Origin of the sequence: Aliiroseovarius lamellibrachiae (assembly GCF_018599245.1) — a bacterium.
Lineage (GTDB): Bacteria > Pseudomonadota > Alphaproteobacteria > Rhodobacterales > Rhodobacteraceae > Aliiroseovarius > Aliiroseovarius lamellibrachiae.
On sequence record NZ_JAHEVJ010000002.1, the window covers coordinates 221,917 to 335,444 of the forward strand.

At 56.8% G+C, this 113,528-nt stretch carries 109 protein-coding genes, 1 tRNA gene, 1 pseudogene and 1 riboswitch; of the genes and pseudogenes, 60 read left to right on the forward strand and 51 right to left on the reverse strand.

What is annotated here, in order from left to right:
• Positions 1-58 precede the first annotated feature (58 nt).
• The 3 genes from KKW20_RS04495 to fabA are packed head-to-tail and all read right to left on the reverse strand — an operon-like array spanning position 59 to position 2,652.
• Positions 59-847 (reverse strand): enoyl-ACP reductase FabI, encoded by a 789-nt coding sequence (locus KKW20_RS04495; RefSeq protein ID WP_214566457.1) that lies wholly within the window; start codon positions 845-847, stop codon positions 59-61.
• 15 nt (positions 848-862) lie between these two features.
• Positions 863-2,092: a beta-ketoacyl-ACP synthase I gene (gene fabB, locus KKW20_RS04500; RefSeq protein WP_214566459.1), complete on the reverse strand. Its 1,230-nt coding sequence runs from the start codon at positions 2,090-2,092 to the stop codon at positions 863-865.
• Positions 2,093-2,142: 50 nt separating this feature from the next.
• Positions 2,143-2,652: a bifunctional 3-hydroxydecanoyl-ACP dehydratase/trans-2-decenoyl-ACP isomerase gene (gene fabA, locus KKW20_RS04505; RefSeq protein WP_214566461.1), complete on the reverse strand. Its 510-nt coding sequence runs from the start codon at positions 2,650-2,652 to the stop codon at positions 2,143-2,145.
• A 183-nt stretch (positions 2,653-2,835) separates the two neighbouring features.
• Between fabA and irrA the strand changes: the two genes are divergently transcribed.
• Positions 2,836-3,252: an iron response transcriptional regulator IrrA gene (gene irrA, locus KKW20_RS04510; RefSeq protein ID WP_214566463.1), complete on the forward strand. Its 417-nt coding sequence runs from the start codon at positions 2,836-2,838 to the stop codon at positions 3,250-3,252.
• 75 nt (positions 3,253-3,327) lie between these two features.
• Here irrA and KKW20_RS04515 read toward each other — a convergent pair whose 3' ends face one another.
• Entirely contained in the window at positions 3,328-3,756 is a 429-nt protein-coding gene (locus KKW20_RS04515; protein ID WP_214566465.1) for an FKBP-type peptidyl-prolyl cis-trans isomerase, read from the reverse strand.
• 106 nt (positions 3,757-3,862) lie between these two features.
• Positions 3,863-4,732 (reverse strand): glycosyltransferase family 2 protein, encoded by an 870-nt coding sequence (locus KKW20_RS04520; protein WP_214566467.1) that lies wholly within the window; start codon positions 4,730-4,732, stop codon positions 3,863-3,865.
• Positions 4,733-4,962: 230 nt separating this feature from the next.
• Here KKW20_RS04520 and miaB point away from each other — a divergent pair, with 230 nt between their 5' ends.
• The 12 genes from miaB to cmk all read left to right on the forward strand — a co-directional run bounded on the left by miaB (position 4,963) and on the right by cmk (position 16,269).
• A complete protein-coding gene (miaB, locus tag KKW20_RS04525; RefSeq protein ID WP_214566469.1) occupies positions 4,963-6,315 on the forward strand; it encodes a tRNA (N6-isopentenyl adenosine(37)-C2)-methylthiotransferase MiaB in 1,353 nt (450 codons plus the stop codon).
• Between the two features lie 188 nt (positions 6,316-6,503).
• Entirely contained in the window at positions 6,504-7,073 is a 570-nt protein-coding gene (locus KKW20_RS04530) for an OmpA family protein (RefSeq protein ID WP_425514255.1), read from the forward strand.
• 12 nt (positions 7,074-7,085) lie between these two features.
• Positions 7,086-7,385, forward strand: coding sequence for a hypothetical protein (locus KKW20_RS04535; protein WP_214566471.1), 300 nt, complete (start codon positions 7,086-7,088; stop codon positions 7,383-7,385).
• Between the two features lie 149 nt (positions 7,386-7,534).
• Complete coding sequence (locus tag KKW20_RS04540) at positions 7,535-8,599, forward strand: PhoH family protein (protein ID WP_214566473.1); 1,065 nt, start codon at positions 7,535-7,537, stop codon at positions 8,597-8,599.
• A gap of 12 nt (positions 8,600-8,611) precedes the next feature.
• The gene (gene ybeY, locus KKW20_RS04545; protein ID WP_214566475.1) at positions 8,612-9,112 is read left to right on the forward strand and encodes an rRNA maturation RNase YbeY; all 501 of its coding nucleotides are present in this window, start codon (positions 8,612-8,614) and stop codon (positions 9,110-9,112) included.
• A gap of 32 nt (positions 9,113-9,144) precedes the next feature.
• Positions 9,145-10,059, forward strand: coding sequence for a transporter associated domain-containing protein (locus KKW20_RS04550; protein ID WP_214566477.1), 915 nt, complete (start codon positions 9,145-9,147; stop codon positions 10,057-10,059).
• A gap of 10 nt (positions 10,060-10,069) precedes the next feature.
• Positions 10,070-11,575, forward strand: a complete 1,506-nt coding sequence (lnt, locus tag KKW20_RS04555; RefSeq protein WP_214566479.1) for an apolipoprotein N-acyltransferase — start codon at positions 10,070-10,072, stop codon at positions 11,573-11,575.
• A 34-nt stretch (positions 11,576-11,609) separates the two neighbouring features.
• Positions 11,610-11,658: riboswitch (SAM-SAH riboswitch) on the forward strand.
• A gap of 6 nt (positions 11,659-11,664) precedes the next feature.
• Entirely contained in the window at positions 11,665-12,831 is a 1,167-nt protein-coding gene (gene metK, locus KKW20_RS04560) for a methionine adenosyltransferase (RefSeq protein WP_214566481.1), read from the forward strand.
• Between the two features lie 107 nt (positions 12,832-12,938).
• On the forward strand, positions 12,939-13,652 hold the full coding sequence (trmB, locus tag KKW20_RS04565; RefSeq protein WP_246534446.1) for a tRNA (guanosine(46)-N7)-methyltransferase TrmB: 714 nt from the start codon (positions 12,939-12,941) through the stop codon (positions 13,650-13,652).
• 147 nt (positions 13,653-13,799) lie between these two features.
• On the forward strand, positions 13,800-15,152 hold the full coding sequence (aroA, locus tag KKW20_RS04570; protein WP_214566483.1) for a 3-phosphoshikimate 1-carboxyvinyltransferase: 1,353 nt from the start codon (positions 13,800-13,802) through the stop codon (positions 15,150-15,152).
• The gene (locus KKW20_RS04575; RefSeq protein ID WP_214566484.1) at positions 15,149-15,670 is read left to right on the forward strand and encodes a hypothetical protein; all 522 of its coding nucleotides are present in this window, start codon (positions 15,149-15,151) and stop codon (positions 15,668-15,670) included. Before aroA ends, KKW20_RS04575 begins: the two co-directional genes overlap by 4 nt.
• Positions 15,667-16,269, forward strand: coding sequence for a (d)CMP kinase (cmk, locus tag KKW20_RS04580; RefSeq protein WP_214566485.1), 603 nt, complete (start codon positions 15,667-15,669; stop codon positions 16,267-16,269). Before KKW20_RS04575 ends, cmk begins: the two co-directional genes overlap by 4 nt.
• Positions 16,270-16,271: 2 nt before the next feature.
• On the opposite strand, the gene KKW20_RS04585 is transcribed toward cmk, so the two are convergent.
• Positions 16,272-16,667, reverse strand: coding sequence for a winged helix-turn-helix transcriptional regulator (locus KKW20_RS04585; RefSeq protein ID WP_214566486.1), 396 nt, complete (start codon positions 16,665-16,667; stop codon positions 16,272-16,274).
• A gap of 174 nt (positions 16,668-16,841) precedes the next feature.
• Here KKW20_RS04585 and KKW20_RS04590 point away from each other — a divergent pair, with 174 nt between their 5' ends.
• The 9 genes from KKW20_RS04590 (at position 16,842) to KKW20_RS04630 (ending at position 24,557) form a co-directional block, all read left to right on the forward strand.
• Positions 16,842-17,486 carry an NAD(P)H-dependent oxidoreductase gene (locus KKW20_RS04590; protein ID WP_214566487.1) on the forward strand — a complete coding sequence of 215 codons (645 nt, stop codon included), beginning with the start codon at positions 16,842-16,844 and terminating at the stop codon, positions 17,484-17,486.
• Positions 17,487-17,827: 341 nt separating this feature from the next.
• On the forward strand, positions 17,828-19,504 hold the full coding sequence (rpsA, locus tag KKW20_RS04595) for a 30S ribosomal protein S1 (RefSeq protein ID WP_214566488.1): 1,677 nt from the start codon (positions 17,828-17,830) through the stop codon (positions 19,502-19,504).
• A gap of 320 nt (positions 19,505-19,824) precedes the next feature.
• Positions 19,825-20,106 (forward strand): integration host factor subunit beta, encoded by a 282-nt coding sequence (ihfB, locus tag KKW20_RS04600; RefSeq protein ID WP_214566490.1) that lies wholly within the window; start codon positions 19,825-19,827, stop codon positions 20,104-20,106.
• A 9-nt stretch (positions 20,107-20,115) separates the two neighbouring features.
• Positions 20,116-20,466, forward strand: coding sequence for a LapA family protein (locus tag KKW20_RS04605; RefSeq protein ID WP_214566492.1), 351 nt, complete (start codon positions 20,116-20,118; stop codon positions 20,464-20,466).
• 11 nt (positions 20,467-20,477) lie between these two features.
• Positions 20,478-21,149, forward strand: a complete 672-nt coding sequence (locus KKW20_RS04610) for a phosphoribosylanthranilate isomerase (protein ID WP_214566927.1) — start codon at positions 20,478-20,480, stop codon at positions 21,147-21,149.
• 163 nt (positions 21,150-21,312) lie between these two features.
• Positions 21,313-22,560: a tryptophan synthase subunit beta gene (gene trpB, locus KKW20_RS04615; protein WP_214566494.1), complete on the forward strand. Its 1,248-nt coding sequence runs from the start codon at positions 21,313-21,315 to the stop codon at positions 22,558-22,560.
• A gap of 286 nt (positions 22,561-22,846) precedes the next feature.
• On the forward strand, positions 22,847-23,404 hold the full coding sequence (locus tag KKW20_RS04620; RefSeq protein ID WP_214566496.1) for a hypothetical protein: 558 nt from the start codon (positions 22,847-22,849) through the stop codon (positions 23,402-23,404).
• 79 nt (positions 23,405-23,483) lie between these two features.
• Positions 23,484-24,008, forward strand: a complete 525-nt coding sequence (locus tag KKW20_RS04625) for a hypothetical protein (protein WP_214566498.1) — start codon at positions 23,484-23,486, stop codon at positions 24,006-24,008.
• A gap of 48 nt (positions 24,009-24,056) precedes the next feature.
• The gene (locus KKW20_RS04630) at positions 24,057-24,557 is read left to right on the forward strand and encodes a helix-turn-helix transcriptional regulator (RefSeq protein WP_214566500.1); all 501 of its coding nucleotides are present in this window, start codon (positions 24,057-24,059) and stop codon (positions 24,555-24,557) included.
• Positions 24,558-24,560: 3 nt separating this feature from the next.
• Here the strand turns inward: KKW20_RS04630 and KKW20_RS04635 are convergent, their stop codons facing one another.
• The 3 genes from KKW20_RS04635 to pth all read right to left on the reverse strand — a co-directional run bounded on the left by KKW20_RS04635 (position 24,561) and on the right by pth (position 27,646).
• Positions 24,561-25,727, reverse strand: a complete 1,167-nt coding sequence (locus tag KKW20_RS04635) for a serine hydrolase domain-containing protein (protein WP_214566502.1) — start codon at positions 25,725-25,727, stop codon at positions 24,561-24,563.
• 213 nt (positions 25,728-25,940) lie between these two features.
• Entirely contained in the window at positions 25,941-26,975 is a 1,035-nt protein-coding gene (locus KKW20_RS04640; RefSeq protein ID WP_214566504.1) for a DUF2332 domain-containing protein, read from the reverse strand.
• The gene (pth, locus tag KKW20_RS04645) at positions 26,972-27,646 is read right to left on the reverse strand and encodes an aminoacyl-tRNA hydrolase (RefSeq protein ID WP_214566506.1); all 675 of its coding nucleotides are present in this window, start codon (positions 27,644-27,646) and stop codon (positions 26,972-26,974) included. Before pth ends, KKW20_RS04640 begins: the two co-directional genes overlap by 4 nt.
• 98 nt (positions 27,647-27,744) lie before the next feature.
• Between pth and KKW20_RS04650 the strand changes: the two genes are divergently transcribed.
• A complete protein-coding gene (locus KKW20_RS04650) occupies positions 27,745-28,428 on the forward strand; it encodes an FkbM family methyltransferase (RefSeq protein ID WP_214566508.1) in 684 nt (227 codons plus the stop codon).
• A 157-nt stretch (positions 28,429-28,585) separates the two neighbouring features.
• Here the strand turns inward: KKW20_RS04650 and KKW20_RS04655 are convergent, their stop codons facing one another.
• Both KKW20_RS04655 and KKW20_RS04660 read right to left on the reverse strand, forming a co-directional pair.
• A complete protein-coding gene (locus KKW20_RS04655; protein WP_214566510.1) occupies positions 28,586-29,218 on the reverse strand; it encodes a 50S ribosomal protein L25/general stress protein Ctc in 633 nt (210 codons plus the stop codon).
• A gap of 169 nt (positions 29,219-29,387) precedes the next feature.
• A complete protein-coding gene (locus KKW20_RS04660) occupies positions 29,388-31,523 on the reverse strand; it encodes a DEAD/DEAH box helicase (protein WP_214566512.1) in 2,136 nt (711 codons plus the stop codon).
• Positions 31,524-31,770: 247 nt separating this feature from the next.
• Between KKW20_RS04660 and KKW20_RS04665 the strand changes: the two genes are divergently transcribed.
• Positions 31,771-31,908 (forward strand): hypothetical protein, encoded by a 138-nt coding sequence (locus KKW20_RS04665; protein WP_214566514.1) that lies wholly within the window; start codon positions 31,771-31,773, stop codon positions 31,906-31,908.
• A 33-nt stretch (positions 31,909-31,941) separates the two neighbouring features.
• Entirely contained in the window at positions 31,942-32,118 is a 177-nt protein-coding gene (locus KKW20_RS04670) for an antibiotic biosynthesis monooxygenase family protein (protein ID WP_214566516.1), read from the forward strand.
• Between the two features lie 52 nt (positions 32,119-32,170).
• Here the strand turns inward: KKW20_RS04670 and KKW20_RS04675 are convergent, their stop codons facing one another.
• Complete coding sequence (locus KKW20_RS04675; RefSeq protein WP_214566517.1) at positions 32,171-33,334, reverse strand: alpha-hydroxy acid oxidase; 1,164 nt, start codon at positions 33,332-33,334, stop codon at positions 32,171-32,173.
• A 116-nt stretch (positions 33,335-33,450) separates the two neighbouring features.
• Here KKW20_RS04675 and KKW20_RS04680 point away from each other — a divergent pair, with 116 nt between their 5' ends.
• The gene (locus KKW20_RS04680) at positions 33,451-33,810 is read left to right on the forward strand and encodes a hypothetical protein (protein WP_214566518.1); all 360 of its coding nucleotides are present in this window, start codon (positions 33,451-33,453) and stop codon (positions 33,808-33,810) included.
• Between the two features lie 9 nt (positions 33,811-33,819).
• Here the strand turns inward: KKW20_RS04680 and trpA are convergent, their stop codons facing one another.
• Complete coding sequence (gene trpA / locus KKW20_RS04685) at positions 33,820-34,611, reverse strand: tryptophan synthase subunit alpha (protein WP_214566928.1); 792 nt, start codon at positions 34,609-34,611, stop codon at positions 33,820-33,822.
• A 323-nt stretch (positions 34,612-34,934) separates the two neighbouring features.
• Here trpA and ychF point away from each other — a divergent pair, with 323 nt between their 5' ends.
• Positions 34,935-36,032, forward strand: coding sequence for a redox-regulated ATPase YchF (gene ychF, locus KKW20_RS04690; RefSeq protein WP_214566521.1), 1,098 nt, complete (start codon positions 34,935-34,937; stop codon positions 36,030-36,032).
• A 75-nt stretch (positions 36,033-36,107) separates the two neighbouring features.
• Here ychF and KKW20_RS04695 read toward each other — a convergent pair whose 3' ends face one another.
• Entirely contained in the window at positions 36,108-36,689 is a 582-nt protein-coding gene (locus KKW20_RS04695) for a cytochrome b (RefSeq protein WP_214566523.1), read from the reverse strand.
• Positions 36,686-37,288, reverse strand: a complete 603-nt coding sequence (locus tag KKW20_RS04700) for a YceI family protein (RefSeq protein ID WP_214566525.1) — start codon at positions 37,286-37,288, stop codon at positions 36,686-36,688. Before KKW20_RS04700 ends, KKW20_RS04695 begins: the two co-directional genes overlap by 4 nt.
• Before the next feature lie 102 nt (positions 37,289-37,390).
• Here KKW20_RS04700 and KKW20_RS04705 point away from each other — a divergent pair, with 102 nt between their 5' ends.
• The 3 genes from KKW20_RS04705 to KKW20_RS04715 all read left to right on the forward strand — a co-directional run bounded on the left by KKW20_RS04705 (position 37,391) and on the right by KKW20_RS04715 (position 39,076).
• Positions 37,391-37,852 carry a MarR family winged helix-turn-helix transcriptional regulator gene (locus tag KKW20_RS04705; protein WP_214566527.1) on the forward strand — a complete coding sequence of 154 codons (462 nt, stop codon included), beginning with the start codon at positions 37,391-37,393 and terminating at the stop codon, positions 37,850-37,852.
• 475 nt (positions 37,853-38,327) lie between these two features.
• Positions 38,328-38,792 (forward strand): DJ-1/PfpI family protein, encoded by a 465-nt coding sequence (locus KKW20_RS04710; protein WP_214566529.1) that lies wholly within the window; start codon positions 38,328-38,330, stop codon positions 38,790-38,792.
• On the forward strand, positions 38,780-39,076 hold the full coding sequence (locus KKW20_RS04715; RefSeq protein WP_214566531.1) for a type 1 glutamine amidotransferase family protein: 297 nt from the start codon (positions 38,780-38,782) through the stop codon (positions 39,074-39,076). The genes KKW20_RS04710 and KKW20_RS04715 overlap by 13 nt, the downstream gene beginning before the upstream one ends.
• Before the next feature lie 100 nt (positions 39,077-39,176).
• Here the strand turns inward: KKW20_RS04715 and KKW20_RS04720 are convergent, their stop codons facing one another.
• From KKW20_RS04720 to KKW20_RS04730, 3 genes are all read right to left on the reverse strand, one after another.
• Complete coding sequence (locus KKW20_RS04720) at positions 39,177-40,520, reverse strand: multicopper oxidase domain-containing protein (protein WP_246534447.1); 1,344 nt, start codon at positions 40,518-40,520, stop codon at positions 39,177-39,179.
• A gap of 126 nt (positions 40,521-40,646) precedes the next feature.
• A complete protein-coding gene (gene cueR, locus KKW20_RS04725) occupies positions 40,647-41,066 on the reverse strand; it encodes a Cu(I)-responsive transcriptional regulator (protein WP_214566535.1) in 420 nt (139 codons plus the stop codon).
• Between the two features lie 13 nt (positions 41,067-41,079).
• Positions 41,080-43,587: a heavy metal translocating P-type ATPase gene (locus KKW20_RS04730; protein ID WP_214566537.1), complete on the reverse strand. Its 2,508-nt coding sequence runs from the start codon at positions 43,585-43,587 to the stop codon at positions 41,080-41,082.
• Between the two features lie 149 nt (positions 43,588-43,736).
• Between KKW20_RS04730 and KKW20_RS04735 the strand changes: the two genes are divergently transcribed.
• Positions 43,737-43,937, forward strand: a complete 201-nt coding sequence (locus KKW20_RS04735; protein ID WP_246534448.1) for a heavy-metal-associated domain-containing protein — start codon at positions 43,737-43,739, stop codon at positions 43,935-43,937.
• Position 43,938: 1 nt separating this feature from the next.
• Here the strand turns inward: KKW20_RS04735 and KKW20_RS04740 are convergent, their stop codons facing one another.
• On the reverse strand, positions 43,939-44,481 hold the full coding sequence (locus KKW20_RS04740) for a hypothetical protein (RefSeq protein ID WP_214566539.1): 543 nt from the start codon (positions 44,479-44,481) through the stop codon (positions 43,939-43,941).
• 72 nt (positions 44,482-44,553) lie between these two features.
• On the opposite strand from KKW20_RS04740, the gene KKW20_RS04745 reads away from it, so the two are divergent.
• Entirely contained in the window at positions 44,554-45,141 is a 588-nt protein-coding gene (locus KKW20_RS04745; protein WP_214566541.1) for a Crp/Fnr family transcriptional regulator, read from the forward strand.
• 99 nt (positions 45,142-45,240) lie between these two features.
• On the opposite strand, the gene KKW20_RS04750 is transcribed toward KKW20_RS04745, so the two are convergent.
• The 3 genes and pseudogenes from KKW20_RS04750 to KKW20_RS04760 all read right to left on the reverse strand — a co-directional run.
• Complete coding sequence (locus tag KKW20_RS04750) at positions 45,241-45,507, reverse strand: multicopper oxidase domain-containing protein (protein ID WP_214566543.1); 267 nt, start codon at positions 45,505-45,507, stop codon at positions 45,241-45,243.
• A 201-nt stretch (positions 45,508-45,708) separates the two neighbouring features.
• Entirely contained in the window at positions 45,709-45,963 is a 255-nt protein-coding gene (locus tag KKW20_RS04755) for a hypothetical protein (protein WP_214566545.1), read from the reverse strand.
• A gap of 3 nt (positions 45,964-45,966) precedes the next feature.
• Positions 45,967-46,278: pseudogene (locus tag KKW20_RS04760) on the reverse strand (c-type cytochrome); the annotation flags it as partial.
• Positions 46,279-46,813: 535 nt separating this feature from the next.
• Between KKW20_RS04760 and KKW20_RS04765 the strand changes: the two are divergent.
• From KKW20_RS04765 to speB, 7 genes are all read left to right on the forward strand, one after another.
• Positions 46,814-46,903: transfer RNA gene (locus KKW20_RS04765), tRNA-Ser, on the forward strand.
• A 942-nt stretch (positions 46,904-47,845) separates the two neighbouring features.
• Positions 47,846-49,279 (forward strand): Y-family DNA polymerase, encoded by a 1,434-nt coding sequence (locus KKW20_RS04770; RefSeq protein WP_246534451.1) that lies wholly within the window; start codon positions 47,846-47,848, stop codon positions 49,277-49,279.
• Positions 49,276-52,590 (forward strand): error-prone DNA polymerase, encoded by a 3,315-nt coding sequence (locus tag KKW20_RS04775; protein WP_214566551.1) that lies wholly within the window; start codon positions 49,276-49,278, stop codon positions 52,588-52,590. Before KKW20_RS04770 ends, KKW20_RS04775 begins: the two co-directional genes overlap by 4 nt.
• A gap of 346 nt (positions 52,591-52,936) precedes the next feature.
• A complete protein-coding gene (speA, locus tag KKW20_RS04780; RefSeq protein ID WP_214566553.1) occupies positions 52,937-54,826 on the forward strand; it encodes a biosynthetic arginine decarboxylase in 1,890 nt (629 codons plus the stop codon).
• Positions 54,827-54,848: 22 nt separating this feature from the next.
• Positions 54,849-56,060: a saccharopine dehydrogenase family protein gene (locus KKW20_RS04785; protein ID WP_214566554.1), complete on the forward strand. Its 1,212-nt coding sequence runs from the start codon at positions 54,849-54,851 to the stop codon at positions 56,058-56,060.
• A gap of 54 nt (positions 56,061-56,114) precedes the next feature.
• Complete coding sequence (gene nspC, locus KKW20_RS04790) at positions 56,115-57,284, forward strand: carboxynorspermidine decarboxylase (RefSeq protein ID WP_214566556.1); 1,170 nt, start codon at positions 56,115-56,117, stop codon at positions 57,282-57,284.
• 10 nt (positions 57,285-57,294) lie between these two features.
• Positions 57,295-58,137 carry an agmatinase gene (speB, locus tag KKW20_RS04795; RefSeq protein WP_214566558.1) on the forward strand — a complete coding sequence of 281 codons (843 nt, stop codon included), beginning with the start codon at positions 57,295-57,297 and terminating at the stop codon, positions 58,135-58,137.
• A gap of 73 nt (positions 58,138-58,210) precedes the next feature.
• Here speB and mnhG read toward each other — a convergent pair whose 3' ends face one another.
• The 7 genes from mnhG to KKW20_RS04830 form a co-directional block, all read right to left on the reverse strand.
• Positions 58,211-58,618 (reverse strand): monovalent cation/H(+) antiporter subunit G, encoded by a 408-nt coding sequence (mnhG, locus tag KKW20_RS04800; RefSeq protein WP_214566560.1) that lies wholly within the window; start codon positions 58,616-58,618, stop codon positions 58,211-58,213.
• Positions 58,615-58,902 carry a K+/H+ antiporter subunit F gene (locus tag KKW20_RS04805; protein WP_214566562.1) on the reverse strand — a complete coding sequence of 96 codons (288 nt, stop codon included), beginning with the start codon at positions 58,900-58,902 and terminating at the stop codon, positions 58,615-58,617. The genes mnhG and KKW20_RS04805 overlap by 4 nt, the downstream gene beginning before the upstream one ends.
• Positions 58,899-59,399: a Na+/H+ antiporter subunit E gene (locus KKW20_RS04810; protein ID WP_214566564.1), complete on the reverse strand. Its 501-nt coding sequence runs from the start codon at positions 59,397-59,399 to the stop codon at positions 58,899-58,901. Before KKW20_RS04810 ends, KKW20_RS04805 begins: the two co-directional genes overlap by 4 nt.
• A 1-nt stretch (position 59,400) precedes the next feature.
• Entirely contained in the window at positions 59,401-60,945 is a 1,545-nt protein-coding gene (locus KKW20_RS04815) for a monovalent cation/H+ antiporter subunit D (RefSeq protein WP_214566566.1), read from the reverse strand.
• On the reverse strand, positions 60,942-61,313 hold the full coding sequence (locus tag KKW20_RS04820; protein ID WP_214566568.1) for a Na+/H+ antiporter subunit C: 372 nt from the start codon (positions 61,311-61,313) through the stop codon (positions 60,942-60,944). The genes KKW20_RS04815 and KKW20_RS04820 overlap by 4 nt, the downstream gene beginning before the upstream one ends.
• Positions 61,314-64,175: a monovalent cation/H+ antiporter subunit A gene (locus KKW20_RS04825; RefSeq protein WP_214566573.1), complete on the reverse strand. Its 2,862-nt coding sequence runs from the start codon at positions 64,173-64,175 to the stop codon at positions 61,314-61,316.
• A 139-nt stretch (positions 64,176-64,314) separates the two neighbouring features.
• Positions 64,315-64,695, reverse strand: coding sequence for a carboxymuconolactone decarboxylase family protein (locus KKW20_RS04830; RefSeq protein ID WP_214566574.1), 381 nt, complete (start codon positions 64,693-64,695; stop codon positions 64,315-64,317).
• 481 nt (positions 64,696-65,176) lie between these two features.
• Between KKW20_RS04830 and KKW20_RS04835 the strand changes: the two genes are divergently transcribed.
• The 3 genes from KKW20_RS04835 to KKW20_RS04845 are packed head-to-tail and all read left to right on the forward strand — an operon-like array spanning position 65,177 to position 68,138.
• Positions 65,177-66,193: a TRAP transporter substrate-binding protein gene (locus KKW20_RS04835; protein WP_214566575.1), complete on the forward strand. Its 1,017-nt coding sequence runs from the start codon at positions 65,177-65,179 to the stop codon at positions 66,191-66,193.
• Complete coding sequence (locus KKW20_RS04840; protein ID WP_214566576.1) at positions 66,193-66,780, forward strand: TRAP transporter small permease subunit; 588 nt, start codon at positions 66,193-66,195, stop codon at positions 66,778-66,780. Before KKW20_RS04835 ends, KKW20_RS04840 begins: the two co-directional genes overlap by 1 nt.
• 44 nt (positions 66,781-66,824) lie before the next feature.
• Entirely contained in the window at positions 66,825-68,138 is a 1,314-nt protein-coding gene (locus KKW20_RS04845; protein ID WP_214566578.1) for a TRAP transporter large permease, read from the forward strand.
• Positions 68,139-68,351: 213 nt separating this feature from the next.
• On the opposite strand, the gene KKW20_RS04850 is transcribed toward KKW20_RS04845, so the two are convergent.
• Together KKW20_RS04850 and KKW20_RS04855 are read right to left on the reverse strand one after the other, a co-directional pair.
• Positions 68,352-69,470, reverse strand: coding sequence for a CaiB/BaiF CoA transferase family protein (locus tag KKW20_RS04850; protein ID WP_214566580.1), 1,119 nt, complete (start codon positions 69,468-69,470; stop codon positions 68,352-68,354).
• A gap of 21 nt (positions 69,471-69,491) precedes the next feature.
• Complete coding sequence (locus tag KKW20_RS04855) at positions 69,492-70,073, reverse strand: cupin domain-containing protein (RefSeq protein ID WP_214566582.1); 582 nt, start codon at positions 70,071-70,073, stop codon at positions 69,492-69,494.
• 147 nt (positions 70,074-70,220) lie between these two features.
• Between KKW20_RS04855 and gabT the strand changes: the two genes are divergently transcribed.
• The 6 genes from gabT to KKW20_RS04885 all read left to right on the forward strand — a co-directional run bounded on the left by gabT (position 70,221) and on the right by KKW20_RS04885 (position 79,596).
• A complete protein-coding gene (gabT, locus tag KKW20_RS04860; protein ID WP_214566584.1) occupies positions 70,221-71,525 on the forward strand; it encodes a 4-aminobutyrate--2-oxoglutarate transaminase in 1,305 nt (434 codons plus the stop codon).
• A 12-nt stretch (positions 71,526-71,537) separates the two neighbouring features.
• The gene (locus KKW20_RS04865; protein WP_214566586.1) at positions 71,538-72,752 is read left to right on the forward strand and encodes an acyl-CoA dehydrogenase; all 1,215 of its coding nucleotides are present in this window, start codon (positions 71,538-71,540) and stop codon (positions 72,750-72,752) included.
• Positions 72,753-72,894: 142 nt separating this feature from the next.
• Entirely contained in the window at positions 72,895-74,325 is a 1,431-nt protein-coding gene (locus tag KKW20_RS04870; protein WP_214566588.1) for an aldehyde dehydrogenase family protein, read from the forward strand.
• Positions 74,326-74,329: 4 nt separating this feature from the next.
• Positions 74,330-75,205 carry a 3-hydroxybutyryl-CoA dehydrogenase gene (locus KKW20_RS04875; protein WP_214566590.1) on the forward strand — a complete coding sequence of 292 codons (876 nt, stop codon included), beginning with the start codon at positions 74,330-74,332 and terminating at the stop codon, positions 75,203-75,205.
• Positions 75,206-75,377: 172 nt separating this feature from the next.
• Positions 75,378-76,394: an efflux RND transporter periplasmic adaptor subunit gene (locus KKW20_RS04880; protein ID WP_246534452.1), complete on the forward strand. Its 1,017-nt coding sequence runs from the start codon at positions 75,378-75,380 to the stop codon at positions 76,392-76,394.
• A complete protein-coding gene (locus KKW20_RS04885) occupies positions 76,387-79,596 on the forward strand; it encodes an efflux RND transporter permease subunit (protein ID WP_214566592.1) in 3,210 nt (1,069 codons plus the stop codon). Before KKW20_RS04880 ends, KKW20_RS04885 begins: the two co-directional genes overlap by 8 nt.
• Positions 79,597-79,640: 44 nt before the next feature.
• On the opposite strand, the gene KKW20_RS04890 is transcribed toward KKW20_RS04885, so the two are convergent.
• Complete coding sequence (locus tag KKW20_RS04890; RefSeq protein ID WP_214566594.1) at positions 79,641-80,144, reverse strand: DUF2478 domain-containing protein; 504 nt, start codon at positions 80,142-80,144, stop codon at positions 79,641-79,643.
• Positions 80,145-80,293: 149 nt separating this feature from the next.
• Between KKW20_RS04890 and KKW20_RS04895 the strand changes: the two genes are divergently transcribed.
• The gene (locus KKW20_RS04895; RefSeq protein ID WP_214566596.1) at positions 80,294-81,157 is read left to right on the forward strand and encodes an urea carboxylase-associated family protein; all 864 of its coding nucleotides are present in this window, start codon (positions 80,294-80,296) and stop codon (positions 81,155-81,157) included.
• 71 nt (positions 81,158-81,228) lie between these two features.
• Here the strand turns inward: KKW20_RS04895 and KKW20_RS04900 are convergent, their stop codons facing one another.
• Together KKW20_RS04900 and deoD are read right to left on the reverse strand one after the other, a co-directional pair.
• Complete coding sequence (locus tag KKW20_RS04900; RefSeq protein ID WP_214566598.1) at positions 81,229-82,215, reverse strand: aldo/keto reductase; 987 nt, start codon at positions 82,213-82,215, stop codon at positions 81,229-81,231.
• Positions 82,216-82,220: 5 nt separating this feature from the next.
• Positions 82,221-82,925: a purine-nucleoside phosphorylase gene (gene deoD / locus KKW20_RS04905; RefSeq protein WP_214566600.1), complete on the reverse strand. Its 705-nt coding sequence runs from the start codon at positions 82,923-82,925 to the stop codon at positions 82,221-82,223.
• 178 nt (positions 82,926-83,103) lie between these two features.
• Between deoD and KKW20_RS04910 the strand changes: the two genes are divergently transcribed.
• The gene (locus KKW20_RS04910; protein WP_214566602.1) at positions 83,104-83,625 is read left to right on the forward strand and encodes a DUF4329 domain-containing protein; all 522 of its coding nucleotides are present in this window, start codon (positions 83,104-83,106) and stop codon (positions 83,623-83,625) included.
• A gap of 114 nt (positions 83,626-83,739) precedes the next feature.
• On the opposite strand, the gene KKW20_RS04915 is transcribed toward KKW20_RS04910, so the two are convergent.
• Positions 83,740-85,743 carry a protein meaA gene (locus KKW20_RS04915; protein ID WP_214566603.1) on the reverse strand — a complete coding sequence of 668 codons (2,004 nt, stop codon included), beginning with the start codon at positions 85,741-85,743 and terminating at the stop codon, positions 83,740-83,742.
• A gap of 173 nt (positions 85,744-85,916) precedes the next feature.
• Between KKW20_RS04915 and KKW20_RS04920 the strand changes: the two genes are divergently transcribed.
• From KKW20_RS04920 to KKW20_RS04950, 7 genes are all read left to right on the forward strand, one after another.
• Positions 85,917-87,344: a 1-acyl-sn-glycerol-3-phosphate acyltransferase gene (locus KKW20_RS04920; protein ID WP_214566604.1), complete on the forward strand. Its 1,428-nt coding sequence runs from the start codon at positions 85,917-85,919 to the stop codon at positions 87,342-87,344.
• A gap of 167 nt (positions 87,345-87,511) precedes the next feature.
• The gene (gene ccrA / locus KKW20_RS04925) at positions 87,512-88,798 is read left to right on the forward strand and encodes a crotonyl-CoA carboxylase/reductase (RefSeq protein ID WP_214566605.1); all 1,287 of its coding nucleotides are present in this window, start codon (positions 87,512-87,514) and stop codon (positions 88,796-88,798) included.
• Positions 88,799-89,077: 279 nt separating this feature from the next.
• The gene (locus tag KKW20_RS04930; RefSeq protein ID WP_214566606.1) at positions 89,078-89,293 is read left to right on the forward strand and encodes a hypothetical protein; all 216 of its coding nucleotides are present in this window, start codon (positions 89,078-89,080) and stop codon (positions 89,291-89,293) included.
• Positions 89,238-89,951, forward strand: coding sequence for a helix-turn-helix transcriptional regulator (locus KKW20_RS04935; protein ID WP_214566607.1), 714 nt, complete (start codon positions 89,238-89,240; stop codon positions 89,949-89,951). The genes KKW20_RS04930 and KKW20_RS04935 overlap by 56 nt, the downstream gene beginning before the upstream one ends.
• Positions 89,952-90,054: 103 nt before the next feature.
• Positions 90,055-90,705: an acyl-homoserine-lactone synthase gene (locus tag KKW20_RS04940; protein WP_214566610.1), complete on the forward strand. Its 651-nt coding sequence runs from the start codon at positions 90,055-90,057 to the stop codon at positions 90,703-90,705.
• A 119-nt stretch (positions 90,706-90,824) separates the two neighbouring features.
• Complete coding sequence (locus KKW20_RS04945) at positions 90,825-92,363, forward strand: ATP-dependent DNA helicase (protein WP_214566612.1); 1,539 nt, start codon at positions 90,825-90,827, stop codon at positions 92,361-92,363.
• Positions 92,356-93,084: an SDR family oxidoreductase gene (locus KKW20_RS04950; protein WP_214566614.1), complete on the forward strand. Its 729-nt coding sequence runs from the start codon at positions 92,356-92,358 to the stop codon at positions 93,082-93,084. The genes KKW20_RS04945 and KKW20_RS04950 overlap by 8 nt, the downstream gene beginning before the upstream one ends.
• Before the next feature lie 185 nt (positions 93,085-93,269).
• On the opposite strand, the gene KKW20_RS04955 is transcribed toward KKW20_RS04950, so the two are convergent.
• From KKW20_RS04955 to KKW20_RS05020, 14 genes are all read right to left on the reverse strand, one after another.
• Complete coding sequence (locus tag KKW20_RS04955; RefSeq protein ID WP_214566616.1) at positions 93,270-94,040, reverse strand: TIGR02186 family protein; 771 nt, start codon at positions 94,038-94,040, stop codon at positions 93,270-93,272.
• Positions 94,040-94,957, reverse strand: a complete 918-nt coding sequence (locus tag KKW20_RS04960; RefSeq protein ID WP_214566618.1) for a sulfite exporter TauE/SafE family protein — start codon at positions 94,955-94,957, stop codon at positions 94,040-94,042. The genes KKW20_RS04955 and KKW20_RS04960 overlap by 1 nt, the downstream gene beginning before the upstream one ends.
• Before the next feature lie 59 nt (positions 94,958-95,016).
• Complete coding sequence (locus tag KKW20_RS04965) at positions 95,017-95,820, reverse strand: purine-nucleoside phosphorylase (protein ID WP_214566620.1); 804 nt, start codon at positions 95,818-95,820, stop codon at positions 95,017-95,019.
• Positions 95,804-96,769 carry an ABC transporter permease gene (locus tag KKW20_RS04970; protein WP_214566622.1) on the reverse strand — a complete coding sequence of 322 codons (966 nt, stop codon included), beginning with the start codon at positions 96,767-96,769 and terminating at the stop codon, positions 95,804-95,806. The genes KKW20_RS04965 and KKW20_RS04970 overlap by 17 nt, the downstream gene beginning before the upstream one ends.
• Positions 96,770-96,771: 2 nt before the next feature.
• On the reverse strand, positions 96,772-97,869 hold the full coding sequence (locus KKW20_RS04975; RefSeq protein WP_214566623.1) for an ABC transporter permease: 1,098 nt from the start codon (positions 97,867-97,869) through the stop codon (positions 96,772-96,774).
• Positions 97,869-99,482, reverse strand: a complete 1,614-nt coding sequence (locus KKW20_RS04980) for an ABC transporter ATP-binding protein (RefSeq protein WP_214566624.1) — start codon at positions 99,480-99,482, stop codon at positions 97,869-97,871. Before KKW20_RS04980 ends, KKW20_RS04975 begins: the two co-directional genes overlap by 1 nt.
• Before the next feature lie 2 nt (positions 99,483-99,484).
• Entirely contained in the window at positions 99,485-100,483 is a 999-nt protein-coding gene (locus KKW20_RS04985; RefSeq protein ID WP_214566625.1) for a BMP family lipoprotein, read from the reverse strand.
• A gap of 189 nt (positions 100,484-100,672) precedes the next feature.
• On the reverse strand, positions 100,673-101,089 hold the full coding sequence (locus KKW20_RS04990; RefSeq protein WP_214566626.1) for a GNAT family N-acetyltransferase: 417 nt from the start codon (positions 101,087-101,089) through the stop codon (positions 100,673-100,675).
• A gap of 2 nt (positions 101,090-101,091) precedes the next feature.
• Positions 101,092-101,751 (reverse strand): tRNA (adenosine(37)-N6)-threonylcarbamoyltransferase complex dimerization subunit type 1 TsaB, encoded by a 660-nt coding sequence (gene tsaB, locus KKW20_RS04995; protein ID WP_214566627.1) that lies wholly within the window; start codon positions 101,749-101,751, stop codon positions 101,092-101,094.
• Entirely contained in the window at positions 101,741-102,304 is a 564-nt protein-coding gene (locus tag KKW20_RS05000) for a NifU family protein (protein ID WP_214566629.1), read from the reverse strand. Before KKW20_RS05000 ends, tsaB begins: the two co-directional genes overlap by 11 nt.
• Positions 102,305-102,455: 151 nt before the next feature.
• The gene (locus KKW20_RS05005; RefSeq protein WP_214566630.1) at positions 102,456-102,911 is read right to left on the reverse strand and encodes a universal stress protein; all 456 of its coding nucleotides are present in this window, start codon (positions 102,909-102,911) and stop codon (positions 102,456-102,458) included.
• A 35-nt stretch (positions 102,912-102,946) separates the two neighbouring features.
• Positions 102,947-103,996, reverse strand: coding sequence for an AbrB family transcriptional regulator (locus KKW20_RS05010; protein WP_214566631.1), 1,050 nt, complete (start codon positions 103,994-103,996; stop codon positions 102,947-102,949).
• A 25-nt stretch (positions 103,997-104,021) separates the two neighbouring features.
• Positions 104,022-104,897 carry a branched-chain amino acid aminotransferase gene (locus KKW20_RS05015; protein ID WP_214566632.1) on the reverse strand — a complete coding sequence of 292 codons (876 nt, stop codon included), beginning with the start codon at positions 104,895-104,897 and terminating at the stop codon, positions 104,022-104,024.
• 351 nt (positions 104,898-105,248) lie between these two features.
• Positions 105,249-105,677 carry a DUF1489 family protein gene (locus tag KKW20_RS05020; RefSeq protein WP_214566633.1) on the reverse strand — a complete coding sequence of 143 codons (429 nt, stop codon included), beginning with the start codon at positions 105,675-105,677 and terminating at the stop codon, positions 105,249-105,251.
• A gap of 205 nt (positions 105,678-105,882) precedes the next feature.
• Here KKW20_RS05020 and KKW20_RS05025 point away from each other — a divergent pair, with 205 nt between their 5' ends.
• From KKW20_RS05025 to KKW20_RS05035, 3 genes are all read left to right on the forward strand, one after another.
• Positions 105,883-108,138 carry an adenosylcobalamin-dependent ribonucleoside-diphosphate reductase gene (locus KKW20_RS05025; RefSeq protein ID WP_214566634.1) on the forward strand — a complete coding sequence of 752 codons (2,256 nt, stop codon included), beginning with the start codon at positions 105,883-105,885 and terminating at the stop codon, positions 108,136-108,138.
• A 346-nt stretch (positions 108,139-108,484) separates the two neighbouring features.
• A complete protein-coding gene (locus KKW20_RS05030; RefSeq protein WP_214566636.1) occupies positions 108,485-109,126 on the forward strand; it encodes an exonuclease domain-containing protein in 642 nt (213 codons plus the stop codon).
• 146 nt (positions 109,127-109,272) lie between these two features.
• Complete coding sequence (locus tag KKW20_RS05035) at positions 109,273-109,953, forward strand: haloacid dehalogenase type II (protein ID WP_214566639.1); 681 nt, start codon at positions 109,273-109,275, stop codon at positions 109,951-109,953.
• On the opposite strand, the gene pdxR is transcribed toward KKW20_RS05035, so the two are convergent.
• Together pdxR and KKW20_RS05045 are read right to left on the reverse strand one after the other, a co-directional pair.
• On the reverse strand, positions 109,950-111,407 hold the full coding sequence (pdxR, locus tag KKW20_RS05040) for a MocR-like pyridoxine biosynthesis transcription factor PdxR (RefSeq protein ID WP_246534453.1): 1,458 nt from the start codon (positions 111,405-111,407) through the stop codon (positions 109,950-109,952). The genes KKW20_RS05035 and pdxR overlap by 4 nt on opposite strands.
• A 43-nt stretch (positions 111,408-111,450) precedes the next feature.
• The gene (locus tag KKW20_RS05045; protein WP_214566640.1) at positions 111,451-113,511 is read right to left on the reverse strand and encodes a molybdopterin-containing oxidoreductase family protein; all 2,061 of its coding nucleotides are present in this window, start codon (positions 113,509-113,511) and stop codon (positions 111,451-111,453) included.
• Positions 113,512-113,528: the final 17 nt, after the last annotated feature.

Genomic DNA, 113,528 nt, shown 5'->3' on the forward strand with positions numbered 1-113,528 from the left:
ATCCGGTTCAACAAAAAAGGCCACCCGAAGGTGGCCTTTGCAATGCTCGGTCTTTGGGTCACAGATTATCCGGCTGCGGCATCCCCAAGACATGAAACCCGCTGTCCACGGTGATGATCTCACCGGTGGTGCAATTGCCGTAATCTGAAGCAAGGTAAACCGCGGTGCCGCCCACGGCCTCAAGCGTTGCGTTTTGCCGCAACGGCGCGTTGGCCTCTGTATGGCGGAAGGTTTTACGCGCGCCACCAATCGCGGCGCCGGCCAGTGTTTTCATCGGGCCGGGCGAGATGGCGTTGACGCGAATGCCGTCGGGGCCGAGGTCATTGGCAAGATACCGCACCGAGGCCTCTAACGCGGCTTTGGCCACGCCCATCACGTTATAATACGGGGTCACGCGGTTTGACCCGCCGTAGGTCAGCGTCAGGATCGTGCCGCCTTTGGTCATCTTAGGGGCCGCACGGCGCGCCACCTCGATCAGGGAATAACAACTGATGTCCATGGAGTTTTTAAAGTTCGCGCGGCTGGTGTCCACGAACCGTCCGGCCAGCTCGTTCTTGTCGGAATAAGCAATCGCATGCACCACAAAATCAAGGCTGTCCCAACGGTCAAAAAGCGCATCAAAACCTTTGTCCAATGCGGCATCATCCGTGACATCCATGTCGACCAGAAAATCTGACCCAACACTTTCCGCCAATGGGGCCACACGTTGCCCAAATGCATCCCCCTGATAGGAAAACGCCAGTTCCGCGCCTTCATTCGCCATGGCCCGGGCAATGCCCCAAGCGATCGAGCGTTGGTTGGCGACCCCCATAATGAGGCCCCGTTTTCCTTGCATTAATCCAGCCATGTTATCGTCCTCAAATTAATCTTTGTATTTGCTCAAAAGCATCGAGCCATTGGTTCCGCCAAAGCCAAAGCTGTTGGTCATCACCGTGTCCAGCCCGGCGTTTTCCACCAATTCGGTGGCGATCTCTTCGGGGTTGATCGCCGGGTCCAGCTCTTCGACGTTGATCGACGGGGTGATGAAATCATTCTCAAGCATCAACAGACAATACACGGCTTCTTGCGCGCCGGTGGCGCCCTGGCTGTGGCCGGTCATGGATTTGGTCGAGCTAATGGGCGGGGTCGATCCCTCACCAAATACACGCCGCACCGCTTCCACTTCGCCCACGTCACCCACGGGGGTCGATGTGCCATGCGCGTTGATATAGCCGACTTTGCGACCCTGTGGCAGCATGTCCATTGCAAGGCGCATCGCGCGTTCGCCGCCCTCACCAGAGGGCGCCACCATGTCGTGCCCGTCGGATGTGGCCCCGTACCCGGTGACTTCGGCATAGATCTTGGCGCCGCGCGCTTTGGCGTGCTCCAATTCTTCCAGAACCAAAATGGCCCCACCGCCGCCGATCACAAACCCGTCGCGGTTTGCGTCAAACGCGCGCGAGGCTTTTTCCGGGGTGTCATTGTATTTCGAGGACATCGCGCCCATCGCGTCGAAAAGGCAGGACAGGGTCCAATCCAATTCCTCGCCGCCACCGGCAAACATCACATCCTGTTTGCCCATCATGATCTGCTCGGACGCGTTGCCGATGCAATGCAGGCTGGTCGAGCAGGCCGAAGTGATCGAATAGTTGATCCCCTTGATTTTGAACGCCGTCGCAAGGTTGGCCGAGATGGTGGATCCCATGCATTTCGGAACCGCAAATGGCCCGATGCGTTTGGTCGCACCCGTTTTCAGCGCGGTTTGGTGGGCTGCGAACATTGCACTGGTCGATGGCCCACCAGAGCCGGCGATCAGGCCGGTTCGCGGGTTCACAACATCATTTTCACCAAGCCCTGCATCGGCAATCGCCTGTTCCATTGCGATATGCGCATAGGCGGCCCCAGGCCCCATAAAGCGCAGGGTGCGTTTGTCCACATGGGCGGCGATGTCGATATTGGGCATACCCGCAACCTGACTGCGAAAGCCATGTTCGACCATGTCAGCATTGGCTGAAATGCCGGATTTTCCAGCTTTTAGCGAGGCAAGAACTTCTTCGGCATTATTCCCGATGGCTGAAACGATGCCCAACCCGGTAACGACAACACGACGCATATGCGCACTCCTTCATTTTGCCCGTCTGGGCGCAATAATCTGTGGCTGGATCAGCTTTCCGACAAGGCCACTTTCATGTCTTTGACTTGATAGATCACATCGCCGTCCGCTTCGACAATCCCGTCTGCAACGCCCATGGTCAGGCGGCGGGTTTGGATCGCTTTGGTGAAATTAATACGGTAGGTCAGCATTTTACGGTCGGGACGGACCATTCCGGTCAGTTTTACCTCGCCCACACCCAACGCATATCCGCGCCCCTGCCAGCCGCGCCAGCCAAGGTTGAAACCAGTCAATTGCCACAAGCCGTCAAGACCCAGGCAGCCGGGCATGATCGGGTTGCCGGGGAAGTGGCAGTCAAAGAACCAAAGGTCTGGGGTGATGTCAAATTCGGCAATCACATGCCCCTTGCCATGTTCCCCACCGTCACCGGAAATTTCGGTGATCCGATCCATCATCAACATCGGCGGCGCCGGAAGCTGCGCATTGCCGGGGCCAAACAGCTCTCCGCGCGCGCATTTCAGAAGATCTTCCTTGTCAAAGCTGGTTGGGTAGTCCGCCATTTGCCGCCCTATATCTTGTGTGTTTCGTCCCCTCATCCTCTATCATCCGGGCAAACATGGACGCAAGGGCGGCGGGCGGGCTGCGCCAATAAAATAGGGCCAGACGGATCACTTGCGCAAAAAATCATGGAAACCTGACGAAAGCGCGCCTATATTCTGACGCACCCATATGGATAGAACCGCATGACCCAAGTTGAAATCGCCTCGGAAACACACTGGCTGGCCAGCGCCGGTTTGCGCCCCACGCGGCAGCGTTTGTCATTGGCCCACTTGCTGGTTGGCGATGGGCAGCATCGCCATGTCACAGCCGAAAGCCTGTATGAAGCATCGCGAGATAGCGGAGAAAAGGTTTCTCTGGCAACGGTTTACAACACTTTGCGGGTGTTTTCAGACGCGGGTCTGCTGCGTGAAATCACGGTGAATGGCGCGCGCAGCTATTTCGACACCAATGTGACAAACCATCCGCATTTCTTTTGGGAAGACAGCGAAGAGCTGATGGATGCGCCGGACGAAGATCTTGAAATTGCCCGCCTGCCAGTGGCCCCCGAAGGGGCTGAGATCAGCAAAGTAGATGTGGTGATCCGGCTGCGCCGCACCTGATTCTGCGACAGATCCGCAATGTCAGACCTGAAAAACCGCCCAAGCGTCTCGGGCGGTTTTTGTTTTTTGCTCTGATCAACCGACCGAGACAATCTCGAAATCAAAGATCAGGGTCTTTCCGGCCAGCGCGTGGTTTGCATCCAATGTGGCGATTTCATCGGTCAGATTGGTGACTGTGACTGGAATTGGCTGGCCCTGTGGTCCGCCCATCTGAAGCTGCATGCCAACTTCAAGCGGGATTTCGGCGGGGATTTCTGCACGCGGCACTTCCAGAATGGCTTCTGGTTGGCTGGCGCCGTAAGCCTCTTCGGGGGCGATGGTGACCTTTTTCTTCTCACCCACGCTCATGCCGGGCAGGGCTTTGTCGAGGCCGGGAATGATCATGCCGGATCCTACGGTGAATTCCAGCGGATCGCGCCCTTCGGAACTGTCAAAGATGCTGCCATCTTCTAGGGTGCCGGTGTAGTGAATGCGCACGGTTGCGCCTTGAGTGACTTCGGTCATGGTGGCCTCGTGTTTTTTGGGGGGATGAGTGGACGAGGCCGCGATCATGCAGGTGCTCGTATGATGTTGGTACCTTAACGAAGTCCTTGAAAAAGGAAAAGAGTGATCAAAACCACTGCCCGGGTTCCATCAGCCCCAAATCCAAAAGCTGTTTTGAGGACCATTCAAATTCGGTCGAATTGTGCCATTTGAACGTGTGGATATCAAAGGTCGATCCGGCGTTTGATTTCAAGGCTTTAGCGGTGCGAAAGCTGGCAATTGCGACGGTGATATTGTTGTGCCATGGGCAGGCATAGGTGTTGTATTCTTCGTCGTTAAAGGTGTGATCGGCCAGCAACCTTAACCCAGGCCGTGCGCGAAACAGCGCAATTCGGTCAATCTTGCGGCGCAAGGCGGGGATGTGTTCTTCAAACCGCCAACGCAACCCGCCAAAGAAATCAAGCTGCCGCTCTTTTGGGTGGCCGTCGTTTTCCGGGTCAGGGCGGCCAAGTGCATAATAGCCCGACTTGTCCATCCATGCATTTTCCAGCGAGACAGCATTGGGATTATGGCCAAGGTCATCCGCGTAAAGGTCCACCACATAGCTTAGAACGCCACTGCGCCGCTCTTCGGTGTGAAATGCCAAAAGCTCGGCAATTGAACGGGTTTCGCAGAAGGGGTGAAACAGATATTCGGCGTTATAGCAGTAGTAAAGCCAAACCTTGGGGGCGGCTTCGATCACCTTGTTTACTGTGGTTTGCAATGCGTTGGGGGCCGACATATCAAAGTCGATGCGGTGGATATCCACCTCTAGCGCGCTGGGCAAGTCAAGGGCATCGGGGGCAAACACCAACACCTCTTTAAAGCCTGCGTTTTGGTGGTGGCGGATGGTGCTGTCGACCTCAACCAGATCTTCGACAAAGATCATTGCGACCGGCCCTTTGGCCAAAGCCTCGGGACTGGAATTCAGAAAATCGCTTAATCCAGAATATCGCATCACTGCTCCTACTATCCGCGCACTCTGCGGAGCCATGGTTAAAAATCTACCAATTTCAAACGCTTTGCAAGGGATCCATGGCACAAGTTCGCCTGCGCCCGGGATATGGGCGCAGGGGTTTGCGGCGTGGTCTCGCGCGCAGCCGTTGCAGCGCCGCACAGATTTGTGTAGGAGCGGGCCTTGATCCCTGCCCAGATCCATTGGGCCAGATCCATTGAGAAAGCCTGAAGATGTCTGACGCGAAAACCGACCCGAAGAAACTTTTCATCCGCACCTATGGCTGCCAGATGAATGTTTATGACAGTGAACGCATGGCCGAAGCGCTGGGCGCGGATGGTTATGTGGAAACGGACACGCCGGAAAACGCGGATATGATCCTGCTCAACACCTGCCATATTCGCGAAAAAGCCGCCGAAAAGGTCTATTCCGAACTGGGGCGTATGAAGGCGCTTAAGGTGGATAATCCCGACTTGAAAATCGGGGTCGCCGGATGTGTGGCACAAGCCGAGGGCGAAGAGATCATGCGCCGTCAACCCGCTGTCGATCTGGTGGTTGGCCCGCAAACCTATCACCGCTTGCCTGAGATGATGGAACAGGTGGATCAGGGCAAAAAGGCGCTCGACACCGATTTTCCTGAAGAAAGCAAGTTTGAGCATTTGCCCACCCGTCACGGCGTGCGCGCAGGGGCCCAAAAAGCACGGCGTAATCCAGCCGCGTTTTTGACCGTTCAGGAAGGCTGCGACAAGTTTTGCGCGTTTTGCGTGGTGCCATATACCCGCGGCGCCGAAGTGAGCCGCCCGGTAGAGCGGATCCTGCGCGAAGCCAACGATCTGGTGGATCGCGGCGTGCGTGAAATCACCCTGTTGGGGCAGAATGTAAACGCCTATCACGGCGCGGGGCCAGATGGGGATTATTCATTGGCGCGGCTGATTTGGGCATTGAATGACGTGGATGGGCTAGAGCGGATCCGCTTTACCACCAGCCACCCCAATGACATGGATGACGCGCTGATCGCTGCGCATGGCGAATGCGAAAAGCTGATGCCTTATCTGCATTTGCCAGTGCAATCGGGGTCCGACAAAATCCTGAAACGAATGAACCGCAGTCATACGGCCGAAAGCTATTTGCGGCTGATCGAGCGCATTCGCGCGGCGCGGCCCGACATCCTGATTTCCGGTGATTTCATTGTCGGCTTCCCGGAGGAGGATGATCAGGACTTTGAGGACACGATGTCACTGATCCGCGAAGTGAAATACGGCCAAGCCTTTAGCTTTAAATACTCGACCCGCCCTGGCACCCCGGCGGCGGAACGCGCTTTGGTTGATGATGCTGTTGCCGATGAACGGCTTCAGCGGCTACAGGCCTTGATCACCGAACAGCAACGCGCGGTGCAGGACAGTATGTTGGGGCGTGATGTGAATGTTCTGTTTGAAAAATCGGGACGGTTCGAGGGGCAGATGGTCGGAAAATCCGAATATCTTCACGCGGTTCATGTGAATGCGGATGTGAAACCGGGGGATTTGCGTCGGGTAAGAATCACCGAGAGTGTGAGAAATTCGCTCAAGGGTGACGTGTTGGATTGACGTAAAGACAGAGTTTCCGTCCCAAAACACAACAATGCGGTTGCATTGCGCCAATTGTGGCGTATTCGCACACAATATATAGGGAATATCTCTTCCTTTACCCACGAAATTTGCTACACTTGGCGAAAATCTTAATCATCTTTGGTGATCTTCTGTCTCACCAACTCAATTATTTAGTGGGGGAAAACGTGGCTGGGAAACTTTCAAATGCTCTTCGCCTTGCTTGCGCATCCGCAGTTGCGGGTGGTCTGTCGCTGGCATTGATTGCCGGGGCCGCTTCGGCGCAGCAATATGTAAACGGATCACGCTATGTGCCGACGATCTGGGTCGATCCGGATGGTTGTGAACATTGGGTGATGGATGATGGTGTCGAAGGGTACATGACCCCACATGTGACCCGCGATGGTCGCCCGGTCTGCCACCGGGGTGACATTTGCGCCGTAATGAATTCAGATCAGCTTTTTGCGACCGACAAGTCCAAAATCACCGCATCGGGCAAAGCCCGTCTGGAAGAGTTCTTCACCCAAGCGGGTGCGGCGTCTTACGTGATTTCGGGTCACACCGATGCGCGTGCCAGTGACAGTTACAATATGCGCCTGTCAGAGCGACGTGCTAATGCGGTTGCCAAAGTGGCACAAAGCGTTGGCGCGCGGGTCGCCTCGATCCGAGCTTACGGCGAACGCCACCCTGTGGCTTCCAACTCGACCGCGGCTGGCATGTCCAAAAACCGCCGCGTCGAAATCATCTGCTTGCGCTAAGGAGACCGGATTATGAAACTGATCAAAGGGATCGCACTTCTCGGCGCAGCATTGTCGCTGTCGGCTTGTTTGGGTGATAAAACCGATAAAACCGTTGACCGTGGGTTTGACAGCAAACACCTCAGCCAACTTGTGGCCGGTATCTGGACGGATCCGAATGGCTGTCAGCACTGGATCATTGACGATGGTGTTGAGGGATATCTGTCGGCGCGTATGGACAAATACGGCAAGCCAATTTGTAACGACATCTATCCCGAAGGCTACGCCGTTGGGAATTACAAAGCGGGCAGCAACTTCGCCGACTCGATCTAAGCCACGTTACACTTTTATTTCAAAAGGCCGCCGGACATCTGGCGGCCTTTTTTTGTATCAACTTCGTGAAGATTGGATCATTTGGCTTGCAACCACCCGCCGCTCTTGGCACCATTTTCACACGGACCCTTAGCGAAACGGAGATTGTCTTGGGATTAGAAAACCTGACCGCCGCGCCTGTTGATGAAAACAGCCTCGAGGTTTTGCTGGAATTTCCTGACAATCGACTGCTGATTGATCTCTGCGGCGAATTTGACAAGAACCTCACACATATCGAAAGTTTTTTGGGCGTGCAGATTGTGCGCCGTGGCAATCATCTGGTGATTTTGGGCGAGGCGCGTGAAAAAGCGGCAGAGGTGCTGAATGCCCTTTATCTGCGGCTTGAGGCGGGGCAGGCGATTGAACCCGGCGACATCGACGGCGAAATCCGCTTGGGCGGCACGGACGAAGGCACCGGCACACGGGACGGCGACCAGATCGAGATGTTCAAGCCGGGCAACACCGAAATTATGACCCGCAAGAAAACGGTTCAGCCCCGCACTGAGGCGCAAAAAGCCTATGTGGAAAGCCTTTTCAGCAACGAGCTGGCGTTTGGGATTGGTCCGGCCGGCACCGGGAAAACCTATTTGGCTGTTGCCGTTGGGGTGAATATGTTCCTTGGCGGGCATGTTGATAAAATCATCCTGTCGCGGCCTGCGGTTGAGGCCGGTGAACGGCTGGGTTTTTTGCCCGGTGACATGAAAGACAAAGTCGACCCATATATGCAGCCACTTTATGATGCGCTGGGCGACTTTTTACCGGGCAAACAAGTGGCCAAGCTGATCGAAGAAAAACGCATTGAGATTGCGCCGCTTGCTTTTATGCGTGGACGCACGCTCGCGAATGCCTTTGTGGTGTTGGATGAGGCGCAAAACGCGACCTCGATGCAGATGAAGATGTTTTTGACCCGTCTGGGCGAAGGCTCGCGCATGGTGATCACTGGCGACCGAACGCAAATTGACCTGCCGCGCGGGGTGCAGTCGGGGCTGCGGGATGCTGAAAGCTTGCTGCGTGGGATCAATCAGATTTCGTTCAACTATTTCACCTCAAAAGATGTTGTGCGACATCCGCTTGTGGCGAAGATCATTGAGGCTTATGACGAGGCTTCTGAAAATGCAGCGGCCCAAAAAGCCGCAGCCCAAAAAAACGCAGCACAGGCCACCGATGGCTCTTGATGAAAGCTTCTGATGTCTGTCGATATCGTTTTTGAAGATGCCCGCTGGGAAGAGGTGGGGTTCGAGGCGTTGGCTGAGGCCGCGTCGCGGGCGGTTCTGTCCCATCTTGGGGTCGATCCGGATGCTGAAATTGCCTTTTTGGCCTGTGATGATACACGTATCGCCGAACTGAATGCCGAATTTCGCGCCAAGGGGCAGGCGACCAATGTGTTGTCATGGCCGTCGGATGAGCGTGCGGCCGAAACCGCGGGGGCGCACCCTGATGCACCAAGGCCAGATTTCCCCGATGCGCCGCTTGAATTGGGTGATATTGCCATCGCTTATGACACCTGTGCGCGGGAAGCTGTGGATCAGAGCAAAGATTTTTCGACCCATGTGACCCATCTTTTGGTGCACGGAACCCTGCATTTGTTGGGTTATGATCACATTGACGAAAAAGATGCGACCCTGATGGAGGGGTTAGAGGTTGAAATTCTTGGCAAGATGGGCATTTCGAACCCATATTTAAGGTAAGGCGCATTTCGCGCAAATACGGAAAAGGATCCATGAGCGACAGTAACGACGGCTCTTCTAGCGCAGCGCAACGCGCGCGCCACCCTGAGGATGAGAGTGCAGGGCAAAGCAAAAGCGGCTTTTTTAGCCGGGTGATTGGGGCGCTCAGCCCGACTGACACCGGTGATCTTGCGCCAAACGATCTTCCGCAGGCTCTGCCTGGCATGCCTCAACAGACCACGCCGGGCATGGTTAATTTGCGCCGGATGCGGGTCGAAGATGTGATGATCCCGAAATCTGAAATTCTATCGGTGTCGGTGGATATCAAGAAAACCGAATTGGTCGAGTTGTTTCGCGAAAGTGGGCTGACCCGGCTGCCGGTGTTCGATGGCACGTTGGACAGCCCGGTTGGATTGGTGCATCTGAAAGACTTTGCGCTAACCCACGGATTTGGCGGTACAAAAGGCGGCACCTCTGAGCGTTACGCGCTGAAGAACCTGTTGCGCCCCTTGCTTTACGCGCCGCCTTCGATGCCGATTGGCGTGCTGTTGCAGAAAATGCAAACCGAACGCATCCATATGGCACTGGTCATTGATGAATATGGTGGGGTGGACGGTCTGGTCACGCTTGAGGATTTGATCGAACAGGTCATTGGCGAGATTGAAGATGAACATGACACTGAAGAAAGTGCGTTGTGGCTTGAGGAAAAACCCGGTTGCTATTTGGTAGAGGCCAAGGCGCCGCTGGATGAGTTCGAAGCGGCCATTGGCGTGCGTCTCATGGGCGAAGATGATGACGACGAAGAGATCGACACGCTGGGCGGGCTGGTCTTTTTGCTGTCTGGTCATGTGCCTGCCCGCGGCGAAGTGATTTTGCATCCTGATGGACCGGAATTCGAAGTGGTCGATGCGGATCCGCGTCGGATCAAGCGACTGCGCGTCCGTATCCCAGCCCAACAGGATGGCTAAGCCCTCGCGCATGGCTGCGTTACGAACCGGGGTGTTCCCATCGGTTGTTCCGCCGCTTTTTCTGGGCGGTCTCGCGGCCTTAGGGCAGGCACCATTCGGTTGGTGGATCTGCACGCTCATCGGCTTGACCATCGGCATGATCATGGTCCTTCAGTCCGCGCGTTGGCAACAGGCGACCTTGCGCGGTTGGGCGCTTGGGGTTGGGTATTTTGGCGTTTCATTGTCGTGGCTGGTGGCGCCCTTTATGGTCGACGCCGCCCGGTATGCCTGGATGGCCCCTTTTGCGCTTTTGTTAATGGCCGCTGGGCTTGCCTTGCTTTGGGGCGGGGCATCGGGGATTGCGCACCGGCTTGCAGCGCTTCGTTGGCGCTGGCTTCTTCTGGCGGTTGCTTTTACCGGGGCAGAGTTAATGCGCGCGCGCTTGTTCACCGGCTTTCCCTGGGCCAGTCCCGGCCATATTTGGATCGACACGGTTCTGGCTCCAGCAGCGGCCTGTATTGGCGCCGCTGGGCTGGGCGCGGTGACCTTTTTGCTAACCACACTGTTGGCGCAAGTGGTTCTGGTCCGGCGCATGGAGAAATTGCCACTGGCGATCTTGGTGCTGTTTTTTGCGGGCATCGGCGTGACAGCGACCCAGCGCGCGGCCACGTCGCCAAGTGATCAGCCAATGACTGTCCGCCTGATCCAACCCAATGCGCCACAGCATCAGAAATGGGACCCGAAGTTCGCCTATGACTTTGTGCAGCGCCAGCTTGACCTGACTGCGATGCCCCCCACCGGCGCGGCGCCTGATCTGATCCTCTGGCCTGAAACCGCCGTTCCCACCTTGATGCAATGGGCGGATGGTGTTTTGCGTGACATGGCGGCTGCGGCCCAAGGCAAGCCGGTGCTGTTTGGTGTGCAACGCGGAGAAGGGGTGCGGTTTTTCAATTCACTCGCGCTGCTTGACGCTAACGGCCAAATCAGCACCACATACGACAAACACCATTTAGTGCCCTTCGGCGAGTATATTCCCTTTGGCGATCAGCTTTCATACATCGGTATTAACGCCTTTGCCGCGCAGTCGGGGCAAGGGTATTCCGCCGGCCCTGGCGCGCGCGTTCTTGACCTTGGAGCGTTGGGAAAGATGCTGCCGCTGATCTGCTACGAGGCTGTTTTTCCCCGCGATATACGTGCTGCACCTGAGCGTCCCGATTGGATATTGCACGCGACAAATGATGCCTGGTTCGGCAATTTTTCTGGTCCGCAACAGCATCTTGTTCAGGCGCGGTTCCGTGCGATCGAATTTGGGTTGCCGGTGATCCGGGTCGCAAATACGGGTGTGTCCGCGGTGATCGAAGCAAATGGTAATTTGCGCGCAGAAATTCCGCTGAACACGTCTGGTTTCATTGATGAAAAAATTCCCGGATCTCTGCCTGCAACACCTTATTCGCGCTATGGTGATCTTCCATTAACTTTCCTCGTGTTAGCCGTGACCGGTGTTTTTGTCGCTCGGCGGCGCACGAAAAGCATTTGACCATGCCCATCAGGGCATGTAACGCGTAGGGGCATCCCCACCACAACGGCTTCCTGACGTGGTGGGCTATATGTATTGGAGCACTTCTCATGACCCGTAAGAACCACGTATTTACCTCGGAATCCGTATCTGAAGGACACCCGGATAAGGTGTGTGACCGTATTTCGGATGCTGTCCTTGACGCATTCCTTGCCGAAGATCCACACGCCCGCGTTGGCTGTGAAACCTTTGCCACCACCGACCGTGTCGTGATTGGTGGCGAGGTGCGCGGCCCGCAAAGGGTGCTCGACAATGTTGTCGATATCGCGCGCGAATGTGTGAAAGACATCGGCTATACCCAACAAGGCTTCCACTGGGAAACCATGGATGTGTCGAACTTTCTGCACGCCCAGTCCGTTGATATCGCGCAAGGGGTGGATGCCGCAGACAACAAAGACGAAGGTGCCGGGGATCAAGGTATCATGTTTGGCTATGCCACGGTTGAAACCGACGCGCTGATGCCGGCCCCCGTTCAATACAGCCACGCAATTCTGCGGCGTTTGGCCGAGGTGCGCAAAGATGGGACCGAGGCCTGGATGGGCCCGGATGCCAAGTCACAGCTGTCGGTGCGCTATGAAAATGACCTGCCGGTTGAGGTGTCATCGCTGGTTCTGTCGACCCAGCATCTGGATGAAACCATGACCCCGGATGACGTGCGCGCCGCGATTGAACCTTACATTCGTGATGTGCTGCCCGATGGCTGGCTGACCGAAAACACCGCATGGCACGTAAACCCGACTGGCAAATTTGTGATCGGTGGCCCAGACGGGGATGCCGGTCTGACCGGTCGGAAGATCATTGTTGATACCTACGGCGGTGCGGCCCCACATGGCGGCGGTGCCTTTTCGGGAAAAGATCCGACGAAAGTGGATCGCTCTGCCGCCTATGCCGCGCGGTATCTGGCGAAAAATATCGTGGCCGCAGGCTTGGCAAAACGCTGCACGTTGCAGCTGTCATACGCCATCGGTGTTGCACACCCCCTGTCAATTTTGGTCGACACGCACCGCACAGGCGAGGTGGACGAGGCCGAGATTGAACGCGCTGTGGGCCAAATCATGGACCTGACCCCGCGCGGTATTCGCGAACATCTGGGCCTGAATAAACCGATTTATCAGCGCACTGCGGCCTATGGACACTTTGGTCGCACCCCCACTGATGACGGCGGATTCAGCTGGGAACGCACCGATCTGATTGACGCGCTGAAACGCGCAGTTTGATCCACGAGATACCGATCAAAGGCCCGCCCAAACCGGCGGGCCTTTTTCGTTGCCACCTTGACGGATCATCCGCCACATGCGACAGGCCGCCCATGACGGGACATGATATGACAGACAGAAAACACTCCTCCGGTGCGCCGTGGCGCAATTTCTATGGCCGCCTCAAAGGCCACAATCTGCGCGACAGCCAGCAAGAGTATCTGGACGCGGATCTTGTGGCCCTTTCTCCCGGTGCCGTGGGGTGGGAAGAAAACCCGGACCGCACACCTTTGGATCTGAAAGCACTGTTCGGGGATAAACCGGTCTGGCTCGAAACCGGATTTGGCGGTGGCGAGCATATGGTGCATCAGGCCGCCAGCAACCCGGATGTGGGCATCATCGGTTGCGAACCTTACATCAACGGCGTCGCGATGCTGTTGGGCAAAATTCGCAAAGCAGGGTGCGAAAATGTTGCCGTGCATCCCGGCGATGTGCGCGACATGTTTGATGTGCTGCCCGAGCATTCGATCGACAAAGCATTTTTGCTTTACCCCGATCCCTGGCCCAAAAAACGCCACCACCGGCGCCGCTTTGTAACTCAGGAATATCTGCAACCGTTTCATAAGGTCCTTAAACCCGGCGCAGAATTCCGCGTGGCGACCGACATTCCCGACTACGTGCGCCAAACGCTTGAAGAAGTGCCAAAGGCTGGGTTTGAATGGCTGGGCGAAACCCCAGATGATTGGCGCAATCCTTGGGGCGATTGGATTTCCACGCGGTATGAGCAAAAAGCCCTGCGCGAAGGCCGCACACCGCATTATCTCACTTTCCGCCGCATCTAACGACCCTTTGACCCGCGCCCTTTTTCTTGCCAAAAATACCTCGGGGTGAATGCCGCAGGCAGGGGGGCAGCGCCCCCAACGCGTTTTCCGCTCTGGAAACTCCGCCATGTGTGCGCTATCAGAAATCAACATCTGAGGAGAACGCATATGTCCGGCCACGGCCCCGCCATTCCCATGACTTCGCGCAAATCCGGCCCCCTTTCGGGTGTGGCCAATGTGCCCGGTGACAAATCCATTTCGCACCGTTCCCTAATCCTTGGTGCCATGGCCGTGGGCGAAACCCACATCACCGGCCTTTTGGAAGGCGAGGACGTGATCGGCACTGCGAATGCAATGAAAGCCTTTGGTGCGGATGTCGAGCGTTTGGGCGACGGCGAATGGCGCGTGAACGGTGTTGGCGTTGGCGGCTTTCAGGAACCCGAAGACGTGATTGATTGCGGCAATGCGGGCACCGGTGTGCGGTTGATCATGGGGGCCATGGCGTCCTCGCCGATCACCGCGACATTTACGGGGGATGCAAGTTTACGCTCGCGTCCTATGGGTCGTGTGACAGACCCAATTGCGCTTTTTGGCGCGGCATCTTACGGGCGCGAAGGCGGCAAACTGCCGATGACCGTCATTGGCGCCGCGGACCCTGTGCCGGTGATTTACACAACCCCGATGGCGTCAGCGCAGGTCAAATCCGCCGTGCTGCTTGCTGGGCTGAATGCGCCGGGCAAAACCGTGGTGATTGAGGGTGAAGCCACCCGCGACCACACCGAACGTATGCTCGTCGGTTTTGGGGCTGAGGTCACCGTGGAAGACACCGATGAAGGGCGCAAAATCACCCTCACGGGTCAGCCCGAACTTATGCCCCAAACCATCATCGTCCCGCGCGATCCAAGCTCGGCCGCTTTTCCGGTCTGTGCGGCCCTTATCGTGCCGGGGTCAGACGTGCTTGTGCCAAATATTGGCCTTAACCCCACCCGCGCCGGGTTGTTTTACACGCTGCAAGACATGGGTGCGGACCTTGTGTTTGAAAACGAACGACTTGAGGGGGGCGAACCTGTGGCGGATCTGCGGGCAAAATACTCGCCCAATATGAAGGGGATCACTGTCCCCCCAGACCGCGCCGCCAGCATGATTGACGAATACCCGGTCCTGTCTGTGGTTGCCGCCTTTGCCACCGGCAAAACCGAGATGCCCGGCGTGCACGAGCTGCGCGTGAAGGAAAGTGACCGGATTGACGCGATGGCCAAAGGGTTGCGCGCCAATGGCATCACCGTGGAGGAAGGCGAAGATTGGTGGTCAGTAGAGGGGCTAGGTCCGGAAAACGTTCCGGGCGGCGGCACCGTGGCCACCGTGCTAGATCACCGCATCGCGATGTCTTTCGCCTGCCTTGGGATGGCGACGCAAAAGCCCGTGCATCTGGACGACGGCGGGCCGATTGCCACCAGTTTTCCGGTGTTTGAACCGCTGATGGCCGGGCTTGGTGCGCAGATCACCCGAGACAATACATGACCCTTCATCGGGCCTTTTGGGGCGTCTTCGTGGCCGCGATGGCGATTTATCTGACAATGCTTTTTTGGACATTGCCGGGTATTTCCGCCCAAGCGGGTGGGCTGTTCCCATTTGATATGCGGCCGGGTGGGTACACGTTTGAGGACGCCCAATCATTTCTTGCGGCGTTAACCGAACAGGGCCGCGCGCTTTATTTGGGGCCGCAGCATGTTTTGGATCTGCTCTATCCAGGGCTGTTGATGCTCACCCTGATCTTGGGGTATTTTCTTCTGTTTTCTAAGCGTTGGGCCATCGGTTTATCTGTGGCGGCTGGTTTGGCGGCCCTCTTTGATTGGTCCGAAAACGCAAAAGTTGCAGAGCTTTTGAAAACCGACCTCGCGATAATCACACCGGAACAGGTTGCAAGCGCCTCTCTGTTGACTGTGTTGAAATCCGGAACTGTTACCCTGTGCATGAGCGCTTTACTGGTTGGTGCAGGGCTTGCTCTATTCAAGCGCATAAAGAGAAAACGAACATGACATTCACAATTGCGATCGATGGGCCGGCGGCGGCGGGCAAAGGGACAATTTCAAAGGCGGTGGCGGCGCATTTCGGGTTTGCGCATCTCGACACGGGGCTCTTGTATCGTGCGGTTGGGGCAAAAACGCTGCGTGGAACGGACCCGATTGAGGCCGCAAAATCCCTGACAGCAGAAGATATGGTGGGGGATTTGCGCACGCCTGAAGTGGCCCAAGCGGCCAGCAAAGTTGCCGTGATCGCCGAGGTGCGCGCGGCCCTGGTTGCGTTTCAACGCAGCTTTGCGGCGCGTGACGGGGGCGCGGTTTTGGACGGGCGTGACATTGGCACGGTGATTTGCCCGGACGCTCCGGTGAAACTGTTTGTGACCGCCAGCGCCGAAGTGCGGGCCGAACGTCGTTTTCTGGAACTGTCACAAAAGGGTCTGCCGGACACACGGGAACAGGTTTTGGCTGACGTGATCACGCGCGACGAACGCGACCGCGAACGCAGCGAGGCCCCGTTAAAGCCCGCGACCGACGCGGTGATCATCGACACGTCGGATTTGTCGATTGAGGCCGCGGTTGCCAAGGCCATAGCCCAGATCGACGCGCGCCGCTGACCTCAGGCGCGCTTGCCCGCCTCTGCGTGCTTCACGTCAAACTCCGCGCGGGCCTCGTCGATGTTGGGCAGGTTGTCCAACGCCCACATTCCCAATGCTTTCACCGGTTCGCGAAACGAATGGCCCAGCGGGGTCAGGGCGTATTCGACCTTTGGCGGGATGGTTGGGTAATAGGTGCGACTGACCAGCCCATCACGCTCTAATTCGCGCAGGGTCAGGCTGAGCATGCGTTGCGAAATGCCTAGGTTGCGTTTGAGTTCATTGAACCGCAGCACGCCGTATTGCGCGAGCGAGATGACAATCAACACAGACCAACGATCGCCCACGCGCGCCAGCACTTCGTTGATGCGCTTGCAATCTGGACAGCCGGTTGCAGTGGCGGCTTTGCTGTTGGTCATAGGGTGTCCTTTCGGCGCAAAGGCGCGTGTGGGGCAGGGCGGTTTCACGGGTGATACCGGGTTTCAAAAAAGTGCCTTCTTGCGGCATCATCCAGTGCTTCTTATATCGTCGGTATCAAATTTATACCACCCCCTGCCGGCGACACAAACCCGGCTTCGAAAAGGAACACCGACATGGCATTGGATAATCTGTCAGAGCTGATGAACTGGCGTTATGCCACAAAGAAAATGGACCCGGCAAAAGCAGTGTCCGAAGCGGATGTTTCGCGCATTCTGGACGCGATCCGCATGGCCCCCACCTCTTCAGGCACGCAACCTTTTGAGGTGTTTGTGATCACCAACCCTGAAATCCGTGGCGAGATCCGCAAAGTCGCATGGGATCAGGCGCAAATCACCGATGGCTCACACCTGTTGGTGTTTGCCGCATGGGACAATTACACCGCCCCGCGCATTGATGCGGTGGTCAGCCAAATGGAAGACGAACGCGGTGGGGCGAACCCCCTTTTGTCGCAATATTACGACAACCTGAAAGCCAACTATCTGCCGCGCGAGGCGGATGTGAACTTTGAACACGCCGCGCGTCAGGCCTATATCGCGCTTGGGTTTGCTTTGATGGCCGCCGCGGAAGCACAGGTCGACAGCACCCCGATGGAAGGCTTCGATCCGGCTGAAGTTGATAAGATCCTTGGGCTGAAAGACAAAGGCTTGCGGTCGGTCATCCTGTTGCCTCTGGGCTATCGCGACACGTCAGGGGACTGGTTGTTGCCACTGAAAAAAGTGCGCAAAAGCGATGACAAGCTGTTCCATCGGATCGACTGATCTTCGGCCTTTTTTCTTTGTCTGAAATATCCCCGCCGGAGGCATTCTTTTCGTGGAAAAGCCTCCGGCACCTGCGGCGCTTGCCCCTTGCTTTATTGGCAAATCCGGCGTATGACCCGCCCTGTCGACAAGGTGAAAACGCTGCGACTCAGGTGACATATTGAAAGGGGTCGGTCCGTCCGGCCCTGTTTTCTTTGCGAAAGTGCCCGCATTTTGTGTGTCGCGGGTTCATAACCACTTGATGCGGCGTTTGGAAAACCTTCGTGGACCAAAACGTAACCGAAGACCCGTGGAGACAACCACGAGGCCCGAAAACGACTTGAAAAGGAATCTGAGACCACATGGCTCAAAATGTATCAATGGAAGACTTCGAAGCTCTCTTGCAAGAAAGCTTTGAAATGGACACACCCGAAGAGGGTTCAGTTGTCAAAGGTAAAGTCATCGCAGTCGAGAATGGCCAAGCCATCATCGACGTAGGCTACAAAATGGAAGGCCGCGTTGACGTAAAAGAATTCGCGAACCCTGGCGAAGCCCCAGAAATTGCTGTTGGCGACGAAGTAGAGGTTTTCCTCCGCGCCGCTGAAAACGCCCGTGGCGAAGCTGTTATCTCACGCGAGATGGCGCGCCGCGAAGAAGCATGGGATCGTCTTGAAAAAGCATATGCTGACGACGCGCGCGTCGAAGGTGCGATCTTTGGTCGTGTTAAAGGTGGCTTTACGGTTGATCTGGGCGGCGCTGTTGCGTTCTTGCCAGGGTCACAAGTTGACGTGCGCCCTGTGCGTGACGCTGGCCCATTGATGGGTCTGAAGCAGCCATTCCAAATCCTGAAAATGGACCGTCGTCGTGGCAACATCGTTGTATCACGTCGTGCCATCCTTGAAGAGAGCCGTGCCGAACAGCGCGCCGAAGTTATCGGCAAACTGGCGGAAGGCGACTCGATTGATGGTGTGGTTAAAAACATCACCGAATACGGTGCATTTGTTGACCTCGGCGGCGTTGACGGCCTTCTGCACGTCACCGACATGGCATGGCGCCGTGTGAACCACCCATCTGAGATCCTGACAATCGGTGAAACCATCAAGGTTCAGGTCATCAAGATCAACAAAGAAACCCACCGCATCTCGCTGGGCATGAAACAGCTGCAAGACGATCCTTGGGATCTGGTTGCTGGCAAGTACCCACTGGAAACAGTGCACACTGGCCGCGTGACCAACATCACCGATTACGGTGCATTTGTTGAGCTGGAGCCGGGCGTAGAAGGTCTGGTTCACGTCTCTGAGATGTCCTGGACCAAGAAAAACGTACACCCAGGCAAAATCGTTTCCACCAGCCAAGAAGTCGAAGTTATGGTTCTGGAAATCGATGGCGCCAAGCGTCGCGTTTCCCTTGGCCTCAAGCAGACCATGCGCAACCCATGGGAAGTGTTTGCAGAAACACACCCTGCCGGCACCGAAGTCGAAGGCGAAGTCAAGAACATCACCGAATTCGGTCTGTTCATTGGTCTCGACGGCGAAATCGACGGCATGGTTCACCTGTCCGACATCTCGTGGGACGAACGTGGCGAAGAAGCGATCCAGAACTTCAAAAAAGGCGACATGGTGCAAGCCGTTGTTTCCGAAGTGGACACCGACAAAGAGCGTATCTCGCTGTCGATCAAAGCCCTGGCTGGCGACCCGTTTGCAGAAGCCATTGGCGGCGTGAAGCGCGGATCCATCATCACTGTTGAAGTGACGGCCATCGAAGAAGGCGGCATCGAAGTTGACTATGAAGGCATGAAATCCTTCATCCGTCGCTCAGATCTGGCCCGTGACCGTGCTGACCAACGCCCAGAGCGTTTCGGCATCGGTGACAAGTTTGACGTTCGCGTAACCAACGTGGATGCCAAATCGCGTCGTCTGGGTCTGTCGATCAAAGCTCGCGAAATCGCAGAAGAAAAAGAAGCCGTAGAACAGTATGGTTCGTCGGATTCGGGTGCTTCGCTTGGCGATATCTTGGGTGCAGCCCTGAACAAAGACTAATCCATCTGGATTAAATCACAGTGAAACGGCCCCGCTTCGGTGGGGCCGTTTTCTTATGCGAGGCCTGATTTTGGTTCCGAATCATAGTTTTGCGGGTTTCGGCACCGGGGGCATATCCGATATTCTGTGCAGAACCCCGGCTGAAAACCTTGCGAATTCACCGCCGTTTGGTCGGAAAACACAGTCCAGTCCAGTTTTTTTGCCGGAAAATCGCCGACTTGGCGCCTCAGGGCTTGTTTATCGAAAGGCCGTTTGCTCCTATGGGACAACAACAAAAGGGTGGCAAATTGATGCCACACCGAAAGCTTGGGGGGATATGTATGATCCGGTCGGAATTGATCCAGAAAATCGCGGACGAAAATCCGCATCTTTATCAACGTGATGTCGAGCGCATCGTGAATACGATCTTTGATGAAATTGTCGAAGCGATGTCGCGCGGTGATCGGGTGGAGTTGCGCGGATTTGGCGCATTTTCAGTCAAGCAACGGGATGCTCGTGTCGGGCGTAACCCACGCACGGGTGAATCGGTTCAAGTCGAAGAGAAACATGTGCCCTTCTTCAAAACGGGCAAACTCTTGCGGGACCGTTTGAACGGAAAATAAGAGGTATTAATGCGGTATATTCGTTACGCATTCCTAGCGGCCCTTGCGGTCGTGTTGGTGACCATTGCCATGGCCAACCGAGCCGTGGTGACGCTGAATCTGTTGCCGGAGGAGCTCTCGGGCTTTTTGGGCTATAGCTGGTCCATCAGCCTGCCACTCTTCATTGTGATCTTCCTTGGGCTGATCGGTGGTGTGTTGGTCGGCTTCATCTGGGAATGGCTTCGGGAACATAAGCTGCGCGCCGCGGGCAAACGCACAATGAAAGAGCGTGATGCCCTGATCCGCGAAGTCAAAAAGCTCAAAGAACCAAAAGCCAAAGCGGGCGACGATATTCTGGCGATGCTGGAAAACGCGAAGTGACCGGATTTGTGATGCCCGGTGGGGCCTCTGGCAAACCAAACGCTGCGGTCAAAATCTGTGGATTGAAAGACCCCGCACATGTGCAGGCGGCGGCGGATGCCGGTGCCCGCTATGTGGGGTTTGTCTTTTTTCCCAAATCTCCGCGTCACGTTGCACCCGATGACGTCGCCGCTTTGGCCGAATATGCCCCGTTTGGCGTGGCAAAAGTTGCGCTGACAGTGAATGCGGATGATGCGCTTTTGGACGAGATCACCACCAAAGCGCCCATTGATATGCTTCAATTGCATGGGGCTGAAACCCCAGAACGCGTGGCCTATGTAAAGGCGCGTTATGGCTTGCCCGTGATGAAAGCCATCGGCATCGCAGCCGAAGAAGATGTGGCGCAAATCGACCTCTATGCTCCCGTCGCGGATCAACTGCTTATCGACGCCAAAGCCCCCCGCGGGGCCGACCTTCCGGGTGGCAACGGCATCAGTTTTGACTGGCGCTTGGTGCAACGCAAATACTGGCCCTGCCCATGGATGCTGGCGGGCGGGCTGACGCCGGAAAACGTGGCCGAAGCGATGCGCCTGACCGGGGCGAAACAGGTGGATGTCTCTTCCGGTGTGGAAAGTGCCCCCGGCGAAAAAAACGCCCGATTGATTGCGGATTTTGTAGCCGCAGCAACAGGGCGCCCGGCCTAACCCGGCCTTTTTCTTGTCAAAAATATCCCGGGATGAGGCGGAAAGCCGAGGGGCAGCGCCCCTTTTCTCTGCCTTTCCGCAGGCCGGTCCAAAAATCCGCTGGAATTGGCCTGCCGTCCAGCCTATGCACATAGAACCTACCTACAAATAAGGGGCGCGCGCCATGTCCAACGATCTCTTTAACAGCTTTATGAACGGTCCTGACGAAAAGGGCCGCTTTGGTGATTTTGGCGGCCGATTTGTCTCGGAAACGCTGATGCCGCTGATCCTGGGGCTTGAGGCAGAATATGAAAAGGCCAAGACTGACGATAGTTTCTGGGCGCAGATGGACGATTTGTGGACCCATTATGTGGGCCGCCCGTCGCCGCTTTATTTCGCTGAAGGGCTGACCAAGCATTTGGGTGGTGCCAAGGTCTATATGAAACGGGATGAGTTGAACCACACGGGTGCGCATAAGATCAACAATGTGCTTGGCCAGATTCTGTTGGCGCGCCGTATGGGCAAAACACGCATCATCGCCGAAACCGGGGCAGGGCAGCACGGTGTGGCCACCGCGACGGTTTGTGCCAAATTTGGTTTGAAATGTGTGGTCTACATGGGCGCGCATGATGTTCAGCGTCAGGCCCCAAATGTATTTCGCATGCGCCTGTTAGGGGCCGAGGTTGTGGCTGTGGAAAGTGGCCGTGGCACGCTTAAAGACGCGATGAATGATGCCTTGCGCGACTGGGTGACCAATGTGCGCGACACCTTTTATTGCATCGGCACCGCCGCTGGACCGCACCCCTATCCGGCGATGGTGCGTGACTTTCAGTCAATCATCGGCAAAGAAGCCAAAGAACAGATGCAAAAGGCCGAAGGCCGCCTGCCCGACACGGTGATTGCCGCGATCGGTGGTGGCTCCAACGCAATTGGCTTGTTCTACCCATTCCTTGATGATGAAAGCGTGCTCATTATCGGCGTCGAGGCCGGCGGTAAAGGTGTGAACGCAAAGATGGAGCATTGCGCGTCTTTGACGGGCGGCCGGCCTGGTGTGCTGCATGGCAACCGGACTTATTTGATGCAGGATGATGATGGGCAAATCCTTGATGGGTATTCGATTTCGGCCGGTCTGGATTATCCGGGCATCGGGCCCGAGCACAGCTGGCTGCATGAAATCGGCCGCGCGGAATATGTGTCGATTACTGACAAAGAAGCGCTAGAGGCGTTCCAACTGTCATGTTCGACCGAAGGGATTATTCCCGCTCTGGAACCAAGTCACGCGCTGGCCCATGTGATGAAAATCGCACCGACCCTACCCGCGGATCATATCATCTGCATGAATATGTGCGGACGCGGTGACAAAGATATTTTCACGGTGGCGAAATATTTGGGTTTTGACATGTCCGACACCGAAGGGCGTGATGCGGACTGACCCGGCGGGGTGATCGTTTGATCGCGGGCTGTGCACAAGGCGGGGGGAACCTCGCCTTTTTGCATTCCAGTGAGATGAAGGATTAACAAATTGTTTCGACTGCAAATATTCTCGGGGATCTACATAAACTGAGGTTTATGCGCATAGGTCCATTGTTTAGGGCGGCGCTCATAAACCAAATGCACCTGTTCCATATGTGATTTCGCTCGCACCCTGTCCGTACCAACCTTTCAGGCACGCAGGATGAAGGGTGAACGAGAGTGACGGCACATAAAGGAAACGAGTTATGTTGAAAAAAGTGATATATATTTCGGTCTTGTCTGGTCTATTGACGAGCACCTCGCTGGCGCAAACCAGTGACCCAGTTGTCCAAGAGATTTTCGAAAAGCTGGTGGACGAAGGGTACACCCATGTCGAAATCAAGAAGCGTTATAACGGCTACAAAGTTGAAGCCACGGGGGCGGGGGGGAAAACTGAACGTCGTTATGGACGTGACGGTGGGCTGACCAAGCGAGAAGATGGACCTGGTGACGACGATGATCACGGGGACGACGATCACGGGAATGGGAGTTCGACCAATGGTGGGTCTTCTGAAGGCGACGATCATTCCGACGATGATCGCGACGACGACCGTGATGATGATCGCGACGACGATCGTGATGACGACCGTGACGATGATCGCGATGATGATCGCGACGACGACCGTGATGATGATCGCGACGACGATCGTGATGACGATCGTGATGACGACCGTGACGATGATCGCGATGATGATCGTGACGATGATCGCGATGACGACCGTGACGATGATCGCGACGACGACCGCGACGATGATGACAGCTAAGCCTGAAACAGGAGGCTGAAATTGCAACAACCTGCCCCTGCCGCTTGGCGGCGAGGGGCAGACATGCTTTAGTTGACCTATGATTAAGATTGCTCACATACGTGCGACATTCCTAGCGGCGCTGCTGTGCCTCTGCGTGTTGCCTGCGCCCGCCATGGCACAAAGCCGTGCTGTGGATTTGGTAATCTCGCAGCTGGCGACGCAAGGCTATACCCGTGTTGCCAAATCGCGCACATGGCTTGGGCGCATTCGCATTGTGGCGACGGGAAATCGCCTGAAGCGCGAAATTATCATCAATCCAAACACAGGCGAGATTTTGCAAGATCATGTGTCTGATCTGAGTGGGCAATCTGTTTCCGGGTCCAATATCGCCAATATACCAGACCGCGAACGAGAGCGTGACCGCGACCGGGAGGATGGCTCGGGCGCTGGGTCAAATGATGACGACGACAACGGCGGCCACGACCGCGATGATGACGACGACGATGACAAAGACGATGACGATGATAAAGACGAAAAGGATGATGATGACGGCGGGGAGAAAGACGAGAGAGATGATCGGGATGAGAAAGACGACCGGGACGATGACGACGATGATGATTGATCGGCGCGTTCCACAGCCCGTCAGCGACCCAACTCGGGCCAACCCCAGATGAAGATACGCGACAGGCATGTGATCGCGATTGCGCTTTTCATTCAGGCGGTTTGCGCACTTTTCTTCCTGTTTGATCTACTCTCGAGCATCTTTTCATTTCGCAGTGAACCAATTCCTTGGCAGCTGCGTGAGGTTATTGAAATCGGGGCGGTGTTTGGTCTGGTGCTTGGGTTTGCGCTGGGTGCGTTTGCGCTGCGGCGTGTGACCCAAAAACGGCGCCATGTCGAGGGGCAGTTGCGCCTGGCGTCCGGTGCATTTTCAACACTTTTGGAAGAGCGGTTCGATGATTGGGGACTGACCCCGGCAGAACGGGATGTCGCGCTGTTTTCGATCAAAGGATTATCAACACGAGAGATCGCCGGTCTGCGAGATACATCAGAAGGCACGGTGAAGGCGCAGACCAACGCGATTTACCGCAAGGCGGGTGTGACGGGGCGCCCGCAGCTTCTCAGCCATTTCATCGACGAACTGATGGGTGGCATCGTCCCGTCGAAATAGGGGCTATTGCGCGGCGCGTGCTAAGGCCCGGAACATTTCGATGTTGGCGCGATGCGCCCCGTCTTCGCGAAAGCCTCGATCAGCGGAGTTGACGGCAATAACCACCCCATGGGGCTGGTCGACAAAGATGTATTGCCCATAGATCCCGCGTGCAAAATATTCCCCCTCTGGGGCGTCCGGGGCCATCCACCATTGAAACCCATATTGCCGGTTGCCTGGCTTGGTTGGCGCAGAGGGCACAGTTGAAGCATTGACCCAGTCGGCCGGCACCACCTGTTGCCCCTGCCACATCCCGCCTTGCAAAAACATCTGCCCAAAGCGGGCATAGTCGCGAGTACGCAGGTTCAGCCCGCCCAATACAAAGGCCACATCTTCGCCATCACTTAGATAATAGGGGGCCGCTTCAAACCCCATTTTACCGACAATATGCTCGTTCATCAGGTCGGGAATGGACCGGCCAGTGGCGCCGCGGATGACCATGCCAATCACATGGGTATCGATCGACACATATTGCCATTCCTTGCCGGGGGGGGCGAAGGTTTCGGTCAAATCCGCGGCAAACCCATCCATGGATTTCCCAAGGGCCAATACGCGCCCCATGCGGTTGATATCGGAATTGAAGTCGAGGTAATCCTCGTTGAAACGCACACCTGACGCCATGTTGAGCACATTTCGGATGCTCGCCCCATCATAGGCACCGCCGATCAACGAGGGGGCATATTTGGTCACGGGATCGTCGATCGACGCGATCATTTTTTGGTCCAGCATGACGCCCATCAAGGCTGACAAAAAGCTTTTGGCAACGGACCAGCTGATGCGTTTGTCTTCACCCGTGGTGCCCAGATGATAGCTTTCATGGCGGATCTCACCATCTTTGAGCACCACAAGTGCGGTGACGGCGCGCGCGTCGATCCAGTCTTGAAGCCCCTGGGGCAGCACCATATCTTTTCCCCGCGGCAACGGGCTGACGGTGCCGGTGTTTTCGGCCAAGGGAACGGTCAAAAATGCCGCGTCCATATTGGAGAAATTGGTGACGATCTTCTCTTGGGAAAAGAGCGAGTTGACAGCCAATAGTCGGGTGATTTGCTCGCGTTTCCATACGGCCGTTACAGCCAAAAGGATCAATAATACCAATGCGCCTTGGACAAGGCGTTTCATCCAAGTTTTCATATTCTTTCCCCCACGGCGCCGCCCAGTAAGGCAGGCACCGATTTGGACTTGACCGAGAGGGGTGAACAAATACTAGTTTTCTAGTTTTCTAGTTTTCTAGTTTTCTAGTTTTCTAGTTTTCTAGTTTTCTAGTTTTCTAGTTTTCTAGTTTTCTAGTTTTCTAGTTTTCTAGTTTTCTAGTTTTCTAGCTTGTGCGCCCCGTGCGAGTTTTGCCTAGGGTGCCGTCCAATCCACCCAGCGTCCATGAAAATCTACACGACCTAACGTCAGCTTTTCACCCTCGGGCCAAAGGGTCAGGATGATGGCCGCCCCTTGCCCCTGCACTGCGTCTGCCTCCATCGACAGATGGGCAATCGGCCCGCGTTGTCCCGCAGAACGGATAGCTGAAAGGCAGCGGGTTTGCGTCGCGACCGGGAAATATTGCCATGCAATTGTGTGATAGATCAGGGTGAGGTGGTCCGTGCGGTTGCCCGCAAGATGTGTTTCCAACCACTCGGCGGCGTCCCCTTGGTCTACCACCGCATCAAATACCGATAGGGCCGCCCGGGTGCGTGTCAAACGCTCCGGCTGATCAGCCCAGAGATAGGATTGCAAGCGCAGGGCGTCCTCAGGGTCATGCGCATCCAAAGGGATCAGATCGACGCCGCGTCGCGCCGTGATATGGGGCGGCACGCCGGTGGGGGTATCCCCGCGCCAATCGGGCATCAGCACAACAGGGGCGTCGTCTGGGCCAAGTCGCGCACCGGGGATCATCAGTGCAAAATGATCCCACATCAGATTTAACCCGCCAGAGGCACCCAGCTCCAACATTTCGATTGGCAGATTATAGCGCGCGGCCAGATAATGCCCCGCAGCAATCATCACAGCGGCCCGGCGGACTTCGTTGGTTTGGGGGGGATTGTTCAGCCAATGATCCAGCACGTCCGGATGCGCAGTCATAGCACAATCGATGGCAGCCCAGAGCGTGGTATCATCGGGGGCTGCGTTGGGCGGATAGACCGCAACCAGTTCGGGGCATTGTTTGGTCAGGACCAGCGCGTGCAACCCCGCCAAAAGGCGCAGCGGGACCGACTGGCCAAAGGCACCCGTGTTGCCGCCCCAGTCATACATCCGGTCGGTCAGGGGCGTGCCAGGGGCAAGATGTGTGGCCAACAAACGCAATATGCGCGCGGTAAAGGGGCTGTCTAACCGGTCATTATTGCCGGCCTGTACCTCAAACGCCTCACGCAGATCCGTTTGCTGGGTCATGTGAATTTATCCATCAGCTTTTGCATCGGCGAGCGGGTGTCTTCGGGTTCCACCATCTTCTCGGGCTTTTTCTCAGCTTTCTTAACGGAACCGGAAGAGCGGGGCGGGTTCACGCGCAGCCCAATGGCGTTCATAAACTTGCTACTGTCGCCCCGCGCAAGGTCTGGTGCGCCATCTGCGGCACCGCGCAGAACATCGTCCAACCAGCCCTGCTCGGCTTTGGCAAAATCGCTCAGCACATAGCGCGCAACCGCATCTTTGTGGCCGGGGTGGCCAATGCCCATGCGCACCCGATGATAGGTTTCGCCGATATGCTGGTGCAATGACCGCAACCCGTTATGACCGGCATGACCCCCGCCGGTTTTCACTCGGACCTTGCCTGGCGCCAGGTCCAGTTCATCGTGAAAGACGGTCACATCAGCGGGGGTGAGTTTGTAAAACCGCATCGCCTCGCCCACGGATTGGCCCGACAGGTTCATAAAGGTTTCGGGCTTAAGCAGGATGGTTTTTTCACCCCCCAGATTGCCCTCGCAAAGCGCGCCCTGAAATTTGCCCCGCCACGGGGCGAAGTGATGGGCTGATGCAATCTCATCCAACGCCATAAAGCCGATATTGTGCCGGTTTCCCGCGTATTTCGCACCGGGATTTCCGAGGCCAACAAAGAGTTTCATGTGTGTCTCCGCTCTGGACAACAGGTCAGGTTTCATGCCTGATTTACCCCATTCCAACCCCGCACTCAATGCAGGGATAAAATGATAAAAGGAACGTTATGGCACACTTCGAGATTAAGGGTATTCATTTGGACATTCCCGATGGCCACCTGACCGATGGGCTGCGCCGCGAATTTGAACGAGGCATATATGAATGGGGCGAGGTGCGTGCGTTGACAAACGTATTGCGCGCCGAGGATCGGTTGCTTGATCTTGGGTCGGCGATTGGATTTGTCGCCTGCAATGCCGCGAAAATACTGGAGCCGCACAATATCATCTGCGTTGAGGCCAACCCCGATCTGATTCCCGTGCTTGAGGCCAATTTGGCCGCAAATGGTGTGCGTCGCGCCCGCAGTGTACAGGGTGCGGTGGTGCCAGATACGTTTGACGATGAAGAGGTGAGTTTTGAGTTACGGCAAGCTTTTTATTCCTCGCGCGTTGCCGGTGAGAATGTGAAAGAGGCCAGTCGAATTGTCACGGTCCCCGCATTGAAACTATCAGATTTGCTTGAGGCATTTGCACCGGATGTCGTGACAATGGATCTGGAAGGGGCAGAGGCGGCGCTCGCGGTGCAACATTGGCCCGGAAAGGTGCGGGCCGTCATCATGGAGATCCACACCGGTGTCTATTCCCTTTCGACGGTGGGAATGATTTTTGCGGGGATGTCTAAAAACGGGTTTGCGTTTCAGCCCAATGGGTCGCGTGGTGATGTGGTGGTGTTTCAGCGGGTGGGGACAGAATAGTCGGCTTTGGGCCGCATGTCAGATGGTCCCATCGGCGTGCCTTGAGCGATGACTTCTGTCAAATCGCCCGCGCCCACAGAAAAACGGGGCCCCGAAGGACCCCGTTTCAGTCAGCTTTCGCTAAAGAAGCTCTGCTCAAAGGCAGACGCGCACCTGATTATTCCTCAGCTGCAACCTCTTCTTCAGCTTCGCCATCATCTTCACTGTCCGACGAACGGAGCGACGATGGTGCGGAGATGTTTGCAATCACAAAGTCACGGTCGATGGTGGTTTTTGCGCCCGATGGCAGGGTGATGTCAGAAATGTGGATCACATCGCCAACATCACGGCCAGTCAAATCAACAACGATCTGATCAGGAATGTCACCAGCAACAACGTTCAGCTCAACCTCGGGGCGTACAACAGTCAGAACGCCGCCTTTTTTCAGGCCGGTGGCCTCTTCGTGGTTGATAAACTCAACATGGATGAACAGGCTGATCCGGGATTTCCGGCTCAGGCGCATCAGGTCGATGTGTGTTGGCAGGTCTTTAACAACGTCACGCTGAACATTGCGGCAGATCACGCGCACGTCTTCTTCGCCTTCAACCTTCAGGTTCCAAAGGGTCGACAAGAAACGGCCAGCGCGCAGCTTGGTCAGCAGTTTGTTGAATGGGATGTTGATGGCCAGTGGTTCGGCGTCGCCACCATAAACAACACCAGGGACCAGACCGTCACGACGTGCTTGGCGAGCGGCGCCCTTGCCTGTCCCCGCGCGGACGGTGGCTTCGAGATCAGGGATCTGTTTTGCCATGAGAATTCTCCAATATGTAAAGGGCGGGGCTCCTCCAAGGCTGTAGTCCCCGCGATGAAGTCGTGCGCATACACTGATTCAGGCGTGTTGGGAAGGGGGTAATCCCCCAACCCCTTTGTTTTACGCCTTAACCCGGTTGCCCGTGGGAATGTGCCACTGGCGCGAGGCGTTATTTGGTCCGACGAGGGGCGGCATTTGCCCCGCGCGGTTGATCCTTGCGTGGCTTACCTTTGCCAGCGGGCTTTCCCGCGGGTTTCCCCCCCGGCTTCCCTGCAAATTTGCCGCCCGGTTTCCCACCCGGCTTGTCATCACGCCCACCGGCTTTTGACTTTTTGTTGGGCTTGTCGTTTTTCCAACGTTGCTTTTTGCCTTCAGCGTCGCGTTTCTTGTCAGCTTTGGGCTTGGGGAAGGGCGTGCCGGCGTCTTTGGCGGCAACTTTGGCTTTGCCAGCAGAACCCGCCTCTTCGGACTTCTTCGCAGGGATTTTGTAATCCGCTTGCGTGTCCTTGGTCAGTTCGGGCGACCACCGCCCGCCTTTGTTGGCAGAGGGGGCCGTGGCGCGGTCATCCCGTTGATTTTGCGGACGCAGCGGTTTGGACGGCTTGCGATCGGACGGTTTGTGATCAGAGGGCGCACGATCTGCACCCGGCCCTTTACGGTGTGGCTTTGCGGGGCGTTCATCCCGTTTGAACCCACCTTTGGCCCCGTGTTTGCCCCGCGGTGGGGTGCTCAGGTTCGGAGCTTTATCAAGTTTTGTGACCTTAATCCCGTCTTCCAACTCGCCTTTGTTCAACGCAGAGAGAAACCGGTCAGAGCTTTCCTGCGTCAGTTCTACAAAGGTTTCCTCTTGCTGCACGCGGATCGCGCCAATGGCGGATTTGTCGATGTTTCCAGTGCGGCACAGCATCGGCAGCAACCAACGGGCTTCGGCGTTTTTGGTGCGCCCAATGGTGAGCGAGAACCAGGTCGATGGCCCAAAATCACGCTTTTCGCGGCGTTCTGGTTTCGCATCCGGGGCCGACAATTCTTCGGGGGCCGAGAATTGCGCGCGGTGCATTTTCAAGCAGGCACTTGCGATTTGCTCGGGTGAAAACTTGCCCATCAGATCAGCGGCCAATCCGGCCTCTTCTTCTGAAATTGCCTCATTCCACATCGGGTGTTCCATCAGACGTTCCGTGTCGCGCGCGCGGATCATGTCAGCCGAAGGGGGCGTGGTCCATTCCGCGTCGATCTTGGCCCATTTCAACAGTCGTTCGGCTTTACGCGCGATGTTCATCGGCACAATCAGCGCCGAGATCCCTTTGCGGCCAGCCCGTCCGGTCCGGCCGGAGCGGTGCAAAAGACCTTCGGTGTTGGTGGGCAGTTCGGCGTGGATCACCAGTTCAAGGTTGGGCAAGTCAATGCCGCGTGCGGCAACATCCGTGGCCACACAAACCCGCGCACGACCGTCACGCATCGCTTGCAGCGAATGGGTGCGTTCGTTCTGGCTCAGCTCGCCCGACAGGCTGACCACGGACAAGCCGCGGTTCGACAGGCGGGTGGCCAAACGGTTCACTGTGGCGCGCGTATTTGCAAAGACAATCGCGGTCTGCGCGTCTTGATACCGCAGCAAGTTGATAATGGCGTTTTCGGTATCTTTCGGGGCCACTTGCAGCGCCTGATACGAAATATCGGCGTGCTGGGCTTTGTTGCTGACCGTGCTGACGCGTTTGGCGTCACGCTGATAGTTCTGCGCGAGTTTGGTGATCAGCGGCGACACGGTGGCCGAAAACATCAGGGTGCGGCGCTCTTTTGGGGCTTCCCCAAGCATAAATTCCAGATCTTCACGGAACCCGAGGTCAAGCATCTCATCCGCCTCATCCAGAACCACAGCCTTCAGTTCGGACATATCCATCGCACCACGGGTGATGTGGTCGCGCAGACGGCCGGGGGTGCCAACAACAATGTGCGAACCACGTTCCAGCGCGCGGCGTTCGGTGCGCTGATCCATTCCCCCCACACAAGACACGATGCGCGCGCCGGCTTTGGCATAAAGCCAATCCAGCTCGCGTTTCACCTGAAGCGCCAATTCGCGCGTTGGTGCAATGACCAGCGCCAAGGGGGCGGAGGCGTGGGGCAAAACCTCCGCCTCGCCCATCAGGGTTTTTGCAATCGCAATCCCAAATGCCACGGTTTTACCGGACCCGGTTTGCGCCGAGACCAAAAGGTCGGCGTCTTGCAATTCGGGGTCAGTGACCGCCTGTTGCACATCGGTCAGGGTTTCATAGCCCTTGGCGGCAAGGGCATCAGCGAGGGTTTGGATCATCATTTCGGCGGCTTTCAGGCGGATTTTTCAATCGGATTTCTGGGGGGTGACGGAGAGGACCATACCCCATTTTGCCACGCAAGCCCCGCGCATATACGGGTTTGGATGAAATTGACAGGGATTCTTTGCATGGCCGCTATGCAATGGGGCAACAGGCGGGCCGTAGGGCGTGGGTGAATTGGGTTGCCCGCCCGGTGCCGCTTGGATCATTATGAGAGGGAGCCGCGCAACTATAAGGATCCAGCCAATGTCCGACCGTTTCACCAAAACGCCCGAGCCCCCCTATTACGCGGTGATTTTCACCAATCAACTTAGCCCGAATGACGCAGGCTATGCAGAGATGGGGGACCGAATGTTTGAACTGGCCTTGGAACAGCCCGGATGATTTGGCGCCGAAAGTACGAGGGACGCCGATGGGTTGGGCATCACCGTATCTTATTGGAAAGATGAGGCGAGCATTGCCGCCTGGAAAGCCCAAGCCAAGCATCTTGTCGCACAGAAAATGGGCATTGAGCAGTGGTACGCGCATTACGAACTGCGTGTGGCCAAAGTCGAGCGGGCCTATTCTGGCCCCGAGGGGCGAGAGCCAAAATAAAAGCCCCCCTCAGTCACCTGAGAGGGGCATTGGGATGTCACCGTGAGTGGATTTATTCCCAATTTCCAGAAAACCCTTTGGGCACATAAAGGATGTCGCGGTTCACAGTGTTGATGTCTGTATGGCCGCAAAACGCCATGGAAATCTCAAGCTCCTTATGCATCATCTCAAGCGTTTTGGTCACGCCCGCCTCGCCCATCGCACCAAGACCATAGACGAAAGCGCGGCCGATATAGGTGCCTTTGGCCCCCATGGCGATTGCTTTTAGAACGTCCTGACCCGAGCGGATGCCGCTGTCCAAATGCACTTCGATTTTGTCGCCCACTGCATCCATAATCGCAGGAAGCGCACGAATGGATGACAGCGCGCCGTCCAATTGCCGCCCGCCGTGGTTCGACACAATAATCGCGTCGGCCCCCACGTTGCACGCCTCGAGCGCATCCACGGGTTCCATGACCCCTTTGATGATCAGCTTACCATCCCACATCTTGCGGAACTGGCGAATACGGTCCCAATCAAGCGAGGGGTCAAAGGCTTCGGCGGTCCAGGTGTGCAGCGAGGAGGGGTCTTTCACGCCCTTTGCGTGCCCCACAATATTGCCAAAAAACCGCCGTTTGGTGCCCAGCATGCCAAGCCCCCAATGCGCCTTGGTCATCATATTCGCGATGGATTTCACCGTCAGTTTGGGCGGGGCGGACAGGCCATTTTTCAAATCTTTGTGCCGCTGACCAAGCATCTGAAGGTCCACCGTGATCACCACAGTGTCGCAATTTGCCGCTTTGGCGCGATCAAACAAACGCTGCATGAAATCATCATCTTTCAGCGTGTAGACCTGAAACCAAAACGGCGCGCTGGTGTGTTCGGCCACATCCTCAATCGAGCAAATCGACATGGTGGAGAGCGTGAAGGGCACGCCAAATTTCTCTGCCGCTTTCGCCGCTTTGATCTCTCCATCCGCGCATTGCATACCGGTCAGCCCAACAGGTGCCAGTGCCACGGGCATCGCGACATCGCGTCCAATCATCTGGGTTTTGGTTGATCGCCCATCCATGTCGACGGCCACGCGCTGTTTGAAATACAGCTGCTCGAAATCCGAGGTGTTTTCCCGAAATGTCTGCTCCGTCCATGACCCGCTTTCGGCGTAGTCATAAAACATCTTCGGCACGCGCCGTTTATAGATTTTTTTCAGATCATTAACTTCGGTGATGACAGGCATTTTGGCATCCTTGCGAGAATTGGTTAGAAAATATTACCAGTTGAAAGCGGGCGAGGCAAGCCTTTTGACCACCAATTCGGCAGCTGGAGGTTTGCGCATTTCGCGGACTTATCCGGATGTTTTCAAGGGGCGCGATCTGTGCAGAGGGGCGTGGATGTTTTGGCGATGCTGGCGGCACTACCGATGCGGTGCATGCTGTCTGTGCAAGCGTTGCCACAATGTGGCAAAGCCCAGAGTTGCAACGCACGTCCGACCAGCGGCAAATTGAAAGTGATCTGCTGCCGCGTCCACGCTTGGGCTTTCTTCTGTCGGGCGTGATCAAGGATGGTCTTGATCTGCCAAAGGCCGAGGCAGATATGCTTGAACCGGAAGAGATTTGGGTGGACGTCTACGACAGCCATGCACCAAGTTTGGTGCATCTGCTGCGGCGGTGGCCGCCGATCTGTGTGTGTCAGATCCGCGGCGCTTTGGGTTAAGGTGCGAGATCAGGCGCGATGCGCCCCATCCGCCAGTGTTTTCACAAAAGCCAACACCTCAGCGACCGGATGTCCGGCAGCTATCTGGCTGACAATCGCGCTTCCAACCACGGTGCCATCGGCGGCCCCGGCAATGGCTTCGGCCTTTTCGGGGGTGTTCACACCAAAGCCAACGATCACTGGGATATCGGTTTTCGCTTTGATACGGGCCACTTCGGGTGCCACGTCACTTGTCTGGGCTTCGGCGGATCCGGTTACGCCGGTCACGGACACATAGTAAACAAAGCCCGAAGTGTTCTGCAGCACCTTGGGCAGGCGCGCGTCATCGGTTGTGGGGGTTGCGAGGCGAATAAAGTTCAACCCGGCTTTTTGTGCGGGGATGCAAAGTTCGTCGTCTTCTTCTGGCGGCAGGTCGACCACAATCAACCCATCAATTCCTGCTGCTTTGGCATCCACCAAAAACGCGTCAACACCGTGATTGTAAATGGGATTATAATACCCCATCAAGACGATCGGCGTGGTGTCGTCCGTTTTGCGAAACTCTGCGGCCATGGCCAGCGTTTTCTTCAGCGTCATTCCAGCATTGAGCGCGCGTTGCCCGGCCAATTGGATCGTCGGCCCATCGGCCATTGGGTCGGTGAAGGGCAGACCCAATTCGATGATGTCAACGCCGGCATCTGGCAGGCCTTTCATCACCTCAAGCGATGTGGCGATGTCGGGATCGCCCGCCATGATATAAGACACAAAGGCTTTCTTCCCCTGCGTTTTCAGCTCGGTAAATTTTGCATCAATTCGTGTCATATTCGGTGTCATTGCGCGCCCCTTCGATTTCTTAAACGATCTGCCCAAGGGCAGGGGGGAAAGTCAATCCCGCTTATGTGACTTCGTTGCTGGTATTGGTTCTGCGATCGTACCGAAATGGCTGTGCGGTTGGGCAATCTTGGGGATGGACGTGAATGTCATTGGGCATTTCGTGACCTGAGGGACCGACAAAGGCAGAGTTTGAGCGTTTTCGCGGGGTTTTGTGACGAAAACCGTTTCCCCCCTACTGGATTGCGCTATAGAACGCGCGAGAACCTGATCGCGCATTGCTGCGCACCAGACACCATAAAAAGGAGGCCGTGATGGGTTTCAAGATGGGTATCGTGGGTCTGCCGAATGTCGGTAAATCGACCCTGTTTAACGCACTGACCAAAACGGCTGCTGCGCAGGCGGCAAATTTTCCGTTTTGTACGATTGAGCCTAATGTGGGTGAGGTTGCCGTGCCGGATGGCCGTTTGGACAAGCTGGCCGCCGTTGCCGGATCCAAGGAAACCATCCCAACGCGCATGACCTTTGTGGACATCGCGGGATTGGTAAAAGGCGCGTCACAAGGTGAGGGGCTGGGCAACCAGTTCTTGGCCAACATTCGCGAAGTGGACGCCATCGCCCATGTGTTGCGCTGTTTCGATGACGGGGATGTGGTCCATGTCGAAGGCCATGTGAACCCGGTCGAAGATGCCGATGTGATCGAAACAGAACTGATGCTGTCGGATATGGAATCGATCGAAAAACGCCTGCAAAACATCGTGCGCAAAGTGCGTGGCGGTGACAAAGAGGCCGTTCAGCAAGAACGCCTGATGCGGGCCGCTTTGGCCGCCTTGGAAGATGGCCGCCCCGCGCGCACCGTTGAGGTGGACGAAGAGGATTTGAAAGCGTGGAATATGCTTCAGCTGCTGACCACCAAAAAGATCCTTTATGTCTGCAATGTCGGCGAAGGCGATGCGGCAACCGGCAATGAATACTCGCAAGCCGTTGAAAAAATGGCCGTGGAACAGGGGGCTGCTTCGGTTGTGATCTCCGCCAAGATCGAAGAAGAGATCAGCCAGCTTGACGCCGATGACATGGAAATGTTTTTGGAAGAACTGGGCCTGACCGAAGCTGGCCTCGATCGTCTGATCCGCGCCGGTTACGAGCTTTTGCATCTTGAGACCTATTTCACCGTTGGCCCAAAAGAAGCCCGCGCCTGGACCATCCGCGAAGGCACCCATGCCCCGCAAGCGGCCGGTGTGATCCATGGGGATTTTGAACGTGGGTTTATCCGCGCCGAGACAATCGCCTATGAGGATTACGTCACATTGGGCGGGGAAGGCCCGGCAAAGGAAGCCGGTAAAATGCGCGCAGAGGGCAAAGCCTATCTGGTGAAAGACGGTGATGTTTTGCACTTCTTGTTCAACGCCTGATGACGCGCCAGTCGTCAAACAGATGCACAGTTTAATGAAAACGGCCGGGCAATCACTCGGCCGTTTTCATTTGTTTTATGCTTTGGGCAAGCGCCCGTAGGACATGCGTTTCAAGACATCATCTTTGCGTATAAAGTGATGCCATAGCGCGGCCCCTGCGTGCCCAATTATAATCGCCGTCAGGGCCCAGGCCGACAGGAAATGAACCTCTGCGAAGATATCAGACAAGGCTTCATTGCCGGGCACAAATGGGTCGTACATCTCAAACAGATCAAAGACCTTGTTCTTCACCCCAAACCGATCTTGTAGCGGCGAAGCCGAGGCCATCAACCAACCAGACACGGGCATGATGATCATCATCGCGTAAAGGCCAAGATGTCCCAAATGGGCCATCGCCCGTTCGATCCAGGTCATGCTGTCAGGCAAAGCTGGCGTGGTGCGATGGGTCTGGCGCCAAAGGATGCGAATGAGCGCAAGCGTGAAGGCGACAAACCCCCAGCTTTTGTGGATTTGCACCAGCCGAAACTGTTCCAGCACATCCTCGACCAACAGGCCCATGTAAGCGCCGAGGAACAAAAGAAACAGGATCACCCCCGCCGTGGCCCAATGCAGGAGGCGCGACAGCGCCCCCCACGATGTTGCGGTGTTGCCGATCATTCCCAGCCGCCCGCGCGCATTTCAGCTGAAATGCTCAGCGTGACTTCGTCAGAGGTGACCGGGGCAAACATGCCAACACCAAAATCTGACCGCAGCATCTCGCCGGTGCCTTGCACGCCAATCCAATCGCCTTTGTAATAGTCGAAGAAATCACCCAGCGGGTGCGCGCCTTGGTGGTTCAGTTTGAACGACATGGTGATCGGTTTGGTAATCTCTTTGATGGTTAGATCCCCCACCAATGTCACGCTGTCATCACTGGTTTGCTCAACCCCTGTCGAGGTGAAGGTGATGGTTGGAAAGTTCTCAACATCGAAAAAGTCACCGCTTTTGAGGTGCTCATCCAACGGGCCAACCCCGGTGTCGATCGACGCCGCATCAACGGTCACGCTGACTTTGGTGGCCGCAATGTCGTTTGCGTCAAAATCAACTTCGCCATCGATGATTTTCCACTGGCCGTTCTGGTCGGACAGGCCCGCGTGGTTGTAGGTAAAGCGGATTTCGGTGTGGCCGGGATCGAACTTATAGATCTCGGCGGTGGCGGCGGTGCTTAGGGCCAGAAGGGGGGATGCGATGGCCGTTGCCAGAAGAAGGGTTTTCATGGGGTCACTCCAAAGTGAGTTGAATAAACTAGATGCATATGCATGTATCTAGTTGCGCCGCCCCTTGCAAGCGCCTTTCGGGTGGCATAACAGGAATGTGACATGACACCACCAAACCCAAATGAAGACACCACCGCGATCTGGGTTCTTTTGAACCTGGTGAACCGCCATGTGGTTGGGCGATTTGAAACGGAGCTGAAACGCGCCGGTCTGCCCAATACGCGTTGGTATGATGTGCTGTGGGCACTTGAACGACAAAATTGCGAGGGGCTGCGGCAATTTCAGCTCGAGGAATTGAGCCTGTTTGATCAACCCAATTTGTCCCGCATCCTAAAGCGCATGGTGGAACAGGGGCTGGTCACCCAATGTGCCGCCGAAAACGACGGCCGAGGCCGGGTGCTTCGCATCACAGATTCGGGCCGTGAACTGCGCACACAAATGTGGGCCGTTTATGGTGGACTTATGCTAAGTGAGATCGAGGAAAAGGTTGCGCCCGAACATTTGGAGGGGCTCAAAAACGGCCTGCGCGACTTGTTGCCAGAAGAATGGGCAACGTCAATCTGAGTGCTGCCAAATGTTTCGTCGAATAGTGCCCGCATGTGATCAGCGAAACCGCGTTTAGGTTAAAGTGGCGTGGGTGGAGCACAGGGCGGGGAGCCGTCATTCGCGGCACTTGCGCGGGCTTATCCCTAACGCAGCAAAAGCGCCCTTTCACACAGCCAAACAACGTGTCACCACTGCGTAATAGCCTGCGTCCTCATCGCTCAACTGACTGTTGAAGATGACGGCGTAATTGGGAGACCTCGTGAAGCGAACAGTGGCTTTTGGGCAAGACACGTAATGAGAGCTTTTCCGAGGTAGATCTGTGCGGACGTGCTTCAATTTCCACTCGTCTGAGGGGCGACCCGTTTCCACAGGTGACGGCCTCGTTTGAATCGTCGAAAAGGAAAGGTCCCTATAAGCTACCGTTGATTGTTGCTCGCCATGCGGCCAAGGCGCGAGATGTGGCGGTCGTGTCCTCAAGAAGCAACCGTTCCACATGCTGGGCCATGTAAATACCAATCGCGCTGGAGGTAACCGCAACCGGGTCAAGCCCGAGGGAATCGACCTCATTGGCTTCTTTGACAAGGCATTCGATCCATTCGCGCCCGGCGTTACGGCGCTTGATGCCCTTGGCCCCTATGAAGTGTTGAAAATGATCCCCGGCGTGGACTTGCGCCTAGTTGCGCACGGAGCTGGGCCTGTCACCACCGACCGCGATACTCTGGTTGTCGGGGCCACGCATTCATTCGATGAAACGCCGACGCCTGATCTGGTGCTGGTGCCCGGGTCTGAGGTAAGCACCTTTGACGCAGCAAGTGATGTCAAACTGACCGTGTGGTTGAACGCGATCCACCAGCACACGACCTTCACCGTGTCCGTCTGTTCGGGGGCCGTGGCCCTTGGCGCTTCGGGTCTGCTGAACGGTCGCCCGGCAACAATTGGGCGGCAATGGAAGCGTTGAGACAGTTCGGGGCCGAGCCGAAACCAGCTGAACGCATTGTTCGTTCGGGAAAAATCTGGACCGCCGCCGGCGTGTCGGCCGGGATTGACCTTGCCTTTGCGCTTGTTGAGGAGCTGACCGATCGCGCGACCGCCGAGCGTATTCAGCTGTTGGTCGAATACGACCCCCATCCGCCGCAGGATTCGGGCCATATGAGCAAAGCCTCCAAAGAGGTTGCCGATGCCGCATGGGCCGAGATGGCACAGCATTCCCAAAAGTTGGCGAATGCGACGACACCCGCCTGATTTGGCACGGGACAACAGGGGGCGCGCACGAAAATCCGGGCGCGCCCTAATGATACCTGTCGCAAATGATCCCCAGTAGCGACGGAACTACTCCGACATCCTAAATCACCGCGAATTGCCCCATCATCCCTCCGTCTTCATGTTCCAGGATATGGCAATGGAACATGTAAGGCAGGCTTTCGCTGGCTGGCCGATCAAATTTCATTAGGATATCGGCTTGGCCATTTATCAGGATCGTGTCTTTCCACCCGGTATTCTGAGCCTTGGGTGGGCGACCGTTCTCGCTCAGCACCTGGAACGCCACGCCATGCACATGAAAGGGATGCATCATCATGTCAGCTGAGATCGTCCAGCGTTCCATCTCACCGCGCGCCACGCTCATATCGATACGGCTCATGTCGAATGCCTGACCGCTGATCGAGAACCGGTTGCCCTTTCCGCGCATCATCATTCCGGGCCCCATGGCCATGTCCAGCGTCACGTTCCGCTTGTGGGCACCCACTGGATCCATGTCAGGTCGGGAGCCGCCGAGATCATCTGGCAAGGTCGTAATCCGCGCGACTACGGTAGGATCCACCTCGAAGGGCAATACTTCGAAGGGTGGCCCGGATGGTTGGCGCCCGCCCATCATGCCACCACCCATCATGCCCATGTTGGTGTTCTGTCCGCTCAGAAGGGACACGCTGCCACCATCTCCGAAATCCACCAGTAGCTCATAACGTTCGCCGGGGGCGAGGGTCAGGTCCTGCAAGGTGATCGGTCGGTCAAGCAACCCGGTATCCGTGCCAACAAGCTGCAGGGGGCGATCGTCTGACATCATCAGCGTGTAAATTCGAGCGTTCGAGCCGTTCAGAAGCCGCAGGCGAACGATGCCTTTGGGTACCACGGCCGTTGCGCCTACTTGTCCGTTGACCAACATTGTGTCGCCCATAAACCCCATCATGCGGTCCGGCATGGATAGGTTGTAATCCATTCGTCCACGCTGATCGAAGCGCCGATCTTGAAGCACAAGTGTCAAATCGTCCACGCCATAGGTCGACGGCAATCCACGGTCATCATCCAACCCATCACTCAACTGCAAGACGCCAGCCAACCCATTGTAGACTTGCCGCGCTGTCTCTCCATGGGTGTGGGTGTGATACCAGACGGTCGCCGCGGGTTGGTCGATTGGCAGCACCGGCGACCAGTTCTCGCCCGGCGCTATGGTTTGGTGCGGCCCGCCGTCTACATCGCCAGGGATGACCAGCCCATGCCAATGCACCGAGATTTGCTCATCCAGACGGTTGGTCACATCCGCCCTTGCCTCTGCCGAGGTCGCGACGCGAAGCGTGGGGCCAAGAAAGGGTTGATTAAAACCCCAGGTCTGGCTTTCTGATTGCCCAAGGAAGTTCACGCGCCCGTGTTGCGCATTTAGCGCGAATGCCCCGCTTTTCGTTGCGTCCATCAAAGGCGGCAGTGCCAATTTTCGCGGTGCTGTGTCCGCCCTGGAAACCCCTGGGAAGGGCGACGAGAGCAGGCTGGCACCGAGGCCGGTCAAAACATTGCGTCGTGAAATCATGGTGGGACGTCCTTACTTTGTGTCGGTCTCGTTCGACGGATTACGGTCTTCCCCACTCAGCCCTTGGAGGATCGGGCAATCTGGGCGGTGGTCTCCGGCGCATTCCTTGGCAAGATGAGAGAGCGTGGCATGCATCGCCTGAAGGTCGACAATCTTCGCCTCGATCTCTTTGAGGTGCTTGTTGGTGATCTCTTTGACGTCCGAACTGGCCCGGGTTTCATCCGCATAGAGGGTCAGAAGCGCGCGGCAATCATCAATCGTGAACCCAAGGGCGCGCGCGCGGGCCAGGAAGGTCAGCTTGTGCAGATCGCTATCTCGAAACACCCGATAATCATTGGTGTCCCGCAAGGGGGTGACCAGTCCGATATCCTCGTAATACCGGATCGTCTTGGCGCGCAGATTGGACCGTTTGGCCACATCTCCAATATTCATTTCGTCCTCCTGTTCACTTGGCCAATGCCGGGCGAAGGGGTGCGGCGGCGGGGGCGTCCGTCGCGTGTGCATCGCTCAGAACCGGCTTCACCCAACGAAGGCGCAGCGCGTTGGTCAACACGAAGACCGATGACATCGCCATCGCCCCAGCGGCCAACACGGGCGACAACACCAGACCAAAAGCAGGGTAAAGCGCACCCGCGGCCACTGGAATGAGAAGCGTGTTGTAACCGAAAGCCCAGAACAGGTTCTGACGGATGTTGCGCATCGTGCGACCGGAAATGTCAAAAGCATTGACCACACCGGTCAGATCCCCGGACATCAGCACCACATCAGCCGCTTCGATTGCGACGTCCGTGCCGGTGCCGATGGCAATGCCCACATCCGCGGCCGCAAGCGCCGGAGCGTCATTGATCCCGTCCCCGACAAAGGCCAGTTTTCCCCCCTCGCGAAGCCGGTCCAAATGCGCGACCTTCCCGTCCGGCAACACTTCGGCGATAACCATATCAATGCCCAGCTCAGCCGCGATGGCATCAGCTGTGCCCTGATTGTCGCCGGTGATCATGGCAACCTTAAGCCCCAAATCATGCAGCGCGGAAATTGCGCCCGGCGTGGTCGGCTTGATCGGATCCGCCACGGCAATCACGGCGGCCACTCGCCCGTCGATGGCGGCATAAAGTGGGGTGCGGCCTTTACGGCCCAAGACATCTCCGGTGTCGCACAAGGTGTCCAGCGACAGACCCTCGCGGATCATCAAACGATCTGCGCCGACCACCACCTTGCGGCCATCAACCATGGCCTGCACACCATAGCCGGTAATTGATTGAAAATCGCAGAGTTCTGCGGCCCCGACATTTTGCGCCTCGGCAGCACGAACGATGGCTTCGGCAATCGGGTGCTCGGACCGGGCTTCGACAGCGGCCACAAGTCGTAAAACATCTGCCTCATCAAACCCTTCAGCCACCACAAGATCGGTCAGTTCCGGTCGCCCGGCGGTCAGCGTTCCGGTTTTGTCGACCGCAACCACGCGGGCCTCCTGCAGCATCTGCAGCGCATCCCCCTTGCGAAACAGCACGCCCATTTCGGCGGCGCGTCCGGTGCCCACCATGATCGAGGTCGGCGTGGCCAGCCCCATCGCACAGGGACACGCGATGATCAGCACCGCAACCCCGGCCACCAAAGCATAGCTGATCGCTGGCGCGGGACCAAACAGGAACCACGCCAAGACCGTCACAGCGGCGGCCCCAATGACGGCAGGCACAAACCACGTCGTGATTTTGTCCACAGCGCCCTGGATCGGAAGTTTGGCGCCTTGTGCCTGTTCAACCATCTGGATGATCTGCGCCAGCATTGTGTTCGCCCCCACGGCTGTCGCGCGAAACGTCAGTGCTCCGGTGCCATTCACCGTGGCACCCACGACGTTGGCCCCTTGCGTCTTTTCCACCGGAATGGGTTCGCCGGTGATCATGCTTTCGTCGACATAGGACGCGCCAGACAGGACTTCGCCGTCGACGGCAATCTTCTCTCCGGGTCGCACATGGATCACATCCCCCAATATGATGTCCTCGATTGGCACCTCTATCACCGCACCGCCCCGTTCAACGTGGGCGATCTTGGCCTGAAGCCCAACCAGCTTGCGGATTGCCTCGCCCGTGCGCCCCTTTGCGCGGGCTTCAAGGAACCGGCCCAGAAGGATCAGCACAACGATCACCGCGGCGGCTTCGTAATACACATTTGCCGTGCCAGCCGGCAGCAGACCGGGCGCGAAGGTCGACACCAGCGAAAAACCATAGGCGGCAGATGTGCCCAGAGCGACCAGAGAATTCATGTCTGGCGCGCCTTTAAACAGCAGTGGGAAACCTTTGGTATAGAACAGCCGACCGGGTCCGAACAACACCGCCGTGGTCAGCGCAAATTGAACCAAACGACTGTTTTGCATGCCAATTGTGCGATCAATCAGCGCGTGCATTCCGGGAAAGACGTGACTGCCCATTTCGACAATGAACACCGGCAGCGCCAAAAGCGCAGCAATCAGGGTCAGCCATCCCAACCGGGTGATGTCAGCGGCCTTACGATCCGCCTTGCGTTTATCTTCGCCTGCCTTGAGCTTCGCCGGGTAACCAAGGTTCGTTGCAACGCGCGCCAGATCGGCGGGCGTAACCGCCCCTTCGACATACCGAACAGTGGCCGTTTCGGTGGCGAGATTGACCTTTGCATCCACCACGCCCTGCGCTCTTTTCAACATCCGTTCCACCCGCCCCACACAGGACGCGCAGGTCATATTCTCGACATCCAGAACCACCTGCGCCGTCACGGCCGGATACCCGGCCGCCTCCAAGGCTGCGGTTATGCTTGCCAGATCGGCGGGCGCCTGAAAGTGCAACTGCGCGGTCTCGCTTGCCAGGTTTACCGTGGGATCAAAAACGCCAGGCACAGCGGCCAGCGCCTTTTCCACACGCCCCACACAGGATGCGCAGCTCATTCCTTCGACGGACAGTTTGATGGTCTTCTTTAGTGACATGTCATGCTCCACGACTCACGTCTTTGATACATACATGCGAGGTTCCAGTAAGGGGAAGGTCAAGGGCGTTTGATCACAAATTCTTGAGTATTGACCTTACCCCGTGGGAACCCCTACGTCGGAAACACCCCAAGAAAGGAGAGCCCATCATGATCATGTTCAACGTTCCCGACATGAGCTGCGGCCATTGCACCGCCGCCATCGAAAAGGCTGTGAAAACCGCCGACGCCGACGCGGTTCTGAGGTTCGATCTGGAAGCCCGCACCGTGCATGTGACCAGCCAACTCCAAGAAGAAGCCCTCGCGAAAATCTTGGAAGACGAAGGCTATCCCAGTTCACGCGTCGCATGAGTCAGTGGACCATTTGACCGGTTGCCATACCCAAGTGATGCTCTTGATGATGCGCGCCGACGGCCATCAGACCAAAGAACCCTAACGCGCGAATGGTCTGCGCTTCGGTGTCTGATGTCACAGTCCAGACGAGGTGATCCCCCTTGTCGGCGACCTCGCTGATCCAACCCGTTTCGGCCGTCAGAAATGGGGCATGGGCCGGCACCATGCGACGGGCGGCAGCACCACCTGGCCCAGTCGTCGAAATCTGAAAGACAGCGCCGCCAGAAACATTTTCCGCGCTCACCTCTGCGTGGGTGATCAGCAGGTCCATATCAACCAGATGGTCGCGCAGGGCGCTGATATCGACCCGCGACCAATCCGTATTAGGATCAGCCATCAGCATCGCGACGATTTCAGAGACAGCGGCAAAAGCACCCTGACCAGGTTCGGTCGGAACCGCAGATACATGCGCCATTGCGCTGTGATCATGTGAGGATTGCGCATCCGCAGGTGCGATGAAAACGCCCATCGCGAGAAGGAAATTGAGGACGTGTCGAAGCATGAATGACCTTTCTGTTCGCTATGTCCAACAAACTGGCAAACCCGCCGAATAAGCTTTATGATTTCGATCATAATGAAGCAAATCAATGAACTCCCACCCCCGTTCGGATCGCTCCCCAGGCACGGGATATCACAGCGAGATCTGCGCAGCGGCGATGCCTTGTTTCGGCAAGACGACCCGAGCAGGGCGATGTTTTTTCTTCAAAGCGGGGCGGTCAACCTGATCCGGCACACCGAAGCTGGACAGAAAGTGACGATGTTCCGCGCCACCGCCGGAGATACGATTGCCGAGCCGTCAGTGTTCTCAGACCACTACCATTGTGATGCGATTTCGCAGCAGCCCAGCGTCGTCTTGGCATTCGACAGGCAGAGCGTGTTGGCGGCCATGGCCAAGGACAGCGCATTTGCGACGGCCTTTGTAAAACGACTGGCCGGGCAGGTTCAAACCTATCGTCGACATTTGGAACTTTTGGCGATCCGATCTGCAAAGGACAGGGTTCTGGCCGGCTTGGCCGATGGGCGGCTGACCGGCACCGTGCTGGATTTTGCTGCAGAACTCGGCCTTTCGCACGAAAGCGTTTACCGGGCGCTGGCCGAGTTGACCCGCGACGGGCGGGTTGAACATCCCACCCGCGGGCAATACCGGCTGAAACCGTGCTGAGCGTTGGTGGAGGCGCGTCGGCGGCCGCAGTAGCAAGCAAAACAACTCGTCCTGCCAAGAGTAATATCTGTTTGCGGCTCATCATGTTGTGACCCACAATCAAGTTTTCATGCCGGCTACCTGATGGGACAGCATGTGGCAGTGCAAAAGCCAGTCGCCCGGATTTTTGGCCCGGAAAACGATGGTTCGTTCTTGCCCGCGACCCATCAAGATCGTGTCGCGCAGCGGGCGGAGGCTGTCGTCTGGCCTTTCCTCTTGAAAATGATGCCCATGCAGGTGCATCGCGCGAATAACATCAGCATCATATGCGATCTGCCCTCGCATCATGGGCGTCAGCACCTTGAGGGCCTTTTTCATCACGCCCATGCCGCCATAGAAAGCAACGACGCGGCCACGGCGCCAATCGCAAGCTTCTCGATTTTCATATTATTTCTCCTGTCCGAAAATATCGACGCGTGGAAAACCCGCGCAGGTTCGCATTTTTTAGATCAGGTAGCGGGGAGGTGGCGGATCGAAAGAGGATGAAACGGGCGAGGCCTGAGTTGCTTCGGGAATGCTATGTCGCGCCTATTGTTCGTCGAATTGTGGCACCACCTCAGATGAGAAAACGATCACGGAGCCAGAACAAAACGCGCCACCGTGGCAATGTCGTTTGTGATCAGTCGCGATGTGCTGGGCCTCATCGACACTGACAACGGCTTCCATGCTCTGGCCGTGTTTTCCGTGCGCCAAAGCGGGTTCACCCAAAGCAATAAGACCGACAAAGACCACGCCGATCAAGATGAGCAATTGCCCAAATTTATTGCCGATGAAGATACTCAACGATCAGTTTATCCCATTCTCACGTTGTAATTCTCTCACGTAAGAAACGATGGTAGCACTGTCAGCGTTGGTCACGCCTTCGACTGGCGGCATGTCGCCAAAGGGCCAGTGGTGTGCCCCGACCCCAGGCTGCGCAGCAAGGACAAACGCCATATCAGCATGGAGTCTGGGCTCATAGATTTTGTGGGTCAGCGGCGGAGCGGTCCCTTGTTGACCGGCGGCATTCTCACCGTGGCAACTGGCGCAGGCCGCATCAACGGCACGCTTGCCCATGATGGATTGATCACTCAGCTCAGCTGGCAGGCGAACCTCAACTGTCTGAGGTCAGCGCCCATGGGACCAAACAGTTCTATTTGCTAAGAGAGGGTTTGTTGCTCATCGTAACCACTGAGGAGTGGATGATGGCGGGAGGTCAACGACTTGAAGTCTTGGGAACGAAAGGCTTGAAAACGATGCGATGCCACTCCTGTGGAATGCGTGGTTGGGCTGGTTGCCTTGTCGCAACATAATGAGCCCTAACTCTGTTTTGCCTTTGACGCTGACGTCGTCGAAATGTCTTAGACATTGGGTTTGTAAGGCATTTACCTGAGTGCACCGGCCGTTTCGGTGGGAATGATTTGTTCAACTGGAGCTGAGAACATCACGCAGTATAACTGCGGTGAGCATTGGGTATCGCTAAAATACTGCAATAAAATGGGAGCTGAAGAAATTGCCAAATTCTTGCCAAACACTGGTGCATTACAGTTCCGATTTGTGCCGAATTCCGCAAGCTTCTTGTCGTTGAGGTTTTTTCAAAAGGTTGTATTTTTTGGCCTTGTTTATCTGGTTTTGCGCACTTATACGGGTCGACGGAGACGTGGCCGAGTGGTCGAAGGCGCTCCCCTGCTAAGGGAGTAGGCCCGGAAGGGTCTCGAGGGTTCGAATCCCTTCGTCTCCGCCAGAAACCCCATCAAGTTGTTATTTTTAAATAAAACTTACTAGATGGGGGTTTCTTGCCACCATTAAATTCGCAATTCAATGCAAGCGTATGCAACCTCATGCACCAGCTGAATACTGGATGGTTTTAGCGTGGGGGTATGTCCAACGGGCCTGCGCACTGTAAGAAAACCACCTAGCAAAAAAAGTAAGCGACTAGTGAACTTTTTTGGTCGCTCATTGGTGAATACTTCCATTGGGCCGTGGTAATTCCTGCTTTCGAAAGTTGATTGGAAAAATGGGTGTTGTAAAGAAATTAATTATCGCGCGTAAATTATGGGTCGCTTTGACTGGAAAGGAGTGTGCTGCGATCTTACGCAATGGGCACTTGAAATTAGGAACGTTTAGTGAACATAAATATTGATGCCCAGCCAATTCGCAGATGTATTCCCCTTAAAGCCTTCTCGGTACCACGAGGTTACTGGAGCAGGGGCGTATAGCTTTGCGTCGATCTGTTGCGGGAAGACTGAGGGAACCGCGATTTGGTTTGTCGAGGGGTGGGTAACAGAGGTGGTAAACCCCCTTGGCTTACAGATGCATTGTGACCCACATCAGGTGTTGATCGGAAAGTGTAATAGCCCAACTGATGTGCTGGCTGCGACGGAAGAAGCATTGCGATCGGGCGTTGTCTCATTGGTGATAGCCGAGCTTACGGCGCCCTTGTCGTTGACATCTGGGCGAAGGTTGCAACTGGCTGCAGAGGCGGGTGGCTCAACCGGTCTTATGATTGTGTGTGATGGCATGGGCAGCAATGCGACACAGACACGTTGGCATGTCGCCCCCGTTTATTCCTCTGATGACTCGACTCAAATGCGGTGGTCGCTTAATAAGAACAAATCAGGAACAAATGGGAGTTGGAATGTAAGGTGGAATGAAACGGCGCGTCGTATCTCTGTGGTTTCCCAGCATGTCGAGCGAACGGCTCCTTCGGAAACGCTATCGTGAAGGCCCTTTCGCGGTCATTGCACAGATCGGGAATGCAGACCGCTTATTGTGTCTAAATCCGCTTGCTGAACAACGTGGTTTAAGACGCGGGATGGGGTTGGCGGATGCGCGTTCATTCTGTCCCGAACTCCAGACGGACGAACATAATCCACGGGCGGATCAGGCGTTTCTAGATGGCCTTGTCAGATGGGCCAAACGGTATTGTCCGTGGGTCGGTAAAGACGGGCCTGATGGTTTGCTGCTTGATGTGACAGGGTCTGCGCATCTGTCTGGGGGGGAGATTGCGATGTTGCAGGATATGCGTATGCGGTTGGGAGGGTCCAAACTCACGCTGCGCATCGGTTTGGCTGATACGGTCGGTGCGGCATGGGCATTGGCGCGATTTGGTGAAGGTCTCGCACAAGTGGGCCAGACACGACAGGCCATAAATGCGCTGCCTGTTGCCTGTCTTAGGATTACACCCAAAGAGGATATAACCCTGCAACGGCTGGGTATTAAGGCCGTTGGACAACTTGCGGACTTGCCTCGTGCAACTATCGGTCAAAGGTTTGGGGCATCCGTTCTCATGCGCCTGGATCAGGCTTTGGGGCATCAGGCCGAAAGCCTCTCTCCTGAGAAAAACCAACAGAACTATGCGATGCGGCTGACCCTTCCTGAACCAATTGGCTTGGCCAAGGATGTAATGGCGGGTGTTGAGCGTCTGTTACTGCCATTGTGTGAAAAGCTGGCCCGGGACACGTCTGGTGCGCGGGTGTTATGTCTGATCTGTCGCCGTATTGATGGGGCCGACCAAAGTGTTGAGCTGCGGCTTGCACGGGCCTTACGTGATCCGCACAGAATGCTGCCGCTGTTCGCAAAGGGCGTAGATGGGATTGATGCAGGCTTTGGCATCGACCAATTGCGCCTTGTGGCCACACAGGTTGAACCGCTGCCCGTCGAACAGATTTCCCAAAGTCACAGAGGGCATGACAGCGGCGATTTGCACGATTTGATGACACGATTAGGCAATCGCATCGGTTTGGAAAACATCCAAAGGTTCCTGCCCGCTGACAGTCACATCCCTGAACGCAGCTATATTGTTTCACCTGCAGCATGGTCTGAACCAAACGGGTCATGGGGTCTGACGAACCCGCGGCCTATTCGGTTGTTCCCACCTGAATATATCGCGGCACAGGGGCATCGCCCACCAAACAGGTTCAAGTGGCGGGCGATGTCATTCACCGTTGGGCGTCTCACTGGGCCAGAACGGATTGCCCCTGAATGGTGGTTAGAGGATGAGAACTGGCGGCATGGTGTCCGTGATTATTGGCAGGTTGAGACGAGAGAGGGACATCGCCTTTGGATGTTCCATACGCCGCAAAATCCAAGTTGGTTTGTGCAAGGGGTGTTCGCATGACCTACGGCGAACTTTGTGCCACCAGCAACTTTACCTTTCTCAAAGGGGCGTCTCACCCCGAGGAACTGGTCACACGGGCAGCGGAACTGGGCCTGTCTGCGATCGCGATAACCGACCAGAACTCGCTGGCAGGCGTGGTGCGGGCCTATGCTGCGTTGCAAGAAATCAAACGCATGGCCGCAAAGGATATTGCGATAAAATCAACCCAGCAGGTGGACCACAGCAGCCGGACAATCACGCAAGCCAATTCAATCCGCCGCCCTGACATTGGGCATCAGTTCCCCAAGCTAATCGTCGGGGCCAGGTTGGTCCTGCAAGACAGCACGGTGCATTGGATCGCGTTGCCCAAGGATCGAAAGGGGTATGAGGCGCTATCGCGATTACTGACCCTTGGCAAACGACGTGCCCCCAAAGGACAGTGTCATCTGTCATATCGCGACCTGACGGCGGGCGGGTCTGGCATGACATTGATTGCGATCCCCCAAGAGAACGACGGAGATGCCGCAGGCCATATCGCAGAGATGGCGCGGGTCTTTCCTTCGAATGTGTATCTGGGATGTGCGCCACGCTACGATGGCAGTGATCAAGCGAAATTTGACCGTTGCATGTCATTGTCCCACGCCACGTCTGCGCCAATGGTCGCCATTGGCGATGTGCTGATGCACCACGGATCACGTCGACAGTTGGCGGATGTGCTGAGCTGCCTGCGTGAAGGATGCAGCATTGACGATATCGGGAAACGTGCCCTTCCAAATGCGGAACGTCGGCTAAAGGGGCTTCAGGATATGGCCCGCCTTTTTCACAAGCACCCGGCGGCCATTCGGCGAACACAAGAAATAATCGCCAAGTGTAGCTTTTGCCTGTCGGAGCTGTCTTACGACTATCCGACAGAGGTGAACGATGGGGAAACGGCGCAAGACAGGTTGATACGGTTGACGCATCTTGGCCTGAAGCGGCGGTATCCCAATGGGGTGTCAGAGCATGTGCAAGGCTTGGTGCATAAGGAACTGAAACTGGTGAAATCGTTGGGGTTTGCAGCCTATTTCCTGACGGTGCATGACATTATTGTCTTTGCCAGATCACGGGGGATTTTGTGCCAGGGGCGTGGATCGGCGGCGAACTCGATCCTGTGTTATGCGTTGGGAATCACCGATGTTGGCCCAGAAACCATCACGATGGTGTTTGAACGGTTCATGTCGGAACATCGCGGCGAGCCACCAGATATTGATATCGACTTTGAACATGAGCGCCGTGAAGAAGTGGTGCAGCATATCTATGAGAAATATGGCCGACACAGAGCTGGCTTGTGTGCCACCGTCATTCATTTTCGAACACGAGCGGCCATTCGTGAAGTCGGCAAGGTCATGGGGCTTTCACAGGATGTATTGGCCGGTCTGACGGGGCAAATCTGGGGGATGTCAGGCAGAGGTGTTGATGAAACCCGTGTCCGCGAACTTGGCCTTGATCCAAGTGACCGCCGCCTTGCACAGACCCTGCGTTTGATCGGTGAAATCATCGGGTTTCCACGGCACCTGTCCCAACATGTTGGCGGTTTTATCATCACTCAAGGGCGTTTGGACGAACTCTGCCCGATTGAAAATGCAGCGATGGAAGATCGCACCGTGATCGAATGGAACAAAGACGATATCGACACTTTGGGCATCCTAAAGGTCGATATCCTGTCGCTTGGGATGCTGACCTGCATCCGCAAATGTTTTGATTTGATCTCGTCCCATGATGGCCCTGAACTTGCCATTGCGACGGTCCCACAAGAAGACACCAAGACCTACGACATGCTTTGCGGGGCAGATGCGATTGGTGTGTTTCAGGTAGAGAGCCGTGCGCAGATGAACTTCTTGCCACGGATGCGGCCCCGCACCTTCTATGATCTCGTGATTGAGGTCGCGATTGTGCGGCCAGGTCCAATTCAGGGGGGAATGGTACATCCCTATATCAATCGTCGACAGGGGAAAGAGGCGGTCAGCTTTCCCTCGGCTGAGTTGAAGGCTGTGCTTGGCAAGACATGCGGCGTTCCGTTGTTCCAAGAACAGGCAATGCAGATCGCGGTCGTTGCGGCAGGGTTTAGTCCAGAAGAAGCCGATCATCTCAGGCGATCCTTGGCGACATTCCGCAAAATGGGAACGATCGGCACGTTCAGAGATCGCTTTATCAGCGGTATGCTAAGGCGTGGTTATGATGCTGATTTTGCAGATCGTTGCTTCACCCAGATCGAAGGTTTTGGTGAGTATGGTTTCCCCGAAAGCCATGCCGCAGCCTTCGCCATGCTGGCCTATGTGTCCGCGTGGTTGAAATGCCACCACCCAGCCGCCTTCGCCTGTGCGCTCCTGAACTCCCAGCCAATGGGGTTTTATGCACCGGCCCAGATCATACGGGATGCCCGTGAACACAGCATCGAAATCCGCCCCATCTGTGTCAACAACTCCGACTGGGATAATCGTCTGGAAAAGCGGGGTGACGGCAATCTGGCCCTGCGGATGGGGTTTCGACAAATCAAGGGTATGAAACAAGAAGACGCAGACTGGATCGTAAGCGCCCGTGGGAATGGGTATCACGACATCCCCAGTCTTTGGCACCGCGCTGGTGTTTCATCGGGGACATTGGAACGCTTGGCCGAGGCTGATGCGTTCACCGATCTCGGGTTAACGCGGCGTGATGCGTTGTGGCAGGTCAAGGCGATCCGGGCTGACACACGTTTGCCGCTGTTCAATGATCCCATTGATGGTGAAGTGATTGCCGAACCGAAGGTCGCGTTGCCTATCATGAATTTGGGGGAGGCGGTGGTCGAAGATTACGTATCAATGCGACTGTCACTGCGGGCTCACCCCGTCGAACTGATACGACCGTCATTGCCCAACACGACACCACATTCTGAACTGCCACATGTTCCCCTTGGTCGTGTCACGGTCTGCGGTTTGGTCATTACACGTCAACGCCCAGGCACGGCCTCAGGCGTGGTGTTCTTGACGCTTGAGGATGAGACTGGCGTCAGTAACATTGTGGTTTGGTCCAAGGTCTACAAACGGTTTCGAGCCGCAGTGATGGGGGGAAGGTTGTTGCAGGTATCGGGGCACCTGCAACGTGAAGGCATCGTCGTTCACCTTATTGCACAGGATATTCAGGACATGTCGTACAAACTGTCCGAGCTTGGGCACCCCATGGATGATACGATTGGTCAAACATTGCCCCAGGCTGACGATAGCCCTCGGCCCAAACATTCTACTCCCACAGGTCGCGCATTCCACCCCAGGGATCAGGCTAAGAAATTGTTTCCAAGTCGGGATTTCCACTAAGTCAAAGTGGTCACCCTTGTGGTCACCCTCGCCAGGCCGGATGATGTATAGGTGGTCGGCAGAACATCGGTGCATTTACACGGCCTGAAAGTCGTATTGCCACTGCTCAGGACCACGGCAGATGTACGCCTTTTCTGCCCTTGCCCAAGGGGAAATTCCCTATTGGAACCTACCACCATTCACCGTATAACAACGTCCTCTGACTGAGATAAACTTCAGGAGTGCATGCGCATGACGTGGTTTCATTACAGACAAATGGGTCGTTCGCACCCTGCCTGATATGCAGGCGTAAAACATCTGTCCTTCTGGTTTTTTCGTTTACAATCAAAAGAAAAGGTCGCCTCACTTGAAGCAAGACCACACTCGTTCCGAGACCATTTATGGCGTCGATCGTTGGGGCAAAGGACTGATTACAGTTCTCCCCAATGGGGATGTCGCGCTATGCGATCCGGCGCGCGATTCTGCGACCCCGATCAGCCTTCCTGACATTCTGCAAGACTTGGAACAGCGCGGCATTGCCTCGCCGCTGGTGTTGCGGGTCAGTTCGTTTCTGGAACATGAAATTCGCAACATCAATGAAAGCTTCGCCAGTGCCATCAAACGTGTTGGATATCAGGCGCCCTATCGTGGCGTTTTCCCGATCAAGGTGAACCAACAGGCGCAGGTCGTAGATCGGATTGTCGAATTTGGCCGCCCGTTCAATTATGGGCTCGAAGCTGGATCCAAACCTGAGTTGGTCATTGCGCTGGCGCATCGTCTGGCCAAGGACGCGCTGATTGTCTGTAACGGGGTGAAAGATGCCGAGTTCATTCGGCTGGCAATCCTGTCGCGCCGCCTTGGTTTCAACACAGTGATTGTTCTGGAAAGCCCAAAAGAGGCGGAAACGGTGATCGAAGTGACCCGTGAGCTGGGGATTGATCCCTTGCTGGGCGTCCGCGTGAAACTGACCAACCAGATTGGCGGAAAGTGGCAGGAAAGCTCGGGGGATCGGTCTACCTTTGGCATGAACACCGACCAATTGCTGCGCGTTGTGGACCGGCTGAAAGACGAAGGGCTGTTGCATTGCCTTCAGTTGCAGCACTCGCATCTGGGCAGTCAGGTGCCGGACGTCAATGATGTGCGCCGGGCCGCGGCGGAGGCATGCCGCTATTTTGTTGAACTCACCCGCGAAGGCGCGCCGCTGACCCATCTGGATTTGGGTGGCGGCTTGGGCATTGATTACACCGGCGAAAAGCGCGCGGCGGAAAACTCGATCAACTATACCGTCGAAGAATATTGCGCCAATGTGGTGGAAACCGTGGCCTATGCGATGGATGAGGCAGAGCTGGCGCACCCGATTTTGGTGACGGAAAGCGGGCGGGCGGTGGCGGCAACTTCGTCGATGTTGATCTTCGATGTGTTGGAAACCACGCTTTATGATGCCCCTGATGCGCCGGATGTGCAGCCAGATGATCATCATCTGGTGGCCGATCTCGCGGCGATTTCAGGGTATCTGGAGGCCGGGCGCGTGCAGGAATGCTGGAACGATGCGTCCTTCTATCGCGATGAGCTGCGGGCCTTGTTTCGCCGTGGATATGTGGATCTGCGCCAAATGGCGCGGGCGGAACGTATTTACCTGTCATTGACCGCCCGGATCAAAGCCCTTGTAGCGGCCTCGGATGAGGTCAACGAGATGGGCGAGCATCTGGAGAAAGTGGCGGATGTCTATCACTGCAATTTCTCGCTGTTCCAATCCTTGCCGGATGTTTGGGCGATTGATCAGCTGCACCCGATTGTGCCGCTTCAGATGCTCAACCAAGTGCCGGACCGTCGCGCGGTTCTGTCTGACATTACCTGTGACAGCGATGGCAAAGTGGATCAGTTTATTCTCGCCGATGGCATCTCGCCCTCGCTTCCCGTACATTCATTACCTGAGGAAGGCCGCTATTACCTTGGGGTGTTTTTTGTCGGTGCGTATCAGGAAACGCTGGGTGATTTGCACAATCTCTTTGGGGACACCAATGTGGTGACGATCGATCTGCGCGCGGATGGCGGGTTTGATCTGTTGCATGAACAAGAGGGCGACACGATTTCTCAGGTGTTGTCTTATGTTGAATATGATCCCGCCGATTGCGTTGCGGCCTTTCGCAAAATGGTCGATGAGGCAATTTCGAGCGGGGCTGTGAAAGCCAGTGATCGCAAGATCCTGATTGGGGCCTACCGCGACTCGATCAATGGCTACACTTATTATGAATAACCTCAGGAAGGAGAAAGCCACCATGGGTAAGACACTTGTTGTTGGGGCGGGCGGCGTAAGTCACGCAGCCGTGCATAAGATGGCGATGAACGCGGATATCTTTACCGACATCACGCTGGCCAGCCGGACCAAATCGAAATGTGATGCGATTGCCGCGAGCGTAAAAGAGCGCACCGGTGTTGAGATCAAAACCGCTGCTTTGGACGCGATGGATGTGGCGGCAACGGTTGCGTTGATCCGCGAAACCGGGGCCGAGCTTCTCGTTAATCTTGCGCTTCCCTATCAGGATCTCGTGCTGATGGATGCCTGCCTTGAGGCCGGATGCCATTACCTTGATACCGCGAATTACGAGCCCGAAGATGTGGCCAAGTTTGAATACCACTGGCAATGGGCCTATCAGGATAAGTTCAAAGAGGCCGGTTTGACGGCAATCTTGGGCTCAGGTTTTGATCCGGGCGTGACCAGTGTGTTTGCGACCTGGCTCAAGAAACACAAGCTTGATACCATCCGCCAGATCGACGTGCTCGACGCCAATGGCGGTGACAATGGACAGGCGTTTGCAACCAATTTCAACCCCGAGATCAACCTGCGCGAAGTGCTGGCCGACGCGCGCCATTGGGAAAATGGCGATTGGCAAGTGTCCCCCGCCATGACCCATAAGGTCGCGTTTGATTTCCCCGGCGTTGGCCCCAAAAATATGTATCTGATGTACCATGAGGAACTGGAGTCGATGTCGACCCATTTCCCCGAGATTGAGCGCGCGCGGTTCTGGATGACCTTTGGGGATGCCTATATCATGCACGCCAAGGTGCTGCAGAATGTTGGCATGACCGGGATCACACCTGTGATGCATCAGGGTCAGGAAATCATCCCGATCCAGTTTCTGAAAACCCTGCTGCCCGATCCCGGAGATCTTGGTGCGCTGACCAAAGGCAAGGCCTGTATCGGCGATATCGCGACGGGTCAGGCGAAAGATGGCTCGGGTGAAAAGACCTTTTACATCTACAACATCTGCGACCACGAAGAATGCTTTGCTGAGGTCGGTTCGCAGGCGGTGTCATACACTACAGGTGTGCCTGCCATGATCGGCGCGGCACAGATGCTCAAGGGCAATTGGAATGCGCCTGGCGTGTGGAATATGGAACAGCTCGATCCCGATGATTTCATGGATATGCTGAACGCGCACGGGTTGCCGTGGCAGGTGCATGAACTCGATGGTCCCGTCGATTTCTAAACACAGGCCCGGCGGTCACGCCGGGCTTCCTTTTTGCCCAAAATGGGGTTTCCCATGCCCGAGATGATGACCACCCAAGCCGGGGATGCCGGCGCCTTTCGCGACTTTGATCTGTCCCGCGTGCCGACCCCGGCCTTTGTGGTGGACGAGGTGGCAATCGCCCGCAATCTGACGATCCTGTCGGATGTGGCAGACCGGTCGGGCGCACATGTGCTGGCCGCGCTCAAGGCGTTTTCGATGTTTTCTCTGGCCCCATTGGTGCGTCAGCACCTGGGTGGCACCTGTGCCAGTGGGCTTTATGAGGCCCGTTTGGGGCACGAGGAATATGGCGGCGAGCTGGCCACGTTTTGCGCGGGTTACAAAGACAGCGAGATCGACGAGATCATCAGTCTTTCGGACCACATCATCTTTAACAGCCCCGCTCAGAAAGACCGGTTTCTGACCAAATGTCAGGCGGCGGGGAAAGAGGTTGGGCTGCGCCTGAACCCCGAGCATTCCGAGGGTGAGGTCGCCAAATACGATCCCTGCGCGCCCTGTTCGCGGCTCGGCACGCCGATCAGCAGCCTGACGGATGGCGTATTTGTGGGCGTGGATGGGGTTCACATGCACACGTTGTGCGAACAAGGGTTTGACCCGCTGGCCCGCACATGGGCGGCGGTGGAACAGACGCTCACACCCTATCTTAACGGCCTGAAATGGTTGAACTTTGGGGGTGGGCATCACATTACCCGTGATGATTATGACCGTGAGGCTTTGATTGCGTTTATTAAAGATATTCGGGCCAAATATGGGGTTGAGGTTTATCTTGAACCCGGCGAGGCGGTGGCCTTGGATGCGGGCATTCTGGTGGGCGAAGTGCTTGATCTGCCGCAGAACAGCATGAACCTTGCGATCACCGATATTTCCGCCACTTGCCATATGCCCGATGTGATCGAGGCGCCGTATCGCCCTGCGATGTTGGATGAAGTTGACGATGGGCATACCTACCGGCTTGGTGGGCCGTCCTGTCTGGCCGGGGATGTCATCGGTGACTACACCACCGCAGAGCCGCTCAAGATTGGGGACCGTTTCGCCTTTCTCGATCAGGCCCATTATTCGATGGTGAAAACCAACACATTCAACGGTGTCCCCTTGCCGACAATTGCTTTGTGGAACAGCCAAAGCGACGCGTTGCAGATTGTGAAGCAATTTTCCTATACCGATTTCAAAGATCGTCTTTCGTAAGGATCCCAAGATGAGCATCTTTCTCGACAGTGAGCTGACCGCTGATGAACGCACCGAAGCCGCCCGATTTTGGGTGATCCCGGTCCCACTTGAACGCACGGTTTCCTATGGGGCTGGCACCGCAAAGGGGCCGGGTGCTATTTTGGATGCGTCGGATGAGCTGGAGCGGATCTGTGGCACCGCCGAACCCTGTGCCGATGGGATTTTCACGGAACCCGCGCTTGATTGCGAGGGGCCGTTGCCCGAGGTGATGGCGCGTTTGGCGCTGCGGACGGAACGCGCGGTGCGGGCTGGGAAAATCCCCGTTACCTTGGGCGGGGAACACTCGCTTAGCTATGGGGCGGTGATGGGGGTTGCGCGCGCCCTTGGCCAGCCGATCGGCATTGTGCAGGTGGATGCCCATGCGGATCTGCGCGTCGCGTATCAAGACGAGAAACATTCTCATGCATCGGTCATGCATTTGCTGGCGGAGGAGGGTGTGCGTTTGGCCCAGTTTGGCGTGCGTGCGCTGTGTGCCCAAGAGGCAGAAAGCCGGGTGCAAAATCGCGTGTTTCATGTGGATGCTGAGGCGTTGGTCACCGGCAATATCCAGTCCGTGGACCTGCCGGACGACTTTCCAGAACTGGTTTATGTCAGCTTTGATGTGGATGGGCTTGACCCGTCACAAATGCCTGCCACCGGCACGCCGGTTCCCGGTGGGCTTGGCTATTATCAGGCGCTGCATCTGGTGGAACACGCGCTAAAAGGGCGGCGTTGCGTGGGGTTTGATGTGGTTGAACTGGCACCTGACGGCAATGCCGCGTGGGATTTCACCGCAGCACAAATCGTTTACCGGTTGATGGCGGCCTGTTAAAACATGCCGTCTTTTTGGCGTTGATGCCTTTGATTTCAGGCGGCGCTTGGTGAGGCGTGTTTCATGCGAAACGTCATACAGGATTGGGCTTATCATCCCGCGCCACCTCTTCGACCTCTCCGTCATGATCAAAGTGGTTCAAGGTTGACCATGTTTCATCCTGTGGTGTCGGCGGTGGCAGGGCGCAGGCCCCACGGTGAAGGCTTACCTTGGCCATGAAGTTTGCCGAAACTGGCGCGGTTACAAATAAAAATGCCATGATCAGCAGCTCATGAAATGAGCCTTCGCCGAAGGTATAGGACTGGAGAATGGACGCCATAAGAAAGGCTCCGATCCCCACGGTGCCCGCCTTGGTTGGCGCGTGCAGACGGGTCATCGGATCGTTGAGTTTCAACAGACCAATGGCTGCGACCAGCGTGAAGATTGTACCAATGAGCAGAAGCAGCGCGATGGTATAGGTGGCGAGGATTTCAATCGTCATTCGATAATATCCCCCCGGAGCACAAATCGCGCATAGGCCACGGTTGAGACAAAGCCCAGCATGGCAATGATCAGGGCCGCCTCGAAATAGATCTGCACCCCTTGGGCGATGCCAAGCAGCACAATCAGGCCGATTGCATTGATGAACATTGTGTCCAGCGCAAGAATGCGGTCCCCGGTGCTTGGGCCAATCCAAAGCCGGATCATCGCCATGATCTGTGCGATCGCGACGATGACAAATGCGGCGTAAAGCGACCAATTCATCATTTCAGTTGCAAGGGTCATCTGAAAATCTCCTGTAGGCGACGTTCATAGCGCTGTTTGATATCATCGCGCACGGCGTCGGGATCTTCGGCATCAAGCGCATGCACCAACAGGTAATGCCCCCCATCTGACAGATCGGCGGACACGGTGCCGGGGGTCAGTGTGATGGTGCCTGCCAAAACTGTAATGGCTTCGGGCGAGCGCAGCTCAAGTGGGATCACCACCCAAGCAGGGCTCATCTTGGCATTGGATTTCGTCAGGACAATCCAGGCCACTTGCACATTGGCGACAATGATGTCCCACATCACCAGGACGCAATAGATGAGAAGTTTTCCCAAATGCACGGCCTTGGGGCGATCGGGCCACCAGCGCGCGGTGGCGATGGGAATGATGATGCCAAGGATCAGACCAAACACCACCATTCCCGAACTCACGCTATTTTGCAGCAAGACCCAAACAAGTGTCAGCAGCAAAGTCAGGGCGGGGTGCGGCAACAACCAACGCAGGAGTTTCATCATCTCAATGCGCTCCTTCTGTTTGGTCTGACAGTTTGCCGGGTGTTTCTAAAACTGTCGAAAGATAGCGTTCCGGGGCAAAAAGCTGTTCGGATATAGCGGTGGTGTATTGGGTCGCGGGGCCTGCAAAGACCGTGTGCCCCACCAAAAGCGTGACCAACCCGCCAACTGCGACGTAAGACAGACCTGACGGCGCAGGGCTTGGTTCGGCATTTTCGCCTTGCTCGACGGATTGCGCTTTCCAAAACAAAACGCTGCCGGCGCGGGCAAACCCAACCACGCTGATCAGGCTTGCGATCAGGATCACGGCCCAGATCCACGCCGCATAGGCCGTGTCAAAGGCCGCGTTCAGGATCAACAGCTTGCCGATAAAGCCTGAAAAGGGCGGAAGGCCCGCCATTGCAATGGCCGCCACAAAGAAAAGCGCCGCCGTCAAAGGGGCACCCGAAACGGGCGGTTGGGGTGTCAGGTCAAGATTGTCCCGCCCCGCACGCGCCAAATCTGTGATCAGGAACAAAGCGCCTGCGGCCAGGGTGGAATGGACAATGTAATACAGTGCGGCCGACATGCCCGCTGGCGTGAACAGCGAGATGGACACCATCACCATGCCCATTGATCCGATCACCGCAAAGGCGGCCAATCGGTCCAGCTGTTTGGCGGCGAGGATCCCGACCATGCCAATGGCCAGTGACACCAAGGCGGTCGGCAACAGCCACCACCCATGCAGACCCGCCGTGGCGGCCAGATCTGGTGGGAAGATCAGCGTGTAAACGCGAATGATCGCATACGCGCCAACTTTGGTCATAATCGCAAAGAGGGCCGCGACCGGGGCAGGGGCCTCGGCATAGCTTGAGGGCAGCCAGAAATGCAACGGCACCACGGCGGCTTTCACGGCAAAGACCATCAACAATAACACCGCCGCGATGCGAATGCCCACGGTGGCCGAGGCATCAATCAACTGCACCCGGCCTGCAAGATCAGCCATGTTCAGCGTGCCGGTTTCTGCGTAAATCGCCCCCAGCGCAAACAAAAACAGTGTGGATCCCAATAGATTATAAAGCACATATTGCACACCCGCGCGCAGGCGAACGGTGCCGCCGGTGTGGATCATCAAGCCATAAGATGCGATCAACAGAACCTCAAAAAACACGAAGAGGTTAAAGAGGTCGCCTGTCAGAAACGCGCCCATGATGCCCATCAGCTGGAACTGAAATAAAGCATGGAAATGCCGCCCGCGATTGTCCCAGCCAGAGCCGATTGCGTAGAGCAGGACAAAAAAGGCAAGCGCAGAGGTCAGCAACACCATCAGCGTCGAAAGCCGATCCCCGACCAGCACAATGCCAAAGGGGGCGGCCCAGTCGCTCAGCTGATACAGCGTGACCGTGCCGTCAGAGGCCTGCCAAGACAGACCCGCGGTGATCGCCACAAGGCAAAGCGTCCCAAAGACGGAAATGACCCGCTGAATGGTGATGTGATAGCGCGCCGCCAAGACAATGAAAGGTGCCAGAAACGCCGGAAGCACAATCGGCAGGATGATCCAATGGGTCATTGCGTGCCCTCAGTGTTTAGGTCTGTATTTGGGTCCGCTTCTGGTGTCGCCGCAAGGTCGTCGATGTGATCGTCATCCCCGCCCAGATAAGCCCCAAGCGAGATCATCACAATCACGGCCGTCATCCCAAAGGAAATCACAATTGCGGTCAAAACCAAGGCCTGTGGCAAAGGGTCGGTGTAGTTTGCCGCATTTGACAGAATAGGTGGCGCGCCAACGGTCAACCGCCCAGAGGCAAACAGGAAAATGTTCACCGCATAAGTCAAAAGGGACACCCCCATGATGACCGGAAAGGTGCGCAGGCGCAGCACCAGATACAGGCCAGCTGAGGTCAGGATGCCAATAGCTGAGGCAACAAGAAGTTCCATTTACAGCTCCGCCTTTGGTGTGGTGTCATCGCGTGACGGGTCAATATCCATGGGGTGATCAGCGTCCGGCACATGGGCCCGGCGCGCAAGGCGTGAAAAGCTTTCCAGCGACAGCATGACCGCGCCAACAACGGCGAAAAATACGCCCAAGTCAAACAGGGCTGCTGTGGCCAGTTCAAACTTTTCAAACGGTGGAATGCGTACATAGGTGAAATCAGAGGTCAGGAAGGGTTTGTCAAACAACCACGACCCAACGCCGGTCAATCCCGCGATCAAAACACCCGTGCCAATCACCCCGTGATAAGGATAACTGATCCGCGCAGCCGTCCAGGAAAACCCGCTTGCCATATATTGCATCACCACCGCAATTGAGACGATGAGGCCCGCGATGAAGCCCCCGCCCGGCTCATTGTGACCGCGCCAAAAGACGTAGAAACCGACCATCAGAACCACAGGCATAATCACACGGGTCAGCACAACCATCATCATTGGATGCATAATGCCCGCGCGGGGCTGATCCGGTTTCCGGTTCAAAAGCCGCGCCCTGACCGGGCCTGCCAGCAGGGTTTCGGTTAGGGCAAAGATCAACAGCGCAGCAATGCCAAGCACGATAATCTCGCCATATGTGTCAAACCCCCGGAAATCGACCAGGATCACATTCACGACGTTCTTGCCGCCGCCGCCCTGATAGGCATTGGCAAGATGGAACTCCGAAATACTTGGGGCAATACTGTCGCGCAGAAGATAGTGATAAGACATCGCCATGGTCGCAATCCCGCCCGCCGCCGCAATGGCGCCGTCACGGGTGCGGCGCAACACGCTGCTTTCGATGGGCGTGCGGTTGGGCAGGAAGTTCAGCGCCAGCAACAATAGGATGATGGTCACCACCTCTACCGTCAGCTGGGTCATTGCCAAATCAGGCGCGCTAAAGAACACAAAACTAACCGAGACCACCAGCCCGACAATCCCAATCAGGATAAGGGACAACAGGCGATTGCGGTGCAAAAAGACCAAACCCAAGGTGGCGGTAACCAACATCAGCCAACCGGCAATTTGTACGGGGTTCGCAGGCTGGGGCGCGCGGGTGGCAGGGCCAACAGTGCCGGTGACCCAAGCGTGATAGCCAACCGCCATAACCGTCACGGCCATGATCGCGGCATAGCGGGAAAATGCGCCGTCATGCAGGCGATGAATGATTTGACGTGACAGGGCGACCGAGGCGTTGATCACCGCATCAAAAATGCGTTTTGCTTCGGGTCGGGGCAAAAGATCCCAGAACCGCAAGCTGGGTTTGAAGACAGCCAAAAGCGTCAGGCCACCTGCAACAGCGATGATTGACATGTAAAGCGCGGGCGTCAGGCCGTGCCAGATCTTGAAATGGGCATGGGGCACGTCTGCTGCTGTGCCAAGCACGGACGCGGTCACAAGCTTCACGAAAGGTTCGGCCAGGAACGGTGCGACACCGATGATGACCACCAAAACGACCAGCAAGGCAGGCGGCAACCACAGCCCCGCACCGGGGTCATGCGGGGCCGCGGGATAATCATCGCGTTTTGGCCCCAGAAAGACGTGGCCAATAAGGCGAAAGCTGTACCCGGCAGAGAAAAGCGCGCCAACGGTGGCCAGCGCAGGAACAAGATAAGGCATGCCCCACAGCGTGGTGTGATACGCCTCTTCCAGCATCATTTCTTTGGACAAAAATCCGTTGAGCAGCGGGATGCCAGCCATCGACAAGGCCGCAAGGCTTGCAATGCCAAAGGTCACCGGCATGAGGTGGCGAAGCCCGCCCAAACGGCGAATGTCGCGGGTATGGGTTTCGTGATCAATGATGCCAGCGGACATGAAAAGCGCGGCTTTGAATGTGGCGTGGTTCAGGATGTGAAACACCGCCGCCATCGCGCCAAACGCCGTGCCCGTGCCCAAAAGCATCGTAATCAGCCCCAAATGGCTGACGGTTGAAAACGCCAAAAGCGCCTTGAGGTCGTGTTTGAAAAGGGCAATCACGGCGCCCAGAACCATTGTGATCAGCCCGGCCCCGGTCACAATCACAAACCATTCCGGCGTGCCAGACAACACCGGCCACATGCGCGCCATCAGGAAAATCCCGGCTTTGACCATCGTGGCAGAGTGCAGATAGGCCGACACGGGGGTCGGGGCCGCCATTGCATGTGGCAGCCAGAAGTGAAACGGGAACTGCGCGGATTTGGTGAAACACCCCAGCAGGATCAGCAGCAAGGCCGGCACATAAAGGGGCGACGCTTGGATCAATGCGCGGTTTTCAAGGATAACGCTCAGATCATAACTGCCGACAATCTGACCCAGGATCAGCATCCCCGCAATCATGGCAAGCCCCCCCATCCCGGTCACAGCCAGCGCCATACGCGCGCCTTGCCGCCCTTCGGGAAGGTGCTTCCAATAGCCGATAAGAAGGAAGGATGACAGCGACGTCAGCTCCCAGAAGACCAGTAAAAGCAAGATGTTATCGCTAAGGACAATCCCAACCATCGCGCCTTGGAACAGCAAGAGATAGGTGAAGAACTCGCCCATATTGTCCTCACGCGCGAGGTAAAAGCGCGCATAGGTGATGATCAAAAGGCCAATGCCAAGGATCAGACAGGCGAAAAAGAACCCAAGCCCGTCCAGCATCAAGGTGACGTTTAAGCCGAGAAGTGGGATCCAATTGAATTGCGCAGTGATCAGATCACCCGCAAGCACGGTGGGCAAATTGGTCAAAAGTCCAATCAGCGCGGTTAAGGTGACCATAAAGGTGACACCCGCACAGGCTTGGCGGCCCGCAGAATTCATCAGGCCGGGCAGCAAGGCCCCGAGAAAGGGCAATGCGACGATAAGGAAGAGGGACACGCGAACTCCTGATCAATGGCCAAAAAGGTTTCCCTGTTTTGTGGCAAAATGCGCCGAACCTCAAGGGGAACCGGCGCATCAAAGGGAAGAAAGCGCGTTGTTTTTGTCGTAAGCGTTGGCAGGGGCCTTTGCGCGGGGGCTAAACCTCGTCCAGCACCTTGCGCGCGGCCCGAAAGCATTCCAACGCTTGTGGCACGCCACAGTAAATGCCAATCACATGGATGATTGCGCGGATCTCTTCTTTGGTGACGCCATTGTTGATGGCACCACGGCAGTGCAGCTCCCATTCGTGCATTTTTCCCAATGCGCCAATCATCGACAGGTTCATCATCGACCGGGTCTTGGCGTCAATCACATCGTCGCCCCAGCCAAACCCCCAGCACCATGCGGTCATCGCTTCTTGAAATGGGCGGGTGAACTCGTCTGCGGCGGCAAGGTTCTTTTCAACATATTCCGCGCCAAGCGTTGCCTTGCGTTGCTCCAAGCCTTTCAGAAACAAGTCTTCGTCAAATGTGCTCATGTCTTTTCCTTTGCCATATGAGGGGGGGGGCCGTTTTGGTATAGCGCTGCGCGCGCATCTTGTCCGCCATCATTTGCGGATGTGCTGTGGATATGTGTGCGCCTGTCGCGTCGAAATGGTGCAATCTGCCGCAGTTTAACTTTACGCAGGGGCAGGTAAATGAAAGCGAATCATGGGCGCAAATTGCTGAGTCGGTGAATTTGTGAAGGAAATAGCGATCTAAATTCGCTAAATCTTGTTCGTAACAATTCGAAAGATTTAGACTTAAGTATTTGATATTTAACATGTCAGTAAAAATGGCGCTTACATAATTTGATCAAACCGCTCATTAATTTGCGCAAAATCACCCTGAATGTCGCTTAAAATATTGCGCACCGTCATTTCCTTGATGTAGGAGCGTCCCACACTGTGGCTTCACCCGAGGAGGGGCAGGTCGCCGTGCAACGGAACGAAGTGAGGCCACGCCTCGGGAGGAGATCCTATGACATTCACGACTTTCACACGTCGCGCTGCTTTGGGCGCACTTGCAGGCGCCGCCGCGTTTGCCTCTGTTGCGACCACCGCCACAGCGGACACTGTGCGCCTGCGGTTTCACACCTTCTACGGCACAGAAATCGACCCGATTGCGAAAAAGTTTCGCAAGGCCGTGAAAGACGCCTCAAACGGCACCCTGCGCATTCAATATTTCCGTGGCGGAGAGCTGGTGGCCTCTGATCAATTTGCCGATGCCGTTTCTAAAGGCACCGTCGATATCGTGCATGGCACCGGCGGTTACTGGTCCGGTCAAATCGACGTGGGCAATATCGAAGCGGGCTTGCCCGGCGCATGGGCCAGCGTGGACGAAGCCAAGGCGCTGTTTAACAGCCCCGAAGTGGATGCTTTGTTGAAAGAAGCCTATGCTGAGGCCGGCACTGTTTATCTGGGCAAAGGCTATGGTCATAACTACGACCTTCTGACCAAAGAGCCTGTGACCTCGTTGGCTGATCTGAAGACCCGCAAAATCCGTGCGACATCCAATGTGGCAAAAGTCCTGTCCGCCTTTGACATTCCAACCGTGTATCTGCCCGCGCAAGAGCTTTACATCGGCATGTCGACCGGCGTGATTGACGGCGCGATCTATGGTGGCCCGGTGGAATATGAGCAACTGAAGCTGCATGAAACCGCGCAAAACTATACCTTCATGAACATGCTGATGCCCGGTTGGACAGAAACCTTCCTTGCCAACCCTGCGGCTTGGAACAAGCTGTCGGATGAGCATAAAGCCATTTTGAAAACCGCCATCGCGCAGTTCGCAGACGACATTCACCAGTGGCTGGCTGACGGCAACGCTGGTGTGGCCGAGGGCACTTTTACATATGCAACATTGCCAGCCGCGGATTCAAAAGCACTGACAGCCGCCGCCCAAGGTGTGTGGCAAGAAGAGGCGGCCCGCAGCCCGCGCAACCAGAAATTCATTGATCTTCTGGTCGCCAATGCAAAGGCTCAAGGGCGCCTGTAATGGGATTGGTGACAAGATATCTTGTCATTCAAGATGGTCTGTCCGAGCTTGTCGGGCGGACCATTTCTTGGTTGACGCTTGCGATGATCGCCGTGCTGATGCTGGAAATTATCGCGCGCTATTTCTTGAACGCGCCAACGACCTGGGCCCATGAGCTATCCACCATGCTCTATGGTGGTTTTTGCATTATGGCCGGGGCCTTTACCCTGCGCCACCGGGGCCATGTGCGGTCCGAAGTGATCTGGGGCATGTTGGGCACGCGCGCGCGCGCCACCTGTGACGTGATTATTTTCGCGATCGGCCTTGTGGTGATGGGGATCTTTTTCAAGATGTCCCTCGACTTTGCCGCCGAAAGCTGGGCGGTGCGGGAATATTCCAACAAATCTGTCTGGCAACCGGCGCTTTACCCAATCAAGTCGGTCATTCCGCTCGCGGTGGGGCTGGTCTGGTTGCAAAACCTGGCCGAGCTTGTCCGGGCGACGCTGACCATGTTGGGTATCGAATTCCACGATCCTCGTGAACACGAAGACACGTCGGCAACCGATCCAGAATACATGCCCGACGCGGATAGCAACGACACAGAATAATACTGAAACGGCAAGGCAGCTGTCCTTGTCAGGGAGGGAAGACTATGGCGGAGCTTGATCCCCTTACGATCACTGCGATCATGTTTCTATCAATGCTGGGGCTTATGGCGCTGGGCGCGCCTCTGGCTTGGGCATTGACCTTTTGCGGCGTTGGCAGCGCCTTTATGATTTACGGCGATGGCGGCTTGGATCTGTTGATCTCGTCGACCTTCTCGGCGATGGATAACTTTCTGTTGGTGGCCTTGCCGATGTTCATCTTTATGGGGCTGGTGCTGCAACGCTCTGGCATCACCGATGACCTGTTTGAGATGATCCACAAGCTGATGGGGCGTCTGCCCGGTGGGCTTGGTATTGGCACGGTGATTATCTGTGCGTTGATTGCCGCGATGGCGGGTGTGTCGGGTGCGGCGACCGTGTCGCTTGGCATTATCGCGCTGCCCGCAATGCTGAAACGCGGCTATGATCCCAAGCTGGTCACCGGCACAATCATGGCCGGCGGCGCGCTAGGCTTTTTGATCCCGCCGTCCGTTCTGATGATCATCTATGCGTTTTTGTCGCGTGACAGTGTGGGTAAGCTTTTTGCCGCAGGGCTGATGCCAGGGCTGATGCTGGCGGCGATCTACATCATCTATATTCTCGTGCGCTGTCGCCTGAACCCCGCGATGGGCCCCCCCGCGCGGGAGCAATTTACCGCGCGCGAAAAAATCGGATCTTTGCGTTTTCTCATCGCGCCGGGTCTGCTGATTTTCACGGTTCTGGGCTGCATCATCGGTGGGGTGACCTCGCCGTCAGAAGCGTCCGCCATTGGTGCATTTGGTGCGCTGGTGATCGCGGGCATTCAGCGGCGCCTGAGCTGGGATATGATGCGTTATGTGATGCTGACCACCACCAAATTGATGGGCATGTTGATGTGGATCACCATCGCCGCTGTGTTCTTTTCCAAGATCTATGTGGGGCTGGGCGCAGGGCAGATTGTTGGCGAGTTGATTGAAGATTTTGACCTGTCGCCGATGTGGGTGATCATCGCCATGCTGGCCACCTATTTTGTGCTTGGCATGTTTCTGGATGACTTTGCGATTGTGTTTATCACCGTGCCTCTGTTTGTGCCGATCGTGCGCGATCTGGGTTTTGATACCACTTGGTTTGCGGTCTTGTTTATCTTGTCGATGCAGTCGGCTTATTTGACGCCGCCCTTTGGGTATAACCTCTTTTACATGAGATCCGTGGCCCCGCCCGAGATCACAATCGGCGATATCTATAAGGCGGCCATCCCCTTTGTGATCTTGCAAATCCTTGGGTTGGCGCTGGTCGTGGCGTTCCCACAAATCGCTTTGTGGCTGCCGAACCTGTTGTTCTGAGGTCAAAGAATAGGCGCCGCCTTCGGGCGGCGTTTATACCTGTCGTTTAACGACACTCCCAGACTTGGCCGCCCTTTGGGGCGGCCTTTTTTCTTGTGTTGGAGCAGTTGGGTGAGATTTCGTAGAAAACTAGAAAACTAGAAAACTAGAAAACTAGAAAACTAGAAAACTAGAAAACTAGAAAACTAGTTTTCTAGTTTTCCCGTGGTTTCATCAGTGGCTCACGCGTGTTTGGGTAAGGACGGGCGCGGATTTATCCAACGCCAATTCCGCATCGGAAAAGACCCATGGCCCCCGAACACCCTTCACGCCCTCCGGTGCGATCTCCATGCCGCGATGTTTCAGCTGTGCATCCGAAAACGCCTCACCAACCGAATTGATCGGCCCGGCGGGTACGGTCGCCGCTTCTAGCGCCGAAAGCAGTGCGTCTTTCTCCCACTTCCCAGTCTCGGCTTCGATCTCCGCCGTCAAAGTGTCGCGGTTTTTAACCCGCAACTGGTTGGTGGCAAATTCTGCATTGTCCCGCAGATCTTCCCGACCAATCACATCGCAAAAGCGCTGAAATTGCCCGTCATTGCCCACGGCCAGAATGAAATGCCCATCCGCGGTCGGCAGCACCTGGTAGGGTGCGATGTTGGGATGCGCATTGCCGCGCCGCTCGGGGCTTTCACCGGTTGCCAAAAAGTTCATCGCCTGATTGGCGAGCATGGCCGTCGCGCAATCCAAAAGGCTCATGTCGATATGCTGGCCCAACCCGGTGCGATGACGCTGTTCAACGGCGGCTAAAATCCCGATGGTGCCATAAAGCCCGGTGACCACATCCGTGACGGCGACCCCCACTTTTTGCGGCTGACGATCCGGCTCGCCGGTGATCGACATCAGACCCGACATCCCTTGCAACAGAAAATCATACCCGGCGCGCTTCGCATAAGGCCCGTCTTGGCCAAACCCTGTGATCGAGCAATAGATCAGGCGTGGGTTCAGGGCCTTCAAACTGTCGTAATCCAGCCCGTATTTCGCAAGCCCGCCAACCTTGAAGTTTTCAATCAGAATATCCGCATCCTTGATCAGCTCGCGCACCTGCGCCTGACCTTCTTCGGTGCGAAAATCGCTGGTCACACAGGTCTTCCCCCGATTCGCAGCATAGTAATAGGCGGCGGTTTTATCGCCATCCCGCTCGATGAACGGAGGGCCCCATTTCCGTGTATCATCCCCACTTGGGCTTTCCACCTTGATCACCTCTGCGCCTAGATCGGCAAGCGATTGGCCTATCCAAGGCCCGGCAAGAATGCGAGCAAGTTCAACGACTTTCAGTCCGTGCAAAGGGGTCATACTACTTCCTAAAGTTGGGCCTTACAGGTAAGGCGGCGTGCAGGCAGAGATCACCTTGCACACCCGGTCAGACATATTTCGGAACCGATGCGGGTCGCGGGAATTGAACAAATAGGCGTCCCCCGCCTTCAGCACGCGGGTCTCAGGACCCACCGTGATTTCCAATTCCCCTTCGATCACAATGCCGCCTTCATTGGCATCATGTTCGATCATGGAATCCCCCGTATCAGCCCCCGGTTCATAACGTTCATGCAGGATTTGCAGGCCATGCAGTTTCGCATCGCCCACCTGCTTGATGGTGATCTTTCGCGCGGCCGCCTCATTGTCCTGATATAAAAGCGAGGTGAGGTCGCGCAGCTCCGCCGGTGTGAAAAAACTCTGAGATGTCGCCGGCGCGTCAGGCTCAAAGAACTCAGACATAGAAATCCCAAAACCGCCCAGAATTTTGCGCAAACTCGCGACAGAGGGGCTCGATCTGTTGGTTTCAATCATCGAAATCTGCCCGTGCGGCACATTTGCAGATTCGGCCAACTGCCTCTGAGACATGTTAAATTGCTGTCTCAGCTGCTTTAGGCGTGTGCCAACGTCAAAATCATCCACCATGGATCGGTCCCTCTCATCGCTTTTGCCCAGTTTGGGTGATTCAGCGAAGTTTGTCCAACTTACCTCTAGCAATGCTCAAATAATTGAGCAATACAGGTTTCGAGAATCAATGAATATGTGTAGTGAATTCCCAGCGGAGGAACCGACGTGAGCAACACACAAGACCTAAAAACACGCCGCGAGGCCGCCATCGCAAGTGGCGTGGCCACCCGTGGCATCTATGCGGCGCGCGCAGAAAATGCAGAATTGTGGGACGTTGATGGCAAGCGCTATATCGACTTTGCCGCGGGCATTGCCGTGAACAACACCGGCCACCGTCACCCCAAGTTGATGGAGGCCGTGGCCAAGCAATCCGAAGCCTTCACCCACACCTGTTTTCACGTCGCCCCCTATGAAAGCTATGTCACATTGGCCGAGCGTCTGAACACCTCGACCCCAGGTGATTTTGCCAAGAAAACAATGCTTGTGACCACCGGCGCTGAGGCCGTTGAAAACGCTGTCAAAATGGCGCGTGCCTTTACGGGCCGTTCTGGCGTGATTGCGTTTTCCGGCGCCTTTCACGGCCGCACCCTGATGGGCATGGCGCTTTGTGGCAAGGTCACGCCTTACAAAAAGGCCTTTGGTGCGATGCCACCAGAAGTGCTGCATGCGCCGTTCCCAAATGAATTCCACGGCGTCACCGTGGAACAATCGTTGGCCGTGCTTGAGAATATGTTGCGCAGCTCAATCGACCCGGAACGCGTGGCGGCCATTATCATCGAACCCGTGCAGGGCGAAGGTGGCTTCAACGTCGCCCAGCCCGAATTCCTGCGCGCCTTGCGCAAGATTTGTGACACCCATGGCATTATGCTGATCGCAGATGAAGTTCAGGCCGGGATCGCCCGGACGGGCAAGCTTTTCGCGTTTGAACATTCTGGTGTGGCCGCCGACCTGGTGGTCATGGCAAAAGGACTGGCCGGTGGCTTTCCGCTCTCAGCCGTAACCGGCCGGGCTGAGGTTGTCGATGCTGCCCCTGTGGGTGGCATCGGCGGCACCTATGCGGGCAACCCCTTGGCGGTGGCCGCGGCCAACGCTGTCTTTGAGGTGATCGAAGAAGAAGACCTGTGCAACCGCGCCAATGACGTGGGTGACGCGATCACCGCGCGCTTGAATGAACTGGCCAACCGTCAGGGCATGGAAGCGATCGGCGACGTGCGTGGCCTTGGTGCTATGGTGGCGTTCGAATTGGTCGCGGACCGTGAAACCAACGCGCCCAATGCCGCCCTTGCCCAAGCCATCGTGGCCGAAGCCGAGACGCGCGGGCTGATCATTCTGCCCTGTGGCACCTACGGCAACGCCGTGCGCCTGCTGCCGCCGCTGACTGTTCCGATGGAACAAGTGTCCGAGGCGATGGACATCATCGAAGCCTCTATCGAGGCCGCAATCAAATCAACCGCCACTGCGGCGGAATAAGGAGTTAGAGAGATGGCGAAAGATCTTTCCCCCCAATCGCGCCCCGAATTGTCCGGCTTTGCCTGGGATGATGCGTTCTTGATGGAGGACCAGCTTTTGGAAGACGAGCGCATGATCCGCGATGCGGCGCGCGCTTATGCTGAGGATAAGTTGCAGCCGCGCGTGACGGACGCCTTTGCACGCGAAGAAACCGACCCGGAGATTTTCCGCGAGATGGGCGAAATGGGCCTGTTGGGCACCACCATTCCCGAGGCGTATGGCGGCATTGGCGCGTCCTATGTCACCTATGGTTTGGTCGCGCGCGAAGTGGAGCGGGTGGACAGCGGGTACCGGTCAATGATGTCGGTGCAATCGTCACTGGTGATGTACCCGATTTACGCTTACGGCACGGAAGAACAACGGAAAAAATACCTGCCCAAACTGGCATCTGGCGCGTTTATCGGCTGTTTTGGCCTGACCGAACCCGACGCAGGGTCCGATCCTGGCGGCATGAAAACCACCGCGAAAAAAGTGGACGGTGGCTATGTTTTGAACGGGTCGAAAATGTGGATTTCCAACGCGCCGATTGCCGATGTGTTTGTGGTCTGGGCGAAATCTGACGCCCACGACGGCAAGATCAAAGGCTTTGTTTTGGACAAGGGCACCAAGGGGCTCAGCGCGCCAAAAATCGAGGGCAAACAGTCGTTGCGCGCCTCAATCACCGGCGAAATTGTGATGAAAGATGTGGAAGTTGGCGAGGATGCTTTGCTGCCGGATGTGTCTGGTTTGAAGGGCCCGTTTGGCTGTCTGAACCGCGCACGTTACGGCATTGCCTGGGGCGCGATGGGCGCGGCCGAGGCGTGCTGGCATGCGGCCCGTCAGTATGGTCTGGACCGCAAACAATTCGGTAAACCATTGGCACAAATGCAACTTTTCCAGTTGAAGCTGGCAAATATGCAAACCGAGATCAGCCTGGGCCTGCAAGCCGCCCTGCGCGTTGGCCGCCTGATGGACGAGGCAAAAGCAGCGCCCGAAATGGTCAGCCTGATCAAGCGCAACAACTGTGGCAAGGCGCTGGAAATCGCCCGTCATGCGCGTGATATGCACGGCGGCAACGGGATTTCTCAGGATTTCGGCGTGATCCGCCATATGGTCAACCTTGAAACCGTGAACACCTATGAAGGCACCCACGATGTACACGCCCTGATCTTGGGCCGTGCGCAAACCGGGTTGCAGGCGTTTTATTAAGCGCAAGATGGGTCTGCTGCGCCGTCGGCGGACCCAATTGACACACCGCCTTTCCTTCCTCTTGAGGGGCGGTCTGAGGAAAGCCGTCTAACACTCCCCTGGCTTTCCTCACCTTCTTTTTCCTAAACCACATGAGATCAAGATGAAGCAGAACCTGATTGCCGGTGACTGGATGGATGGCGAAAATGCCGCCGAGAACCTTAACCCCGCGGACCTGTCCGATGTGATTGGCGCCTATGCGCATGCCAGCGTTGATCAGGTGAATGATGCGGTGGCGGCAGCGCGCGCGGCTTTGCCGAAATGGGCGATGGCCTCGCCGCAAGTGCGCGCTGATCTGCTGGAAGCGGTGGCAGCGGAGCTTTTCGCCCGCAAAGACGAAATTGGCACCGTTTTAGCGCGCGAAGAAGGCAAGACCTTGGCGGAAGCCATTGGCGAAACCGCCCGCGCCGCACAAGTGTTTCGCTTTTTCGCGGGGGAAGCCATTCGGGTCGCGGGCGACGCCATTGCTTCGGTCCGTCCGGATGTGGACGTGGATGTGGTGCGCGAACCGGTGGGTGTTGTGGGGTTGATCACGCCGTGGAACTTCCCCATCGCGATCCCCGCGTGGAAAATCGCACCGGCTTTGGCCTACGGTAATACGGTGGTGTTTAAGCCTGCTGATCTGACGCCCGGATCGGCGCATATTCTGGCCGAGATCCTGCACAAGGCAGGCGTGCCTGCTGGGGTGTTTAACCTTGTGATGGGGCGTGGATCTGTGGTTGGGCAAACCATTGTGGATCACCCGCATGTGGACGCGGTGTCCTTTACCGGGTCGGTTCCCGTGGGGCGCGCCATGGCTGTGCATGCCGCCAAAGGTATGAAAAAGCTACAGATGGAAATGGGCGGTAAAAATCCCATGGTCATCATGGATGACGCGGATCTGGATATCGCGGTGCCAACGGTGCTGAATGGTGCGTTCTTCTCAACCGGGCAACGCTGTACGGCGTCGAGCCGGATCATCGTTCAGGCGGGCATTCACGACGCGTTTGTGGACCGTTTGGCGACAGAAATGCTGGCCCTGAACATCGGTAATCCACTGGACGCCAAGACCCAAATCGGCCCGGTCGTGTCAGAGAACCAAATCCAGGGAAACCTTGGCTATGTGGACCTTGCGCGCAGCGAGGGGGCTGAGGTCATCGGTGGTGAACGCCTGAACCGTGACACCGAAGGGTTCTATCAGGCGCCCGCCATGTTCCTTGGTGCCACCAACGACATGCGTTCCAGCCGCGAAGAGATTTTTGGCCCCTGTGCCTCGATCATCAAAGTTGCGGATTTTGACGAGGCGCTGGCCACGGCGAATGACACCGAATTTGGCCTGTCGTCCGGCATCTGCACATCGTCGCTGAAATTCGCGCGCGAGTTCAAAAAACGCTCTCAGGCGGGCATGGTCATGGTTAATTTGCCCACAGCGGGCGTGGATTATCATGTTCCGTTTGGCGGGCGCAAAGGTTCCAGCTATGGTTCGCGCGAACAAGGGCGCTATGCGGCGGAATTCTATACCATTGTGAAAACCGCCTATAGCTTTGCAGGATGATGATATGACGTTGAAAACGGTTGGTGTGATTGGGGCAGGGCAGATGGGCAACGGGATTGCCCATGTGTTTGCAACCTCTGGCTATGATGTTCTTTTGAATGATATTTCCACGGATGCGCTGGCCGCGGCGGTGGCGAAAATTGAAAAGAACACTGCGCGTCAGGTCGATAAAGGCGCGATGAGCGCGGATGACCGCGACGCCGCCCTGTCGCGCATCCGCACCACCGCTGAATTGGGCGAGCTGGGCGGCACTGATCTGGTGATCGAGGCCGCCACAGAACGCGAAGAGATCAAGGATAAGATTTTTGCCGGTTTGGCACCTTCATTGGGCGAAAACACCATCCTAACCACCAACACCTCGTCGCTGTCCATCACCCGTTTGGCGGCGAAAACCGACCGTCCTGAGCGCTTTATGGGGTTTCATTTTATGAACCCGGTGCCGGTGATGAAACTGGTCGAACTTATCCGCGGCATTGCCACCTCTGAAGAGACCTATCAGACCTTGTTGGGGGTGGTGGAGCGTCTGGATAAAACCGCCGCAAGTGCAGAGGATTATCCCGGCTTTATCGTGAACCGGATCCTGATTCCGATGATCAACGAGGCCTGTTATGCGCTTTACGAAGGCGTCGGGTCAGTGGCGTCAATTGATGCATCAATGAGGCTGGGCGCGAACCACCCGATGGGGCCGCTTGAGCTGGGCGATTTCATTGGTCTTGATACCTGTCTGGCGATCATGAACGTGCTTCATGACGGGATGTCGGACACAAAATATCGGCCCTGTCCGCTGCTTGTAAAATATGTCGAGGCAGGATGGGTCGGGCGCAAAGCGGGTCGTGGATTTTACGACTATCGCGGCGAGACCCCGGTTCCCACGCGCTAGGCCAATTTGCTTCGAAATCAAAATCACCCGCATCAGCCCAGTCTGGTGCGGGTTTTCTTATGCTTGATCAAAGAAATTTGGTATACTTTGTTGGATAGTTGCCCTGTGGGCTTGATTAATATTCAAAAAGATGCATATGAGACTCTGTCCACCTGACCAAAAGGAACCCACCATGCTGCGCACCCTGTTTATCTCGCTGCCGTTTCTGGCCCTGCCAGTCTTGTCACCGGCACTGACTATGGCCGAGATGGCCCATACGGTTGAGCCGGTGATGCTGACCGAATGGAAAGCCGTCTTTGGCAAGGTGGAAACCCGTGACCTCGTGCCTGCGCGCACGCGGATTGGTGGCACATTGATTGAGGTTTTAGTGGCCGAAGGTGATCAGGTGCGCGAAGGTCAGCGGCTTGGTACGGTGAATGACGAGAAACTGGCGCTGCGCCTCACAGCGGTTGACGCCACTTTGGTCTCGTTAAATGCTCAGTTAAGCAACGCCGAGGCCGAGCTGAAGCGCGGTGAAAGCCTGGTGGAACGCGGTGTGGCCACAGCCCAGCGGTTGGACGCGCTGCGCACACAGGTGGATGTGGTCAAAGGCCAGATTGAAGCCACCAAAGCTGAACGGTCCGTTATTGAACAACAAGGGGTCGAAGGCGCCGTGCTGGCCCCGATCGCAGGCCGTGTGCTGAATGTGCCACTGACCAAAGGTGCGGTGGTGATGCCGGGCGAGGCCGTGGCAATGATCGGCGGCGGCGGCGTGTTTCTACGCCTCGCCGTACCCGAACGCCACGCGGACATTTTGTCTGAAGGCGCTGAAATTCAAATTGGCGGCGACGGGGACACGCAAACCGGTCGCTTGGCAAAGCTGTATCCGCAAATCGAAAATGGTCGCGTAATTGCGGATGTTGACGTGCCCAATATGGATGCGCGCTTTGTAAACGCCCGTGTGCCGGTGCGCTTGCCGGTTGGTCACTCCGAAGGGTTGGTGGTGCCGGAAGCGGCGGTTGTGACCCGGATGGGGCTCGATTTTGTGACCATCAAAGGCGATGGCGCCGAAGCGGTGGAGCGCACGGTCGTCGTTGGTGAACGCCATCTCATTGGCGGCACGCCTATGGTCGAGATTCTGACGGGTTTGTCATCTGGTGACGTGGTGATCGACCCCATTCAACCCGTGAAAGGGGCAGGGCATGAGTGACCAAAACCTTCCCAAAAAGGGTCCGCTTGGCCTTGCCGGCACCCTGACCAAAAGCTTCATCCAATCCGCATTGACCCCGTTGATGATCCTTGCCGCTTTGGCGGTCGGGTTGGTCGCCTTGGGCAGCTTGCCGCGTGAAGAGGAACCACAAATCTCGGTTCCTTTGGTTGATATCCACATCCAAGCGCCTGGTCTGAAAGCGGGGGACGCGATGAAATTGGTGTCGGAGCCGATGGAGACCATCGTCAAAGGCATCGCTGGCGTTGAACATGTCTATTCCTCGACCCGAGATGATTACGCCATGGTCACGGCGCGCTTTTTGGTGGGCACCTCGTCGGATGCCGCCGTGTTGCGCGTGCATGACAAGGTGAACGCCAACCTCGACCGGATCCCGGTGGGCATCCAACAACCGCTGATCGTTGGGCGCGGGATTGATGATGTTGCGATTGTCTCGCTGACGCTCACCTCCAATGCCCAATCCAGTGACGTGACCGCCAATGACATCACCCGTGTGGCGCGCGAATTACAGGTCGAGATGTCCAAAATTCAAGACGTTGGCCTGACCTATCTGGTGGGGGACAGCAATGAGGCAATCCGCATTGCACCCAACCCAGAAAAATTGGCCCTTTATGGCATTACATTACAGCAGCTAACCGGCAAGGTTGAGGCCGCAAATCGTGCGTTTTCCACCGGGCTTGTGCGGGATCAGGGCGAACAAATCGCGCTGGTGGCGGGCAAAACCCTACGCGCCCCGGCTGACGTCGCCAACCTGCTTTTGACGGCGCGCGACGGGCGTGCTGTCTATGTGCGCGACGTGGCGGATGTGCGTTTCGTGGCTGATACCTCGCAAAGCATTGTCAGCCACATCTCGCGGGATGAACACGGGCTGCACCGCACCCCCGCGGTCACATTGGCGATTGCCAAACGCGCCGGGGCCAATGCGGTGGTTGTCGCCGAAGAGGTGCTGCATAAAGTGAGTACATTGCAAGGCAGTTTGATCCCCGCCAGCATTGATGTCTCGGTCACGCGAGATTACGGCGAGACGGCGGATGAAAAAGCCAATGAGCTGTTGTTTCACCTTGGTCTAGCCACCGTGTCCATCGTCGGCTTGGTGCTGCTTGCGATTGGCTGGCGTGAAAGCATCGTGGTTGCGGTGGTCATTCCGGTGACCATCCTGCTCACGCTCTTTTCCGCGTGGATCATGGGCTATACGCTTAACCGGGTGTCCCTGTTTGCGTTGATTTTCTCGATCGGGATCTTGGTGGATGACGCAATTGTGGTCATTGAAAATATCGCCCGCCACTGGGCCATGAAAGATAAAGCCGACCGTGTGACCAAAGCGGTGCGCGCGGTGGCCGAGGTGGGCAACCCAACCATTGTTGCAACCCTCACAGTGGTCGCCGCCCTTTTGCCGATGCTTTTCGTGTCCGGCCTGATGGGGCCCTATATGTCACCCATCCCGGCCAATGCCTCGGCTGCGATGATCTTTTCATTCTTCGTGGCGGTGATCATTACCCCTTGGCTGATGATCAAAATCGCGGGCAACGCGCCGCTGCATGATCATTCGCACGAGGCGACCCCCGGCGGCCGTCTTGGCGCGATCTATGCCGTCGTGGCGCGTCCCGTTCTGAAAACCAAAGCCCGCAGTCTTGGCTTTTTGATCATCGCCATTGTGCTCAGCTTTGGGTCCCTCGGTCTGCTGTACACCAAAGACGTGACCGTCAAGCTTCTGCCGTTTGATAATAAATCAGAACTGTCGGTGGTGATTGACCTGCCCGAAGGCGCGTCAGTTGAAGCGACAGATGCGGTGGCACAAGCTGTGGCGCGTGAGGTGATGGAACTGCCCGAGGTGATCTCGGTCGAAACCCACGCTGGCGCCGCAAGTCCTTTCAATTTCAACGGTTTGGTGCGTCATTACTATTTGCGTGAAGAACCGCAGATGGGCGAAGTGGCCATCCTGCTGACGCCAAAATCAGACCGTGACAGACCAAGCCACGATCTGGCGCTTGAGATCCGCGATCGGATCTCCAAGCTGGATGTGCCGGTGGGAACCAATATGAAAACCGTCGAGCCGCCCCCCGGCCCGCCGGTGATCGCAACGCTTCTGGCCGAGGTGTACGGCCCCACCGCTGAGGCGCGTCGCAAAGCCGCCACAAAAATCCGCGCGGCTTTTGAAAGCGTGCCTTACGTGGTGGATGTGGACGACAGCTTCGGCACCCAACCGCGTAAACTCCGCGCTGAAATTTCGTCGGATCAGTTGGAGTTCCACGGCGTTGAAGAAGGCGACGTGTTCCAGACTTTGGCGATGCTCAATGGGGCGTCAACCGTTGGCTACAGCCACCGCGGCGAAGGGCGCAGCCCGATCCCGATCATGATTGAGCGCAATAAATCCGACCGTGTGGTGGATGAACGCTTTCTGTCCACCCCGATCCCCGCCAACACCCTTCCTGGTGCGCGCGGTGTGGTGGAATTGGGTGATGTGATCACCGTGTCCGAGGAGCGTGCGAGCTATCCAATTTTCCGTCACAATGGTCGCAGCGCCGAGATGGTGCAGGCCGAGTTGGCCGGTGCCTTTGAGGCCCCTTTATACGGCATGCTCGCCGTGGCAGATGCGCTCGATCAGATGGAATGGGAAGAGGGCACCAAACCGGTGATTCGTATGAACGGACAGCCCGAAGACGAAAGCGTGATCACCCTGTTGTGGGATGGCGAGTGGGAGGTCACATGGGTCACTTTCCGCGATATGGGCGCGGCGTTTGCGGTCGCCCTGTTGGGCATCTACATCCTTGTGGTGGCGCAATTTGGGTCGTTTAAATTGCCGCTGGTGATCCTGACCCCAATCCCGCTGACGTTCCTTGGGATTATGATTGGGCATTGGATTTTCGCCGCCCCCTTTAGTGCAACCTCGATGATTGGATTTATCGCTCTGGCCGGGATCATTGTACGCAATTCAATCCTGTTGGTGGATTTCATCCGCCACGCGGATCCGACACAGGATAAGACAGAGATCTTACTCGAGGCAGGGGCCATTCGGTTCAAACCCATCCTGCTGACAGCGATTGCTGCGATGATTGGTGCCGTGGTGATCTTGGCGGATCCGATCTTTCAGGGGCTGGCGATTTCGCTTTTGTTTGGGCTTCTCAGCTCAACCTTGCTGACGGTATTGGTGATTCCGGCGATCTACAAAGTGTTCCGCACGTAAGGAAAAAACCAAAGGGTGCCCCGCGGGGCGCCCTTTGTAACAGGTTACTTTCCGGTTGCCTCAGCAGCCCACGCCAATATCGCATCGGTGTTTGGGGCCAGTTCCTCAGCCTCCCCCACAAACGCGCGAAAGGCCTCAACCGTGGCGCCACTTACGCCAATGATGGCGGGGATGTCGCGGGCCAAAGCTTCACCCACAGCATTGCGAAACCCGCGCCCTTCGGCCTCTTGCTTGCCAAATTTATTCACAATCAACAGATCCGCGCCTTCCGTCAGACGCGCTTCGGTTGCCGCCACCGAGGTTTCCAGCGCCTCAGGGTTCAATTTGCATCCCTGCGATCCTGCCCCCAGAAACTGGCTGATGCGAATTTTGGGCCCGTCCGGCAGGACCAGCACATCCATGTCACAATGAAACTCTTCCGCGCGTTCGGTGTCCAATTGCACGGTCCCCGCAAGTGCGACACCGCGCGCCTTTAATGCCTCCGCCACACCGGCGAGCAATTGATTGGTTTCGCCGCGTCCCGGCGCAATGACATAAGCAAGTTTCATGGTCTCTCTCCGTTCCAACCCAAGTGGCAGTGGACGGGGCGAAAGTCAATTCACGGCTGCGCCAGCAAAAGGCGAGCGGACCTGCGACAGACGACTTGATCTTGTGTCAGCAGCGTGACCAGATGACGTCTGAGGAAAAGGAGAATGCGATGAAGCCAGATCAGCCCCAATTTGCCCCGCCACAAGACGCGGGTGAACGCAAAGCCATTGCGCCAGTGATTTGCTATCCGGTGGACAGTCTCACCCCGGCGCCCATGGCGTTGTATCAGGCGGCGCGCGTCGGTGCGAACAAGGTTGATGAAGTTCTGGTGCCGCCGCGTGATGCGCGATGTTTCACCGTTCCCAAAGGGCATTTCTTTCGCATTTCCTCCGTCCAGGGATCGCAAGTTGGCGATCTTAACCTGTGGAACGCCGATGATCTAAGCGAGCGGTTTTATTCAGGCAAAACCCGCGCCTTGCACGGCACGCATCTGTCAACGGGGGATCGTCTTTGGTCAAGTTTTCCAGCTATGCGCCCCTTGGCCACAATTGTCACAGACACGCTGGATTGGTACGGGTTTGATGATTTTGGCGGCGGGGTTCACGATGTGATCGGCACACGCTGTGATCCCTATACGGGCAATCTGCTGTCAGGCGGACAGTATCATCAGTGCTGTCATTCCAACCTCACCCGCGCACTGGCCGACCATCTGAAAGTCCCCTTGGCTGAGGCCGAACCCTTTGTGCATGACGTGCTAAATATCTTCATGTGCACCGGGTTTACCCGCGACACCGGCCAGTATTTCATGAAAGCCAGCCCCGTGCGCCCCGGTGACTATCTTGAGTTTTTTGCCGAGGTTCCCTTGCTCGGCGGATTGTCAGCCTGCCCGGGCGGGGATTGCTCCTCAGAGCACAGCTCGGATGAAGCGGCGTGTTATCCCCTTCTGGTCGAGGTCTTCGCGCCAGACCCCAGCGCACTTGAGGATTGGAGCGCGCCCGCAGTGAATGGCTATGACAAAACCCACGGGCGCTGACACCCTCTTCCTCTTTCTTCAAATATCCTGGGGTGAGCGGCGTGCCGCGAGGGGCAACGCCCCTCACTGCCTTAGCAATACCGCTCAATTCCGACGATCTGCGCGTCGGAATATCGGTCCCCATGCGCCCAGCCAACGGGCAAAAGCCGTTGGATTTCAAGGCGATCTTCAGGGGTGAATGAGATGTCAGACGCAGCGGCCCACGCGTTCAGATGCTCAGGTGATCTTGTGCCAGGGATCGGGATCAAATGATCCCCCTGGTCCAAAATCCATGCCAAAGCTGCGGCCGGAACAGACCAGCCACGCGCCTTGGAAAACGCGCGAAACGGTGCAAAGGCCCGACGGTTCAAATCGTAGTTTGGTTGGCTAAAACGCGGGTTTGCATGCAAAAAGGGCAGGGCCGTTACCGCTTCAAACTCACGCTCATTGTCTGAAAAGAACCCGCGCGCCAGCGGTGAAAACGGCACGAAGGTTGTGCCCAGTTCTTTGCAGGCTTGGATCATGCCAAGCTCGGGCAGGCGGGTCCAAAGTGAATACTCGTTTTGCACAGCCGCCACAGGCGCCACAGATGCGGCGCGTCTTAGGGATGCCGGCGAGATTTCCGAAAACCCAAAGCCGCCAATCAGCCCTTCTTCGCGAAAGCGCTCTAGCGTTTCGGTCACGGTCTCAATCGGCAGATCAAACTGACGACGGTGCACATAATAAAGCGCCACATGGTCCACCCCAAGCCGGGTGAAAGATGCCTCAAGCCGGGCGCGCAGCCCGTCTGCCGTGTTGTCTGCCGTACCGCGAGGGGCGCCCGTCACAATGCCGCCTTTGGTGGCGATGACGGGCTGGTGACCGGTGTTGCGCAACCAGTCGCCAATGATCTCTTCTGACAGGCCATTTCCATAGATGTCTGACGTGTCAAAGAAATTGATCCCGGCGGTCCATGCCGCATCCAGTGTCGCAAGGCTTTCGTCGCGCGTGGTCTTACCATAAAAGCCCGAGAAATTCATGCAGCCCAACCCGATCGCCGAAACCTCGGGACCGGATTGGCCAAGTTTGCGCCGTGCCATCCCCATCAAGCGAAGGCCGCGTTCAGGGCAATTTCAACCATATCACCAAAGGTCTTTTCACGTTGATCAGACGGCAGCGCCTCGCCCGTCAGCAGGTGGTCTGAGACGGTCATAATGCCCAAAGCCCGCACGCCGTAGCGGTTGGCAAGGGTGTAAAGTTCGGCGGCTTCCATTTCGACGCCCAAAATGCCGTGGCGCTGCATTTCTTTGTTCAGATCAGGGCGTTCGTCATAGAAGGTATCAGAGGAATAAATCCCACCCACATGCACGCCAACCTCGACGTTTTTCGCGGCCTCCACGGCGGCGGCGAGCAGGGAATAATCGGCGCAGGGCGAAAAGTTCAGCTCGCGAAAAATGGTAGAACTTGGCGTGGCCACAGTGGTTGCTGTCATCGCAATCACCACATCGCGCACTTTCACATGATCCTGCATTCCGCCGCAGGACCCGATGCGGATCAGCGTTTTGGCGCCGTAATCGCGGATCAATTCATTGGCGTAAATTGACATCGACGGCATGCCCATGCCGGACCCCTGAATGCTCACACGGTTGCCGCGCCAGCTGCCGGTAAAGCCGAACATGCCACGCACCTCGTGCACCAGTTTGGCATCTTCCAGAAAATTCTCAGCCACCCATTTGGCGCGATAGGGATCGCCGGGCATCAACACTGTTTCAGCAATTTGGCCTTGTTCGGCACCAATATGTACGGTCATGGGAATCCTCGTTCGTGGGCTGTTAGCGGCGGACAACATGCGCCGGATATCGGCGAACGTCAAACGCATCGTCGGGGTAAGCGAAGGGGGGATTGGGGGCAAATTGCTTGACTTGGCGCCCCGCAATCGTCTTGTTAACGAGGAAATTTGACAAAGAAAGATGTACCCGATGCGCGTGATGATCCCAGCCCTTGTTTTGGCATTGATGCCGTTTTCCTCGCACGCCCAAGAGGCAAGTGAACTTACACTGGTCAAACGAATTTTTGCCGAATTGCAGCCCCTTTCGATAAAGAAGAACCGCGAGTATTGCGGATATATTGGGCTGAACGCGGATGGGAAGCTGACCATGAGCCCGGCCAAACGCGGGCGCAAAGGCACCTGCGAACCGTCTGATCCGGACATGCTTGAGGTGGTGATCGCATCCTATCACACCCACGGGGCGTATTCGTCCAATTATGTGAATGAACTGCCCTCAACCGAGGATGTTGAAGGGGACGAGGCCGAGGGGATTGACGGTTGGGTCGCCACCCCCGGCGGGCGCCTTTGGTATATCGACACAGGCGATATGGTGATCAGTCAGGTGTGCGGATTGGGATGCTTGCCGTCTGATCCGGATTTCATCGAAGGCGACACCGGCGCGGTTGAGAAAAGCTATCACTACAAAGAACTGGTGCAAAAGTTGGAAGAGGTCAGCGGTTAGGGGCTTTGCCCCTCGGCACCGGGCTGCGCCCTGCGCCTTCACCCCAAGATATTTGAGGCAAGAAAAAAGGCGCAGGAGGATCCCGTCGCCTTTTGTTTTATTGGGCGTGGAAAGTTATTCCGCGGCCACCGCTTTTGGATCAACCAGTGTCACGATGTCTTCCATGATCACATTCAGCTCAAAGTCCTTTGGCGTATAGACTTTGGCGACCCCGATCGCGCGCAGGCGAGTGGCGTCCTCATCCGGGATGATCCCACCGGCGACCACGGGGATATGGCCCAATCCGGCGGCTTTCATCCGCTCCATCAACTCTTCGAGCAGGGGGATGTGGCTGCCGGATAGGATCGACAGGCCGACCACATGGGCGTCGGTTTCAATGGCCGAGGCCACCAATTCTTCTGGTGTCAGGCGGATGCCTTCATAGGTGATGTCCATGCCGCAATCGCGCGCGCGGGCGGCGATTTGTTCAGCACCGTTGGAATGCCCATCAAGGCCGGGTTTGCCCACAAGGAACGTCAGGCGACGGCCCAAGCGGTCGGACACCGCATCGACGCGGGCGCGGATGTCATCCAGCCCTTCGGTGCGGTTCGAGCGGTTTTTGCTAACCCCGGTCGGCGCGCGATATTGCCCAAAGGTAGAGCGCATCACTTCGCCCCATTCGCCGGTGGTCACCCCCGCTTTGGCCGCCGCAATGGACGATGGCATGATGTTGGTGCCGTCTTTGGCCGCTTGGCGCAGATCAGCCAGCGCTTGTTTCACAGCACCCGCATCGCGGTTGGTCCGCCATGCCTCAAGACGGGCAACCTGGTCGGCCTCTGCATCTGCGTCGGCCACCATGATGGCACCATCCCCAGCGGTCAGCGGGCTTTCGGTGGTTTCCAGCCATTTGTTCACGCCGACCACGGTGGTGTCGCCGACCTCGATTTTGCCGATCCGGGTGGCGTTGCTGTCGACAAGGCGTGACTTCATATATTCAATCGCCGCCACAGCGCCGCCCATGCTGTCGATCTGGGCAAGCTCCGCGCGCGCGCCGTCTTTCAGCTCGGCCACTTTGCGGTCCACAGCTGGGTTGTTGTCGAACAGGTCGTCATATTCCAACAGATCGGTTTCATAGGCCATGATTTGTTGCATACGCAGCGACCATTGCTGATCCCATGGGCGCGGCAGGCCAAGCGCTTCGTTCCATGCGGGCAATTGCACCGCACGGGCGCGTGCGTTCTTTGACAGGGTCACGGCGAGCATTTCGATCAGGATCCGGTAGACGTTGTTTTCCGGCTGTTGCTCGGTCAGGCCAAGCGAGTTCACTTGCACGCCATAGCGGAAGCGGCGGAATTTGGGATCCTCAACGCCATATCGCTCGCGCGTGATTTCATCCCACAGCTCGACAAAAGCGCGCATTTTGCACATCTCGGTGACAAAGCGGATGCCCGCGTTCACAAAGAATGAGATGCGGCCGACCATTTCAGGGAAAGCCTCTGCGGGAACCTTATTCTTAAGATCATCCAGCACGGCAATCGCGGTGGCCAGCGCAAAGGCAAGCTCTTCTTCTGGCGTCGCACCGGCCTCTTGCAAGTGATAGGAACACACGTTCATCGGGTTCCATTTCGGCAGGAATTCGCGCGTATAGGCGGCCACATCGGTGATCATACGCAAGCTGGGCTTGGGCGGGCAGACATATGTGCCGCGCGACAGATATTCCTTGATGATATCGTTTTGCACCGTGCCTTGCAGCTTGGACACATCCGCGCCCTGCTCCTCTGCCGCGGCGATATAAAGCGACAACAGCCACGGGGCGGTCGCGTTGATCGTCATCGAGGTGTTCATTTTTTCAAGCGGGATGTCTGCAAACAACGCGCGCATGTCGCCAAGATGGCCCAGCGGCACCCCCACTTTTCCCACCTCGCCGCGCGCCAGCGTGTGGTCGCTGTCATAGCCCGTTTGTGTGGGCAGGTCGAAGGCCACGGACAGGCCGGTCTGACCTTTGGACAGGTTGCTGCGGTAAAGCGCGTTGGACGCCTTGGCGGTCGAGTGACCGGCATAGGTGCGAAACAGCCACGGACGATCCCGGGGACGATCTTTAGGGCGATCTTGCGGGCTTGTGTTCTGGGGCGTGCTCATGATCCGTGACTCGCATTTTGTTGCAGTGCAGCATTTTTCGCAGACGCAAGAATATTACGCAAGGGGGAATTTGATGTTAGGAAAATTACGTGGCGATGCTTGGGGCTGGCGCCGTCACGCTTTCCTCTGACGGCGTTCTTTACCTTTCACAGGAAACCTGAAAAAGATTTCTTATGACGCGTACGATTGAGCTTCCCCTTTGGCTATTGGTCCTGATCCTTGCTTTTGCTGCGGTGACCTTTGCGTCGCATTTTCTGTTCCCATCGGTGCGCTGGTTTTTCCGTAAACGGTTGCAAAAGGCCGTGGCCAAACTGAATGAACGTCTGGAACGCCCGATCGAGCCGTTCAAGCTCGCGCGGCGGTACGACATGGTACAGCGCTTAAGCTATGATCCCGAGGTCGCCAAAGCGATCGCCGAACATGCCGCCGAAGAGGGCATTCCCGAACAGGTGGCGTTTGAAAAGGCACAGGGGTACGCCCGCGAAATTGTGCCGCGCTTCTCTGCGACTGCGTATTTCGGCTTTGGCATTCGCATCGCAAAATTGCTGAGCCGCGCGTTTTACCGTGTGCGATTGGGGGCTTTTGACGAGGCGCGCCTGAAAGAGATCAGCGCCGATGCGACGGTGGTTTTTGTCATGAACCACCGATCCAATATGGATTACGTGCTGGTCACTTGGTTGGCTGCCGAACGATCCCATTTGTCTTATGCGGTGGGGGAATGGGCGCGGGTCTGGCCGCTGCGCACGTTGATCCGGTCGATGGGGGCCTATTTCATCCGGCGTCGGTCGCGCAATGCGCTCTATCGCAAAGTCCTGTCGCGGTATGTGCGCATGGCGACGGATGGGGGCGTGACCCAAGCGATGTTTCCCGAAGGCGGGCTGAGTTTAAACGGCGAAGTGGGCGCGCCCAAAATGGGTCTGCTCAGTTACATCATGGATGATTTTGACCCCGCCAAAAATCGCGATGTGGTCTTTATCCCTGTGGCGATGAACTATGACCGGGTGCTTGAGGACCGGGTGCTGGTGGCCGCCGACATCAAAGGATCGCGCAAATTCGGCCTGCGTCTGAAATATGTGCTGCGCCATGTGGGGCAACATGTGTGGCAGCGGATCACCGGGCGGTTTCACCGTTTTGGCTATGCCAGCGTGTCCTTCGGCACCCCCATGTCGCTGTCCTCCTATCTGAAAGAGCATGATGAGAATGTGCTTGAGGGGCTGGCCCACGAGCTGATGGGGCGTATTCGCGATGTGGTTCCGGTGTTGCCTGTGCCTGTTGTGGCGGCGGTGATGTTGGAAAAAGACAGCCATACCCGCGAAGAGATCACTGACCGGTTTCAAACTCTGGTGGCTGATATGGAAGCGCGCGGGGCGCATATTCATCTGCCGCGCAATGATCTGGATTACGCAGTAGAGGTGGGCATCCGTCTGTTGATGCTGCGCGGATTGATCCGCGAAACGGGTGGCGCATATCAGATTAACCCCCCGGATCGGGCGGTCTTGGCGTTTTATGCCAATTCGATTGCGCATTTGTCTGAGGCCATTACGCCAGTACACATTTCGGACCTCAGCCCCGCGGATGTTGCGGATGCAGGTGTATTGTAAGGTTTTGTTGGGTTTTAATTGACCTTAACGTCACTGGCGACAGAAAATTACAAAACATACCCCAAAATCGGTTGCAATCTTGCGGACTCGTGCGTAATGCTGCAGTAGCAGCCGCAATTCTGCGTTGCGGCGAAAGAATCAATGCTTGTAGTTGACAGGAGGCCACCATGGCTTTGGACACGCAAACCGGTATCGCGGAATATGACGCCCCGAAGAAAGATCTATATGAGATCGGTGAAATGCCGCCCTTGGGCCATGTCCCCGAACAGATGTACGCCTGGGCCATCCGTCGCGATCGTCACGGCGAGCCTGATAAATCGTTTCAGGTAGAGGTGGTCGAGACCCCCAAATTGGACAGCCATGAGGTGCTGGTGCTGGTGATGGCCGCCGGTGTGAATTACAACGGCGTCTGGGCCGGTCTTGGCGTGCCAATCTCGCCATTTGATGGCCACGGTGCGGATTACCATATTGCCGGGTCCGATGCGTCTGGCATCGTCTGGGCCGTCGGCCGCAAGGTGAAATCGTGGAAAGTGGGCGACGAAGTTGTCATCCACTGTAACCAGGATGATGGTGACGACGAGGAATGCAACGGCGGCGATCCGATGTTTTCCCCAAGCCAGCGGATCTGGGGCTATGAAACCCCCGATGGGTCTTTTGCACAGTTCACCCGCGTTCAAGCCCAACAGCTTTTGCCACGCCCAAAGCATCTGACCTGGGAAGAAAGTGCCTGTTACACGCTGACCCTCGCCACCGCCTACCGGATGCTGTTTGGCCATGCCCCGCACGAGCTGAAGCCCGGCCAGAATGTTCTGGTTTGGGGCGCGTCAGGCGGTTTGGGATCATTTGCGATCCAGTTGATCAATGCGGCCGGGGGCAACGCCATCGGTGTGATCTCGGACGAAGACAAACGCGAGTTTGTGATGTCTCTGGGTGCCAAAGGTGTGATCAACCGCAAAGATTTCAGTTGCTGGGGGCAATTGCCCACCGTGAACACGCCGGAATACGCCGCTTGGTTCAAAGAAGTGCGCAAATTCGGCAAAGCGATCTGGGATATCACCGGCAAAGGCAACAATGTCGACATGGTGTTTGAACACCCCGGCGAAGCCACCTTCCCGGTCTCGACCTTCGTGTGCAAAAAAGGCGGGATGATCGTGATTTGTGCCGGCACCTCCGGCTTTAATTGCACCTTTGACGTGCGTTATCTTTGGATGCACCAAAAGCGTGTTCAGGGGTCGCATTTTGCACATCTGAAACAGGCCGCATCGGCAAACCGCATGATGATTGAGCGTCGCATTGACCCTTGCATGTCCGAAGTCTTCCCATGGGATGAGATCCCGCAAGCGCATTTGAAAATGCTGCGCAACGAACACAAGCCGGGCAATATGGCGGTGCTGGTTCAGGCCCCTAAAACCGGTCTGCGCACGTTCGAAGATGCTCTGGACGCCCGGTCGTAACCTTACGCCCTCTGATTGAACCACTTGCCCCCCCGCAGCGCCACTGCGGGGGTTTTTCTTTGCCGTTGCCATTCTCTTAGGGTGATTCGGATAAAATTGATTCGGAAAACGGGGGCGCTCATCACCACTTTTCAGCATTTTTAAACCTTCATCTGTTGAAAAATCAAAAGGTTCCAAAATTCCACCTCACTATTTTAGGGGAGTAAGAACCAGTGAATTAACGATTTTCCCCGCTCGTGCTACGGTTGTGTGGAGATGTCACAAAAAACGGGGCTTTACATGACGAATGAATGGATCATTGATGTTCTTACCGACCTGATGGCTTTTGCTCGCAGAAACAACCTGACCGTCACGGCTGAAACCCTTGACGATGCACGACTGGTTGCTTTGACCGAACTTGCGAGTGCCGCTGATCGGAAAGCGGAGATGATGCAGTCATATGAAAGCCAGCCTGGAACAGCACCTCAGCTCACTTCAGAACGCGACCACGCTTGAAGACCTTCAAGGGGTCACAGAAGCGCTGCGCGACCACTATAAAACCAGCCATGTCGTCTACCATTGGGTGAATTCCATAGGCGAACGATTTGGCGCGGGAACGTACAGCCCGGAATGGGTTGATCGCTATCTTGAAAAAGACTACCTGCGGCTGGATCCGGTGATCTTTGGCTGTTTTCAACGCTTCACGCCGGTGATTTGGAAAGAGCTTGATTGGTCGTCAAAACCCGCGCGTGCGATGTTGCAGGACGCAATGGATCACGGGCTGGGCAACCAAGGTTATACCATTCCCATTCGCGGCCCTGCTGGACAGTTTGCGCTGTTCACGCTGAACACGCAGGCGGAGGATCAGGACTGGCATGCGTTTATTGATGCCAATGCCCGCGACCTGATGATCCTCGCGCATGAGCTGAACAAAAAGGCGCTGGAATTTGAACAATGGGGCGATGCGGCCACCACCCCAATGCTGTCGCCACGCGAACTGTCGGCGATGACCTATCTGGCCAAAGGCATGAACCGCGCGCAGGCGGCGGCTGAGATGACCATCTCAGAGCATACGTTGCGGGTGTATATCGAGAGTGCGCGCCATAAATTAGGCGCGCTCAACACCACTCATGCCGTGGCGCGTGCCTTGGCCACTGGGGTGATCATTGTTTGAGGAGAGCCTTGTCTGAAGGTTAATCGACCGTGCGCTACGCTTGTGGGAATTAACCATTGTGGCGGCATTGTGACCGCAGCTGATCGGACAAAGGAGCCCCACGATGCTGCGCTATCTCTATGCCAACGACCTGTGCCGTTTCCCTTTGCTGCGTGACACGATGTTTCGTGACCGGGCAGAGCAGTTTTCAAAACGTCTGGGGTGGGCGGTGACCGTCAATGACGCCGGTGAAGAGCGGGATGAATATGACGCGATGAACCCGCTTTATGTGATCTGGGAAATGGCGGATGGGCGCCATGGTGGATCAATGCGGTTCTTGCCCACCGTGGGGCAAACCATGGTGAACGACCACTTTAGCCATCTGACCGGCGGTGTGACCATCGAAAGCCCGCTGATCTGGGAATGCACCCGGTTTTGCCTGTCTCCTAATGCTGATCGCCGTGCCTCGGCCGCCCTGGCGCTGGGCGCGGGCGAGTTGATGTCCGCCTTTAAGCTAAAGCATTACGTCGGCGTGTTTGATCCGCGAATGGAGCGGATTTACCGCCTGATGGGGCTGGAACCAGAGGTGATCGGCACCGATGGCGAAGGGCGCGAGAAAATCGGCGTGGGCCTTTGGTCGATGAATGACGACGCTTTTGCCCCCACCCTCAAACGCGTCGGCGTCAACCGTGATGTAAGCCGCAGTTGGTTGCGCTACTCGCTTGCGGGCAAACCGATGCCGGATCTGGGCGACAGCTTCGCAGAAACCGCTTAGGCGATCAGAAGGCTGCGGTGGGCGCAGCGGGTGTTGCTTTTGGATATTTATAGAAAGAGGAAAAGGCGAAGCGGGAGTTTCGCCTTTTCGTGCATTCAGCAAGCGGGTAGGGTCGCGAAATGAGCGAAACTGCCCCCATCATCTATTCCGAAGACCAAGCCGAAGCCCATGACCGTGTGGCTGACATGCTGCGTGCAGCGGGCGTCAATCTGGATGACGCGCTGCTGACGCCGCTGTCAGATGGAAAATCACAGGTTTTTGCGGTGATGGGCAAGGCGGGATCGGGTAAGACCCTGTTGCTGGGGCAGCTCTATAAAGCGTTAGAGGCGGCGGGCGTTGATATCGTCTCGGGCGACTACGAAGGCAAAAAGCGCAAAGATCGCAGAACCTTGGCCATTCTGGCCCCCACCAACAAAGCGGCGTCCGTGTTGCGGTTGCGCGGCGTGCCGGCCACCACGATCCACCGCATTCTTTATACGCCCGTCTACGACCCGGAATATGAAAAGATCGCGGAATGGCTGGCGGACAATGGCGAACGGCCCGAGATCGAAGGCCTGACGGATGAGGCGCTTGACCGTGCTTACGCGTTTTATCAGCAACAAAAATCGATCCCGGGCGCGCTGGCCGCAGCGGGCCTGCGCGGATCAGATTTTATCACCGGGTGGAAACGCCGCGATGACCCGCTGGACATCGGTTTTGTCGACGAAAGCTCGATGCTGGATGACAAGCAATTTGAGGATCTGCGCGAGATTTTTCCGACCCTGATCCTGTTTGGCGACCCGGCACAGCTGGCCCCAGTTGGTCAATCGGGCACTATGGTTTTTGATAAACTGGGGGACACGCGCAAACTTGAGCTTAGCCGCATTCACCGCCAAGCGGATGACAATCCGATCCTTGATCTGGCCCATGCGCTGTCCGATGACAGTCTGAGTTTCGAGACGTTTGAGCGAATGATCGAAGAGGCCGCGCGCCGGGATGACCGGGTGGTGGTGGCCCCGCGAGTGAATGCCGATCTGATGTCGAGGTCTCCGGTTTTGGTGTGGCGCAACAAGACCCGTGTGCGCTTGATCACTGCCTTTCGAGGTGCCTTTGGCGCGCCTGCGGAGGAACTGATGCCGGGCGAGCCGTTGATTTGCGATGGGATTGAGCTGCCTCTGAAACACCGCAAAAAGCGCATCGACCTTGAGGCGCGCGGCCTGATCAAAGGCGCGCAATGTGTTTACCTCGGGCCAGGTAAGCGCCCCGGATTTTCGCGTCTGCATGTGATGGGGGCGGAAGATCCTCAGGTGTCGGCCGCGTCCATTATCAAAATTGAAATGCCGGACGAAGAAGAACCCTTTATCCCCTTTGCCGCGCGGATGGGGGCGGCGTTTTTGCATGGGGCTGCTGTGACCATTCACAAGGCGCAGGGCAGTCAGTGGTCCGATGTTCAGGTGTTCTCACCGGATATTTATGCCGCCGCCCAGATGGGTCGCAAAGAGGCGGGGATCGCCCTGTGGAAACGCCTCGCCTATGTCGCCATCACGCGGGCCGAAACACGGCTGCATTGGGTTACACGCTATGCGATGGCGCGCCCGGCGGGGGATCTTGGAACGGATGATTTGCGCGCCCCCGCCGCCCCGTTGCAGTTGCAAACTGAGGGAGAGGACGATGCCTAGCATATTGATCACAGGGGCCAGCGCCGGAATTGGTCGTGCGGTGGCCGAGCTGTTTTTGGACAAAGGCTGGACCGTGGGGCTTTTGGCGCGCCGCAAGGAGGCGTTGAACGCGGTGGCCGCCGGGCGAGAAAACGCCATTGTTCTGCCTGCGGACGTTACGGATGAGGCGGCGGTTCAGGCGGCTGTGTCGTCGTTTGCCGCGAAAGCCGGGCGGTTGGACGTGCTTTTTAACAACGCCGGGATGTTCACACCTGCGACCACGATTGACGAGGTGTCTTTGGCGGATTGGACGCATGCGGTGAACGTGAATCTGACAGGGATGTTCCTATGCGCGCGTGCGGCGTTTGCCCAGATGCGGGCGCAGTCCCCGCAAGGGGGGCGGATCATTAACAACGGGTCGATTTCGGCCCATGTACCGCGTGAAGGCGCCGTCACCTATACGGTGACCAAACATGGCGTCACCGGCCTGACACGCCAACTGAGCCTTGATGGGCGCGCTTTTGACATCGCCTGTGGGCAAATTGACATAGGCAATGCGCGCACTGATTTATTGCAGGGAATTGTCGAGGATGCGGTGGCCGAAGGCGAGGTGCCGCCACCGACCATGGATGTCACTGATGTGGCGTCATCTGTGTTGCACATGGCCACGCTGCCAGCTGAGGCAAACGTGCAGTTTATGACCGTCATGGCGACAAAGATGCCCTTTATTGGGCGCGGATAACAATTCGACACGCAGTGCTGATTTCTGATGGGGCCTTGACGGAAACCGAGGCTGGGTGTTGGTCTTTCTAGAAAACTAGAAAACTAGAAAACTAGAAAACTAGAAAACTAGAAAACTAGAAAACTAGAAAACTAGAAAACTAGAAAACTAGAAAACTAGAAAACTAGAAAACTAGTTTTCCCGTATCAACCGCGCTGAATGACCCGAAATACTGCTGATGCCCCCCAGCCAGCGGCAATAGCGATGACCAAAGACAACAGGCCATAGATCAGCGGCTGACTATGGGCGAGATTGTAGATCCAGCGCTCCAGCCCAACTTTACGCACGTTGATCACCGTCTCGTAGTGCGCCGAAACATATCCGCCGCGGGTCAGGAAAATCCGGGTGCGATAGTCCCCTTCGATCAAGTTCGAAGGAAGGGCGATGCGGGCGTCAAACAACGTGTCTTTATAAATATTGACCGAGTTTTCCACCAGCCGGTAGGTGCCGGCGTTCTCGCGAATACGGATCAGCGCTTCGGTGAAACTGGTCGGGTCCACATTGGTAAACGGGCTTTCGCTGACCTTGATGGTTTGCGAGACGGACACCAAATGGCGCAGGTCATCGAGCACGGAAATCGACTTGTCCAGATCAGCCGAGGTTGCAACAGCGTAAAAGCTGGGCGCAGAGGCCAAGTCCAGCGCTTCGGTGTTCACCCAGATGCCAAAGCGTTTGTCTTTGCGGCGCACGGTGACCGGTCCACTGGGGCCTTCGACCACCACAACCACCTCTAAAGGTTCATCCGCCGGGGCCGGGGTATCACGCTTCACTGCACCAAAGATCAGGATTTCAGAGCCCACAAAGGTCGCATTGATGGACACGAGGTTTTGGCTCAGCCCCGCCACGACTTCTTCGGCGGCGCGCGCCGGTGACAGGCAAAATGTCAGGGCCATAAGGGCGGCAAACAGGCGCAGCATCAGTGCCCCCCCCCCTTGCCGATTTCATAAAGCTCCGCGGGCTGGATCAAGAGATCAAGCGCGAGCTTGCCACAGACCACAATCACCATCAGCGCAAGCAGACTGCGCAGCTGTTCGGCCTTCAGTTTCACCCCAATGCGCGCGCCAACCTGGGCGCCAACAACACCGCCAATCAGCAATAGAAGCGCAAGCGCCATATCAACCGTATAGTTGGTGGTGGCGTGCAATAGCGTGGTGAAAGCGGTCACAAAAATGATCTGAAACAGCGAGGTGCCGATAACCACTTTGGTCGGCATGCCCAACAGATAGATCATCGCAGGAACCATAATAAACCCGCCGCCTACACCCATGATCGCGGCCAAAATCCCCACCAGAACCCCCACCAAAAGTGGCGGAATGACCGAGATATACAGCCCCGAGGTGCGGAATTTCATCTTGAAGGGAAGATTATGCACCCACAGGTGTTTGTGCCGTTTCGAAACCCCGCGACCGCCGCGTGTTTTCAAAAGGGCATTCAGGCTTTCGACAAACATCAGCGCGCCGATAATGCCCAAAAACAGCACGTAACACAGCTTAACCAACAGATCGACCTGACCCAATGCCTTGAGCGTGTTAAACAGCTGGACCCCAAATGCGGCGCCCAAAAGCCCGCCCAACAACAACACCAATCCCATCCTGAGATCGACGGTCTTTCGTTTGAAATGTGCCAAAACACCGGAAAACGAAGAGGCGACAATCTGGGCGGCCCCCGTGGCCACAGCCACCGCCGGCGGGATGCCGATAAAAAACAAAAGAGGGGTCAAAAGAAACCCACCGCCCACACCAAACATACCAGACAGGATGCCAACAATCCCGCCGAGTCCCAGAAGCAAAAAGGCATTCACCGAAACTTCGGCGATCGGAAGATAAATTTGCATCAGCAGACCGATTTTGTCGAAAGGGTTATAATCTCTTTTATTGCCGTATTTTCGATCTATTAGTCACGCGTTAAGTACTGGCGAACCACTTTTTCCAGCTTTTTTGCGCCAAGTGGCGCCATAGCTTTGGTGTGGCTGTGGCTGATCGCTTCATCTGATAGGCCCTGCGCCATGTTTGTGATCACAGAAACCCCCAATACGCGCAACCCAAGAAACCGTGCAAGAATCACTTCGGGCACCGTCGACATGCCCACCGCATCGGCCCCAAGGGTGCGAATGGCACGAATTTCGGCGGGGGTTTCAAAGCTTGGCCCTGAATACCACGCATAAACGCCGGGCTTTAGGGCGATGCTTTCGCCCGCGGCCAATTCGGTAAAACGGGCGCGCATGTCCGCGTCATATGCGCCGCCCATCGGCACAAACCGTGCGTCCGACCGCTCGCCAATTAGTGGATTGAGACCCGAGAAGTTGATGTGATCCTCAATCAGCATCAGCTCGCCGGGGGGAATGTCTTGGCGCAAGGAACCCGCCGCATTGGTCACGATCAAGCGATCGGCGCCCAAGGCTTTCAGAACCTCAAGGGGCAGGCGCATCACATCGCCACGACCGCTTTCATAATAATGCGCGCGCCCGCCAAAAACGGCGACCCGCGTGCCTTCGAGGGTGCCGATCACAAGGTTGGGGTTATGGCCCGACACGCCGGCATGGGGAAAACCAGCAAGGTCGGAATAAGGGATTGCAACCCCATCCACAGCATCCGCCAGATGCCCCAGACCAGACCCAAGGATCAAGCCAACCTCAACCGGCGCATCACCTGCTGCCGCGCGTATGTGCGCGGCCAGCTGATCAGCGTTCTTTGACATAAGGCTCGCCCCCGGCTTTGGGGGGAATGGCCTTGCCAATAAAGCCCGCAAGGATGATCACCGTCAGGATATAAGGCAGTGCTTCCATAAACTGCGCGGGCAGGGTGATGATGCCCAGATCAAGCTTGGGATAGCGGATGGCGATGGCTTGCAACAAACCAAAAAGCAGCGTTGCTCCCAGTGCGGGCACCGGTTTCCACTTGGCGAAAATCAACGCGGCAAGGGCGATATAACCCCGCCCCGCGCTCATCTCCTTACCAAAGGCAGACCCCAGCCCGGTTGCCAGATAAATCCCGGCAAGACCGCAGAGCACACCCGCAATGACCATCGAGGTATAGCGCAGACGGATCACCGAAATCCCGGCTGTGTCCACCGCCGCAGGGTTTTCCCCAACAGCCCGCAGGCGCAGGCCAAAGCGCGTCCGGTAAAGGACAAACCATGAGACAGGCACCAGCAGCAACGCCACATACACAAGGATCGTGTGGCCCGAAAGAAGGTCCGAATAAATCGGCCCCAGCACCGGAATATCCGCCACAGCTGAGGCAAACGGCAGCTCAAGATTGGGAAAGCGTGCCTCCCCGGCAAGGCTGGGCGTGCGCCCCCCAAGCGAGAACCACGCCTCGCCGACCAGAACCGTCAACCCCGAGGCGAGAAAGTTCAGCGCCACGCCGGAAATCAGCTGATTGCCCTGAAAGGTGATCGAGGCGAGCCCGTGGACCATTGAAAAGGCAACTGACACCGCGATGCCCGCACATAGGCCAATCCAGACCGATCCTGTGCTGGCGGCAACGGCCGCTGAGAAAAACGCAGAGACAAGGATTTTCCCCTCAAGCCCAATGTCAAAAATCCCGGCACGTTCGGAAAACAACCCCGCCAGACAGGCTAGCAAAAGGGGCGTGGCCAGACGTAGAGCACTGTCTGAAATTTGCACAATCGTTAGAAAATCCATGATTATGCCTCCTTCCGTTTGGCAGCGCGGATAAACATCCGCTCCACCGGTATTCGGATCATATTATCAAGCGCGCCGGTGAAGAGGATCACCAGACCCTGGATCACCAAGACCAGCTCGCGCGGGATCGACATCCACAGCGCCAACTCGCCGCCACCTTGGTAGAGAAAACCAAACAGAAGCGCCGCCAGAAGCACCCCAAACGGGTGGTTGCGGCCCATCAGGGCCACGGCGATGCCAATGAAACCGGCCCCTTCGATCGAGTTGATGATCAGCCGTTCGCTTTCGCCCATCGTGTTGTTGATCGACATCATGCCAGCCAGACCACCGGACAAAAGCATCGCAATCATGGTGATTTTCAGCGGCGAAATCCCGGCGTAGACAGACGCACTTGGGCTTTCGCCAAAGGCCCGGATCTCATAGCCGATGCGCGTGCGCCACATCAGGATATAGACCAAAACACAGGCCAAAAGCGCGATGAGCAATGAGATATTCACCGGGGCGGATTTGGAAAACGCGATGCCTAAGGGTTCCAGCATCTCGTGGAAGGTCGGCAGGTTGGTGGTCTCAGGAAACTTGGCCGAGGCCGGATCCATCGCGCCTTTGGGGCGCAGCACATTGACCAATAAGTAGTTCAGCAAAGAGGCGGCGATAAAGTTGAACATGATGGTGGTGATCACCACATGGCTGCCGCGTTTGGCTTGCAAATAGGCCGGAATAGCCGCCCAAGCAGCGCCAAACACCGCGCCGCCCAACATGGCGAAAATGATCGCTACCGACCAATGCGGAAAAGGGATGTAAAGGCAGACAAGCGCCACACCAAGCCCGCCAAGGGCCGCTTGCCCCTCGCCGCCGATGTTAAAAAGCGCGGCCTTAAAGGCAATCGACACCGCAAGCCCGGTGAAGATGAAGTTTGTGGCATAATAAAGCGTATAGCCCCAGCCATAGGTCGACCCCAAAGCGCCCGACACCATCAGTTTAACCGCTTCAATCGGGTCTTGGCCAATGGCAAGAATGACCAGCATCGAAATGCCAAACGCCAGTGTCAGGTTCAAAAGCGGGATCAGCGCGATGTCTGCCCATTTTGGCATCTTCTCCATCAGACGGCCCCCTCTTTGACAGCGTTTTTGTCGTTGACCACACCTGCCATCAGCAAGCCCAGTTCTTTTTCGTCCGTTTCAGCAGGTAGGCGTTCGCCCATGATTTTCCCATCAAACATCACCGCGATCCGGTCAGACAGGGACAGGATTTCCTCAAGTTCAACCGAGACCAGCAAGATCGCCTTGCCCTGATCGCGCAGGGCGACAATTTGCTGGTGAATGAACTCAATCGCGCCGATGTCGACGCCGCGCGTGGGCTGACCGACAATCAACAGATCCGGGTTGCGCTCGATCTCGCGCGCCACAATGATCTTTTGCTGGTTGCCGCCGGAAAACGACTTGGCCGCAAGCTGAGGGTTCGGGGGCCGCACATCAAAGCGGTCCATCTTATCCTGCGCGATCTCAACCATTGCGGCATTGTCCATCAACAGGGCGTTTTTCTGAAACTCCGGCTCATGGTGATAGCCAAAGGCGATGTTCTGCCAGGCGGGAAACTCCATGATCAGCCCGCGTGATTGGCGGTCTTCTGGCACATGGGCGATGCCACGTTTGCGCCGCGACCGTGCATCGGAATGTTTCCCGGTCAGATCAAGCTCTTGCCCGTTCACGCGGATGGACCCGGTGGCCTTTGCATAGCCACCCAACACTTCCATCAGATCGGTCTGGCCATTGCCAGACACCCCCGCGATGCCAAGGATTTCACCTGCGCGAATGGTCAGATCAATGCCCTTAAGACGTTCAACCCCTTGGTCATCAATGACCCGAAGGTTGGCCACCTCCAGCATTTTTTCACCCACATGTGCGGGCGCTTTATCCACATGTAACAACACTTTACGCCCAACCATCAGCTCTGCCAGTTGCTCGGGAGTGGTGTCTTTGGTCTTGACGGTGGCGGTCATTTGACCACGCCGCATCACCGAAACCGTGTCGGTGATTTCCATGATTTCACGCAGCTTATGCGTGATCAGGATGATCGTTTTGCCCTGCGCGCGCAGCCCTTCGAGGATACGGAACAGGTGGTCGGCTTCCGCGGGTGTCAGCACCCCGGTCGGCTCGTCCAAAATCAAAATATCCGCCCGGCGATACAGCGCCTTAAGGATCTCAACACGCTGCTGCATGCCCACACCCAGATCTTCGATCAGGGCATCGGGGTCCACGCGCAGCTCATACTCATCCGCCAGCGCCTGTAGCGCTTTGCGGGCCTTGGCAAGCGAGGGGCGCAACAGCGCACCATCTTCGACCCCAAGGATCACATTTTCCAGAACCGAAAAGTTTTCAACCAGCTTAAAATGCTGGAACACCATCCCGATGCCCGCGTTGATTGCGGCCTGACTATCAGGGATCTGCGTCTCGTGTCCGTGGATGTAAATCTCGCCCTCATCCGCTTTGTAAAAGCCGTAAAGGATCGACATCAGCGTTGATTTGCCCGCGCCATTTTCCCCGATGATCCCATGGATCGTACCGGGTTGCACAGAAATCGAGATGTCTTTGTTCGCCTGCACCGGCCCAAAAGCCTTGGAAATCCCGCGCAACTCAATGGCGGGGGCTGTGGTCGGGACGCTGGAGGGAGCAGCAGTTGCCTGCTGCCCCTTTGCATTTTGAGGACCGGCCATGATCAGAAATCAAGAACCGGGCAAGAATCGTCGCTTGAGTAATCATGCACTTTGATGTCACCCGCGATGATCTTGGCTTTCGCGTCTTCAACAGACGTTTTCATGTCTTCGCTGATCAAGGATGCGTTGTTTTCATCCAAAGCATAGCCAACGCCGTCTTGCGACAGGTCCAGCGCTTCAAAACCAACTTCAAGATTTTCGCCTGCGGTCATGATGTTGTAAACCGCCACGTCAACGCGTTTCAGCATCGAGGTCAGAACCTTGCCTGGGAACAGGTGGTTTTGGTTGCTGTCCACACCAATCGACAGAACACCTTCGGCGTCTGCTGCGGCCTGAAGCACACCAATACCGGTGCCGCCTGCCGCGGCATAAACAACGTCAGCGCCTTGCGCGATTTGCGCTTTGGTCAATTCACCACCACGCACCGGGTCATTCCAAGCGGCCGGCGTGGTGCCGGTCATATTGGCGATGATGGTCGCGTCAGGATTGCCCGCTTTCACACCCTGGGCATAGCCACAGGCGAATTTGCGGATAAGCGGCACATCCATGCCACCGATGAAACCAACGGTGCCGGTTTTTGACGCTTTGGCGGCCAGAAGACCCACCAGATACGAGCCTTCATGCTCAGCAAAGCCAACCACATGTACGTTGGGCGCCTCGACCCAACCGTCAATGGTCACGAATTTGGTGTCTGGATAATCCGGGGCCACTTCGCTCAAGGGGGTCGACATCGCAAAACCAGTGGTCACAATCGGGTTTGCACCCGCTTCGGCAAACCGGCGCAGGGCCTGTTCACGCTGTGCTTCGGATTGCAATTCGATTTCAAGGAACTTACCGCCGGTCTCATCGGCCCAACGCTGTGCGCCGCGGAAAGCTGCTTCGTTAAAAGACTTGTCGAACTTACCGCCCAGGTCGAAGATGATGGCCGGATCGGCCAATGCGGCCCCAGCAGTCACGGCAACCGCAGCAGCGGCGCCAAGGAATTTCTTCATCAGGGTCATGTGTTTCTCCCGTTTTCGTTTTCCGGGTCACACGGGGTCAAAATTTGACCATCTGGTGTGATTCCCATTTTTAATGCGAGCAGATCGCTGAAAAGGATCATCGGGGATTTTGTGCCGAGGGCAAGGGGCGGGTCAATCTTTTGTTATCCACCGTGGTCCAATATGCCTTATTTTTCTGGGCACTTAACCTTAGGGAAAGTGCTTTTCCATTAAGATTGCATCCTGTTTCGAGCCATCTGCGCGGGTGTAATACCCAACCCGACGACCGGATTCGCGCCATTTTGCACCCATATAAAGTGATAGCGCTGACATATTGTCGGCCGCGACCTCTAAAAACGCGCGGGTGGCACCTCGGGTCTGGCTGAGCTGTTCAAACTGTTGCACCAGCTGTCGCCCCAAGCCTGCGCCCTGTGCATCTGGATGCACCGCGATGGTCAAAAGTTCGCTTTCATCCACAATCACACGTCCCAGCGCAAATCCCGCCTCATCCTCCACAACAAAAATATGGGGCGAGGCCAAAAGGGCGGCGAATTCATCACCGCTCCATCCGCGCGAGGAGGTGAAGGCCGCGCGGTGAAGATCCGAGAGGTGCCGGGGGTCCGCCATGTTCAGTCCAGGATAACCGGCGCGGGGTCGCGAGGCGGGGCGGCATCCGCCGCTCGCAAATAAAGCGGGGCAGGGCGCGGCAAGTCTGCATTATGCATCCGCATCTGCGCCTTGCGGGCAATCGCCTCGGCCAATGGGTAGGTCGGGTCAAGCACCGACCCCCCGGTCAGCTCGGCAATTTCTTCCGCTCGGTGCCCCATCACGGCGGCCTCAGCCCGTGCAGGCGGCAAGGGGATATTGTCCAACGTGCCAAGCATCGGGGCCGACTGTGTGCCCGAATTGAAAAGCTGGGTGTAAACCATGTCCCGGCGCGCATCCAAGCTGATCAGCACGGTGTGATCTTGCCCCAAGGCCATCGCCTCAAGCGTCGAGACCCCCACCGCAGGCACGCCCAGCGACAGGGCCAGCCCTCGGGCGGCGGCGACGGAAATGCGAATGCCGGTGAAATTGCCGGGGCCGATGCCAACACCAATGGCATCCAGATCCTGATAGGTGGCGCCCCCTGCGTCCAGCACCTCTTGCAACAACGGCATCAGGCGTTCGGCCTGTCCCTTGGCCATATCTTCGTGGGCGCTGGCCACGACCTGACCATCCCGCAGCAAAGCGGCCGCGCAATGCGCGGCCGATGTGTCAAACGCCAAAAGGGTTGGATTAGGCGGCAACGGGGCGCACCTCAATCACTTCGGGGATGTAGTGTTTCAACAGGTTTTCAATGCCCATTTTCAGTGTCAATGTGGACGATGGGCAGCCAGCACAGGCCCCTTGCATGTGCAGATAAACGATGCCGCGATCAAAGCCGTGAAAGGTGATGTCGCCGCCGTCTTGCGCCACGGCTGGGCGTACACGGGTGTCGAGCAGCTCTTTGATTTGCTCAACGATTTCGCTGTCTTCGCCAGTGTGTTCCGCGTGGCCTGACGCATGGGTTGCGTCATTGGCCATCACGGCGGCACCCGATTGGAAATGCTCCATAATCGCGCCTAGAATGGCCGGTTTCACATGATCCCAATCTACGTCATCCGATTTGGTCACGGTCACAAAGTCAGCGCCAAAAAACACGCCGGTCACACCGTTCACGCCAAACACACGTTGCGCCAGAGGCGAGGCTTCGGCGGCGTCTTTGGTGGGGAAATCAGCCGTACCCGTGCCCAAAACATCCTGACCGGGCAGGAATTTCAACGTGGCGGGGTTCGGAGTGGATTCGGTTTGAATAAACATGGCGCACCTTTTTGAGCGTATCAGGACGGCCCAGCGTGTCAGGCGCATTCCCAAACGTTTTAGTTGGGTTTGATATGCGCCCGAGGGGGCAAAGTGTCAAGGTTTGCGCGCTGCGACAGGTTTGTCAGACCCGTCGTCGGGAAGAAGGCGCTCAGGTGATCTTTTCCAACCGGTCTTTAGACATTTCGCCGGGCACAATGGTCATTGGCACGGAAAGCTGGGAAGAGGCGCGCATCATTTGGGTGATGATCGGCCCGGGGCCGGATTTGCCAGAGCCTGCGCCCAGAACCAGCACGCCCACCTCTGGGTCTTCGTTGATCTGTGCCATGATCTCGGTCATGACCTCGCCTTCGCGGATGACCAGTTTTGGGTCTACGTTCTGACGGTCGCGCATCCATTTGGCGAACACCTCGAAATGCACAGTGATCCGCTCGCGGGTCTCTTCGCGCATGATGTTGCCAACGCCAATCCAGTGATTGAATTCATCTGGCGGAATGATCGACAGCACGGTGACGCCGCCACCGGTATTTGCCGCACGCATGGCGGCAAAGCGCATGGCGTTCAGGCATTCGCGACTGTCATCCAGGATCACGAGAAACTTGCGCATTATTGTTCTCCAATAGCTGTGGTCACAAACAGGCGTCAGTCTGCATCACGGCGCGGACCCTGTCCATCGGTTTCGATAGGTCCAGTGCGTGCAAGGCGTGCGGTAAAGCCGGTCAGGATCACGGCCAGCACAATCAAGCGGGCCACATGGGCGGCGGCGACAAAGCTGGGGTCGGCCCCCATGGCCGCGCCCACAATGACCATGGTTTCCAAGCCGCCCGGCGCAAAACCCACCAGAATGTCCACCAGCGGCAGGCCAGACAGCCACGCGGCCGGCAGCGCAAAGATCAACGCAAGCCCCACCGTCAGCACCACCACAATCACGCCCGCCAACAGATTGCGGCGCAACTCGGCAAGGCGGATCCCCGCAAAGCGGGTGCCAATCAGGCTGCCCATCAGGATCAAAACCATCTGCGACACCATTTGCGGCAAGTTGCCCACGACCAGTTCGCTTAAATGTGCGAGCGCGCCGACAATCATCGCCCCGATCAGGATCGGCGCAGGCAGCTTGAGGCGCAACAGCACCGGGGCCAAAGCGGCCGCAACAATCAGCTGGCCCAATATGGCCCCCCAGTCCGCCGAAGCACGCCCATCAGGCAGACCAGCCCCAACCTCGATCCCTGCCCAACGGGCCATAAATGGCACACAAAGCGTCAGCGTGATCAGGCGAAGCGAGGCAAGGATCGCGGGCCGGGTGATCGACAAAGACAGGCTGTCGGCCAGCGCAATGACAAGGGACAGATGGCCGGGCGCCGTGGACAGGAACGCCTCGTCCCGATCAAATGGCAGAACGCGCGGTAAGACCCAACGACCAAGGTACGGCGTGACCAAAGTGAGCAGCGCCAGCAAGGCAAACGCGATAGGCCAGCGCGTCACAGCGCCCAGGCTGTCAGGCGTCACCATCGACCCCACCGTCAGCCCCACCAGCAAAAAGCCAATGTCGCGCACCGGTTTGGCGATATCCGTCTTGATGCCCGCCATGCTGGCCGCAGCCACCGCAAGCGCGGGACCGGCCAAAAACCCCAGCGGCATATGTACCGCCCAAGCCAGCGCCGCGCCCGCCGCACCGATGAGTAGTGTGACCAATGTAGACGTGAAAGCTAAGGGCAACTTACTGCCCCGAATGGGCCCAATCCCAATACATATCGCGCACGCGCGCTGTCACGGGGCCGGACTTCTCGCCAGAGTTATACTGGGTGCCGTCGAATTCGGTCACCGGGGTCAGCTTGCTCATATTGCCAGACAGGAACACCTCGTCCGCGGCGCGCACATCGTCAAAGCTCATCACCACCTCATGCACCTTCATGCCGTCTGCGCGCATGTTTTCCATGTGGCGCGCGCGGGTGATGCCGGCCAGAAATGTGCCGTTGGGGATCGGGGTGAACACCTCGCCGTCACGCACGATAAACACGTTGGAGGACGCACTTTCCGCCACATTGCCCAAAGCATCCGCGACCAGCGCATTGCCGTACCCTTTGGATTTTGCCTCGGCCATCATCCGCGCGTTGTTGGGGTAAAGACAACCCGCCTTGGCGTTCACCACAGCACTGTCCAGCGTCGGGCGGCAGAACCGCGTGGTGGTCAGCGTGGTGGTTGCGGTGGGCGGCGCCATTGGGATCTCTTCCAAACAGACCGCAAACCCGGTGGAGCCTTCGCGCGGCAGGATGCCCATTTCGCCGCCATCCACAGCCCAATACATGGGGCGGATGTAAATCGCTTGGCTGGCGGAATAGGCAGACAGCCCTTCGCGCACAATCTCGACCATCGCGTCGGTGTCCACCGTGGGCGTGATCATCAGCGCCTCGGCTGACCGGTTCACCCGCGCGCAATGGGCGTCCAGATCCGGGGCCACCCCGTCCACAAACCGGGCGCCGTCAAACACCGTGGTGCCCAGCCAACTGCCGTGATCAGCGGCCTTCATCACCGCCACATCGCTATTGTGCCATTGGCCGTTGAAATAGGTGCGGATGTTGCTGCCCGATGCCATGGGACGCTCCTTTGGTCGAAAAACGAGGTTGAAATCTGGTGGGGTCGTGATGTTGGCGCAACTTTAACAGCGATAGGTCAGGTGTCCAGACCTGTACGTCGATGCAACGGTGTTGGCTCCCCAGGCCGGAATGACCGTGTCTTGAGCCCCCCCCAAACACCCCTTTGGGCAGCTGGAACAGCCACCCAAAGGGGGCGCGCATGCAATGGGGAAGTGACGGGCACGCGCTGGCCTGCGTGGGGGCGTGACGGACGGGCGGGTCAACACGCGGTGTCGCAGGCACCATGAGGCTAGCCGGTCAACGAAACGATTCTGTGACAGGGTGAGACCACGAGGAATTTCAGAGCGGGGTCAGCGAATGCCAATGTCGGCTAGCGCCGAGGCGATGTCTGACGGCAATTCATCATCGCCGGGCTTTTCCATGGTCAAATCACGCGGCGCGTCTTCGGGTTTTAGGTATCGCCAGCCCTGAAACGCGCGGCGCGGCTGGGCCTCGGTGCGGATCACATCAGGCGATAAAACCAGACCGCAGCGGCGAATGCCATCCTCGCCGATCACCTCATCCAGACGAATAATCTGTTGGCGCGCAAGCACTTGTCCCTTGAAGACCCAATAAAGCGATCCGCCGTCGACAAGTTCAGCTTCGCGTTTGGGCCACATCCGGGTGACATGCATTGGCGTGGGGCGTTTTGCGGCCTCCATGCGCATGGCTTGCCACGCCTCGAGATCTTCGACTCGCTCGGCCCCTACACAGAGTTTTACCAGATTCACATAGCTCATAGGATTTACCATATATATGTGGCGTATCTGTCGCGACACACTAAATGTTGATTTTTCGTGAGGAAAGTTCGTGACAGGGGCGCAGCGTTTGTTATACATGCCATCCCTGAGGATGATGGGCAAGATCCTGCTGCCGCTGATTTGCCTCTCACACACCCCGCGCGACCACCAAAAACACCACATCCGATAGAAAAGAAAGCCACACATGACTCGTTTTGCTGCCCCCATCGCCGAACAAATCTGGGATATGAAGTACCGCCTCAAAACGGCGGAGGGCGATGCGAAGGACAAAACAGTCGAAGACACCTGGCGCCGCATCGCGCGGTCATTGGCTGAAAATGAACCGGACCGTGAGGCGGAGTTTTTTGACGCGCTGGAAGATTTCAAATATCTGCCCGCAGGCCGCATCACCGCGGGCGCTGGCACCGGCCGGTCCGTGACCCTGTTCAACTGCTTTGTCATGGGCACCATCCCAGACAGCATGGCGGGGATTTTCGACATGTTGAAAGAAGCGGCCCTGACCATGCAGCAAGGCGGCGGGATCGGTTATGATTTTTCAACCATCCGTCCACGCGGCGCGGATGTGATGGGGGTTGCGGCGGACGCCTCTGGCCCGCTGTCGTTCATGGATGTGTGGGACGCGATGTGCCGGACCATTATGTCGGCAGGCTCACGCCGTGGCGCGATGATGGCGACCATGCGGTGTGACCACCCCGATATCGAAGATTTCATCACCGCCAAAGCTGATGCTGCCCGCCTGCGCATGTTCAACATGTCGGTGCTGGTCACGGATGAATTCATGCAAGCGGTGAAAGACGACGGCAGCCTGGATCTGAAATTTGGTGACCGCGTTTATCACACCGTTCAGGCCCGTGATCTGTGGAATAAGATCATGAAGGCGACCTATGATTACGCCGAACCCGGTGTGATTTTCATCGACCGCATCAATCAGATGAACAACCTGAATTACTGCGAGCAGATCGCGGCGACCAACCCTTGCGGTGAACAACCCTTGCCGCCCTATGGCGCCTGCCTGCTTGGCTCGGTCAACTTGGCCCGTCTTGTGACCAACCCGTTTGAAAAGAACGCGGAACTGGACCCCGAAGGGCTGGATAAACTGGTGCGCACCGCCATTCGCATGATGGATAATGTGGTCGACGTGTCAAAATTCCCGCTGGAAGCACAGCGCCAAGAAGCCCAGGCCAAGCGCCGCATTGGCCTTGGTGTGACCGGTCTGGCGGATGCGCTGTTGATGCTTGGTTTGCGGTATGGTTCCGATGAGGGGGCCGCGCAAACCGAGGCGTGGATGAAGCAAATCGCCCGCGCGTCTTACCTTGCCTCCGTGGATCTGGCGAAAGAAAAAGGCGCCTTCCCGCTGTTTGATGCCGAGGCATATCTGTCCTCTGGCAATATGTTGCAAATGGACGATGACGTGCGCGAGGCGATCCGCGAACACGGCATCCGCAACGCGCTCTTGACGTCGATCGCGCCCACCGGCACCATCTCGCTTTACGCAGGCAACGTATCGTCCGGCATCGAGCCGGTGTTCGCCTATGCCTACACCCGCAAAGTGCTGCAAAAAGACGGCACCCGCACCGAAGAAGAAGTGGTGGATTACGCGGTGCAAATGTGGCGCGACAAGTTCGGCGACAAAGAGCTGCCCGACTACTTCGTGAACGCGCAAACCCTTGCCCCGGCGGACCACGTCAAAATGCAAGCCGCCGCCCAGAAATGGATCGACAGCTCGATTTCCAAAACCATCAACTGCCCCGAAGATATCTCGTTCACCGAATTCAAAGACGTCTATCTGCAAGCGTGGGAATTGGGCTGCAAAGGCTGCACCACCTATCGTCCCAACGATGTGACCGGCTCGGTTTTGTCGGTGTCAGAAGACAGCGAAAAAGCGCCCGAAATCGAAACCGGCGCCGATGTGGTCTATCTGTCCGAACCTTTGGGCCGCCCACAATCGCTCGAAGGTCACACCTATAAGGTCAAATGGCCCGACAGCGAGCACGCGATCTACATCACCATCAACGATCTGCTGATCAACGGCCACCGCCGCCCGTTTGAAGTGTTCATCAACTCCAAAAACATGGAGCATTTCGCCTGGACCGTGGCCCTGACCCGGATGATTTCCGCCGTGTTCCGCCGCGGTGGCGAGGTCAGCTTTGTGGTCGAAGAACTGAAAGCCGTGTTTGACCCGCGTGGCGGGGCCTGGATGGAAGGCAAATACATCCCGTCGATCCTGGCGGCCATCGGCGGCGTGATCGAACGGCATATGGTGGCCACAGGTTCCCTTGAGGCCGAAGGCATGGCACCAAAAACCGACCCACAAGCCGAGATCATGGCCGTCGGCGAAGCCCCCCGCGGCCCCGCTTGCCCAAGCTGCGGCCAGTTTGAAATGCAAATGGTCGAAGGCTGCATGACCTGCCGCAGCTGTGGCCATTCCAAATGCGGCTGATTTTAGATTGAACTGATGTTGTTGTGAAAACCCACATCAGTTTGAAATTTGACCAGCTTAAGTTGCAATTCTGATCCCTAAAAGTTTGTCATCGCCCCTACCGGGCGGTGGCAAATTTCTTTTTTGGAGTGGATTAAATCCGGTCCGGCGTTTGGCCATGATCGCTGCCCTGACCGCTGAATTTAGTGAAACGGCCCAAGGCTGAGGGCAGGCAACAAATTGCAGCCTACGTCAGTGTCCAAATTTCGGGGAGCGCTCAGTCGTCCCTGTGCCCCGCCGTGGCCCATCACATAATTTGTGTCATCAACGGCTTTGCGCGGGGGGATAAACATGGGAAAGTGTTTCCATGGCGCATTCTGCCCCCTTGTCTCTTCCGGCCTGTTTCAATCAGACCACCCCGCTGAACGACCCCCTCAGGTTCATTGCTGTGGATGTCGAAACGGCGGGATATGACATCGCGAGCATCTGCCAAATTGGTCTCGCTTTCGTCGGCTTCGACGGTTCAATCGCAACGTACAGCGCGTATATCAACCCGTGTGTGCCATTCGCCGAGGGCAATACACGGTTGCATGGGATCGATGCTGCGACCGTTAGACATGCCCCGCATTTTCAAGCTGTGCTGCCGGATCTGCGTTATCTGTTAGAGGCATGTCCGCTGGTTCAACATAGCCGGTACGACGAGAAAGCGTTTGGCGCCGCGTGCCAGTTGGCCAAACTTCCGGTGTTGAAATCGGTTTGGTCAGACAGTGTTAAAATTGCACGCCAAGCCTGGCCGGAGTTGCGCGGCAATGGCGGGCATGGTCTGGCCAACCTGAAAAACGTGCTGGGGCTTCATTTTCGGCACCATGACGCAGGGGAAGACGCGCGGGCCGCCGCAGAAGTTGTCCTGAAAGCCGAGGCCGCAATGGGCCGAAAAATCAAGCTGCTCAACACCGCGCAACAGCTGGTCTTTGATTTTCATCCCCCCGAGGGGGCGCGCCAAGCGTGAGGCGTCAAAATGCCCAGCACGCAGGCCTTCGCGAACACGGAAAATTCCATGAGGTCAAACGCGCAATTTATTGAAAAGAGACAGCGCATTTTGCATTTGCGTCGCTTTGTGTCATCTTGTGTCAAACCACAAGAAAGGGCCGCAAAATGCCGATCAAAGCCGTGATATTTGATGCCTATGGCACCTTGTTTGATGTCTTTTCCGTGGGCGCGCTGGGCGAGGACTTGTTCCCCACAAAAGGCGCGGCTTTGGCCGTGCTTTGGCGCGACAAACAGATCGAATACACCCGTTTGCGAACCATGTCGGATCAGTATCGCGATTTTTGGAACGTCACACAGGACGCGTTGGCATTTGCCTGTGACAGCCTTGGTCTGCCCCTTACAGATGCCGCGCGCGATCGGCTGATGCAGCAATACGCTCAGCTCACCGCCTTTGACGAAAACGCCGCCGCCTTGACCAAATTGCAGGATGCGGGCCTGCCTTTGGGCATCCTGTCCAATGGCACCCCGGACATGTTGCGTTCTGCCGTTGAAAGTGCGGGGTTGGCCCGATTTTTTGACCATGTGTTAAGCGCGGACAGCGTGAGGAAATTCAAAACCGCGCCGCAAACCTATCAGCTTGGTCCCGATGCCTTTGGGGTGCCTGTTTCAGACATTCTTTTTGTCTCATCCAACTGTTGGGATGCATGCGGGGCGACGTGGTTTGGCTATCAAACGCTTTGGCTTAACCGCTACGATCAACCGTTGGAACGCTTAGGGGTGCGCCCAAACCGCATCGGGTCGGCGCTGACGGATGTGGCCGCCTATGTTGCTGAAATAAACGGTTAACCTGCGCGCAGGGCCTGTCGCAAAACCCCCAACGCGGGGGCCATTTCGTCGGGGGTGAAGCCGCAAAATCCAAGGACTAAACCGTTGAAATTGCTGTTTTTTGTGGCGTATTCTGACAGGGGGTGGGCCGTCACGCCCAAATCCGCGGCCCGCGCCGACACCGCGTGATCCGCTAGGCCTTCGTTTAAATGAAAGGTCACCTGCATCCCGGCCTGATGATCCTCAAAATGGCCAAATTCGGCAAAACCCTGCGCCAAACTGTCGAGCAGAAACTTGCGCCGTTCGCCATAAATGCGCCGCACCCGACGCAGGTGACGGTAAAACTCGCCAGAGGAAATGAACTCCGCCAAGGGGGCTTGCGGCATCAAGCTGGCTTTTTGCCCAAACCGCCGCATTGTGTCGCGAAAACCGTCGATCAACGGGTCGGGGACAATCACGTACCCAAGCCGCAGCGCGCTTGAGAAAATCTTGGAGAAACTGCCGATGTAAAGCGTGCGATCAAGGTGGTCAAAACCGGCCATCGCGGGAATGGGCCGCCCGGCATATCGAAACTCGCTGTCGTAATCATCCTCGATGATCCAAGCGTCGTGGGATTGCGCCCAGTGGATAAATTCCAGCCGTCGATTGGGCGACATCGCCCCGCCCAGCGGGTATTGATGCGAGGGGGTTAAGACCACCAATCGCGGCGCGGTGCCCGGTGGCGGAAGGTCGGCCCCAGCCCCGGTGGCATCCAGATACATCGGGTCCAAACCCTGCACCTCGGCAAAGTGGCGCAGGGGCAGATAGCCGGGGTTTTCCAAACCGATCCGGTCACCTTCCTGCGCCAGGCTTCGGGTGCAAATCTCTAGCGCATCGGTGGAGCCTGCGGTGATGATAATCTGATGCGGCGACGCGGTGATCCCGCGCCAGTCCGCCACATGGGCGGCAATGGCTTGGCGCAGTTTGAAATGGCCAAAAGGGCTGGCCCCCTCAAGCATGGATCGCGGGTCCGTCCGGCAAATTCGCGCGGTGGTTTTGGCCCATTGGGCATGGGGAAACAGCCGCATATCGGGGCGACCGGCCTGAAACGGATGGGGCGTTGGTGGGGTGTCCCCTTGGGTTTTCGACGGGGTGGGCAGGGGTGTTTTTTGCGCCAGCTCCACCTCGCCAATTGCACAAACTGTATAGCCCGACCCCTGCACACTGGTCAGATACCCCTCGGCCACCAATTGGTCATAGGCGGTCACGATGGTCGACCGTGACACGCCAAGTTCCGTTGCCATCGCGCGGGTGGCGGGCAGGCGGGTGCCTTGCGTCAGCGATCCAGAGACAGCGCGCGTGCGAATGACCGTGCAAATCTGTTCAAACACCGGCACTTTGCTGTGTCGGTCGATGGTGAACGCCAGCGCGGGAATATGTGTCTGGATGCTCGCCATGGTTGCCCCCCCCAAATTGGTTTGGTCATATCTTGCCATATTGGATGATATGCTGTGGCCAAAAAGGGGGCAAGCTGTTCGCTCAGGCGGTTCTCACATCCACAAAAGTTTCGTGGTAACAGGCGCCGTCCTCGATATCCGTGCGGATGTCAGCGGGGATCAGCGCGTTCACGGTCAGCCCCGTTTGCGACGTGGCGCGCCAGGTGCCTTTGGGGCTGTAAAGCACGCCGGGGCGGGTGGCATCGGTCACGACCAATTGCAAGGTAACAGCCCCGCGCGCATTCCAGATTTCGACCGTGGCGCCATCAGAAAGCCCGCGCGCCTTTGCGTCTTTTGGATGCATTTCAACAACTTCCAACCCCTGTGACGCCGCTTGCCCGCCAAAGGTGGCATTGGTGCGTTTGGTAGAGCTGGGCGAGATCAGCGTGAACGGCTGGTCCTTGGTCACAGGATCATAACGTGGCACACCAAAGCCAAAACGCGCCTCAAGATCCTGCGAGAAAAGCTCGATTTTACCCGAGTCCGTGGCGGGGGTCACGTTGTGGCACATGATCATCGTTTCGCCATCCGGGGCGGCCATTTCAAGGGCGTGGTCCAGCGCAATCTGGCTGGGACGCGTGCCTTTTAACTGCGGATGTGTCCCGTCAAAGGCGTCATCCATCAGCTGAGCATCAGAGGCCTGAAAGATCGGATCATCATAGCCAAAGCGCGCGGCGAGCCTGCGGAAAATCTCTGTGTTTGGAAGGCTTTCGCCCACGGGCGGAATAACCGGGGCGGCACGTTGCACATAGTTTTGACCGTAAGCGCCATAGACGTCATCAATTTCAAATGGGCCAGAGGCGGGCAAGATCACGTCGCAAAACTGCATGCTGTCGGTCATCGCAATATCACAGCCCGCGATGAACAAATCCTCGCGCATCAACGCCTTGATCAGCGTGCCTTGATCGGGGTGGGTGGCCACGGGATTGTGGTTGTAAATCATCGTGGCCGTGATCGGTACATCCAAGGTGTCGTCCAGCAATTTCTGGGCCAGATCCACAATGTTCAAAACCCGCGTGCCGGGCTTTTTCAGATGGTCCCCATGCAGTCGCGCGGTGGTTTTGGGCGCGGCAAGGCCGGATTTTGCAATCACACCGGCCCCAAGTCGCCCGTGGTGGCCCATGAGTGCGGGAAGCGCCATGGCCGCGCGCAATCCAGACCCGCCAGAGCGGCCACGCTCGATCCCATTCCCCGCTGAACAGGTCATGTTTTTCGCGGCACATATCATGTCGGCGAGCGCGTGAATTTGATCTGCCGCCACGCCACAGACCTTTTCAATCTGGGCGATGGAATAGGTCCGTGCCTGCGCCATATAGGCGTCAAACCCGTCGACCCAAGTGGTGATGAACGCCATGTCCAACGCCCCGCGCCGTTCAAGCTCTGCCGCCAAACCCATCGCCAGCACCACATCGGTGCCGGGGGCGATTTGAAGGTGCATATCGGATTGTTCCGCGATTTTGATGCGCTTGGGGTCGATCACCACCAGCTTGGCGCCATTTGCCCGCGCGCGTTTCAAAAGCGGCGCGAGATGCAGGTTTGAGACGGTGACATTGTTGCCCCAGACCAGCACCAGATCCGCGTGTATGACCTGTTCGGGGGGCATCCCGGGTGCCGCCCCAAACAGTGATGAATAGGCCGTGCCACGCACCGCGCCACACAGCGGCCCGCGGTTCAGCATCGTGGCGCCCATGTGATAGAAAAACCGCCGGTCCATGGACCCCGCCGCAAGCTCGCCATGCGGCCCGGCATAGTTGAAGGGCAGCACGCTTTCGGGGCCGTGTTTGGTGATGGCGCGGGTGAACCCGTCGTGTATCAGATCCAGCGCCGCGTCCCAGGTGATGCGCTCAAACTGGCCGGATCCGCGCGGCCCCACCCGTTTTAGCGGGTGCGTCAGACGCCCATCCCCATGGGTGAAATCCGGGTAAGAGCGCGCCACTTTGTTGCAAATTACATTGTCCGTATAAGGGTTTGCGCGCGAGCCTTTCACATCAATGATGGTCCCGTTTTGCACCTTGACGCTTAGGCTGCAGGTGTCGGGGCAATCCAGCGGGCAAACGCTGGGATGTGTGGTTGCAGGTGCGGACTGCGGGCTGTGGTGTGTCATGGGAATACCTTGGGCAA

Excerpts from the sequence above, each read along its gene's own strand:
- lnt (WP_214566479.1), top strand. The coding sequence starts at position 10,070 with ATGGCTGCGTTACGAACCGGGGTGTTCCCATCGGTTGTTCCGCCGCTT.
- KKW20_RS04605 (WP_214566492.1), top strand. The coding sequence starts at position 20,116 with ATGCGGTATATTCGTTACGCATTCCTAGCGGCCCTTGCGGTCGTGTTG.
- KKW20_RS04590 (WP_214566487.1), top strand. The coding sequence starts at position 16,842 with ATGGCATTGGATAATCTGTCAGAGCTGATGAACTGGCGTTATGCCACA.
- KKW20_RS04945 (WP_214566612.1), top strand. The coding sequence starts at position 90,825 with ATGAGCGAAACTGCCCCCATCATCTATTCCGAAGACCAAGCCGAAGCC.
- KKW20_RS04785 (WP_214566554.1), top strand. The coding sequence starts at position 54,849 with ATGGGTAAGACACTTGTTGTTGGGGCGGGCGGCGTAAGTCACGCAGCC.
- KKW20_RS04625 (WP_214566498.1), top strand. The coding sequence starts at position 23,484 with ATGATTAAGATTGCTCACATACGTGCGACATTCCTAGCGGCGCTGCTG.
- KKW20_RS04550 (WP_214566477.1), top strand. The coding sequence starts at position 9,145 with ATGAGCGACAGTAACGACGGCTCTTCTAGCGCAGCGCAACGCGCGCGC.
- KKW20_RS04950 (WP_214566614.1), top strand. The coding sequence starts at position 92,356 with ATGCCTAGCATATTGATCACAGGGGCCAGCGCCGGAATTGGTCGTGCG.
- KKW20_RS04920 (WP_214566604.1), top strand. The coding sequence starts at position 85,917 with ATGACGCGTACGATTGAGCTTCCCCTTTGGCTATTGGTCCTGATCCTT.
- fabB (WP_214566459.1), bottom strand. The coding sequence starts at position 2,092 with ATGCGTCGTGTTGTCGTTACCGGGTTGGGCATCGTTTCAGCCATCGGG.
- KKW20_RS04955 (WP_214566616.1), bottom strand. The coding sequence starts at position 94,040 with ATGCTGCGCCTGTTTGCCGCCCTTATGGCCCTGACATTTTGCCTGTCA.
- KKW20_RS04655 (WP_214566510.1), bottom strand. The coding sequence starts at position 29,218 with ATGGCAAAACAGATCCCTGATCTCGAAGCCACCGTCCGCGCGGGGACA.
- mnhG (WP_214566560.1), bottom strand. The coding sequence starts at position 58,618 with ATGACGATTGAAATCCTCGCCACCTATACCATCGCGCTGCTTCTGCTC.
- KKW20_RS04535 (WP_214566471.1), top strand. The coding sequence starts at position 7,086 with ATGAAACTGATCAAAGGGATCGCACTTCTCGGCGCAGCATTGTCGCTG.
- KKW20_RS04695 (WP_214566523.1), bottom strand. The coding sequence starts at position 36,689 with ATGATCGGCAACACCGCAACATCGTGGGGGGCGCTGTCGCGCCTCCTG.
- KKW20_RS04850 (WP_214566580.1), bottom strand. The coding sequence starts at position 69,470 with ATGACCCCTTTGCACGGACTGAAAGTCGTTGAACTTGCTCGCATTCTT.
- KKW20_RS04985 (WP_214566625.1), bottom strand. The coding sequence starts at position 100,483 with ATGACCCTGATGAAGAAATTCCTTGGCGCCGCTGCTGCGGTTGCCGTG.
- KKW20_RS04775 (WP_214566551.1), top strand. The coding sequence starts at position 49,276 with ATGACCTACGGCGAACTTTGTGCCACCAGCAACTTTACCTTTCTCAAA.
- KKW20_RS04880 (WP_246534452.1), top strand. The coding sequence starts at position 75,378 with ATGCTGCGCACCCTGTTTATCTCGCTGCCGTTTCTGGCCCTGCCAGTC.
- KKW20_RS04635 (WP_214566502.1), bottom strand. The coding sequence starts at position 25,727 with ATGAAAACTTGGATGAAACGCCTTGTCCAAGGCGCATTGGTATTATTG.
- KKW20_RS04810 (WP_214566564.1), bottom strand. The coding sequence starts at position 59,399 with ATGATGAAACTCCTGCGTTGGTTGTTGCCGCACCCCGCCCTGACTTTG.
- KKW20_RS04515 (WP_214566465.1), bottom strand. The coding sequence starts at position 3,756 with ATGACCGAAGTCACTCAAGGCGCAACCGTGCGCATTCACTACACCGGC.
- KKW20_RS04585 (WP_214566486.1), bottom strand. The coding sequence starts at position 16,667 with ATGACCAACAGCAAAGCCGCCACTGCAACCGGCTGTCCAGATTGCAAG.
- KKW20_RS04740 (WP_214566539.1), bottom strand. The coding sequence starts at position 44,481 with ATGCTTCGACACGTCCTCAATTTCCTTCTCGCGATGGGCGTTTTCATC.
- KKW20_RS04895 (WP_214566596.1), top strand. The coding sequence starts at position 80,294 with ATGAAGCCAGATCAGCCCCAATTTGCCCCGCCACAAGACGCGGGTGAA.
- fabA (WP_214566461.1), bottom strand. The coding sequence starts at position 2,652 with ATGGCGGACTACCCAACCAGCTTTGACAAGGAAGATCTTCTGAAATGC.
- KKW20_RS05025 (WP_214566634.1), top strand. The coding sequence starts at position 105,883 with ATGACTCGTTTTGCTGCCCCCATCGCCGAACAAATCTGGGATATGAAG.
- pth (WP_214566506.1), bottom strand. The coding sequence starts at position 27,646 with ATGAAACTCTTTGTTGGCCTCGGAAATCCCGGTGCGAAATACGCGGGA.
- KKW20_RS04835 (WP_214566575.1), top strand. The coding sequence starts at position 65,177 with ATGACATTCACGACTTTCACACGTCGCGCTGCTTTGGGCGCACTTGCA.
- KKW20_RS04660 (WP_214566512.1), bottom strand. The coding sequence starts at position 31,523 with ATGATCCAAACCCTCGCTGATGCCCTTGCCGCCAAGGGCTATGAAACC.
- trmB (WP_246534446.1), top strand. The coding sequence starts at position 12,939 with ATGACAGACAGAAAACACTCCTCCGGTGCGCCGTGGCGCAATTTCTAT.
- KKW20_RS04650 (WP_214566508.1), top strand. The coding sequence starts at position 27,745 with ATGGCACACTTCGAGATTAAGGGTATTCATTTGGACATTCCCGATGGC.
- ybeY (WP_214566475.1), top strand. The coding sequence starts at position 8,612 with ATGTCTGTCGATATCGTTTTTGAAGATGCCCGCTGGGAAGAGGTGGGG.
- KKW20_RS04960 (WP_214566618.1), bottom strand. The coding sequence starts at position 94,957 with ATGCAAATTTATCTTCCGATCGCCGAAGTTTCGGTGAATGCCTTTTTG.
- trpB (WP_214566494.1), top strand. The coding sequence starts at position 21,313 with ATGTCCAACGATCTCTTTAACAGCTTTATGAACGGTCCTGACGAAAAG.
- cmk (WP_214566485.1), top strand. The coding sequence starts at position 15,667 with ATGACATTCACAATTGCGATCGATGGGCCGGCGGCGGCGGGCAAAGGG.
- KKW20_RS04735 (WP_246534448.1), top strand. The coding sequence starts at position 43,737 with ATGATCATGTTCAACGTTCCCGACATGAGCTGCGGCCATTGCACCGCC.
- metK (WP_214566481.1), top strand. The coding sequence starts at position 11,665 with ATGACCCGTAAGAACCACGTATTTACCTCGGAATCCGTATCTGAAGGA.
- KKW20_RS04930 (WP_214566606.1), top strand. The coding sequence starts at position 89,078 with ATGACGAATGAATGGATCATTGATGTTCTTACCGACCTGATGGCTTTT.
- irrA (WP_214566463.1), top strand. The coding sequence starts at position 2,836 with ATGACCCAAGTTGAAATCGCCTCGGAAACACACTGGCTGGCCAGCGCC.
- KKW20_RS04890 (WP_214566594.1), bottom strand. The coding sequence starts at position 80,144 with ATGAAACTTGCTTATGTCATTGCGCCGGGACGCGGCGAAACCAATCAA.
- KKW20_RS04915 (WP_214566603.1), bottom strand. The coding sequence starts at position 85,743 with ATGAGCACGCCCCAGAACACAAGCCCGCAAGATCGCCCTAAAGATCGT.
- KKW20_RS04935 (WP_214566607.1), top strand. The coding sequence starts at position 89,238 with ATGAAAGCCAGCCTGGAACAGCACCTCAGCTCACTTCAGAACGCGACC.
- KKW20_RS04990 (WP_214566626.1), bottom strand. The coding sequence starts at position 101,089 with ATGGCGGACCCCCGGCACCTCTCGGATCTTCACCGCGCGGCCTTCACC.
- KKW20_RS04845 (WP_214566578.1), top strand. The coding sequence starts at position 66,825 with ATGGCGGAGCTTGATCCCCTTACGATCACTGCGATCATGTTTCTATCA.
- KKW20_RS04665 (WP_214566514.1), top strand. The coding sequence starts at position 31,771 with ATGTCCGACCGTTTCACCAAAACGCCCGAGCCCCCCTATTACGCGGTG.
- KKW20_RS05000 (WP_214566629.1), bottom strand. The coding sequence starts at position 102,304 with ATGTTTATTCAAACCGAATCCACTCCGAACCCCGCCACGTTGAAATTC.
- KKW20_RS05005 (WP_214566630.1), bottom strand. The coding sequence starts at position 102,911 with ATGCGCAAGTTTCTCGTGATCCTGGATGACAGTCGCGAATGCCTGAAC.
- KKW20_RS04680 (WP_214566518.1), top strand. The coding sequence starts at position 33,451 with ATGTTTTCAAGGGGCGCGATCTGTGCAGAGGGGCGTGGATGTTTTGGC.
- KKW20_RS04855 (WP_214566582.1), bottom strand. The coding sequence starts at position 70,073 with ATGGTGGATGATTTTGACGTTGGCACACGCCTAAAGCAGCTGAGACAG.
- KKW20_RS04875 (WP_214566590.1), top strand. The coding sequence starts at position 74,330 with ATGACGTTGAAAACGGTTGGTGTGATTGGGGCAGGGCAGATGGGCAAC.
- KKW20_RS04710 (WP_214566529.1), top strand. The coding sequence starts at position 38,328 with ATGCTGGGCCATGTAAATACCAATCGCGCTGGAGGTAACCGCAACCGG.
- KKW20_RS04830 (WP_214566574.1), bottom strand. The coding sequence starts at position 64,695 with ATGAGCACATTTGACGAAGACTTGTTTCTGAAAGGCTTGGAGCAACGC.
- KKW20_RS04940 (WP_214566610.1), top strand. The coding sequence starts at position 90,055 with ATGCTGCGCTATCTCTATGCCAACGACCTGTGCCGTTTCCCTTTGCTG.
- KKW20_RS05015 (WP_214566632.1), bottom strand. The coding sequence starts at position 104,897 with ATGGCATCGGGCAGCAACATCCGCACCTATTTCAACGGCCAATGGCAC.
- KKW20_RS04840 (WP_214566576.1), top strand. The coding sequence starts at position 66,193 with ATGGGATTGGTGACAAGATATCTTGTCATTCAAGATGGTCTGTCCGAG.
- KKW20_RS04865 (WP_214566586.1), top strand. The coding sequence starts at position 71,538 with ATGGCGAAAGATCTTTCCCCCCAATCGCGCCCCGAATTGTCCGGCTTT.
- KKW20_RS04730 (WP_214566537.1), bottom strand. The coding sequence starts at position 43,587 with ATGTCACTAAAGAAGACCATCAAACTGTCCGTCGAAGGAATGAGCTGC.
- deoD (WP_214566600.1), bottom strand. The coding sequence starts at position 82,925 with ATGACCGTACATATTGGTGCCGAACAAGGCCAAATTGCTGAAACAGTG.
- KKW20_RS05035 (WP_214566639.1), top strand. The coding sequence starts at position 109,273 with ATGCCGATCAAAGCCGTGATATTTGATGCCTATGGCACCTTGTTTGAT.
- KKW20_RS04630 (WP_214566500.1), top strand. The coding sequence starts at position 24,057 with ATGAAGATACGCGACAGGCATGTGATCGCGATTGCGCTTTTCATTCAG.
- miaB (WP_214566469.1), top strand. The coding sequence starts at position 4,963 with ATGTCTGACGCGAAAACCGACCCGAAGAAACTTTTCATCCGCACCTAT.
- KKW20_RS04820 (WP_214566568.1), bottom strand. The coding sequence starts at position 61,313 with ATGGAACTTCTTGTTGCCTCAGCTATTGGCATCCTGACCTCAGCTGGC.
- KKW20_RS04520 (WP_214566467.1), bottom strand. The coding sequence starts at position 4,732 with ATGCGATATTCTGGATTAAGCGATTTTCTGAATTCCAGTCCCGAGGCT.
- KKW20_RS04870 (WP_214566588.1), top strand. The coding sequence starts at position 72,895 with ATGAAGCAGAACCTGATTGCCGGTGACTGGATGGATGGCGAAAATGCC.
- KKW20_RS04745 (WP_214566541.1), top strand. The coding sequence starts at position 44,554 with ATGAAGCAAATCAATGAACTCCCACCCCCGTTCGGATCGCTCCCCAGG.
- speB (WP_214566558.1), top strand. The coding sequence starts at position 57,295 with ATGAGCATCTTTCTCGACAGTGAGCTGACCGCTGATGAACGCACCGAA.
- KKW20_RS04910 (WP_214566602.1), top strand. The coding sequence starts at position 83,104 with ATGATCCCAGCCCTTGTTTTGGCATTGATGCCGTTTTCCTCGCACGCC.
- pdxR (WP_246534453.1), bottom strand. The coding sequence starts at position 111,407 with ATGGCAAGATATGACCAAACCAATTTGGGGGGGGCAACCATGGCGAGC.
- rpsA (WP_214566488.1), top strand. The coding sequence starts at position 17,828 with ATGGCTCAAAATGTATCAATGGAAGACTTCGAAGCTCTCTTGCAAGAA.
- KKW20_RS04750 (WP_214566543.1), bottom strand. The coding sequence starts at position 45,507 with ATGGGCGTGATGAAAAAGGCCCTCAAGGTGCTGACGCCCATGATGCGA.
- ychF (WP_214566521.1), top strand. The coding sequence starts at position 34,935 with ATGGGTTTCAAGATGGGTATCGTGGGTCTGCCGAATGTCGGTAAATCG.
- KKW20_RS04715 (WP_214566531.1), top strand. The coding sequence starts at position 38,780 with ATGGAAGCGTTGAGACAGTTCGGGGCCGAGCCGAAACCAGCTGAACGC.
- KKW20_RS04970 (WP_214566622.1), bottom strand. The coding sequence starts at position 96,769 with ATGGATTTTCTAACGATTGTGCAAATTTCAGACAGTGCTCTACGTCTG.
- KKW20_RS04575 (WP_214566484.1), top strand. The coding sequence starts at position 15,149 with ATGACCCTTCATCGGGCCTTTTGGGGCGTCTTCGTGGCCGCGATGGCG.
- ihfB (WP_214566490.1), top strand. The coding sequence starts at position 19,825 with ATGATCCGGTCGGAATTGATCCAGAAAATCGCGGACGAAAATCCGCAT.
- KKW20_RS04640 (WP_214566504.1), bottom strand. The coding sequence starts at position 26,975 with ATGACCCAGCAAACGGATCTGCGTGAGGCGTTTGAGGTACAGGCCGGC.
- KKW20_RS04700 (WP_214566525.1), bottom strand. The coding sequence starts at position 37,288 with ATGAAAACCCTTCTTCTGGCAACGGCCATCGCATCCCCCCTTCTGGCC.
- KKW20_RS04610 (WP_214566927.1), top strand. The coding sequence starts at position 20,478 with ATGCCCGGTGGGGCCTCTGGCAAACCAAACGCTGCGGTCAAAATCTGT.
- KKW20_RS05045 (WP_214566640.1), bottom strand. The coding sequence starts at position 113,511 with ATGACACACCACAGCCCGCAGTCCGCACCTGCAACCACACATCCCAGC.
- KKW20_RS04675 (WP_214566517.1), bottom strand. The coding sequence starts at position 33,334 with ATGCCTGTCATCACCGAAGTTAATGATCTGAAAAAAATCTATAAACGG.
- nspC (WP_214566556.1), top strand. The coding sequence starts at position 56,115 with ATGCCCGAGATGATGACCACCCAAGCCGGGGATGCCGGCGCCTTTCGC.
- KKW20_RS04720 (WP_246534447.1), bottom strand. The coding sequence starts at position 40,520 with ATGGACGCAACGAAAAGCGGGGCATTCGCGCTAAATGCGCAACACGGG.
- KKW20_RS04620 (WP_214566496.1), top strand. The coding sequence starts at position 22,847 with ATGTTGAAAAAAGTGATATATATTTCGGTCTTGTCTGGTCTATTGACG.
- KKW20_RS04705 (WP_214566527.1), top strand. The coding sequence starts at position 37,391 with ATGACACCACCAAACCCAAATGAAGACACCACCGCGATCTGGGTTCTT.
- KKW20_RS04770 (WP_246534451.1), top strand. The coding sequence starts at position 47,846 with ATGTCGAGCGAACGGCTCCTTCGGAAACGCTATCGTGAAGGCCCTTTC.
- cueR (WP_214566535.1), bottom strand. The coding sequence starts at position 41,066 with ATGAATATTGGAGATGTGGCCAAACGGTCCAATCTGCGCGCCAAGACG.
- KKW20_RS04815 (WP_214566566.1), bottom strand. The coding sequence starts at position 60,945 with ATGACCCATTGGATCATCCTGCCGATTGTGCTTCCGGCGTTTCTGGCA.
- KKW20_RS04805 (WP_214566562.1), bottom strand. The coding sequence starts at position 58,902 with ATGACCCTTGCAACTGAAATGATGAATTGGTCGCTTTACGCCGCATTT.
- KKW20_RS04900 (WP_214566598.1), bottom strand. The coding sequence starts at position 82,215 with ATGGCACGGCGCAAACTTGGCCAATCCGGTCCCGAGGTTTCGGCGATC.
- KKW20_RS04975 (WP_214566623.1), bottom strand. The coding sequence starts at position 97,869 with ATGGAGAAGATGCCAAAATGGGCAGACATCGCGCTGATCCCGCTTTTG.
- KKW20_RS05020 (WP_214566633.1), bottom strand. The coding sequence starts at position 105,677 with ATGAGCTATGTGAATCTGGTAAAACTCTGTGTAGGGGCCGAGCGAGTC.
- KKW20_RS04495 (WP_214566457.1), bottom strand. The coding sequence starts at position 847 with ATGGCTGGATTAATGCAAGGAAAACGGGGCCTCATTATGGGGGTCGCC.
- KKW20_RS04980 (WP_214566624.1), bottom strand. The coding sequence starts at position 99,482 with ATGGCCGGTCCTCAAAATGCAAAGGGGCAGCAGGCAACTGCTGCTCCC.
- KKW20_RS04885 (WP_214566592.1), top strand. The coding sequence starts at position 76,387 with ATGAGTGACCAAAACCTTCCCAAAAAGGGTCCGCTTGGCCTTGCCGGC.
- aroA (WP_214566483.1), top strand. The coding sequence starts at position 13,800 with ATGTCCGGCCACGGCCCCGCCATTCCCATGACTTCGCGCAAATCCGGC.
- trpA (WP_214566928.1), bottom strand. The coding sequence starts at position 34,611 with ATGACACGAATTGATGCAAAATTTACCGAGCTGAAAACGCAGGGGAAG.
- KKW20_RS04965 (WP_214566620.1), bottom strand. The coding sequence starts at position 95,820 with ATGTCAAAGAACGCTGATCAGCTGGCCGCGCACATACGCGCGGCAGCA.
- ccrA (WP_214566605.1), top strand. The coding sequence starts at position 87,512 with ATGGCTTTGGACACGCAAACCGGTATCGCGGAATATGACGCCCCGAAG.
- KKW20_RS05030 (WP_214566636.1), top strand. The coding sequence starts at position 108,485 with ATGGCGCATTCTGCCCCCTTGTCTCTTCCGGCCTGTTTCAATCAGACC.